This is a genomic window from Modestobacter sp. SYSU DS0657 (assembly GCF_054050925.1).
Genome location: NZ_JBJHAG010000003.1, coordinates 112320 through 224712, shown reverse-complemented (window position 1 = coordinate 224712; position 112393 = coordinate 112320). Strand labels below are relative to the sequence as shown.

Annotated in this window: 113 protein-coding genes, 1 pseudogene and 1 riboswitch (2 of these 115 only partly in view); of the genes and pseudogenes, 59 read left to right on the top strand and 55 right to left on the bottom strand. The window is 74.8% G+C overall.

The features are described from left to right. On the bottom strand, nucleotides 1-451 hold the 5' portion of the coding sequence (locus ACI79A_RS03835) for a YdeI/OmpD-associated family protein (protein ID WP_457080106.1). Its footprint begins 116 nt before the window's first position; 451 of the gene's 567 nt are visible here — the first part of the coding sequence; it begins with the start codon at nucleotides 449-451; the stop codon falls past the left edge of the window. Between the two features lie 125 nt (nucleotides 452-576). Between ACI79A_RS03835 and ACI79A_RS03830 the strand changes: the two genes are divergently transcribed. From ACI79A_RS03830 to ACI79A_RS03800, 7 genes are all read left to right on the top strand, one after another. After that, the gene (locus tag ACI79A_RS03830; RefSeq protein ID WP_457080104.1) at nucleotides 577-1329 is read left to right on the top strand and encodes a histidine phosphatase family protein; all 753 of its coding nucleotides are present in this window, start codon (nucleotides 577-579) and stop codon (nucleotides 1327-1329) included. After that, nucleotides 1310-2200, top strand: coding sequence for an NAD(P)H-hydrate dehydratase (locus ACI79A_RS03825; protein WP_457080102.1), 891 nt, complete (start codon nucleotides 1310-1312; stop codon nucleotides 2198-2200). The genes ACI79A_RS03830 and ACI79A_RS03825 overlap by 20 nt, the downstream gene beginning before the upstream one ends. Next, complete coding sequence (locus ACI79A_RS03820; protein WP_457080100.1) at nucleotides 2197-2736, top strand: gamma carbonic anhydrase family protein; 540 nt, start codon at nucleotides 2197-2199, stop codon at nucleotides 2734-2736. The genes ACI79A_RS03825 and ACI79A_RS03820 overlap by 4 nt, the downstream gene beginning before the upstream one ends. Before the next feature lie 52 nt (nucleotides 2737-2788). After that, a complete protein-coding gene (locus tag ACI79A_RS03815; protein WP_457080098.1) occupies nucleotides 2789-3448 on the top strand; it encodes a sigma factor-like helix-turn-helix DNA-binding protein in 660 nt (219 codons plus the stop codon). 32 nt (nucleotides 3449-3480) lie between these two features. Next, entirely contained in the window at nucleotides 3481-3738 is a 258-nt protein-coding gene (locus ACI79A_RS03810; protein ID WP_457080096.1) for a DUF167 domain-containing protein, read from the top strand. Between the two features lie 27 nt (nucleotides 3739-3765). Beyond that, nucleotides 3766-4803: a zinc-dependent alcohol dehydrogenase family protein gene (locus ACI79A_RS03805; RefSeq protein WP_457080094.1), complete on the top strand. Its 1038-nt coding sequence runs from the start codon at nucleotides 3766-3768 to the stop codon at nucleotides 4801-4803. Between the two features lie 86 nt (nucleotides 4804-4889). Further along, nucleotides 4890-5045 (top strand): hypothetical protein, encoded by a 156-nt coding sequence (locus ACI79A_RS03800; protein ID WP_457080092.1) that lies wholly within the window; start codon nucleotides 4890-4892, stop codon nucleotides 5043-5045. A 5-nt stretch (nucleotides 5046-5050) separates the two neighbouring features. Here the strand turns inward: ACI79A_RS03800 and ACI79A_RS03795 are convergent, their stop codons facing one another. Both ACI79A_RS03795 and ACI79A_RS03790 read right to left on the bottom strand, forming a co-directional pair. Next, nucleotides 5051-5602: a hypothetical protein gene (locus tag ACI79A_RS03795; RefSeq protein ID WP_457080090.1), complete on the bottom strand. Its 552-nt coding sequence runs from the start codon at nucleotides 5600-5602 to the stop codon at nucleotides 5051-5053. Then, complete coding sequence (locus ACI79A_RS03790) at nucleotides 5599-6513, bottom strand: mechanosensitive ion channel family protein (protein WP_457080088.1); 915 nt, start codon at nucleotides 6511-6513, stop codon at nucleotides 5599-5601. The genes ACI79A_RS03795 and ACI79A_RS03790 overlap by 4 nt, the downstream gene beginning before the upstream one ends. A 211-nt stretch (nucleotides 6514-6724) precedes the next feature. Here ACI79A_RS03790 and ACI79A_RS03785 point away from each other — a divergent pair, with 211 nt between their 5' ends. The 3 genes from ACI79A_RS03785 to ACI79A_RS03775 all read left to right on the top strand — a co-directional run bounded on the left by ACI79A_RS03785 (nucleotide 6725) and on the right by ACI79A_RS03775 (nucleotide 12322). Next, nucleotides 6725-8632 (top strand): BCCT family transporter, encoded by a 1908-nt coding sequence (locus ACI79A_RS03785; protein WP_457080086.1) that lies wholly within the window; start codon nucleotides 6725-6727, stop codon nucleotides 8630-8632. 195 nt (nucleotides 8633-8827) lie between these two features. After that, nucleotides 8828-10468: a methyl-accepting chemotaxis protein gene (locus ACI79A_RS03780; RefSeq protein WP_457080084.1), complete on the top strand. Its 1641-nt coding sequence runs from the start codon at nucleotides 8828-8830 to the stop codon at nucleotides 10466-10468. Nucleotides 10469-10726: 258 nt separating this feature from the next. Beyond that, the gene (locus tag ACI79A_RS03775; protein WP_457080082.1) at nucleotides 10727-12322 is read left to right on the top strand and encodes a methyl-accepting chemotaxis protein; all 1596 of its coding nucleotides are present in this window, start codon (nucleotides 10727-10729) and stop codon (nucleotides 12320-12322) included. Between the two features lie 16 nt (nucleotides 12323-12338). Here ACI79A_RS03775 and ACI79A_RS03770 read toward each other — a convergent pair whose 3' ends face one another. Genes ACI79A_RS03770 through ACI79A_RS03760 form a run of 3 tightly spaced genes read right to left on the bottom strand, consistent with a single transcriptional unit; the run spans nucleotide 12339 to nucleotide 15327 of the window. Continuing rightward, entirely contained in the window at nucleotides 12339-13175 is an 837-nt protein-coding gene (locus ACI79A_RS03770) for an ABC transporter ATP-binding protein (protein WP_457080080.1), read from the bottom strand. Then, the gene (locus ACI79A_RS03765; protein WP_457080079.1) at nucleotides 13172-14206 is read right to left on the bottom strand and encodes a FecCD family ABC transporter permease; all 1035 of its coding nucleotides are present in this window, start codon (nucleotides 14204-14206) and stop codon (nucleotides 13172-13174) included. The genes ACI79A_RS03770 and ACI79A_RS03765 overlap by 4 nt, the downstream gene beginning before the upstream one ends. Before the next feature lie 53 nt (nucleotides 14207-14259). After that, nucleotides 14260-15327: a FecCD family ABC transporter permease gene (locus ACI79A_RS03760; protein ID WP_457080077.1), complete on the bottom strand. Its 1068-nt coding sequence runs from the start codon at nucleotides 15325-15327 to the stop codon at nucleotides 14260-14262. 156 nt (nucleotides 15328-15483) lie between these two features. On the opposite strand from ACI79A_RS03760, the gene ACI79A_RS03755 reads away from it, so the two are divergent. Then, nucleotides 15484-16488 (top strand): endonuclease/exonuclease/phosphatase family protein, encoded by a 1005-nt coding sequence (locus ACI79A_RS03755; RefSeq protein WP_457080075.1) that lies wholly within the window; start codon nucleotides 15484-15486, stop codon nucleotides 16486-16488. A gap of 12 nt (nucleotides 16489-16500) precedes the next feature. Here ACI79A_RS03755 and ACI79A_RS03750 read toward each other — a convergent pair whose 3' ends face one another. Next, nucleotides 16501-17091 (bottom strand): TetR/AcrR family transcriptional regulator, encoded by a 591-nt coding sequence (locus ACI79A_RS03750; RefSeq protein WP_457080073.1) that lies wholly within the window; start codon nucleotides 17089-17091, stop codon nucleotides 16501-16503. Between the two features lie 126 nt (nucleotides 17092-17217). Between ACI79A_RS03750 and ACI79A_RS03745 the strand changes: the two genes are divergently transcribed. Further along, on the top strand, nucleotides 17218-18390 hold the full coding sequence (locus ACI79A_RS03745) for an acyl-CoA dehydrogenase family protein (RefSeq protein ID WP_457080071.1): 1173 nt from the start codon (nucleotides 17218-17220) through the stop codon (nucleotides 18388-18390). A 55-nt stretch (nucleotides 18391-18445) separates the two neighbouring features. Next, complete coding sequence (locus ACI79A_RS03740; RefSeq protein ID WP_457080069.1) at nucleotides 18446-18715, top strand: DUF2277 domain-containing protein; 270 nt, start codon at nucleotides 18446-18448, stop codon at nucleotides 18713-18715. A gap of 36 nt (nucleotides 18716-18751) precedes the next feature. Here ACI79A_RS03740 and ilvA read toward each other — a convergent pair whose 3' ends face one another. Both ilvA and ACI79A_RS03730 read right to left on the bottom strand, forming a co-directional pair. Then, nucleotides 18752-20026 (bottom strand): threonine ammonia-lyase IlvA, encoded by a 1275-nt coding sequence (gene ilvA / locus ACI79A_RS03735; protein ID WP_457080067.1) that lies wholly within the window; start codon nucleotides 20024-20026, stop codon nucleotides 18752-18754. Between the two features lie 34 nt (nucleotides 20027-20060). Next, nucleotides 20061-20963 (bottom strand): SDR family NAD(P)-dependent oxidoreductase, encoded by a 903-nt coding sequence (locus ACI79A_RS03730; RefSeq protein WP_457080065.1) that lies wholly within the window; start codon nucleotides 20961-20963, stop codon nucleotides 20061-20063. Nucleotides 20964-21111: 148 nt separating this feature from the next. On the opposite strand from ACI79A_RS03730, the gene ACI79A_RS03725 reads away from it, so the two are divergent. Together ACI79A_RS03725 and nhaA are read left to right on the top strand one after the other, a co-directional pair. Continuing rightward, nucleotides 21112-24486, top strand: a complete 3375-nt coding sequence (locus tag ACI79A_RS03725; RefSeq protein ID WP_457080063.1) for a pyruvate carboxylase — start codon at nucleotides 21112-21114, stop codon at nucleotides 24484-24486. A gap of 55 nt (nucleotides 24487-24541) precedes the next feature. After that, entirely contained in the window at nucleotides 24542-27199 is a 2658-nt protein-coding gene (gene nhaA / locus ACI79A_RS03720) for a Na+/H+ antiporter NhaA (RefSeq protein WP_457080061.1), read from the top strand. Between the two features lie 136 nt (nucleotides 27200-27335). On the opposite strand, the gene ACI79A_RS03715 is transcribed toward nhaA, so the two are convergent. The 4 genes from ACI79A_RS03715 to ACI79A_RS03700 form a co-directional block, all read right to left on the bottom strand. After that, nucleotides 27336-28289, bottom strand: coding sequence for a methyl-accepting chemotaxis protein (locus tag ACI79A_RS03715; protein WP_457080059.1), 954 nt, complete (start codon nucleotides 28287-28289; stop codon nucleotides 27336-27338). A 1-nt stretch (nucleotide 28290) separates the two neighbouring features. Next, entirely contained in the window at nucleotides 28291-28860 is a 570-nt protein-coding gene (locus ACI79A_RS03710; RefSeq protein ID WP_457080057.1) for a PAS domain-containing protein, read from the bottom strand. A gap of 75 nt (nucleotides 28861-28935) precedes the next feature. Next, entirely contained in the window at nucleotides 28936-30198 is a 1263-nt protein-coding gene (locus ACI79A_RS03705) for a glutathionylspermidine synthase family protein (RefSeq protein WP_457080055.1), read from the bottom strand. Beyond that, the gene (locus tag ACI79A_RS03700) at nucleotides 30195-30635 is read right to left on the bottom strand and encodes a hypothetical protein (protein WP_457080053.1); all 441 of its coding nucleotides are present in this window, start codon (nucleotides 30633-30635) and stop codon (nucleotides 30195-30197) included. The genes ACI79A_RS03705 and ACI79A_RS03700 overlap by 4 nt, the downstream gene beginning before the upstream one ends. A 177-nt stretch (nucleotides 30636-30812) precedes the next feature. Between ACI79A_RS03700 and ACI79A_RS03695 the strand changes: the two genes are divergently transcribed. From ACI79A_RS03695 to ACI79A_RS03680, 4 genes are all read left to right on the top strand, one after another. Continuing rightward, on the top strand, nucleotides 30813-30971 hold the full coding sequence (locus ACI79A_RS03695) for a hypothetical protein (protein WP_457080051.1): 159 nt from the start codon (nucleotides 30813-30815) through the stop codon (nucleotides 30969-30971). Nucleotides 30972-30998: 27 nt separating this feature from the next. Beyond that, entirely contained in the window at nucleotides 30999-31787 is a 789-nt protein-coding gene (locus ACI79A_RS03690) for an alpha/beta fold hydrolase (RefSeq protein ID WP_457080049.1), read from the top strand. A 70-nt stretch (nucleotides 31788-31857) separates the two neighbouring features. After that, nucleotides 31858-32259: a VOC family protein gene (locus tag ACI79A_RS03685; protein WP_457080047.1), complete on the top strand. Its 402-nt coding sequence runs from the start codon at nucleotides 31858-31860 to the stop codon at nucleotides 32257-32259. Nucleotides 32260-32386: 127 nt separating this feature from the next. Further along, nucleotides 32387-33340 (top strand): EamA family transporter, encoded by a 954-nt coding sequence (locus tag ACI79A_RS03680; protein WP_457080045.1) that lies wholly within the window; start codon nucleotides 32387-32389, stop codon nucleotides 33338-33340. A 6-nt stretch (nucleotides 33341-33346) separates the two neighbouring features. Here the strand turns inward: ACI79A_RS03680 and ACI79A_RS03675 are convergent, their stop codons facing one another. Then, nucleotides 33347-33745, bottom strand: a complete 399-nt coding sequence (locus tag ACI79A_RS03675) for a DUF2237 family protein (protein ID WP_457080043.1) — start codon at nucleotides 33743-33745, stop codon at nucleotides 33347-33349. Between the two features lie 91 nt (nucleotides 33746-33836). On the opposite strand from ACI79A_RS03675, the gene ACI79A_RS03670 reads away from it, so the two are divergent. The 3 genes from ACI79A_RS03670 to ACI79A_RS03660 all read left to right on the top strand — a co-directional run bounded on the left by ACI79A_RS03670 (nucleotide 33837) and on the right by ACI79A_RS03660 (nucleotide 36910). Continuing rightward, the gene (locus ACI79A_RS03670) at nucleotides 33837-34763 is read left to right on the top strand and encodes an NAD(P)H-binding protein (protein WP_457080041.1); all 927 of its coding nucleotides are present in this window, start codon (nucleotides 33837-33839) and stop codon (nucleotides 34761-34763) included. After that, on the top strand, nucleotides 34760-35560 hold the full coding sequence (locus ACI79A_RS03665) for a CPBP family intramembrane glutamic endopeptidase (protein WP_457080039.1): 801 nt from the start codon (nucleotides 34760-34762) through the stop codon (nucleotides 35558-35560). The genes ACI79A_RS03670 and ACI79A_RS03665 overlap by 4 nt, the downstream gene beginning before the upstream one ends. A 96-nt stretch (nucleotides 35561-35656) precedes the next feature. Next, complete coding sequence (locus ACI79A_RS03660; RefSeq protein WP_457080037.1) at nucleotides 35657-36910, top strand: amidase; 1254 nt, start codon at nucleotides 35657-35659, stop codon at nucleotides 36908-36910. A 27-nt stretch (nucleotides 36911-36937) separates the two neighbouring features. On the opposite strand, the gene ACI79A_RS03655 is transcribed toward ACI79A_RS03660, so the two are convergent. Then, nucleotides 36938-37780, bottom strand: a complete 843-nt coding sequence (locus ACI79A_RS03655; RefSeq protein ID WP_457080035.1) for a polysaccharide deacetylase family protein — start codon at nucleotides 37778-37780, stop codon at nucleotides 36938-36940. On the opposite strand from ACI79A_RS03655, the gene ACI79A_RS03650 reads away from it, so the two are divergent. The 7 genes and pseudogenes from ACI79A_RS03650 to ilvD (ACI79A_RS03620) all read left to right on the top strand — a co-directional run bounded on the left by ACI79A_RS03650 (nucleotide 37761) and on the right by ilvD (ACI79A_RS03620) (nucleotide 44906). Then, entirely contained in the window at nucleotides 37761-37973 is a 213-nt protein-coding gene (locus ACI79A_RS03650) for a hypothetical protein (protein ID WP_457080033.1), read from the top strand. The two genes, ACI79A_RS03655 and ACI79A_RS03650, sit on opposite strands and share 20 nt — an antisense overlap. Before the next feature lie 166 nt (nucleotides 37974-38139). After that, a pseudogene (locus ACI79A_RS03645) lies at nucleotides 38140-38676 on the top strand (UGSC family (seleno)protein). Then, the gene (locus tag ACI79A_RS03640) at nucleotides 38673-39746 is read left to right on the top strand and encodes a hypothetical protein (protein WP_457080031.1); all 1074 of its coding nucleotides are present in this window, start codon (nucleotides 38673-38675) and stop codon (nucleotides 39744-39746) included. Before ACI79A_RS03645 ends, ACI79A_RS03640 begins: the two are co-directional and overlap by 4 nt. A 9-nt stretch (nucleotides 39747-39755) precedes the next feature. Beyond that, nucleotides 39756-40187 carry a dehydratase gene (locus tag ACI79A_RS03635; protein ID WP_457080029.1) on the top strand — a complete coding sequence of 144 codons (432 nt, stop codon included), beginning with the start codon at nucleotides 39756-39758 and terminating at the stop codon, nucleotides 40185-40187. Between the two features lie 8 nt (nucleotides 40188-40195). Beyond that, nucleotides 40196-41875: an AMP-binding protein gene (locus ACI79A_RS03630; protein ID WP_457080027.1), complete on the top strand. Its 1680-nt coding sequence runs from the start codon at nucleotides 40196-40198 to the stop codon at nucleotides 41873-41875. Continuing rightward, nucleotides 41872-43239, top strand: a complete 1368-nt coding sequence (locus ACI79A_RS03625; RefSeq protein WP_457080025.1) for an FAD-dependent oxidoreductase — start codon at nucleotides 41872-41874, stop codon at nucleotides 43237-43239. Before ACI79A_RS03630 ends, ACI79A_RS03625 begins: the two co-directional genes overlap by 4 nt. Then, nucleotides 43236-44906, top strand: a complete 1671-nt coding sequence (gene ilvD / locus ACI79A_RS03620; protein WP_457080023.1) for a dihydroxy-acid dehydratase — start codon at nucleotides 43236-43238, stop codon at nucleotides 44904-44906. The genes ACI79A_RS03625 and ilvD (ACI79A_RS03620) overlap by 4 nt, the downstream gene beginning before the upstream one ends. 26 nt (nucleotides 44907-44932) lie before the next feature. Here the strand turns inward: ilvD (ACI79A_RS03620) and ACI79A_RS03615 are convergent, their stop codons facing one another. From ACI79A_RS03615 to ACI79A_RS03575, 9 genes are all read right to left on the bottom strand, one after another. Beyond that, a complete protein-coding gene (locus tag ACI79A_RS03615; protein ID WP_457080021.1) occupies nucleotides 44933-45784 on the bottom strand; it encodes an IclR family transcriptional regulator domain-containing protein in 852 nt (283 codons plus the stop codon). A gap of 106 nt (nucleotides 45785-45890) precedes the next feature. Next, complete coding sequence (locus ACI79A_RS03610) at nucleotides 45891-46310, bottom strand: aconitase X swivel domain-containing protein (protein WP_457080019.1); 420 nt, start codon at nucleotides 46308-46310, stop codon at nucleotides 45891-45893. Next, nucleotides 46307-47584: an aconitase X gene (locus ACI79A_RS03605; protein WP_457080017.1), complete on the bottom strand. Its 1278-nt coding sequence runs from the start codon at nucleotides 47582-47584 to the stop codon at nucleotides 46307-46309. Before ACI79A_RS03605 ends, ACI79A_RS03610 begins: the two co-directional genes overlap by 4 nt. Next, nucleotides 47581-48945: an FAD-dependent oxidoreductase gene (locus tag ACI79A_RS03600; protein WP_457080015.1), complete on the bottom strand. Its 1365-nt coding sequence runs from the start codon at nucleotides 48943-48945 to the stop codon at nucleotides 47581-47583. The genes ACI79A_RS03605 and ACI79A_RS03600 overlap by 4 nt, the downstream gene beginning before the upstream one ends. Beyond that, nucleotides 48942-50651, bottom strand: a complete 1710-nt coding sequence (gene ilvD / locus ACI79A_RS03595; RefSeq protein ID WP_457080013.1) for a dihydroxy-acid dehydratase — start codon at nucleotides 50649-50651, stop codon at nucleotides 48942-48944. Before ilvD (ACI79A_RS03595) ends, ACI79A_RS03600 begins: the two co-directional genes overlap by 4 nt. Beyond that, nucleotides 50648-51493, bottom strand: a complete 846-nt coding sequence (locus tag ACI79A_RS03590; protein ID WP_457080011.1) for an ABC transporter permease — start codon at nucleotides 51491-51493, stop codon at nucleotides 50648-50650. The genes ilvD (ACI79A_RS03595) and ACI79A_RS03590 overlap by 4 nt, the downstream gene beginning before the upstream one ends. Beyond that, on the bottom strand, nucleotides 51493-52263 hold the full coding sequence (locus ACI79A_RS03585) for an ABC transporter ATP-binding protein (protein ID WP_457080009.1): 771 nt from the start codon (nucleotides 52261-52263) through the stop codon (nucleotides 51493-51495). Before ACI79A_RS03585 ends, ACI79A_RS03590 begins: the two co-directional genes overlap by 1 nt. Nucleotides 52264-52481: 218 nt before the next feature. After that, the gene (locus tag ACI79A_RS03580) at nucleotides 52482-53579 is read right to left on the bottom strand and encodes an ABC transporter substrate-binding protein (RefSeq protein WP_457080007.1); all 1098 of its coding nucleotides are present in this window, start codon (nucleotides 53577-53579) and stop codon (nucleotides 52482-52484) included. A gap of 371 nt (nucleotides 53580-53950) precedes the next feature. Beyond that, the gene (locus tag ACI79A_RS03575; protein WP_457080005.1) at nucleotides 53951-56614 is read right to left on the bottom strand and encodes an ATP-binding protein; all 2664 of its coding nucleotides are present in this window, start codon (nucleotides 56612-56614) and stop codon (nucleotides 53951-53953) included. Nucleotides 56615-56833: 219 nt separating this feature from the next. On the opposite strand from ACI79A_RS03575, the gene ACI79A_RS03570 reads away from it, so the two are divergent. After that, nucleotides 56834-57211, top strand: coding sequence for an FKBP-type peptidyl-prolyl cis-trans isomerase (locus tag ACI79A_RS03570; RefSeq protein WP_457080003.1), 378 nt, complete (start codon nucleotides 56834-56836; stop codon nucleotides 57209-57211). Between the two features lie 45 nt (nucleotides 57212-57256). Here ACI79A_RS03570 and ACI79A_RS03565 read toward each other — a convergent pair whose 3' ends face one another. Next, on the bottom strand, nucleotides 57257-57961 hold the full coding sequence (locus ACI79A_RS03565) for an SDR family oxidoreductase (RefSeq protein ID WP_457080001.1): 705 nt from the start codon (nucleotides 57959-57961) through the stop codon (nucleotides 57257-57259). 94 nt (nucleotides 57962-58055) lie between these two features. On the opposite strand from ACI79A_RS03565, the gene ACI79A_RS03560 reads away from it, so the two are divergent. From ACI79A_RS03560 to ACI79A_RS03550, 3 genes are all read left to right on the top strand, one after another. Beyond that, on the top strand, nucleotides 58056-58415 hold the full coding sequence (locus ACI79A_RS03560) for a MerR family transcriptional regulator (protein WP_457079999.1): 360 nt from the start codon (nucleotides 58056-58058) through the stop codon (nucleotides 58413-58415). A 44-nt stretch (nucleotides 58416-58459) separates the two neighbouring features. After that, nucleotides 58460-58753: a DUF1905 domain-containing protein gene (locus tag ACI79A_RS03555; RefSeq protein ID WP_457079997.1), complete on the top strand. Its 294-nt coding sequence runs from the start codon at nucleotides 58460-58462 to the stop codon at nucleotides 58751-58753. An 86-nt stretch (nucleotides 58754-58839) separates the two neighbouring features. Further along, on the top strand, nucleotides 58840-59532 hold the full coding sequence (locus ACI79A_RS03550) for a DsbA family oxidoreductase (protein WP_457079995.1): 693 nt from the start codon (nucleotides 58840-58842) through the stop codon (nucleotides 59530-59532). Between the two features lie 9 nt (nucleotides 59533-59541). Here the strand turns inward: ACI79A_RS03550 and ACI79A_RS03545 are convergent, their stop codons facing one another. The 5 genes from ACI79A_RS03545 to ACI79A_RS03525 form a co-directional block, all read right to left on the bottom strand. Then, nucleotides 59542-60504, bottom strand: a complete 963-nt coding sequence (locus ACI79A_RS03545) for an NAD(P)H-dependent flavin oxidoreductase (protein WP_457079993.1) — start codon at nucleotides 60502-60504, stop codon at nucleotides 59542-59544. 23 nt (nucleotides 60505-60527) lie between these two features. Next, the gene (locus ACI79A_RS03540; protein ID WP_457079991.1) at nucleotides 60528-61028 is read right to left on the bottom strand and encodes an FBP domain-containing protein; all 501 of its coding nucleotides are present in this window, start codon (nucleotides 61026-61028) and stop codon (nucleotides 60528-60530) included. A gap of 147 nt (nucleotides 61029-61175) precedes the next feature. Continuing rightward, nucleotides 61176-61418 carry an acyl carrier protein gene (locus tag ACI79A_RS03535; RefSeq protein WP_457079989.1) on the bottom strand — a complete coding sequence of 81 codons (243 nt, stop codon included), beginning with the start codon at nucleotides 61416-61418 and terminating at the stop codon, nucleotides 61176-61178. Between the two features lie 113 nt (nucleotides 61419-61531). Continuing rightward, nucleotides 61532-61768: a hypothetical protein gene (locus ACI79A_RS03530; RefSeq protein ID WP_457079987.1), complete on the bottom strand. Its 237-nt coding sequence runs from the start codon at nucleotides 61766-61768 to the stop codon at nucleotides 61532-61534. A 136-nt stretch (nucleotides 61769-61904) separates the two neighbouring features. Continuing rightward, nucleotides 61905-63083, bottom strand: coding sequence for an NADH:flavin oxidoreductase/NADH oxidase (locus ACI79A_RS03525; protein WP_457079985.1), 1179 nt, complete (start codon nucleotides 63081-63083; stop codon nucleotides 61905-61907). 206 nt (nucleotides 63084-63289) lie between these two features. Between ACI79A_RS03525 and ACI79A_RS03520 the strand changes: the two genes are divergently transcribed. From ACI79A_RS03520 to ACI79A_RS03505, 4 genes are all read left to right on the top strand, one after another. Continuing rightward, a complete protein-coding gene (locus tag ACI79A_RS03520; protein WP_457079983.1) occupies nucleotides 63290-65104 on the top strand; it encodes a phosphoenolpyruvate carboxykinase (GTP) in 1815 nt (604 codons plus the stop codon). Between the two features lie 168 nt (nucleotides 65105-65272). After that, entirely contained in the window at nucleotides 65273-66487 is a 1215-nt protein-coding gene (locus ACI79A_RS03515) for an MFS transporter (RefSeq protein ID WP_457079981.1), read from the top strand. Continuing rightward, nucleotides 66484-67155 (top strand): acVLRF1 family peptidyl-tRNA hydrolase, encoded by a 672-nt coding sequence (locus tag ACI79A_RS03510; RefSeq protein ID WP_457079979.1) that lies wholly within the window; start codon nucleotides 66484-66486, stop codon nucleotides 67153-67155. Before ACI79A_RS03515 ends, ACI79A_RS03510 begins: the two co-directional genes overlap by 4 nt. Nucleotides 67156-67198: 43 nt before the next feature. Continuing rightward, nucleotides 67199-67885, top strand: a complete 687-nt coding sequence (locus ACI79A_RS03505; protein ID WP_457079977.1) for an alpha/beta hydrolase — start codon at nucleotides 67199-67201, stop codon at nucleotides 67883-67885. 6 nt (nucleotides 67886-67891) lie between these two features. Here the strand turns inward: ACI79A_RS03505 and ACI79A_RS03500 are convergent, their stop codons facing one another. After that, entirely contained in the window at nucleotides 67892-68665 is a 774-nt protein-coding gene (locus ACI79A_RS03500; RefSeq protein ID WP_457079975.1) for a PRC and DUF2382 domain-containing protein, read from the bottom strand. 102 nt (nucleotides 68666-68767) lie between these two features. On the opposite strand from ACI79A_RS03500, the gene ACI79A_RS03495 reads away from it, so the two are divergent. Further along, nucleotides 68768-70807, top strand: a complete 2040-nt coding sequence (locus ACI79A_RS03495; RefSeq protein WP_457079973.1) for a HelD family protein — start codon at nucleotides 68768-68770, stop codon at nucleotides 70805-70807. Nucleotides 70808-70893: 86 nt separating this feature from the next. Continuing rightward, a complete protein-coding gene (locus ACI79A_RS03490; protein ID WP_457079971.1) occupies nucleotides 70894-71745 on the top strand; it encodes a PPK2 family polyphosphate kinase in 852 nt (283 codons plus the stop codon). Here ACI79A_RS03490 and ACI79A_RS03485 read toward each other — a convergent pair. The 4 genes from ACI79A_RS03485 to ACI79A_RS03470 all read right to left on the bottom strand — a co-directional run bounded on the left by ACI79A_RS03485 (nucleotide 71735) and on the right by ACI79A_RS03470 (nucleotide 74860). Beyond that, nucleotides 71735-72565 carry a YihY/virulence factor BrkB family protein gene (locus tag ACI79A_RS03485; protein ID WP_457079969.1) on the bottom strand — a complete coding sequence of 277 codons (831 nt, stop codon included), beginning with the start codon at nucleotides 72563-72565 and terminating at the stop codon, nucleotides 71735-71737. The two genes, ACI79A_RS03490 and ACI79A_RS03485, sit on opposite strands and share 11 nt — an antisense overlap. Nucleotides 72566-72613: 48 nt before the next feature. Continuing rightward, the gene (locus ACI79A_RS03480; RefSeq protein WP_457079967.1) at nucleotides 72614-72763 is read right to left on the bottom strand and encodes a hypothetical protein; all 150 of its coding nucleotides are present in this window, start codon (nucleotides 72761-72763) and stop codon (nucleotides 72614-72616) included. A gap of 91 nt (nucleotides 72764-72854) precedes the next feature. After that, complete coding sequence (locus ACI79A_RS03475; protein WP_457079965.1) at nucleotides 72855-74405, bottom strand: phytoene desaturase family protein; 1551 nt, start codon at nucleotides 74403-74405, stop codon at nucleotides 72855-72857. After that, a complete protein-coding gene (locus tag ACI79A_RS03470; protein WP_457079963.1) occupies nucleotides 74402-74860 on the bottom strand; it encodes a GNAT family N-acetyltransferase in 459 nt (152 codons plus the stop codon). Before ACI79A_RS03470 ends, ACI79A_RS03475 begins: the two co-directional genes overlap by 4 nt. A gap of 437 nt (nucleotides 74861-75297) precedes the next feature. Then, nucleotides 75298-75467: riboswitch (cyclic di-AMP (ydaO/yuaA leader) on the top strand. A 15-nt stretch (nucleotides 75468-75482) separates the two neighbouring features. On the opposite strand from ACI79A_RS03470, the gene ACI79A_RS03465 reads away from it, so the two are divergent. From ACI79A_RS03465 to ACI79A_RS03455, 3 genes are all read left to right on the top strand, one after another. Next, complete coding sequence (locus ACI79A_RS03465) at nucleotides 75483-76613, top strand: NlpC/P60 family protein (RefSeq protein ID WP_457079961.1); 1131 nt, start codon at nucleotides 75483-75485, stop codon at nucleotides 76611-76613. A gap of 182 nt (nucleotides 76614-76795) precedes the next feature. Beyond that, nucleotides 76796-77143: a DUF3817 domain-containing protein gene (locus ACI79A_RS03460; protein ID WP_457079959.1), complete on the top strand. Its 348-nt coding sequence runs from the start codon at nucleotides 76796-76798 to the stop codon at nucleotides 77141-77143. 9 nt (nucleotides 77144-77152) lie between these two features. Then, nucleotides 77153-78484 carry a serine hydrolase domain-containing protein gene (locus tag ACI79A_RS03455; protein WP_457079957.1) on the top strand — a complete coding sequence of 444 codons (1332 nt, stop codon included), beginning with the start codon at nucleotides 77153-77155 and terminating at the stop codon, nucleotides 78482-78484. Between the two features lie 64 nt (nucleotides 78485-78548). On the opposite strand, the gene ACI79A_RS03450 is transcribed toward ACI79A_RS03455, so the two are convergent. From ACI79A_RS03450 to ACI79A_RS03440, 3 genes are all read right to left on the bottom strand, one after another. Then, nucleotides 78549-79064: a hypothetical protein gene (locus tag ACI79A_RS03450; RefSeq protein ID WP_457079955.1), complete on the bottom strand. Its 516-nt coding sequence runs from the start codon at nucleotides 79062-79064 to the stop codon at nucleotides 78549-78551. A 42-nt stretch (nucleotides 79065-79106) separates the two neighbouring features. Beyond that, entirely contained in the window at nucleotides 79107-79568 is a 462-nt protein-coding gene (locus ACI79A_RS03445; RefSeq protein WP_457079953.1) for a hypothetical protein, read from the bottom strand. A gap of 249 nt (nucleotides 79569-79817) precedes the next feature. Then, nucleotides 79818-80333, bottom strand: a complete 516-nt coding sequence (locus ACI79A_RS03440) for an Lrp/AsnC family transcriptional regulator (RefSeq protein ID WP_457079951.1) — start codon at nucleotides 80331-80333, stop codon at nucleotides 79818-79820. 214 nt (nucleotides 80334-80547) lie between these two features. On the opposite strand from ACI79A_RS03440, the gene pdhA reads away from it, so the two are divergent. The 5 genes from pdhA (at nucleotide 80548) to ACI79A_RS03415 (ending at nucleotide 85986) form a co-directional block, all read left to right on the top strand. Then, nucleotides 80548-81687 carry a pyruvate dehydrogenase (acetyl-transferring) E1 component subunit alpha gene (gene pdhA, locus ACI79A_RS03435; protein WP_457079949.1) on the top strand — a complete coding sequence of 380 codons (1140 nt, stop codon included), beginning with the start codon at nucleotides 80548-80550 and terminating at the stop codon, nucleotides 81685-81687. Then, nucleotides 81684-82661, top strand: a complete 978-nt coding sequence (locus tag ACI79A_RS03430) for an alpha-ketoacid dehydrogenase subunit beta (RefSeq protein ID WP_457079947.1) — start codon at nucleotides 81684-81686, stop codon at nucleotides 82659-82661. The genes pdhA and ACI79A_RS03430 overlap by 4 nt, the downstream gene beginning before the upstream one ends. Continuing rightward, nucleotides 82661-84079, top strand: a complete 1419-nt coding sequence (locus ACI79A_RS03425; protein ID WP_457079945.1) for a dihydrolipoamide acetyltransferase family protein — start codon at nucleotides 82661-82663, stop codon at nucleotides 84077-84079. The genes ACI79A_RS03430 and ACI79A_RS03425 overlap by 1 nt, the downstream gene beginning before the upstream one ends. Before the next feature lie 123 nt (nucleotides 84080-84202). Beyond that, nucleotides 84203-85381, top strand: a complete 1179-nt coding sequence (locus tag ACI79A_RS03420; RefSeq protein WP_457079943.1) for an AGE family epimerase/isomerase — start codon at nucleotides 84203-84205, stop codon at nucleotides 85379-85381. Nucleotides 85382-85524: 143 nt separating this feature from the next. Beyond that, nucleotides 85525-85986, top strand: coding sequence for an SRPBCC family protein (locus ACI79A_RS03415; RefSeq protein WP_457079941.1), 462 nt, complete (start codon nucleotides 85525-85527; stop codon nucleotides 85984-85986). A 121-nt stretch (nucleotides 85987-86107) separates the two neighbouring features. On the opposite strand, the gene ACI79A_RS03410 is transcribed toward ACI79A_RS03415, so the two are convergent. From ACI79A_RS03410 to ACI79A_RS03395, 4 genes are read right to left on the bottom strand one after another with little or no spacing between them, the layout of a single operon-like run. After that, nucleotides 86108-86368, bottom strand: a complete 261-nt coding sequence (locus ACI79A_RS03410) for an HPr family phosphocarrier protein (RefSeq protein WP_457079939.1) — start codon at nucleotides 86366-86368, stop codon at nucleotides 86108-86110. A gap of 33 nt (nucleotides 86369-86401) precedes the next feature. Further along, a complete protein-coding gene (locus ACI79A_RS03405) occupies nucleotides 86402-88555 on the bottom strand; it encodes a PTS fructose transporter subunit IIABC (protein WP_457079937.1) in 2154 nt (717 codons plus the stop codon). 16 nt (nucleotides 88556-88571) lie between these two features. Continuing rightward, nucleotides 88572-89600, bottom strand: coding sequence for a 1-phosphofructokinase family hexose kinase (locus tag ACI79A_RS03400; RefSeq protein WP_457079935.1), 1029 nt, complete (start codon nucleotides 89598-89600; stop codon nucleotides 88572-88574). Beyond that, on the bottom strand, nucleotides 89597-90370 hold the full coding sequence (locus tag ACI79A_RS03395; protein WP_457079932.1) for a DeoR/GlpR family DNA-binding transcription regulator: 774 nt from the start codon (nucleotides 90368-90370) through the stop codon (nucleotides 89597-89599). The genes ACI79A_RS03400 and ACI79A_RS03395 overlap by 4 nt, the downstream gene beginning before the upstream one ends. Before the next feature lie 234 nt (nucleotides 90371-90604). On the opposite strand from ACI79A_RS03395, the gene ACI79A_RS03390 reads away from it, so the two are divergent. Both ACI79A_RS03390 and ACI79A_RS03385 read left to right on the top strand, forming a co-directional pair. Next, nucleotides 90605-92317, top strand: a complete 1713-nt coding sequence (locus ACI79A_RS03390; protein ID WP_457079930.1) for a phosphoenolpyruvate--protein phosphotransferase — start codon at nucleotides 90605-90607, stop codon at nucleotides 92315-92317. 235 nt (nucleotides 92318-92552) lie between these two features. Next, the gene (locus ACI79A_RS03385; protein ID WP_457079928.1) at nucleotides 92553-92708 is read left to right on the top strand and encodes a hypothetical protein; all 156 of its coding nucleotides are present in this window, start codon (nucleotides 92553-92555) and stop codon (nucleotides 92706-92708) included. Nucleotides 92709-92874: 166 nt separating this feature from the next. On the opposite strand, the gene ACI79A_RS03380 is transcribed toward ACI79A_RS03385, so the two are convergent. After that, a complete protein-coding gene (locus tag ACI79A_RS03380; RefSeq protein ID WP_457079926.1) occupies nucleotides 92875-93711 on the bottom strand; it encodes a tyrosine-protein phosphatase in 837 nt (278 codons plus the stop codon). Nucleotides 93712-93728: 17 nt separating this feature from the next. Beyond that, nucleotides 93729-94619: a 3-methyladenine DNA glycosylase gene (locus tag ACI79A_RS03375; RefSeq protein WP_457079924.1), complete on the bottom strand. Its 891-nt coding sequence runs from the start codon at nucleotides 94617-94619 to the stop codon at nucleotides 93729-93731. A 180-nt stretch (nucleotides 94620-94799) separates the two neighbouring features. Here ACI79A_RS03375 and ACI79A_RS03370 point away from each other — a divergent pair, with 180 nt between their 5' ends. The 4 genes from ACI79A_RS03370 to ACI79A_RS03355 are packed head-to-tail and all read left to right on the top strand — an operon-like array spanning nucleotide 94800 to nucleotide 98452. After that, a complete protein-coding gene (locus tag ACI79A_RS03370; RefSeq protein WP_457079922.1) occupies nucleotides 94800-95768 on the top strand; it encodes an ABC transporter ATP-binding protein in 969 nt (322 codons plus the stop codon). Next, nucleotides 95765-96592: an ABC transporter permease gene (locus tag ACI79A_RS03365; RefSeq protein WP_457079920.1), complete on the top strand. Its 828-nt coding sequence runs from the start codon at nucleotides 95765-95767 to the stop codon at nucleotides 96590-96592. Before ACI79A_RS03370 ends, ACI79A_RS03365 begins: the two co-directional genes overlap by 4 nt. A 37-nt stretch (nucleotides 96593-96629) precedes the next feature. Continuing rightward, nucleotides 96630-97832: a sensor histidine kinase gene (locus ACI79A_RS03360; RefSeq protein WP_457079918.1), complete on the top strand. Its 1203-nt coding sequence runs from the start codon at nucleotides 96630-96632 to the stop codon at nucleotides 97830-97832. Beyond that, nucleotides 97829-98452 carry a response regulator gene (locus ACI79A_RS03355; RefSeq protein ID WP_457079916.1) on the top strand — a complete coding sequence of 208 codons (624 nt, stop codon included), beginning with the start codon at nucleotides 97829-97831 and terminating at the stop codon, nucleotides 98450-98452. The genes ACI79A_RS03360 and ACI79A_RS03355 overlap by 4 nt, the downstream gene beginning before the upstream one ends. On the opposite strand, the gene ACI79A_RS03350 is transcribed toward ACI79A_RS03355, so the two are convergent. The 5 genes from ACI79A_RS03350 to ACI79A_RS03330 form a co-directional block, all read right to left on the bottom strand. Further along, nucleotides 98449-98634 carry a hypothetical protein gene (locus ACI79A_RS03350; protein WP_457079914.1) on the bottom strand — a complete coding sequence of 62 codons (186 nt, stop codon included), beginning with the start codon at nucleotides 98632-98634 and terminating at the stop codon, nucleotides 98449-98451. The genes ACI79A_RS03355 and ACI79A_RS03350 overlap by 4 nt on opposite strands. Before the next feature lie 19 nt (nucleotides 98635-98653). Then, complete coding sequence (locus tag ACI79A_RS03345) at nucleotides 98654-98863, bottom strand: hypothetical protein (RefSeq protein WP_457079912.1); 210 nt, start codon at nucleotides 98861-98863, stop codon at nucleotides 98654-98656. 67 nt (nucleotides 98864-98930) lie between these two features. After that, nucleotides 98931-100775 (bottom strand): acyl-CoA dehydrogenase, encoded by a 1845-nt coding sequence (locus ACI79A_RS03340; RefSeq protein WP_457079910.1) that lies wholly within the window; start codon nucleotides 100773-100775, stop codon nucleotides 98931-98933. Nucleotides 100776-100992: 217 nt separating this feature from the next. Next, nucleotides 100993-101160, bottom strand: coding sequence for a hypothetical protein (locus ACI79A_RS03335; RefSeq protein ID WP_457079908.1), 168 nt, complete (start codon nucleotides 101158-101160; stop codon nucleotides 100993-100995). A 53-nt stretch (nucleotides 101161-101213) separates the two neighbouring features. Next, entirely contained in the window at nucleotides 101214-101801 is a 588-nt protein-coding gene (locus ACI79A_RS03330; protein WP_457079906.1) for a TetR/AcrR family transcriptional regulator, read from the bottom strand. Between the two features lie 267 nt (nucleotides 101802-102068). Here ACI79A_RS03330 and ACI79A_RS03325 point away from each other — a divergent pair, with 267 nt between their 5' ends. From ACI79A_RS03325 to ACI79A_RS03300, 6 genes are read left to right on the top strand one after another with little or no spacing between them, the layout of a single operon-like run. Beyond that, entirely contained in the window at nucleotides 102069-102950 is an 882-nt protein-coding gene (locus ACI79A_RS03325; protein WP_457079904.1) for a branched-chain amino acid ABC transporter permease, read from the top strand. Continuing rightward, complete coding sequence (locus ACI79A_RS03320) at nucleotides 102947-104143, top strand: substrate-binding protein (protein ID WP_457079902.1); 1197 nt, start codon at nucleotides 102947-102949, stop codon at nucleotides 104141-104143. Before ACI79A_RS03325 ends, ACI79A_RS03320 begins: the two co-directional genes overlap by 4 nt. Further along, nucleotides 104140-105852: a branched-chain amino acid ABC transporter ATP-binding protein/permease gene (locus tag ACI79A_RS03315; protein WP_457079900.1), complete on the top strand. Its 1713-nt coding sequence runs from the start codon at nucleotides 104140-104142 to the stop codon at nucleotides 105850-105852. The genes ACI79A_RS03320 and ACI79A_RS03315 overlap by 4 nt, the downstream gene beginning before the upstream one ends. After that, the gene (locus ACI79A_RS03310; protein ID WP_457079898.1) at nucleotides 105852-106541 is read left to right on the top strand and encodes an ABC transporter ATP-binding protein; all 690 of its coding nucleotides are present in this window, start codon (nucleotides 105852-105854) and stop codon (nucleotides 106539-106541) included. The genes ACI79A_RS03315 and ACI79A_RS03310 overlap by 1 nt, the downstream gene beginning before the upstream one ends. A 41-nt stretch (nucleotides 106542-106582) precedes the next feature. Beyond that, nucleotides 106583-106783: a hypothetical protein gene (locus ACI79A_RS03305; RefSeq protein WP_457079896.1), complete on the top strand. Its 201-nt coding sequence runs from the start codon at nucleotides 106583-106585 to the stop codon at nucleotides 106781-106783. A 2-nt stretch (nucleotides 106784-106785) separates the two neighbouring features. Continuing rightward, entirely contained in the window at nucleotides 106786-108270 is a 1485-nt protein-coding gene (locus ACI79A_RS03300; protein ID WP_457079894.1) for an amidase, read from the top strand. Here the strand turns inward: ACI79A_RS03300 and ACI79A_RS03295 are convergent. The 6 genes from ACI79A_RS03295 to ACI79A_RS03270 all read right to left on the bottom strand — a co-directional run. Then, on the bottom strand, nucleotides 108164-108592 hold the full coding sequence (locus tag ACI79A_RS03295; RefSeq protein ID WP_457079892.1) for a hypothetical protein: 429 nt from the start codon (nucleotides 108590-108592) through the stop codon (nucleotides 108164-108166). The two genes, ACI79A_RS03300 and ACI79A_RS03295, sit on opposite strands and share 107 nt — an antisense overlap. A 192-nt stretch (nucleotides 108593-108784) precedes the next feature. After that, a complete protein-coding gene (locus ACI79A_RS03290) occupies nucleotides 108785-109420 on the bottom strand; it encodes a TetR/AcrR family transcriptional regulator (protein WP_457079890.1) in 636 nt (211 codons plus the stop codon). Nucleotides 109421-109624: 204 nt separating this feature from the next. Beyond that, nucleotides 109625-109753, bottom strand: coding sequence for a hypothetical protein (locus ACI79A_RS03285; protein ID WP_457079888.1), 129 nt, complete (start codon nucleotides 109751-109753; stop codon nucleotides 109625-109627). Nucleotides 109754-109860: 107 nt separating this feature from the next. Continuing rightward, a complete protein-coding gene (locus ACI79A_RS03280; RefSeq protein WP_457079886.1) occupies nucleotides 109861-110742 on the bottom strand; it encodes a metal ABC transporter permease in 882 nt (293 codons plus the stop codon). A 3-nt stretch (nucleotides 110743-110745) separates the two neighbouring features. After that, entirely contained in the window at nucleotides 110746-111543 is a 798-nt protein-coding gene (locus tag ACI79A_RS03275) for a metal ABC transporter ATP-binding protein (RefSeq protein ID WP_457079884.1), read from the bottom strand. Further along, nucleotides 111540-112393, bottom strand: the 3' portion of a protein-coding gene (locus ACI79A_RS03270) for a metal ABC transporter solute-binding protein, Zn/Mn family (RefSeq protein WP_457079882.1). The gene runs 172 nt beyond the window's last position; 854 of the gene's 1026 nt are visible here — the last part of the coding sequence; its start codon lies off the right edge, out of view; its stop codon occupies nucleotides 111540-111542. The genes ACI79A_RS03275 and ACI79A_RS03270 overlap by 4 nt, the downstream gene beginning before the upstream one ends.

Here is a 112393-nt window from a genome sequence, read left to right as displayed (position 1 = left end):
CGAAGGCCGCGGCGGCCTCCGGCACCTCCGCCAGCGCCGCGGCCAGGTCGTCGGGCACGGTGACGGTGGCCGGCCCCGCGTAGGCGCGGTCCCACCGCCCGTCGGCCTGCGCCGCCTCGACCTGGGCGAGCCCGGCCGGGCGCATCCGCCCCTCGGCGATCAGCCGGGCCACCGTCGCCACGTTCTTCTGCGACCAGATGCTCCGCGGCCGCCGCGGGGTGTAGCGGACGGTGAACCAGACGTCGTCCACGCGGTTGCTGCGGCCGTCGATCCAGCCGTGGCACAGCGCCACCTCCACCGCCTCCGCCGCGGTGATCGAGGGGATGCCGGAGGACTTCCTCGCCAGCTTCAGGAACAGCCCGGGCGCCCGGTCGTGCTCGGCGGCCAGCCAGGCGTCGAACCCGGCGGCCGTGGCGAAGGAGAGTACCGGGAGGTCGCCGTCGTCCGCCACCGGGTCATCGTCGCCAGCCGGCCGCGCACCGTCCAGCCGTCTGCGTACGGTTTCGCCGGGTGCCGGCGGGGCTACCGCCACCCGGACGGCGCCCGGTGGCGGTGCCCGGAGCGGACGGAGCGGGCATGGTGCGGGTGCCGGGACCGACACGGCTGTGGCTGGTCCGCCACGGGGAGAGCGTGGGCAACCTCGCCGACGCGCACGCCCACCGGACCGGCGCCGAACGGCTGGAGCTCGACGTCCGCGACCCCGACGTCCCGCTGTCGGACACCGGCGAGCACCAGGCCGACGCCCTGGGCCGCTGGCTGGCCGACCTCCCTGCCGACGAGCGGCCGACCACGGTGCTGAGCTCCCCCTTCGCCCGCGCGGCCGACACCGCGCGGCGCGCGGTCGCCGCCAGCGGGCTGGACCTGCCGGTGCGGTTCGACGAGCGGCTGCGGGAGCGGGACTTCGGCGCCTTCGACGGCATGACCGGGGCCGGCATCCGCGAGCGCTTCCCCGACGAGGCCGAGCGCCGCGCCCACCTGGGCAAGTTCTGGTACCGGCCGCCGGGCGGCGAGAGCTGGGCCGACGTCGCCCTGCGGATCCGCAGCCTGCTGGCCACCGAGGCGCTGCGGCACGACGGCGAGCGGCTGGCCTGCTTCTCCCACCAGGCCGTGATCATGGTCTTCCGCTACGTGCTGGAGGAGCTCCCCGAGCCCGACCTGCTGGAGATCGATGGGCGCGAGCAGGTCGCCAACACCTCGGTCACCCGCTACCGCCGGGACGACGCCGGCGAGCTCCGGCTGGTCGAGTTCAACGCCGTGCACCACCTGACCGACGCCGAGCCCACCCAGGCGCCCGTGACCGAGGAGAGCGATGTCCCGAGCCCGGCCTGAGCCCACCTTCGTGACCCCGCACGTGCTGCGGGGCTGGCGGTTGCCGGAGCCGACCGGGGGCAAGGAGGCCCGCGGCTCGATCCTCGTCGTCGGCGGCAGCACCGAGACCGTCGGCGCGGTGCTGCTGGCCGCCGAGGCCGCGCTGCGCTCCGGCGCCGGCAAGCTGCAGGTCGTCGTCCCCTCGAAGGTCGCCCCGCACGTGTCGATCTCGCTGCCGGAGGCGCTGGTCCGCGGCGTGCCGCACACGGAGGAGGGTGCGATCCGGGCGTCGTCGGCCGAGCTGGTGCTTGACCTGGCGCAGCGCGCCTCGGCGGTGCTCATCGGCCCGGGCATGGCCGACGAGGCGGAGACCCGGGGGCTGGTCGAGCAGCTGCTTCCCCACCTCGACGGGCCGGTCGCGCTGGACGCGCTGGGCCTGGCCGCGGTCACCGCCGAACCGGGCTGCCTGCACCACCTCGGCGGGCAGGTCGTGCTCACCCCGAACCCGACCGAGCTGGCCATCGCGTTGCACGTGGAACACGACGAGGTCGACGACGACCCGGCCGGGGCGGCCCGGCGGCTGGCCGACGACGCGCAGGCCGTGGTCGGGCTCGGTGGGGCCACCAGCTGGGTCGTCGCCCCGGACGGCCGCTCGTGGCAGGACGAGAGCGGCGGCGCGGGGCTGGGGGTCTCCGGCTCCGGCGACGTGCGGGCCGGGATCGTGGCCGGGCTGCTCGCCCGGGGCGCGGAACCCGCGCAGGCCGCGGTCTGGGCGGCGCACCTGCACGGCCGCGCCGGTGAGCGGCTGGCCGCGCGGGTCGGGCGGCTCGGCTTCCTGGCCCGCGAGCTGCCGCCGGAGGTGCCGCGGGTGCTGGCCGAGGTCGACCTGTGACCGCCCCGGACGGCCCGTTCCTCGGGGAGCTGGCTCACGGCGCACCGGCGGTCCACGAGCAGGCGTTCGTCGCGCCGACGGCGGTCGTCGTCGGCCGGGTGACGCTCGGCCCGCGGGCGAGCATCTGGTACGGCGCGGTGGCCCGCGCCGACACCGAGGTGATCGAGATCGGCGCCGACTCGAACGTGCAGGACGGCTCGACCCTGCACAGCGACCCGGGCTTCCCCCTGGTGCTGGGTGAGCGCGTCACCGTCGGCCACGGGGTGGTGCTGCACGGCTGCCGTGTGGACGACGAGGTGCTCATCGGGATGGGCTGCACCGTGCTCAACGGGGCGCACATCGGCACCGGCTCGATCGTCGCCGCCGGGGCCGTGGTCCTCCAGGGCACCGTGGTGCCGCCGCACTCGCTGGTCGCCGGGGTGCCGGCGAAGGTGCGCCGGTCGACCACCGCCGACGACGTCGCCGCGATCCGGGCGAACGCGGTCAGCTACACCGACCGGCTCGACGCCCACCGCGCCGTCCGCCGGGTGGGGTGATGAGCGAGGCCGAGCTGCGGCACCTGGCCGGCTGGCCGGACCCGGCGGCCACGTGAACGACGACACGCTCGCCGGCGCGGGCGCCCTCCTGGTCCCGACGGCCTACCTGCTCACCGGGGACGACCGGTCGGCCCGGGAGCTGGTCGTCGAGGCGCTCACCGGTGCGCTGGGCCGCGGCACCGGGACCGATGAGCGCACGCTGCGCCGCGCGCTCGTCGCCGCGCACGCCGCCTGGCACCGGCGGACCCGCGTGGCGGAGGCGGTCTCCAGCGTCCCGGCCCTCGACGGGCTCCGGGCCAGCGGGCTGCCGGGCACGGCCGCCGTCGGTGCGCCCGCCGCGGGGCCCGGGGAGGTGGCCGCGGCGCTCGCCCGGCTGCCGGCGCGCGAGCGCGCGGTCCTGGTGCTGCGCTACGGGGACGGCCTGACCGACGACGAGGTGGCCGACGCCGTGGGGCTGGGGCCCGAGGCGGTGCCGGGCGAGGTGGACCGGGGCATGGCCCGGCTCGCGGAACGCCTGCCCGGCCCGGACCCCGCCGATCTGCTGCGCCGGGACCTGCCGGCTCGGGCGTCGGCCGTCGCCCCGCCCGGCCCGGAGCTCGCGGCCGCCGTCCGGGACGCGCGGCGCGCTCGGCGGTGGCACCGCGCCGGGCTGGTCGCGCTGCTGGCCTTCCTGCTGGCGGTCGTCCTCGTCGTCGCCGTCGCCCTGGGCTGAGCCCTCGACCCGCTGACGGGCAGGATCGGCGGGTGCGCATTCCCATCCGGGTCCGGCCCGGCGCCGGGCGGACCGTGGTCGGCGGGGAGCACGACGGTGCGCTCGTCGTCCGGGTGTCCGCCCGGGCCGTCGACGGGAAGGCGACCGGGGCCGCGCTGGCCGCCGTCGCCGACGCGTTCGGTGTCCGCCGGTCGGCCGTCAGGCTGGTCACCGGGGCGACGTCCCGGACCAAGGTGGTCGACGTCGACGGCGCCACCGACGCGCGGCTGGCGGACCTGCTCGGTCGCTGAGCCGCGCGGCCGGGCACGCTGTCGGGCGTGCACGCACTGGTGTTCGAGTCCTACGGCGGTCCGCTCGAGGTCCGGGAGGTGCCCGACCCCCGCCCGGCCCCCGCCGGGGTGGTGGTGCGGGTGGAGGCCAGCGGCATCTGCCGCAGCGACTGGCACGCGTGGTCCGGTCACGACCCCGACGTCGTCCTCCCGCACGTGCCCGGCCACGAGCTGGCCGGCACGGTCGCCGCCGTCGGGGCGGACGTGCGGCGGTGGGCGGTCGGTGACCGGGTGACCGTGCCGTTCGTCTGCGCCTGCGGTCGCTGCGCGCCCTGCCGGGAGGGGAACGGTCAGGTCTGCCTGCACCAGACCCAGCCCGGCTTCACCGGCTGGGGGTCGCTCGCCGAGCTGGTCGCCCTGGACGCCGCCGACGTCAACCTCGTCGCCCTGCCCGACGGGCTGCCGGCCACCACCGCGGCCAGCCTGGGCTGCCGGTTCGCCACTGCCTTCCGCGCGCTGACCGGGGTGGGCGGGGTGCGTCCCGGGGAGTGGGTCGCGGTGCACGGCTGCGGTGGCGTGGGGCTGTCGGCGGTCCAGGTGGCGGTCGCGACCGGCGCCCGGGTGGTCGCGGTCGACGTCGCCCCCGGCGCGCTGGAGCTGGCCCGCCGGATGGGCGCCGAGCACACGGTCGACGGGGGCGCCGCCGACGTCCCCGCCGCCGTCGCCGAGCTGACCGGCGGCGGTGCCCACCTCTCGCTGGACGCGCTCGGGTCGGCCGCCACCTGCACGAACTCGATCCGGAGCCTGCGCCCGCGCGGGCGGCACGTGCAGGTCGGCCTGCTGCCCCCGGCGGTGGGCCGGCCGGAGATCCCGATGGAGCTCGTGATCGCCCGGGAGCTCGCCGTGCTCGGCAGCCACGGGATGGCCGCCCGCGACTACCCGGCGATGCTCTCGCTGATCGCCGCGGGCCGACTGCGCCCGGAGCTGCTGGTCACCCGCGAGCTCGGCCTCGCCGACGCCGGTGCCGCACTGGCCGCGGTCGGCCGGGCGCCGGGGATCGCCGTCGTCACCCCGGCGGGGACATGACGATCTGGTGACCTGCTCGCGGAGAGGTTCCCGGCGGCCCGATGGCGAGCATCCCCGGAGGAGGGATCCGAGCTGAGGAGGGCACCGTGTTGGCGCTCATCGCACTGCTGCTGGTCGTCTGGCTGGCCGTCACCGTGATCGGCGCCCTCGTCGAGGGCCTGTTCTGGCTCTTCGTCGTCGGCGTCGTGCTGTTCCTGGTCACCGCGGCCTGGGGGCTCACCCGGAGCAACACCCAGGGCTGACGCGGTCAGCCGGTCGGGGTCGCGTCGGTCGGCTCCTCGTCGGTGCCCTGCTCGGGGCCGGTCGTCGGGCTCTCGTCCGTCGTCGTCGGCCCCGTGGTCCCGGTGGACGGCGCCGGGGCGCGGCTGGTCCGCGGCGTGGTGGTCGGCGTCTCGTCGTCGTCCGGCGTGGTGGACTCCGGGGCCCGGCTCGTGGGTGCCGGCGCGTCGGTGCCCGGACCGGTGGGGTCGGTGGGCGGGAGCGGCGACTCGCTGGGCGGCGGGGTCTCGCTGGGGGTCGGCTCCCCGCAGGTGCTGACCTGGGAGCACGGCACCCGCACGGTCCCGCCGTCGACGGTCTCCACGGTGACGTACGCGGGTCGGATCGCCAGCCAGAGCGCGAACAGCACCACGAACAGCACGCCGATCACCACGGTCGAGGTGTGCGCGCGGCCGATCCGGGACGGCAGCCGGCGCTGCCAGAGCCGGGTGCGGCCGGACTCCGGGGCGGTGCCGACGGAGGGTTGCTCGGTGGTGGCCTGACGCTGGACGGTGGTCGGCTGGTCGTCCGGGGTGCTCATGCTGCTCCTCCGCCGCGGGCCCGGTCCTCGGCCAGCGCCTCGTCCTGGACGCTGGGCAGGTCGGTGGTCGTGGTCGCCCGCAGCGAGACGCCTTCGCGGGAGAGGGCCAGCGCCACCCGCGCCCGCAGGTCACGGCCCACCTCGAACTGCTTGCCGGGCAGCGTCCGGGCCACCATCCGCAGGTTCACCTCGTCCAGGGTGAAGCTCTCCACGCCCATCACCGTCGGCTCGTCCAGCAGCAGCTGGTGCAGACGGGGGGAGGCGAACGCCTGCCGCCCGACCTCGCGCAGCACCTCCTGCACCCGGGCCACGTCGGTGGTCGCCGGCACCGGCACGTCGACCACCGCACGCGCCCAGTCGCGTGAGAGGTTGGTCACCTTCACGATCTGCCCGTTGGGCACGGTGACCACCTCCCCGTCCGGTGAGCGCAGCCGGGTGATCCGCAGCGTGACGTCCTCGACGGTGCCCTCCGCCGGGTCGCCGCCGGCGACGACCTGGATGGAGACCACGTCGCCGAAGCCGTACTGCCGTTCGGTGATCAGGAAGAAGCCGGCCAGCACGTCGCCGACGATGCGCTGGGCGCCGAAGCCCAGCCCCACGCCGAGCACGGTCGCCGGGGCGACCAGGCCGGTGATCGGGACGCCGAGCCGCTCGAGCACGAAGAAGACCGCGATCGACCAGATCAGCACGATCGCCGCCCAGGTGATCACCTGGGTCAGCGAGTGCCGGTGCTTGGCCGCCTCGGAGCGGACCAGGGCGTCGGACTCCCGGGCGGTGGCGTCGATGCGGTCGGTGATGCGGGCGCCGGCCCAGCTGACGAAGCGGGCCAGCAGCACGGCGCCGAGCACGATGAGCAGCGCCTCGAGCCCAGCGCTGCGCAGCCAGTTCCAGACATCCACGAGCGCCTCCATCACCATCCAGTGTGGCCGGTCCGCCTGTGTGTCGGCTGCGCGGGTGGTGCGTCCTGGACGGATGTGGTCCCGGCCGTGTCCGCCGTGGATTTGCGCCGGGGGCCGGGTGCGGCGACGGTGGTCCCTACAACGAGTTGCCCTGAACGGGGGGCAGCTCGCCCGACCTGCGCGCCGACCCGAAGGGAGGGGCGCCGATCAGGCGCCACGCCACGTGACCAATCCACCGAACGACCCACCCGGTCAGCCGCCGCACGGCTCGACCAGCGCCGCCCCGGAAGGCGTCTCCGACGGGGCCCCCCACGCCGCGGCGCCGGACCAGACGATCGACGACGTTCTCGATCCCAGCGTCCCCAGCCAGACTCACCCGGCGATCGCCCAGCCCCCGGCCCAGGAGCACGAGCGCCGGCCACAACTGGACCGGACGGTCTTCGGCGTCGCCGCCGTCATCTCGCTGGCCTTCCTGGCCTGGGGCTTCCTCAGCCCGAGCGGCCTGGGCTCCGCCAGCAGCAGCGCGCTCGGCTGGATCGAGCTGAACCTCGGCTGGTTCTTCGTGCTGCTCGGCACCGCCGTGGTGCTCTTCGTGCTCTGGATCGCCGCCAGCACCTACGGCCGCATCCCGCTCGGCGGGGACGGCGAGCGGCCGGAGTTCCGGACGATCAGCTGGATCGCCATGATGTTCAGCGCCGGCATGGGCATCGGCCTGATGTTCTTCGGCGTCTCCGAGCCGCTGTCGCACTACGTCTCCCCGCCGCCGGGCACCGTCCCCGGCGAGACCCAGGAGGCCGTCACCACGGCGATGGCCACCACGCTCTTCCACTGGACGCTGCACCCCTGGGCGTTGTACGCCCTCGTCGGGCTGGCTGTCGCCTACGGCACGTACCGCCGGGGCCGCGGCCAGCTGCTCTCCTCGGCGTTCACCTCGCTGTTCGGGCGTGGGGTCGCCGAGGGGCCGGCCGGCAAGGTCATCGACGTCCTCGCCATCTTCGCCACGCTCTTCGGCACGGCCGCCTCCCTGGGGCTCGGTGCCCTGCAGATCGGCAGCGGGCTGGAGATCCTCGGCTGGCTCGGCCCGGTGGGCAACGCGGCGACGGTGGGCATCATCGCGGTGCTGACCGCGGCCTTCGTGGCCTCCGCCTTCTCCGGCATCGCCCGAGGCATCCAGTGGCTGTCCAACATCAACGTCGCCCTGGCCTTCACCCTGGCGCTGTTCGTCTTCGTCGTCGGCCCCACGGTGCTGATGCTGAACCTGGTGCCGACCGCGCTGGGCTCGTACGCCGCCGAGCTCCCCGAGATGGCCGCGCGCACCAACGCCTCCGGCGGCGACGCGATGGCCGAGTGGCTGTCGAGCTGGACGGTCTTCTACTGGGCGTGGTGGATCTCCTGGACGCCGTTCGTGGGTGTCTTCCTCGCCCGGATCAGCCGCGGCCGCACGATCCGGGAGTTCATCGCCGGCGTGCTGCTCGTGCCCAGCGTCGTCACGCTGTTCTGGTTCGCCATCTTCGGCGGAGCCGGGATCGGCGCCCAGCAGTCGGGCGAGGACCTCGCCGGCCAGTCCACGGCCGAAGGTCAGCTGTTCGGCCTGCTCCAGGAGCTGCCCTTCACCACGGTCACCAGCGTGATCGTGATGCTGCTGGTCGGGATCTTCTTCGTGACCGGCGCGGACTCGGCCTCGATCGTGATGGCGTCGCTGTCCGAGCGCGGTACCCGTGAGCCGACCTCGAAGATGGTCGTCTTCTGGGGGCTGCTGACCGGTGGGGTGGCCGCTGTGATGCTGCTCGTCGGCGGCGATGAGGCGCTGCAGGGGCTGCGGAACCTGACGATCATCGCCGCGCTCCCCTTCGCGCTGGTGATGATCGGGCTGGCGGTCGCGCTGACCAAGGACCTGCGCTCGGACCCGATGGTGCTCCGGCGCGCCTACGCCGCGGAGGCCGTCGAGCAGGCCGTGGTCCATGGGATCAGCCGGCACGGTGACGACTTCGTGCTGGTCGTCGAGCACACCGCCCCGGGTACGACGGGGGACGGGACGGAACCCGGCGGGCAGCCCGACGGAGCGCCGGCGTCCGGGGACACCCGGGACGAGGACCTCCCGGTGGGCCGGCCCCAGGACCCCCGGGGCTGAGGAGGCCCGTTCTCCGCACCCCTCGCAGGCTCAGGAGGGGGCCCGACCCGGAGCCGCACGACGGCCCGTCCGCCACCCGGCGGGCGGGCCGTCGCCGTTTCCGGGTGGCGGACCGGTCACGGCGCGCACCGGGACTGCCGATGCGGCGGTGCAGATGGGCCGCGCAACCACCGTTCCCCTCCCAGGAGTCGCCCGATGCTCAGCCCCCCGCCCGCCGACCCCGGCGCCGCGGCCCCCGCTCGTCGCCGCGCGTGGTGGGGTGACCTGCCGGTGGCCACCAAGGTGCTCACCGCCGTCGGGGTCGCCTCCGCCGTCGCCGTGGTCATCGGCGTGACCGGGTTGCAGGCGCTCGCCGCGGAGGCCGAGACCACCGAGCGGATCTACCACGAGGACGTGCTCGGCATCGACGCCATCACCGCGCTGATCGGGGACGTGCAGGGGGTGGCGGTCGCCCAGCGCGACGCCGTCCTCGCCGACACCCCGGCCGAGGTCTCCGCCGCGCTGCAGCGGGTGACCGACGCCCGGGCCGGCTTCGACGCCCACCTCGAGGAGTTCCTCGCCCTGGACCACCCCGCGGAGGCCGAGGAAGCGCTGGCGGGGATCGCGGCGACCTTCGACCGCACCGAGGAGATCGAGGACACCGTCCTCGCCGACCTGGCCCAGGCGGACGACCAGCCTGGCTGGCTCGCCGTCCACGAGGCCCAGGTGGCCCCGCTGTTCGACACCATGCTCACCGGGCTCGCCGAGATGGAGCAGCTGGCGAGCGACGATGCCGCCGCCGGCGCGCAGGCGGCCGCCGATCAGAGCGCCCGCACGCGGACCATCTCCGTCACCGTCCTCGTGGTCGGCGTGCTCGTCGCGCTCGCCGTCGGCTGGCTGGTGAGCCGCAACCTGCGCCGGGACGTCCGCCGCGTGGAGCGGGTCGCCGAGGCGCTGGCCGCCGGCGACCTGACCGCCACCAGCGGGCTCACCACCCGCGACGAGCTCGGCCGGATGGGCGCCGCTCTCGACGAGGCGATGGGCCGGCTGCGCTCGGTGATGGCGGCCGTCGTCGGCTCGTCGTCCACCGTCGCCGCGTCCTCGGAGGAGCTCTCCGCCTCCGCCGCGCAGATCTCCGCGTCGGCCGAGGAGACCAGCGTGCAGGCCGGCGTCGTCTCCGGCGCCGCCGAGGAGGTGTCGCGCAGCGTGGCGACCGTCGCCGCCGGCGCCGAGGAGATGAACGCGGCGATCCTGGAGATCTCCGAGAGCGCCAACGAGGCCGCCCGGGTGGCGGCCGGCGCCGTGGCCCAGGCCGCCACCACCACCGCGACCGTCGTCGCGCTGGGGGAGTCGTCCCGGGAGATCGGCGAGGTCGTCAAGGTGATCACCGCGATCGCGGACCAGACGAACCTGCTGGCCCTCAACGCGACCATCGAGGCCGCCCGGGCCGGTGAGTCGGGCAAGGGCTTCGCGGTGGTCGCCAGCGAGGTCAAGGACCTCTCGGAGGAGACGGCGAGGGCCACCGAGGACATCGCCCGCCGGGTCGAGGCGATCCAGGCCGACACCGGGTCGGCGGTCGCGGCGATCGAGCAGATCTCCGCGGTGATCGGTCGGATCGACGACTTCCAGCTGACCATCGCCAGCGCGGTCGAGGAGCAGACGGCGACGACGAACGAGATGTCGCGGTCGGTGCAGGAGGGGGCGACCGGGTCCACGGGGATCGCCGCGAACATCACCGGGGTCTCGGAGGCGGCCGGGCAGACCACCCGGGCGCTGGCCCAGACGCGGATCGCGGTGGACGAGCTGACCCGGCTGGCCAGCGACCTCCGTGCGGCGGTCGCGCACTTCAGCTACTGAGCGGACCCCGCCGCCCCGGGGCGGGTGGGGCGCACGGGGCACCGGGGGCGGACGGGGACCCCGCCCACCTCCAGCGGGACGCCGGCCTGCCGATGGGGAGGGCAGAACCGAGAACACCCGGTTCTGCTGAAACGGACGGCAGGGCGACGGATCCCCGGTCGAGTGGACCGCGGAGTGGATCCAGCGTCCTGCTCGAGATCGGGTCGCGCCGCAACCGATCCGTCCCGAGTCAGGCACCGACCCTCAGCTGGAGTCCCGATGGCAGCGTCCTCCCCCCACCGGTCCCGCGCCGGGTTCGCCGACCTCCGGCTGGCCGTGCGGTTCGGCGTCCTGCTCGGCGTCGTCGCCGTGGCGTTCGCCGCGCTGCTCACCACCACCCTGATCGCGCACGGCGTCGTCCGGGAGGAGAGCCAGGCCGAGGTCGCCCTCTCCGACGCCCGGGCGCTGGTGCTCCAGCTGGACACCCGGGCCAGCGAGCTCAAGGTCGACGCGCTCAAGGCCCTGGTGAGTGCGGACCCGCGGGTCCAGCTCGCGGACCTGGCCGATGACACGGCCAGGACCGAGGAGCTGCTCGCCCAGCTGGCGGCCGTCCCGCTCGGCGGGCCGATCGCCGCGGACGTCGCCGCGCTCGAGAACACCGTCACCGGCTACACCGGCGCCATCGACGCCTTCATCCAGGGCGCGGTCGCCGACCAGGCCGGGATGCGGCTGCGCCACGAGGAGATCCAGCAGGCCAACGACGTCTCCGACGCCGCGGTCAGCGCGCTGAAGGACGACCTCGCCGCCCGGTCGACCGCGGCCGAGGCGCACCTGCGGTCCGCGATCTCCACCGCCGACCGGATCGCCGTCCTCACCGCCGTCGTGGGCACCCTGCTGGTCGCCGGCGTCTGCCTGCTGCTGCAGCGGTCGATCGCCCGCCCCCTGGGCCGGGTCCGGTCGGCGCTGGTGGCGATGGCCGCCGGCGACCTCACCCGGTCGCCCGAGGTGACCGCGCGCGACGAGGTCGGCCAGATGGCGTCGGCGCTGGACACCGCCCAGGCGCACCTGCGCGGGGTGATCGGCTCGGTCGCCGCCTCCTCCGACGCCGTGGCCGCCGCGTCCGAGCAGCTGTCGGCGTCGGCCGGGCAGATCTCGGCGTCGGCGGAGGAGACCTCGGCGCAGTCCGGTGTCGTCTCCGCCGCCGCCGACGAGGTGTCCCGCAACGTGGCGACCGTCGCAGCCGGCGCCGAGGAGATGGGCGCGTCGATCCGGGAGATCAGCCAGAACGCCAACGAGGCCGCCCGGGTGGCCGCGCAGGCGGTCGCCGAGGCGCAGGCGACCACCGGGACCATCGAGCAACTGGGGATCAGCTCGCAGGAGATCGGTGCGGTGATCAAGACCATCACGAGCATCGCGGAGCAGACCAACCTGCTGGCGCTGAACGCCACCATCGAGGCCGCGCGGGCCGGGGACGCGGGCAAGGGCTTCGCCGTCGTCGCCAACGAGGTCAAGGAGCTGGCGCAGGAGACCGCCCGGGCGACCGAGGACATCGCCCGCCGGGTGCAGGCGATCCAGGGCGACACCGCCGGCGCGGTGGCCGCCATCGGCCGCATCAGCGAGGTGATCGGCAGCATCAACGACTTCCAGCTGACCATCGCCTCGGCCGTGGAGGAGCAGACGGCGACGACGAACGAGATGTCGCGGTCGGTGCAGGAGGCCGCGGGTGGGTCGACGGAGATCGCGGCGAACATCACCGGCGTCTCGGCCGCGGCGTCGTCCACCACCGAGGCGCTGGCTCAGACCCGGCAGGCGGTCGACGAGCTGTCCCGGATGGCGGCCGAGCTGCGCACCGCCGTGGGGGCCTTCTCGTACTGATCCGGCCGGAGCGCCCTCACCGCAGGCGGCGGACCGGGATCACCATGGGGGTGCCGGTGACCGGGTCGGGGACGACCCGGGCCTCCAGCTCGAACACGTCGGCGAGCAGCTGCTCGGTGAGCACCTCCGCCGGCGTGCCCGCCGCGACGAGCACGCCGTCCTTCATCGCCACCAGCCGCCGCGCGTAGCGCGCCGCCAGGTTCAGGTCGTGCAGCACGACGACGACGGTCCGGCCGCGCTCGGCGTGCAGCCGGCCGACCAGCTCGAGCACGTCGACCTGGTGGGCGAGGTCGAGGTAGGTGGTCGGCTCGTCGAGCAGCAGCAGGTCGGTGCCCTGGGCCAGCGCCATGGAGATCCACGCCCGCTGCCGCTGCCCGCCCGACAGCGCGTCGACCGGGGAGTCGGCCAGTTCGGCCATGTCGGTCCAGCTCAGCGCCTCGGCGACCACCGCCTCGTCGTCGGAGGACCACTGGCGCAGCCAGCTCTGGTGCGGGTGCCGGCCGCGCGCCACCAGGTCGGCGACGGTCAGCCCCTCCGGCGCCAGCGGCGTCTGCGGCAGCAGGCCGAGCACCTTGGCGACCTCGCGGGTCGGGGTGCTGGTGATGGCCCGGCCGTCGAGCAGCACGGTGCCCCCGGTGGGGCGCAGCAGCCGGCCCAGCGCCTTCAGCAGGGTCGACTTGCCGCAGCCGTTCGGGCCGACGATCGCGGTGAACGAGCCGTCGGTGAGCTCGAGGTCCAGCGAGTCGACGACGACCTTCTCGCCGTAGGCCAGCCGGACGCCGTCGGCCGCGAGCCGCACCGGCGGGGCGTCGGGGCGGGTGGTGTCGCGCGCGAGCGTGGGTGAGGCAGTCACAGGGTCGATCGCCGCCTTCCGCGGACGAGGAGCCAGAGCAGGTACGGGGCGCCGACCACGGCGGTCACCACCCCGACGGGGAACGAGTCGGGCAGCACGGTGCGGGCCACCAGGTCACTGCCGATCAGCAGCAGCCCGCCCAGCAGCCCCGAGGCGAGCACCGGCGGCCGCGAGCCACCGGCGAGCCGGACGGCGATCTGCGGCACCACCAGCGCGACGAACTGGATCGGCCCGGCGGCGGCGACGGCGAACGCGGCCAGCGCCACCGCGACCAGCACGACGACGGCCTGCGCGCCGGCCAGCCGCACCCCGAGAGCCCGGGCGGTGTCGTCGCCGAACTGGAGCACCCCCAGCACCCGGCTCAGCGCGAGCGCGGCGGGGAGCAGCACCACGAGGGCCAGCGCCAGCGGCACCGCCTGGTCCCAGCCCCGCCCGTTCAGCGAGCCGGTGAGCCACACGTTGGCCGCCGCGGCGTCGTTGATGTCGCTCCGGGTGAGCAGGTAGCCGATCAGCGCCTGGGCGAAGGCGGCCAGCCCGACGCCGACCAGCACCAGCCGGTAGCCGTCGATGCCCTTGCGCCAGGCCAGGCCGAAGATGAGTGCCGCGGTGAGCAGGCCGCTGGCGAGCGCGGCGGCCGGCAACCCGGCCCCGCCCAGCAGCGCCCCGGCGCCGGTGGTGCCGCCCAGCACGATCACCGCGACCGCGCCGACCGCCGCCCCGCCGGTGACGCCGAGGATGTCCGGGCTGGCCAGGGGGTTGCGGGCGAAGGTCTGGAACAGCGCGCCGGACACCCCCAGCGCCAGCCCGACGAGCAGGCCGACCACGACCCGGGGCGCGCGCAGCTCGAGCACGATGAACCGCTGGGTGTCGTCGCCGGCGCCGACCAGCGTGCCGAGCACCTCCGGGACGCTGATCGGGTAGTCGCCGCGACCCAAGTTGAGCGCGCTGACCACGACCAGCACCACCAGCACCGCCAGCGGGACGACGAGCTGCCGGGGGCGGTACACCCCGGAGAGGGGGCCGATCCGCACGGCCCGCCGGGGGTGGGGGCGCCGCTCGGGGGCGCGGGGAGGCGCGGCGAGGGTCACAGCGCCGCCAGCTTCCGGCGGCGGACCAGGGCGATGAAGAACGGTGCGCCGACCACGGCGAGCACGATCCCCACCTGCAGCTCGCCGGGCCGGGCCACGATCCGGCCCAGCACGTCGGCGAGCAGCAGGAAGACCGCGCCCAGCAGCGCGGAGTACGGCACCAGCCAGCGGTGGTCGGGCCCGGTGACCGCCCGGGCCACGTGCGGCACCACCAACCCGACGAACACGATCGGCCCGCAGGCGGCCGTCGCGGCGCCCGCCAGCAGGGTGATCGCCGCCAGGCCCACGCCGCGGGCCAGCCAGATCCGGGTGCCCAGCCCGCGGGCGACGTCCTCGCCGAGGCCGAGCAGGTTCAGCGCCGGCGCGTTGACCAGGGCGAGCACCAGGCCGACGACGATGAAGGGGGCGACCTGCGCGGCCACCGTGGCGTCCCGGCCGGCGAGGGCCCCGACCACCCAGAACCGGTAGGCGTCCAGCGCCGTGGTCTCCCGGATGGTGATCGCCTGGATCAGCGCGTAGAGCAGGGCCGTCAGCGCGGCACCGGCCAGTGCCAGGGTCACCGGGGTGGACCCGCCGGGGCCGGCGGAGCCGATCGCGTAGACCGTGACGCTGCCCAGCAGCGCACCGGCCAGGGCGAACCAGACGTAGCCGCCGGGGGAGCTGATGCCCAGCAGCCAGATGGACAGCACGACGGCGAACGAGGCGCCCGCGGTGACCCCGAGCAGCCCCGGGTCGCCCAGCGGGTTGCGGGTGTGCCCCTGCATCAGCGCGCCGGAGACGCCCAGCGCGACCCCGGCGAGCACGCCCAGCACGGTCCGGGGCACCCGGAGCTCGCGGATGATGAGCGCCTCGTCGCCCGGGGTGGAGGCGTCGCTCAGCGCCTGCCAGACGGTGCCGAGCCCGATCGGCCGGGTGCCGACCGTGATGCTCAGGACGCAGGCCGCCAGCGCCAGCCCGAGCAGCAGCCAGAGCCCGAGCGTGCGGGTGAACGCACCGCGCAGCAGGCCGCGGCGGGGTTGCTCGGCGGTCGCCCGTGGAGCCGCGGTGGCCGTGCGCTGCGCCACGAGCTGCTCCTGGGGGACGAGGGGACGGCCGGCGTCCGGCCAGGGAAAGCAAGGCTCACCTTACTCATCGGTCCGGCCGGGTGGCAGCCCGGCGGGGTGAGCGATCCAACTCCGCGGAGTCGACCGGCGGGCGCGGCCGACCGCCAGGATGGGCGGGTGCGCCGGCTCTCCGCTCTGCAGGGCGCGGCGCTGGCGTACGGCGTCGCGGCCACCGTGGTGGTCCTCGCGGTCCTCGTGCTCGGCGACCGGTGGGCGGTGACCTACACCGCGGCGCTGTTCTCCTCCTGGTGGCTGCTCCCGGCCCCGGTGCTGCTGGTCGCCGGGATCGCCCGGCGGTCCTGGCCGGTCGTGACGGCGGTCGTCGTCCCCGCGGTGCTGTGGGCCTGGCTGCAGGGGCCGCTGCTGGTCAACCGGGTGGGCGGGGAGGACGGCCCGGCCGATCTGCGGGTGGCCACCTACAACGTGACCGCCGGCGCCCCGCTCGACGGGCTGGCCACGCTGGTGCGCGAGCAGGACCCCGACGTCCTGCTGCTGCAGGAGGTCGTCGACCGGCGGCGCCCGGAGGTCGAGGCGCTGCCGGGCTACCCGCACCGCTCGTTCGGCCGGCTGGCCGCGAACGGGGAGGACGGCGACCGGGACGTCGTCCTCTCGCGGTACCCGATCGTGGACGTGCGCCCGGTGACCGGGCTGCCCGAGGGCGCCCGACCGGTGGACGTGGTCACCCTGGACGTGGACGGACGGGAGCTCGCCGTCCTCTCGGTGCACCTGGCCTCACCGTGCCTGGGCTGCGGTGGCGGACGCCGTGAGGCGAACCCCGCCGGGGGGACGGGCGCCGCGGCCCGTGTGCGGGTCGCCGAGGCCGAGCGCCTGGCCACCGTCGTCGCCGGGCTGGTGGCCGAGGGCCGGCCGGTGGTGCTCGGTGGCGACCTCAACTCCTCCACGCTCAACGAGCCGCTGCGGGTGCTGACCGGCGCGGGGCTCGTGGACGTGCACCGCGCGGTCGGCACGCGGCCGCAGTTCACCCGCGGTCCGGGCCCCGGCGTGGCCCGGGTCGACGTGGTGCTCGTCGCGGGGCTGCGGCCGGTCGCGGACGCGGAGGGCGCGCGGGGGGCGAGCACGCACTCGCCGGTCGTCGCCGACCTCGCCTGGCCGGGGACCTGACCCGGCCCTCGATCAGCGCGGGGCGGTGCCGGCGACGACGAGGTCGGCGAGCTCCCGGTAGGCGGCGGCGTCGTCCAGCCCGGTCGCGGCGCGGACGTCGCCCCGGTGGATCGCGGCCATGACCTGCGCGACCGCCGTCCCGACGAAGGAGGCGTGCACCGGGCGGACGGTGCCCGCGGTGACGCCCTCGGCGACCAGGCGCTGCACCCGGGCGGCGGCCGCGCGGGTGTTGTGCTGGTAGATCTCCCGCGCCGGGGCGAACGCGGCCAGGTCGGCGAAGAACGCCGGGGAGGCCGGCTGCAGCTGCGCGGCGACGGCGAGCAGGTAGGCGCTGATCCGCTCGCGGTGGTCGGCGGGGGCTGCGGCGCGCTCCTCCACGGCCGCGGTGGCGACCTGGAAGAACCGCTTCACCCCGGCCACCACCAGCTGCTCCTTGCTGGCCGCGATGCCGTAGAGCGTGCTCTTGGAGCAGTGCAGCCGGCGGGCCAGCTCGTCGAGGGTGAACGCCGCGAACCCCTCGGCCAGCATCAGCCCGACCAGCTGGTCGAGCAGCTCCGCGCGCCGGGCGGTGGCGCGGGGGCTGCGGGTCTCCAGCGACGTCATGGCGCCTCCCTCCGGGTACCGGAGGGTAACAACGGCGACGCTCTTGAGTACTGGGAGCGGTACTGCGTACCGTCCGGCAGTACTGCCCGCGGGACATCGGCGTCCCGCCGTCCCGGAGGTCTCCCCGTGCCCGTCGCCCGCCTCGTGCCCACCCAGGAGGCCGCGGACCTCCTCCAGCTGACCCGGGAGCTGGCCCGCGCCGAGCTCGCCCCCCGGGCCGCCGCCGCGGAGGCCGACGAGGAGTTCCCGCGGGAGGTGTTCCGCACCCTCGGCCGGGCCGGGCTGCTCGGCCTGCCCTACGCCGAGGAGCTGGGCGGCGGCGGGCAGCCCCTCGAGGTGTACCTGCAGGTGCTCGAGGAGATCTCGGCCGCCTGGGCCAGCGTCGGCGTCGGGGTGAGCGTGCACGGGCTGTCCTGCTTCGCGCTGGCCACCCGGGGCACGCCGGAGCAGCAGGAGTGGCTGCCCGACCTGCTCGGCGGCGAACTGCTCGGCGCGTACTGCCTGTCCGAGCCGCACGCCGGCTCCGATCCGGCGGCGATGCGCACCCGGGCCGTGCGGAACGGGGACGTCTACGTGCTGTCCGGGGAGAAGGCCTGGACCACGCACGGCGGGCACGCGGACTTCTACACGGTGATGGCCCGCACCTCCGACGACGGCGCCCGCGGCATCTCCTGCTTCCTCGTCCCCGCCGACAGCGAGGGGCTGTCCGCCGACCCCGCCGAGCGCAAGATGGGGCTGACCGGCTCGACCACGGCGACCATGCGGTTCGACGGCGTCCGCGTCGACGCCGGCCGCCGGCTGGGGGAGGAGGGCGAGGGGCTGTCCATCGCCCTCGCCGGTCTGGACGCCGGCCGGCTGGGGATCGCCGCCGTCGCCACCGGGCTGGCCCAGCGCGCGCTGGACGACGCGGTCGCCTACGCCAAGGAGCGGGAGACCTTCGGCGCGCCGATCATCGAGCACCAGGGCCTGGGCTTCCTGCTCGCCGACATGGCCGCCGCCGTGGAGACCTCCCGGGCCACGTACCTGGCCGCGGCCCGGCTGCGCGACGCCGGCCGGCCGTACGGGCGGCAGGCCTCGATCGCCAAGCTGGTGGCCACCGACAACGCGATGAAGGTGACCACCGACGCCGTCCAGGTGCTCGGCGGCTACGGCTACACCCGTGACTTCCCGGTCGAGCGCTACATGCGGGAGGCGAAGGTCATGCAGATCTTCGAGGGCACCAACCAGATCCAGCGACTGGTGATCAGCCGGGCCCTGGCCCGCGGCGGCGCAGCGGACACCACCACCGTCGTCCCGTGACCTCCCCGCCGAATGGCCATTCTGGCGGGGAGGTCAGGGGCCTACGCTGCCCGGCATGTGTCGGAACATCCACGTCCTGCACAACCTGGAGCCCGCCACCACCTCCGAGGAGGTCCGCGCGGCGGCGCTGCAGTACGTGCGCAAGGTGAGCGGCTCGACCAAGCCGTCGCAGGCGAACCAGGCGGCGTTCGACCGGGCGGTCGAGGAGATCGCGCACGCCACCGAGCACCTGCTCGCCGACCTGGTCACCACCGCGCCGCCCAAGGACCGCGAGGTGCTCGCCGCCCAGGCCCGCGCCCGCTCCGCGGCCCGCTACGGCCGCTGACGCTCACTTTCCGCGCGGAAAGCAAACCGGGGGCCGCTAGAAGCTGGGGCCGGAGACCAGGTAGCGGTACGCGGTCGTGCCCGGCTGCAGGTGCTGGATGGTCAGCGGGCCGGCCTCGATCCGGGCCAGCAGCGGCGCCAGGCCCTCGGGGCTGCCCAGCTCGATGCCGGTCAGCGCCGCCCCGGTGTCCCGGTTGTCGCGCTTGACGTACTCGAACCGCACGATGTCGTCGTCCGGGCCGAGCACCTCGTCGAGGAAGCGGCGCAGCGCGCCGGGCTCCTGCGGGAACTCCACCAGGAACCAGTGCTTGAGCCCCTGGTGCACCAGGGACCGCTCGACGATCTCGGCGTACCGGCTGACGTCGTTGTTGCCGCCCGACAGCAGGCAGACGACGGTCTGCCCGGGCTCCACCCGGACGGCGCCCCCGGTCAGCGCCGCGGTGGCCAGCGCCCCGGCGGGCTCGGCGATCACGCCGTCGACCTGGTAGAGCTCCAGCATCTCGGTGCAGATCTGCCCCTCCGGGACGGCGACCAGCTCCGCGCCGCTGTCGCGCACCAGCGGGTGGGTGACCTTCCCGACCCGGCGCACCGCGGCGCCGTCGACGAAGGTGTCGATCTCGCGCAGCTCGACGGGTGCGCCGGCGGCCAGCGCCGCGGCCATGCTCGCCGCGCCGGCCGGCTCGACGCCGATCAGCCGGGTGCCGGGGCTGTGCTCGCGCAGCCAGGTGCCGCAACCGGCCAGCAGCCCACCGCCACCGACCGGCAGGACGACGACGTCCGGGGCACCGCCCAGCTGGTCGAGCACCTCCACGGCCACGGTGGCCTGCCCGACCACGGTGGAGAGCGCGTCGAACGCCGGCACCAGGGTGGCCCCGGTCATCTGTGCGGAGGCGGCGGCCGCGGCGGCCGCGTCGTCGTAGGTGTCGCCGGTGACCACCAGCTCCACCATGTCCCCGCCGAGCGCGGCGATCCGCTGCCGCTTCTGCCGGGGCGTGGTCCCGGGGACGAACACCCGGCCGCGGACGCCCAGCACCCGGCACGCGTAGGCCACGCCCTGGCCGTGGTTGCCGGCGCTGGCGCAGACCGCCCCGGCGGCGCGGCCGGCGGCGTCGAGCTGGCTGATCGTGTTGTAGGCGCCGCGCACCTTGTACGAGCGGCCGACCTGCAGGTCCTCCCGCTTCACCCACACCTCGGCGCCGGTCAGCTCGGACAGGCGGGCGTTGCGCTGCAGGGGGGTCCGCTCGGCGACCCCGGCGAGCCGCCGGACGGCGTCGGAGACCTCCGCGGAGAAGGAGGTGCGGACGTCGGTCACCGGGCCATCCTCCCCGATCCGGGACCGACGTCGGTCAGATGGCCCGGTAGGGGCCCCGCGTCGTCTCCTTCGCCGGCACCGGCGCGAACACGTTGCCGGTGGTCGGCGGGACCGGGTCGCGGCCCAGGCTGAAGATCTTCAGCAGCGGGCCGACCAGCGCGTCGTAGACCGGCGGGAACAACCGGAACCCGGCGATGATCACCGGGTTGGTGAACCCCGACTGCTTCAGCCGCCGGGGGGCACCGATCCGGGCCAGCACGTGCCGGGCGACCCGCTCGGGGGTGTAGACCGGCGGCGGCGGGTGGGCGCTGGTGCCGAGCACGGTGGCCGCCTGCTCGTAGATCGGGGTCGCCACCCCGCCCGGGGCGACGGCCGAGACGTGCACGTCGGGCAGCTCGCGCAGTTCCTGCTGCAGCGTCCGGATGAGTCCGAGCTGCCCCCACTTGGCGGTGACGTAGGCGCTCATGGTGGGGGTGGTGATCGAGGCGAGCAGCGAGCTGACCACGACGAGCGAGCCGCGGCGTTGCGCGCGGAACACCGGCACCACGGCCTGGAAGAGGTGGAAGGTGCCCTGGATGGCGGTGTCCACCACCCGCTCGAAGACCTCCGGATCCATGTCCTCGATCCGGCCGTAGGCCATCACCGTGGCGGAGTGGACGACGACGTCGAGCCGGCCGAAGGTCTGTACGGCCCGGTCGACGGCGGCCTGCAGCGCGGCGCTGTCGAGGACGTCGGCCGGGCAGACGTGCACCTCGCCGGCTCCGGCCGCCCGGCACTCGGCGGCGGCCTGCTCGAGGCTCTCCCGGCTGCGGGACACCAGCACCAGCGAGGCGCCGCGCCTGGCGAACTGCACCGCCGACGCCCGGCCGATCCCGGACGAGGCGCCGGTGACGAGGACGACGTCGGCGGTCCGGTCTGCTGTCTGCTCGGTGGTCACCTGCGGCCCCGTACCCGGAGCGGGCCGAGAGCACTCGCGTTGCGCACGACCTGCTCTCCGGGGCAGCCGTCGCCCGCCGCCCGCCGCTACGGTCGGGCAGCACGCGGGCCGCCGGCGCCGGCCGCCCCCGAGCCGAGAGGACGCGCCCGTGTTCGAGAAGGTCCTGGTCGCCAACCGCGGGGAGATCGCCGTCCGTGCCTTCCGCGCCGCGTACGAGCTGGGGGCGGGGACGGTCGCGGTCTTCCCGCACGAGGACCGCAACTCGGTGCACCGACTCAAGGCCGACGAGAGCTACCAGATCGGCGAGCCGGGCCACCCGGTGCGCGCCTACCTGGACGTCGCCGAGATCGTGCGGGCGGCCCAGCGCGCCGGCGCCGACGCCGTCTACCCCGGCTACGGGTTCCTGTCGGAGAACCCGGAGCTCGCGGAGGCGTGCGCGCGGGCGGGGATCACCTTCGTCGGGCCGAGCGCCGCCGTGCTGGAGCTGACCGGGGACAAGTCGCGGGCGATCGCCGCGGCGCGGGAGGCCGGCCTGCCGGTGCTGCAGGGCACCGAGCCCGGCACGGACGTCGACGCGCTGATCGCCGCGGCCGAGCAGATCGACGGGCCGGTCTTCGTCAAGGCCGTCGCCGGCGGCGGCGGGCGGGGCATGCGCCGGGTCGACGACCGCGCCCAGCTGCGCGGCGCGATCGAGGCGGCGATGCGGGAGGCGGAGTCGGCGTTCGGCGACGCCACCGTCTTCTGCGAGCAGGCCGTCGTCGACCCGCGGCACATCGAGGTGCAGATCCTCGCCGACGGCGCCGGGAACGTGATCCACCTGTTCGAGCGGGACTGCTCGGTGCAGCGCCGGCACCAGAAGGTGGTCGAGCTGGCCCCGGCGCCGAACCTGGACCCGGCGCTGCGCGAGCGCATCTGCGCCGACGCCGTCGCGTTCGCCCGCCACATCGGCTACTCCTGCGCCGGCACCGTGGAGTTCCTGCTCGACCGCGAGGGTCGGCACGTGTTCATCGAGATGAACCCGCGGATCCAGGTCGAGCACACGGTCACCGAGGAGGTCACCGACGTCGACCTGGTGCAGAGCCAGCTGCGGATCGCCGCGGGGGAGACGCTCGCCGACCTGGGGTTGAGCCAGGAGACGGTGCAGCTGCGCGGCGCGGCGCTGCAGTGCCGGATCACTACCGAGGACCCGGCCAACGGCTTCCGCCCGGACACCGGCCGGATCACCGCCTACCGCTCGCCGGGCGGTGCCGGCGTCCGGCTGGACGGCGGCGCGTCGCTGGGCGCGGAGGTGGGCGCCCACTTCGACTCCATGCTGGTCAAGCTCACCTGCCGCGGCCGCACCTGGGACATCGCGGTGGCCCGGGCCCGCCGCGCCGTCGCCGAGTTCCGCATCCGCGGGGTGTCGACCAACATCCCCTTCCTGCAGGCGGTGCTGGACGACCCGGACTTCGCCGCGGGCCGGGTGACGACGTCGTTCATCGAGCAGCGCCCGGAGCTGCTCACCGCCCGCAGCTCCGCCGACCGCGGCACCAAGCTGCTCAGCTACCTGGCCGACGTGACCGTCAACCAGCCGCACGGGGAGCGCCCGCACCTGGTCGACCCGGCCGAGAAGCTGCCCGCCGTCGACCTCAACCTGGCCCCGCTGGACGGCTCGCGGGACCGGCTGCGCGACCTGGGTCCCGAGCGGTTCGCCGCCGACCTGCGCGCGCAGACCGCGCTGGCGGTCACCGACACCACCTTCCGCGACGCCCACCAGTCGCTGCTGGCCACCCGCGTGCGCACCAAGGACCTGGTCGCCGTCGCCGGGCACCAGGCGCGGCTGCTGCCCCAGCTGTGGTCGATCGAGGCGTGGGGCGGAGCCACCTACGACGTCGCGCTGCGCTTCCTGCACGAGGACCCGTGGGAGCGGCTGGCGGCGCTGCGCGAGGCGGTGCCCAACGTCTGCCTGCAGATGCTGCTGCGCGGCCGCAACACCGTGGGTTACACCCCCTACCCGGAGCAGGTGACCACCGCGTTCGTGGCCGAGGCCGCCCGCACCGGCATCGACGTCTTCCGGGTGTTCGACGCGCTCAACGACGTCGGGCAGATGCGCCCGGCGATCGACGCCGTCCGGGAGACCGGGACGGCGGTGGCCGAGGTGGCGCTCTGCTACACCGGCGACCTCTCCGACCCGGCCGAGCCGCTGTACACGCTGGACTACTACCTGGCCCTGGCCGAGCAGATCGTCGACGCCGGGGCGCACGTGCTGGCGATCAAGGACATGGCCGGGCTGCTCCGCCCGCCGGCCGCGGCGACCCTGGTCCGCGCGCTGCGCGAGCGGTTCGACCTGCCCGTGCACCTGCACACCCACGACACCCCCGGCGGGCAGCTGGCCACCCTGCTGGCTGCGTGGTCGGCCGGGGTCGACGCGGTCGACGGCGCCAGCGCCGCGCTGGCCGGGACGACGTCGCAGCCGGCGCTGTCGGCCATCGTCGCCGCCACCGACCACACCGACCGGGCCACCGGCCTGGACCTGACCGCGGTCAACGACCTGGAGCCCTACTGGGAGGCGGTGCGCCGGGTCTACGCGCCGTTCGAGTCCGGGCTGCCGGCGCCCACCGGGCGGGTCTACACCCACGAGATCCCCGGCGGGCAGCTGTCCAACCTGCGCCAGCAGGCGATCGCGCTGGGCCTGGGGCAGCGGTTCGAGGAGGTGGAGGCGATGTACGCCGCAGCGGACCGGCTGCTCGGCCACCTGGTGAAGGTGACCCCCAGCTCGAAGGTGGTCGGCGACCTGGCCCTCCAGCTTGTCGGCGCCGGGGTGGACGTCGCGGAGTTCGCCGCCGAGCCGGGTCGCTTCGACCTGCCCGACTCGGTGGTCGGCTTCCTCCGCGGCGAGCTGGGCGACCCGCCCGGCGGCTGGCCCGAGCCGTTCCGGTCGAAGGCGCTGGCGGGCCGCCGCGAGGCGCAGCCCCCGGCCGAGCTCTCCGACGCCGACCGCGCCGGCCTGGCGGAGGAGCCCCGGCGCACGCTGAACCGGCTGCTGTTCCCCGGCCCGACGGCGGAGTTCGAGGCGCACGCGGAGTCCTACGGCGACGTCTCGGTGCTGCCCAGCAAGGAGTTCCTCTACGGGCTGCGGTCCGGTGCCGAGCACTCGGTCGACCTCGAGCCGGGAGTCCGGCTGCTGATCGGCATCGAGGCGGTGTCCGACGCCGACGAGCGCGGGATGCGGACGGTGATGTGCTCGCTGAACGGCCAGCTGCGGCCGGTGAGCGTGCGGGACCGGTCCGTCACGTCCGAGGTGCAGCCCGCCGAGAAGGCCGACCGCGCCGACCCCGGCCAGGTCGCCGCGCCGTTCGCCGGGGTGGTCACCCTGCAGGTCGGCGAGGGCGACACGGTGGAGGCGGGGGCGCCGATCGCCACCATCGAGGCGATGAAGATGGAGGCGGCGGTCACCGCCCCGCGGGCCGGGACGGTGCGGCGGGTGGCGATCGGCGCCGTCCAGCAGGTCGAGGGCGGGGACCTGCTCGTCGTCCTCGGGTGAGCCTGGGTGCGGGACGGCATCCCACCCGTCACATCGGCACGGTAGGAAGACCGTCGTGACGTCCCCGTCCCGCACCGTCAGCCGGCCGTCCCGCACCGGCCACCTGCTCGCCCAGCTCTCCACCCCGGCCCGCCGGTTCCTGCGCACCGAGGCGTCCAGCGCGGTGCTGCTGGTCGTCGGCACCCTGCTGGCCCTGCTGTGGGCCAACTCCCCCTGGGGCGACTCCTACGAGCGGGTGTGGCACACCGAGCTCGCTCTCCAGCTGGGGTCCACCGAGGTCGCGATGGACCTGCGGCACTGGGTCAACGACGGCCTGATGGTGTTCTTCTTCTTCCTCATCGGGATGGAGGTGCGCCGGGAGCTGTCGATGGGCGAGCTGACCCAGCGCAGCCGGCTGTCCGTGCCCGCCCTCGGCGCGCTCGCCGGGCTGGTGGTGCCTGCCGGCATCTACCTGGCGATCAACGCCGGCGGCCCGGGCGCGCACGGCTGGGGCATCCCGATGGCCACCGACACCGCGTTCGTGCTCGGCGCCCTCGCCCTGGTCGGCTCCCGCGCCCCGACCCAGCTGCGGGTCTTCCTGCTCTCCCTGTCCGTCGTCGACGACATCGGCGCGCTCACCGTGATCGCGGTCTTCTACTCCGCGGACATCGACCTGGTGGCCCTCGGCATCGCGGCGCTGTGCGTCGTCGCCTTCGTGTGGCTCACCAAGCTGCAGGTGTGGCGGGGCCCGGCCTACTTCGCCGTCGGCGTGGTCATGTGGCTGGCCATGCACGCCTCCGGGGTGCACGCCACCATCGGTGGCGTCGTGCTGGGCCTGCTGGTCAGCGCCTACACCCCGCGCCGCGCCGAGGTCGAGTCCGCCGGCACGCTGGCCCGCGCCTTCCGGCAGGCCCCGGACGTCGCCCTGGCCCGGCGGGCGAAGCTCTCGGTGGAGCGGGCCATCTCGCCCAACGAGCGGATCGGCGCGCTGCTGGTGCCCTGGAGCGGCTACGTCGTCGTCCCGGTCTTCGCCCTGGCCAACGCCGGGGTGCAGTTCAGCGGCGAGGTGTTCGACCGGGCGCTCACCTCGCCGGTGACGATCGGCGTCTTCCTCGGCCTGGTGATCGGCAAGTTCGTCGGCATCGGGCTGGTCTCCACGCTGGCGGTGAGGTTCGGCATGGGCTCGCTGCCGCCCGGGGTGAACCTGCCCAGCATCTGGGGCGGCGCCGCCTTCTCCGGGCTGGGGTTCACCGTCTCGCTGTTCGTCGCCGACCTGGCCTTCGACGACCCGGTGCTCCGCGAGGAGGCGATGATCGGCGTGCTCGCCGCCGGTCTGGTCGCCGCCGTGCTGGGCGCCGTCTGGTTCTGGGTGCTGGGCCGCCGGGCGCCGGAGGTCACAGAGACCGGGCCCCGCGAGCTCGACCCGCCGGTCGACCCCGAGGTCGACCACCTGCGCGGCCGGGTCGACGCCCCGCTGACCCTGGTGGAGTACGGCGACGTCGAGTGCCCGTTCTGCGGCCGCGCCACCGGGGTGGTCGAGGAGCTGCGCCGCCGGTTCGGCGACGACCTGCGCTACGTGTTCCGCCACCTGCCGCTGCCCGACGTGCACCCGCACGCCGAGCTCGCCGCCGAGGCCACCGAGGCCGCCGGCGCCCAGGGCGCGTTCTGGGCGATGCACGACCGGCTTTACGCCCACCAGGACCAGCTGGAGGCCGACGAGCTGCTCGACCACGCCGCCGCCCTGGGCCTGGACCTCGGCCGGTTCGCCGAGGAGCTGGGCTCCGGCGTGCACGCCGCCCGGGTCCGTGCCGACGTCGTGGGCGCCGAGGTCAGCGGCGTGCAGGGCACCCCGACGTTCTTCGTCAACGGCGTCCGGCACGAGGGGCCCACGACCACCGAGTCGCTCGCCGCCGCGCTGGTCGCCTCCGACCCGCGGGGGCCCGGTCACGGCGGTCTGCTGCCGGCGGCCGAGCCGGTGGCGTCGGCGCAGCAGCTGCGGATCTTCTCCCCGCCCGCGCAGATGCCGGCGATCGACGTGCTGCCCGGCGGCTCGCTCACCGAGACCCCCGACGACGGCGCCTCCCCGCGGCTCTCCGACGGCCACATCGCGGTGCTGCGCCGGGTCGGGCGGCGGATGAGCACGGTGCGCGGCCAGGTGCTGCTGCGCTCCGGGCAGGCCGAGTTCGACTTCTTCGTCGTCCTCTCCGGCGCGGTCGCGGTGATCGAGGGGTCGCTCGACCACGGCGCCGACGGGGGCAAGCGCGTCGTGGCCGTCCACGGCCCGGGCCGGTTCCTGGGCGGGCTGAACATGCTCGCCGGGCAACGGCCGGTGCGGTCGCTGGTGGCGGCCGAGGACGGTGAGGTGATCGTGCTCAGCCTGGAGCAGCTGCGCGCCGTCCTCGCCCGCGACCGGGGGCTGGCCGACGTCGTCACCCGGTCCTTCCTGCTGCGCCGGGCGATGCTCATCGGGCAGGCGACCGGGCTGCGGGTGGTCGGCGACCGGCGCTGGCCGGCGAGCGTCGCGCTGCGCGAGCAGCTGGCCGAGGACGGCGTGCCGCACCAGTGGCTCGACCCGGCCGACGACGACGCCGCCCGCCGGCTGCTCGCCGAGGCCGGTGCGGAGGGGACGACCTCCCCGGTGGTGCTCACCCCCGACGGCCGGGTGCTGGTCGAGCCGACCCGCGACGACCTGGCCCGGTTCGCCGGCACCGCCCGCGACCTGACCACCACGTGAGGGCGGGCGCGCGGTTCTCGACCGGCCGCCCGCAACCCCGCAGTTGATCATCGGCGTCGTGCCGGGCGGCACGGCGTGTCGGGCCGTGTCGCGGGCGACACGCCGATGATCAACTCGGCAGTGGGGCCCGCGGGCGTCAGCTGCGCATGTGGGCGAGGAAGCCGGTCATCTCCGCGCGCAGCTTCTCCGCCAGCTGCGAGAGCCCCGGCGACGCCGTCCCCAGCGGGTCGGAGGCGCCCCCGTCGACGGCGGTGGTGATGCCGTCGACCAGGCCGGTCATGTCCGCCACCGTCGTCCCCACGTTGGTCATCACCTCGGAGACGTCGCCGCAGGCGGCGCGCACCGACGCCACCTGGGCGGTGACCCGCTCGGTGGCGCTCGCGGTCTGGTCGGCCAGGTCCTTGACCTCCGACGCCACGACGGCGAAGCCCTTGCCGGCCTCCCCGGCCCGGGCGGCCTCGATCGTCGCGTTGAGCGCCAGCAGCCGGGTCTGCGCGGCCACGGAGTCGATCAGCGCGATGACCTCCTTGATCTCGGTGGAGGACCGGTCGAGGGAGACCACGCTGTCCTCGGCCCGGCCGACCTCGGTGCCGGCCGACACGGCCGCCCCGGTCAGCCCGGCGGCCGAGGCGCTGAGCTCGGTCGCCGCCGTCGCCACCTGCTCGGACATCGCCAGCACCACCGACTCGAACTCGTCGGCCAGCGCCAGCCGGGCGCCCTGCGCCTCGGTCACGCGGGTGGCCGAGGCACGCATCGCCTCCCCGGCCTGGTTGAGGATCCCGGCGCTGCGGCGGTAGGCACCCGGGAGCCCCCGCTCGAGCACCCGCCGGTGGAAGCGCCCGTCGGCGGCGGAGGTCAGCGCGGCGCCCGCCTCGCGCACGAAGGTGTCGGAGACGTCGAGCAGCTGGTTGACGCCGTCCTGCAGCTCGCGCAGCTCGGGGACGTCGCGCGATCCGGCCACCGCCCGGCTGCGGGCCTCCAGGTCGCCGGTGGCCGCGGCCCGGCACACCCGGCTGAGCTCGGCCACGAAGGCCCGGTAGACCGCCAGCTCCTCCGCGTCGGTGCGTGCCCGCTCGGACCGCCTGCCCACCTCAGAACCCCCCGTCGGAGATCAGCGACCACACGAACTCGTCGTAGGACTGGCCGCGGTCGGCCAGCAGCGTGCCGAGCAGCGCCGTGGAGGCCTCGACCGCCGCCCGGCCGTTGGGCTGGGCGCGCTCGGCGGCGCGCAGCTGCTCGTAGACGCCGCTCACCGCGGCGATCGCGGGGCGGGTCGGGGCACGCCGGCTGGAGTGGTAGCCGACGATCCCGCCCCGGGTGTCGTAGCTGGGGGTCACGTTGGCCAGCACCCAGTAGTACGCGCCGTCGGCGGCCAGGTTGTTGACGTAGGCGAACACCTCCTGGCCCGCTGCGACGGTGTCCCACAGCAGCTTGAACACGGCCTTGGGCATGTCGGGGTGTCGGATCAGGTTGTGCGGCTGGCCGAGGACCTCGTCCTCCTCGTACCGCGACACCCGCAGGAACGACTCGTTGGCGTAGGTGATCACCCCGCGCGGGTCGGTCTTGGAGACGATCAGGTCATCGGGCTCAAGCACCCGCTCCTGCCCGGTCGGGCGCACCGCCCGCCGCTGGTCCCGGGCCGTCGTCCCCGCCGTCGTCACCTGTGCCGCCTCCTTGCCGTCCGAGTTCCTGCTCCAGCAGTTCTCGGCAGGCAGGGCGGCGATCGGAACAGCGGGTCAGGCAGACCAGGTGGTGTCCGGTGGGCGCCGGTAGCCGATGGTGTGCGGGACGAAGAAGGACAGGTCGTCGGTGATCAGCCCGTCGGACTCCCGGATGCCCAGCCCGGCGGCCTCGCCGTCGACCACCCAGGCGCCGAGCACCGGGTGGTGCGGGCCGTCCGGGCCGGGGAAGTCCGGCAGCGCGCACAGCTGCTGCACGATCCAGCCCTCGGCCCCGTACTGCCCGCCCTGCGCGGCCAGCACCTCACCGCCAGGGGCGACCAGCTCGACGTTGCCGCCCTCCCGGCCGAACAGCGGCTTGCGGGCGTACCCGGTCGCCTCCAGCTCGCGGGCGCGCGGGTCGTCGGCGAAGAACGCCGGCAGCAGGTACCGGGAGAGCACCGGGTCGTGCTCGTAGCGCTGCCACAGCACCGGCAGCAGCCCCTTGTTCGACCAGAGCATCTTCCAGATCGGCTCGACCCACGTCGTGCCGTCCGGATCGCGGAGGTCGGCGATCACCGAGGGGCCGTAGGCGTCGTCGAGCAGCCACTCCCAGGGGTAGAGCTTGAAGACGACGTCGAGCCGGTTGCCCTTCGGGTCGTAGAACCGGGCGTCGCCGGTGTCCAGCCCGATCTCCTCGGTGGTGAGGATGACGGCCTCGTACCCGGCCCGCTGCACGGTGTCGGCCAGGTAGGCCACGGTCATCCAGTCCTCGCCGCTGCGGTCACCGGAGGTCCAGGCCAGGTGCACCGTCGGCCTGCGGTGGTGCTGGCCCTCCCAGCGGGAGAGGTTGCGCTGCCAGGCGGCGACCAGCTTGTCGTCGAGCTGGTTCCACTGGTCGCGGCCCTGCCCGGTCTCCAGGTGCCAGGCCCACTGCACGACCGCCGCCTCGACGAGCGAGGTCGGGGTGTCGGCGTTGAACTCCAGCAGCCGGGGGGTGGCCCGGCCGTCCCACCACAGGTCGAACCGGCCGTAGACGCTGGGCGGCTCGGCCTCCCAGGTGGCCCGGACGACGTCGCGGGCGTCCCGCGGGATGCGCATCCGGTCCAGCAGCCGGTCGTCGGCCAGCGCCACGTCGCCGGCCTCCACGCAGGCGGCGAACAGCTGGTCGGTGACGTCGGCGAGGGTGTCGATCTCGGCGTCGGTGAAGTCGTAGAAGACGTCCTCCCGCCAGTAGGAGCGCGGGTCCTCGCCCGGCACGGTCGTCTTGTTGTAGACCAGCCCCTGGCTCTCGATCTCGGCCTCCCAGCCGAGCCGGGCCTTCCCGTACAGCCGCCTCACGAACCGACGCTGCCGCTGCCGACCCGGCCCGAGCCGATGCCGCCGGAGACCCGGCTGCCGGAGCTCACCCGGCCGGAACCGGGCAGGCCGGCGCGCGTCCGGGCGGAGGTGTCGGAGGGGTTCACCCGGTTGGCGGCCCCGGAGTACTGCTGCGGGATGGTCTGGCCGACCGCGTACCGGTTGCCGCCGAACCCGCCGAGCAGGAAGAAGTAGGGGAAGCCGCCGACGTAGCCGCCGTTGGTCTCGGCCTCCTCGCAGAGCTCGTCGTCGACGACCTGGTCCTGCTCGTCGACGCAGTAGACCCGCTCGGCCTCCGCGTCGTCCTCGCCGGAGGCGTACCCGCCGGTGCCGCAGGCGGACAGGAAGCCCATGGCCGCGCCGGTCAGGCTCACGGTGCCGATGGCCGCGCGCACCCGGTTGCTCCTCGACGTGCTCACCGTCTGCACTCCTCCTGCCGCGCTCTGCCGGACCCGCACATGCTGTCGGACGACGCCGCGGTCGCCGCACCCGCCCCGCGGCACATCCTCACAGCCGCGCCCCAGCGGTGGGAGGTGCCGTGCGCACGAGGGCCGCCGGACGTCTCCTCTGTACACCCCCGAGCAGGAGGAGAACCGATGACCGAGCCCGTGCGCCCCGGTGGGGACGAGCCGCTGCCCGACCCTGCGCGGCAGGAGACCCGGGAGTTCGCGGCGGCAGCCGAGCCGGCCGGGGCATGCCGCCGGCCGACGCCACCGCCTGACCGGCGGCCCCGGATGAGCGGCGGCCCCGGATGAGCGGCGGCGAGGTGGGTAGTCGCGGGCATGGACCTCGCAGCGCACCGGACCGGCTCCGGCGACCCCCTCGTCCTCGTGCACGGGCTGGGTGGCTCCTGGCGCTCCTGGGGCCCGGTGCTCCCCGGCCTGACCGCGGCGCGCGAGGTGGTGGCGGTGGACCTGCCCGGGTTCGCCGGCGACACCCCGCCGCTGCCGGACCCCACCTTCGGTTCGCTGACCGACGCGGTGGCCGACTGGCTGCGGGCCGAGGGGCTGGCCGACGCCCCGCTGGTCGGCAGCTCGCTGGGCGCCCGGATGGTGCTGGAGCTGTCCCGGCGGGGGGTCGGCGGGGACGCCGTGGCCCTCGACCCGGGCGGGTTCTGGACCGACCGGGAGGCCGCGGTCTTCCTCGCCAGCCTGCGCGCCTCCATCGCGCTGGTCCGCCGGATCCGGCCGGCCCTGCCCGCGGTGCTGGGCAACCCGGCCGGGCGGACGGCGCTGCTGGCCCAGTTCTCCGCCCACCCGTGGGCGCTGGACGCCGGCGTGGTCACCCGTGAGCTCACCGGGTACGCGCAGGCGCCGTCCTTCGACGCGGTCCTCACCGACCTGGCCCGCGGGCCCCGCCAGCAGGGCGCCCCGGCCGGGTCGCTGCCCGGTCGGCTGACCATCGGCTGGGGACGGCGGGACCGGGTGACCCTGGCCCGACAGGCGGCGCGGGTGGTCGAGGCCTTCCCCGACGCCGAGCTGCACTGGTTCGACGGCTCCGGCCACTTCCCGATGTGGGACGTGCCCGCGGAGACCGTCGACCTCGTGCTCGCCGCGACCGCCCGCCGATGAGTTCCCCGGCGCCGGCCGGTCTGACTGGTGGCGGGACCGGACGGCGGTCCCACGAACCGAGGAGCTCCCCGTGCGCACCATCTTCGTCAACCTGCCGGTCACCGACCTGGAGCGGGCCAAGGCCTTCTACGCGGCCCTCGGCTTCACCAACAACGCCCGGTTCACCGACGACACGGCCGCCGCGATGGTGATCGAGGAGAACATCCTGGTGATGCTGCTGACCCGGGAGAAGTTCGCCGGGTTCCTGGCCGGCCCGATCGGCGACCCGGCGCAGGCCACCTCGGTGCTGAACGCGATCTCCGCGGCCGACCGGGCGGAGTGCGACGACCTGCTGGCCCGGGCGCTGGCCGCCGGTGGCAAGCCCTGGATGCCCGCCCAGGACCACGGCTTCATGTACGGCACCAGCTTCGCCGACCCGGACGGCAACGTCTGGGAGGCGGCGTGGATGGACCCGGCCGCCCTGGAGGGCTGACCGAGCACGCCGAGTGGTGGCCTGTGCACGTCTGAGCCGGGAGCGTGGCGTGCGCAGGTCGACACTCGATAGACCCCACGACGACGGTGTAGGCGGCTCGGCCGCGTTGACCCGCTACATTGCCGGTGTGCCCGCCGCCCGCCCCGCCGTCGGCTCCCTGCTCACCCTCGGCGCGGCCGGGGTCTTCGCCATCAACGGCACGGTCTCCGCGCTGGCCCTGCGGGCCGGCATCCCGCCGACCCACCTGACCGCGCTGCGCTGCACCGGGGCGGCGATCACCCTGCTGGCCGGACTGGCCCTCCTCGCCCCGGCGCGGCTGCGGCTGCACCGGCGGGACGTCCCGCTCGTCGCCGTCCTCGGCGTGGTGGGGATCGCGCTGACCCAGTTCCTCTTCTACGTCGCCATCGACGGCCGGCTGCCGGTCGGCATCGCGCTGGTGTTCGAGATGACCGCGCCGGTGTTCATCGCGCTGTACGTGTGGCTGGTCCGCCGCGAGCGGGTGCGCCGCCGGCTGTGGCTGGCGCTGGCGCTCTCCCTCGGCGGCCTGGTGCTGGTCGCGGAGGTCTGGCAGGGCGGTGGGGCGCTCGACCCGGTCGGCGTGGCGGTCGCCCTCACCGCGGCGGTCTGCCTGGCCACCTACTACCTGGTGGGGGAGCGCGGCACCGTCGACCGCGACCCGATGGGGCTGACCGCCTGGAGCTTCGCCGCCGCGGCGGTGTTCTGGGCGGTCGCCGCCCCGTGGTGGCGGTTCGACGCCGGGGTCCTCGCCGAGCGGGTGCCGGTCTCCCTGGGCGAGGTCGAGGTGCCGGCCGGGCTGCTGGTGGGCTGGATCGCCGTGCTGGGGGCCGCCCTGCCCTTCTGGCTCTCCCTGGCCGCGCTGCGCCACCTGCCGCCGACCACCGCCGGGATCCTGGCGACCGCCGAGCCGGTGCTGGCCTCGATCGTGGCCTGGCTGTGGGTCGAGCAGGTGCTCACGCCCTGGCAGATCGCAGGTGGCGCCGTCGTCCTGACCGGGATCGTGCTGGCCCAGACCGCCCGGACGGCGGAGCCCGCTCCGCTGCCGGAGACCGTGCCCAGCTGACACCGGTCAGAGCGAGGACGGGTCGTCCGGGACGTCGACGGCCTGGGACCGCAGCACCTCCAGCGGCACCACCTCGAGGGCGCGGGCGTTGGTCGCGGCCAACACGACCCCGGCCGGGGCGCCCGCCTGCAGGGCCTGGTACCAGCGGACGGCGACGACGCACCAGCGGTCGCCGGGGCGCAGCCCGGGGAAGTCGTACTCGGGGCGCGGGGTGGCCAGGTCGTTGCCCAGCTGGCGCTGCATCTCCAGGAACTCGGCGGAGACCACGGCGCAGACCGTGTGGCTGCCCAGGTCGGCCGGCCCGGTGCGGCACGAGCCGTCCCGGGTGAAGCCGGTCATCGGGTCGGTGCCGCACGGCTCCAACGGACCGCCCAGCACGTTGCGGTCCTCGCCGGGGGCGCTCATGGGCCGATCATCGCGCCGCCGGAGCCGGCGCGCCGGGCGGGCCGTGCGCTTCTGAGTCGCGCCCGACCGGTCGTGCCGGGAGGCTGAGAGCGTGCGAGTTCTGGTCACCGGCGCGTCGGGGTTCGTGGGCGGCAGGCTGGCGCCTGCCCTGGAGGAGGCCGGGCACGAGGTCCGGGCGATGACCCGGCACCCGGACACCTACTCCGGCGTCGGCACGCCGGTGCCGGGGGACGTCGGCGACGAGGCGTCGCTGCGCACCGCGCTGGCCGAATGCGAGGCCGCCTACTACCTGGTGCACTCGCTGGACTCGGCGGACTTCCAGGAGAAGGACGCCGCGGCCGCCCGTGCCTTCGCCCGGGCCGCGGCCGACGCCGGCCTCCGCCGGATCGTGTACCTCGGCGGGCTCGGCAAGGACGCCGACGACCTCTCTCCCCACCTGCGCAGCCGCCGCCAGGTCGAGCGGCTGCTCGGCGAGACGGGGGTGCCGGTGACCGTGCTGCGGGCCGGGATCGTGATCGGCCACGGCGGGGTCTCCTGGGAGATGACCCGCCAGCTCGTCGCCCACCTGCCGGCGATGATCACCCCGCGCTGGGTGCACACCCGGACCCAGCCGATCGCCGTCGCCGACGTCGTCCGGTACCTGGTCGGTGTGCTGGAGGCGCCGGCGGCCGAGGGGCGGGCGTTCGACGTCGGCGGCCCCGAGGTGCTCGAGTACCTGGAGATGCTCACCCGGGTCGCGGAGATCCAGGGCCGTCGGCTGCTGGTCGTGCCGGTGCCGCTGCTGAGCCCGAAGCTCTCCTCCCGCTGGTTGTCGCTGGTCACCGACATCGACGTGCAGACCGGCCGGTCGCTGATCGGCTCGATGAGCAACGAGGTGGTGGTGCAGGACGACGCGATCCGCCGGGTGGTCCCGTTCGACCCGATGACCTACGACGAGGCGGTGCTCACCGCGCTCGGTGAACGGGCCCGCGAACGCCGGGAGGCCCGTTCGGCGAGGGCCTCGGGGCGGGTGGGATGACCCGCGACAAACGGCGGCTGGGGCAGTCGCTGTGGTCCGACGCCCGGTTGACCCGGCTGCTGGCCCGGGCGCCGTCCTGGCTGGTGGACAAGGTGCCGCGCGACCACCGGGAGTCCGACGAGGCATTCCGTCGCCGGCGTCGGGTGACGGCCGGGGTCTCGCTGGCCGGGGCCGGACTGCTCGGGGTCTCGCTGGCGCAGAAGCCGAACTCGACGTCGTTCTACGCGCTGACGCTGGGCGTGGCGGGCACCTGGGTCGCCGGGGGCATCGCCTCGGGGCCGCTGCACCTGGGCTGGGTGCAGACCCCGGAGGCCACGCTGCGCCGTCCGCTGCTCACCCCGCTCGTCGCCGGGACGGCCGCCTTCGCGTGCTTCTACGGCGCGGCGCTGGTGGCCAAGCGCATCCCGCCGCTCGACGCCGCCATCACCCGGGTGCTGCGCTACGCCCAGCAGGGCTCGCCGCCGCTGGTGCTCACCACCACGCTGGCCAACGGCGTCGCGGAGGAGGTGTTCTTCCGCGGGGCGCTGTACGCGGCGGTCGGCGCCGACCACCCGGTGCTGAAGTCCTCCGCCGTCTACACGCTGGCCACCGTCGCGACCCGCAACCCGGCCCTGGTGCTCGCCTCGGTGCCGATGGGCCTGCTGTTCGCGCTCCAGCGGCGGGTCACCGGCGGCATCCAGGCGCCGATCCTCACCCACGCCACGTGGTCGGTGCTGATGCTGCGGTTCCTGCCGCCGCTGTTCGCCGACGAGGCCTCGATCGACGACCCGCACCCGGCCCAGGGCGACTCACCGTGACGGTCCGTGCTGACGAGCGGGCCCGGAGGTGGCAGTCTCACCGTCCGTGACCGCCGTCCCGCCGCTGCCGCCCCCCTTCCGGGCCGGGCACTGAGGGTGGGGCCCCCGGACGCCGCCGAGCGCGCTCGGCGGGAGGAGGAGGTGCGCGCGGCCACCAACGCCGTGCTGCGCCGCATCGACCCGCCGCTGCCGCACGCGGCAGCCGGCCCGCTCGCCGGGGTCCGGGTCGGGCTGACCGACAACATCGACACCGCCGGGCTGCCCACCACCTGCGGCTCGGCGTACTTCGCCGACCGGGTCCCCGACGCCGACGCCGTCGTCGTCACCCGGCTGGCCGCGGCCGGCGCGCAGATGGTCGCCAAGCTGAACCTCTCGGAGTTCGCCGTCGGGCTGACCAGCCAGAACTCCGCCGCCGGCCCGGTCCGCAACCCCTGGGCGCTGGACCGGCTGCCCGGGGGCTCCAGCGGCGGCGCCGGGGCGGCGGTCGCCGCCGGCCTGGTCGATCTGGCGCTGGGCACCGACACCGGCGGCTCGGTGCGGCTGCCGGCCGCCGCCTGCGGGGTGACCGGACTGCGGCCGGGGATCTCCGTCGTGCCGGACGCCGGCACCTTCCCCGTCTGCGAGCTGGTCGACACCGTGGGACCGCTGGCCCGCACCGTCGAGCTCGTCGCCCGCGCCTTCGCCGTCCTGGCCGGACGGCCGGCGCGCGCCCTGCGCCCGGCCGTGCCCCGGCGGATCGGCGTCCCCGAGGCGTGGTTCGACGACCTGGACCCCGGCGTCGCCGAGGTGGTCGCGGCGGCCGCGGGCGTGTTCGCCGACGGCGGCGCCGAGCTGGTGCCGGTGACCGTGCCGGGGATCAGCGTCGCGCAGGACGTGCTCTACACGATCGTCTACTCCGGCATCGCCGACCTGCACCGCGAGCGGCTGGCCACCCCGGAGCTCTTCCAGCCCGACACGCTCGCCCGGCTGCGGGTGGGCGAGGGCGTCTCCGAGGGCGACCGGGCCGGGGCGCTGCAGGTGCGTGCGGAGTTCCAGCGCGGGCTGGAGGAGGTTCTGGGGCAGGTCGACGTGCTGCTCACGCCGACCCTGCCGGCCGACGTCCCGACGGCCGTCGCCGCCGAGGACGTGCTCACCCTGACCCGCCGCCTGGGCACGCTGACCGCACCGTGGTCGCTGCACGCCGGCCCCACGCTCGCGCTGCCGGTGGGCCGGCACCCCGTCTCCGGCCTGCCGGTCGGGGCGCAGCTGACCGCCGCGGTCGGTGGCGAGGACCTGCTGCTGGACGCCGGTGCCTGGTTCGAGCAGCGGACCAGCTGGCACGCCGAGCTGCCGCCCTGCCGGGCCGACTGACCCGGCGCGCGGTCGCCGGTCCCCGGATCAGGCGCCGGCCACCTCGCCGGTGGCCGCCAGGGTCCGGACGGCGGCCTCCCGGTCCGCGGCGGCGAGCAGCTGCCCCGCGGTGGTCAGCGTGATCCCGCGGTCGGCCACCCGGTGCAGCACCTCCGGCAACGCCCGGACCTCGACCTCGCGGCGCGCGGCCAGGTCTGCAGCGAAGGAGCTGCCCGGCTGGAAGGTCCCCCGGCCCAGCCCGTCGTGCAGGCAGACCACGTCCCCGGCCCGGACCGTGCCGGCGACGTGGCCGGCGACCACCTCCCGGGTGCCGACGCCGTCCGGGCCGCGGGTGCAGGACCAGATCCACACGTCGTGGCCGAGCTCCGCGCAGACCCGGAGCCCGTAGCCGGTCAGCTTGCCCCGGGCGGGGCGGAAGGCGGCCAGCGGCTGCTGGACGAGCGCCTCGACCTCCTCCTTGCCGCGGACGATCTCCTCGCGGACCTGGGCCGGCGTGATCCTGGTCTGGTCGAGGTGGCTCCAGGTGTGGTGGCCGATCTCGTGCCCGGCGGCGGCGATCTCGTGCAGCAGGTGGGGGTGGGTGACCGCGTTGCGGCCCATCACGAGGAAGGTGGCGGTGACCCCGGCCGCGGCCAGCGCCGCGAGCACCCGCGGGGTGAACTCCGGGGTCGGGCCGTCGTCGAACGTCAGCGCTGCCAGGGGCTGCTGGACCGGCAGCGACCAGACCACCCGCGGCGCGCCCCAGCGGCCGCGCTCCTCCCAGACCTCCGGGAACGCCGCGCCGACCCCCTGGCCCGAGGTGCCGTCGGCCGACCAGCGGGGTGTGCGCCGCCCCCTGCGGCCGGCGGAGGTGCTGGGCGCCAACGCCATCGTGGCCTTCGTCTTCTCCGAACTGGTCTTCCGGGCAGCCCTGGGGGACGCCGTGCAACCGGCCGTCGACCGCTGGGTCACCGGTCTGGTGGGGGCGACGCCCTCGGCCTGGTCCTACGCTGCCGCGTCGGTCGCGGTCATCTGGGCGGTGTGTGCGCTGCTGCTCCGCCGTGGGGTCGTCGTCCGGGTCTGACGCTGCCGGTGGGTGCTCCGCTCGGGCCGGTGCAGGCGGACGGATCCGGGCGCCGGCCTCCGTTGACGCCGTCCTGTGACCTGGCTAACGTCCTGTGCGAGAAGAGCACTTTCGTTCGCATGTCGAACACACGAGTGTTCCCGCTCCGGGAGAACGGACAGCCGCGATGGAACTGCACGAGATCCTCGACCCCACCGGCGCCGGCGAACAGGGCCAGGACACCGCCCTGGCGCCGCGCACCCGCACGCTGCGGGGCGCCACCCTCGGGCTGCTGGACAACGGCAAGCCCAACGGCGCGGCGCTGCTCGAGGAGTTCGCCCACCAGTTGCGCGAGCGGCACGGCGTGGGCGAGGTGCTCATGTTCACCAAGCCCTACTTCGGCACGCCGGTCGAGCCGACCCAGACCCAGCGGATCCTCGAGGAGTGCGACTTCGCGATCACCGCTATCGGTGACTAGGGCTCCTGCAGCGCGGCCAGTGTGGCCGACGGGATCCTGCTGGAGCGTGCGGGCGTGCCTGCCGTCTCCGTCTGCACCGACGCCTTCCGCATCACGGGGGCGGCCATGGCCAGCGGCTACGGCTTCCCCGGCTACGAGTACGTCTCGTTGCCCCATCCGGTGGCCAGCCTGACCGCCGAGCAGATCCGGGAACGGGTGACCGCCGCGCTCCCGCAGGTGCTGGAGATCCTGGGGGTGGAGGAGTGACCACGACGCTGGAGGCGATCGAGCACTGCTACGAGAAGGGCTGGACCGACGGGCTGCCCGTCGTCCCCTGCACCCAGGAGCAGCTCGACGCGTTCCTCGCCACGGTCGACCGCGACCCGGACGAGACGGTGCTCGCGATGCCGCAGATCAACCGGGCGATCACCGTCCGGCTCGCGGCCATCAACGCGGTGATGGCCGGCTGCCGGCCGGAGTACTTCCCGGTCGTGCTCGCCGGCTGGGACGCCCTGTGCGAGGAGGGCTACGTCCGCAAGGGCATCTGGCAGAGCACCACCGGCACCGCGCCGCTGCTGCTGGTCAACGGACCGGTGCGCGAGCAGCTCGGGCTGAACAGCAAGGGCAACGTGTTCGGCCCCGGGTTCCGGGCCAACGCGACCATCGGCCGGGCGCTGCGGCTCACCGCGCTCAACGTGCTCGGCGTCCGCCCGCACGAGCTCGACCAGGCCACCCAGGGCACTCCGGCGAAGTACACCTGCTGCATCGCCGAGAACGAGGAGGAGTCCCCCTGGGCCCCGCTGCACGTCGACGAGGGCCACGCCCCCGGTGACAGCACGGTGACGGCGATGACGATGCGCTCCACCGTGCACATCGAGGCCCGGCACACCTCGGTGCCCGAGCAGCTGCTCACCGACATCGCCGGCACCGTGTCCCGCACCGGCGCCCTGATCCACGCCGGCATCAGCGCCTGCATCGTGCTCGGCCCCGAGCACGCCCGGCTGCTGGCCGGGCACGGCTGGAGCAAGCGGGACATCTCGCAGTTCCTCTACCAGGCTTCCTTCCGCACCCGCGCCGAACTCGACGCCGTCGGCAAGGGCGCGGTCTCCCAGGTCAGCCGCTGGCGGGTGCCGACCGGCCACCCGGACGGCGAGGTCGACACCGGTCCCGACCCGGACCGCGACGGCATCCACGCCCTGGCCTCGCCGGAGTCCGTGCTCGTGGTGGTGGCCGGGGCGTCGAACGCCGGGGTCTCCGCGGTGGTGGAGACCTTCGGCCCGCGCGGCGGACGCCCGGCCGTCGCCCGGGTGCAGCCGGCCGCGCCGGCCGGCAGCTGAGGAGGGGCGATGCCCGCAGCCACCGTCGTGACCGGCGTCGAGGGGACCCGGGCCCTGGCCGGCCGCTCGCTCGGCACCAGCTCCTGGGTGGACGTCACCGCCGAACGCGTCGACCGGTTCTGCGCCGCGACCGGCACCCGGCCGCCTGACGGCCCGGCCGGGCCGACGGTGCCCGGCCTGCTGGTGCTCTCGCTGACCACCGCGGTCATGCCGGAGCTGCTGGAGTCACGCGGGTTCACCCTGGCGGTCAACTACGGCTGCGACTCGGTGCGCTTCCCCGCCGCGATGCCGGTCGACGGCCGGGTGCGCTGCACCGCCACGGTCGACGCGGTCGACGTCGTGCCGGGCGGGGTGCAGGTGGAGCTGACCCTGGTGTTCGACGCCGACGGCCAGGCAGAACCGGTCTGCGTGGCGTCCACCCTGGTCCGGCGGTACCTGTGACCGGGCCGGTGCCTGCCGGTCGGGACGACGTCGCCTCCCGGCTCGAGGCGGTGGCCGACGCGATCAGCGCGCTGGACCCGGGGCGGGTGGCCGTGTTCGTCGGCGAGCGGGCGGTCACCTGGGCCGGGTTCGACGAGCAGGCGGCCCGGTTGGCCGGCCACCTGGCCGCGGCCGGGGTCGGCCCCGGCGCCCGGGTCGGCATCGGGCTGCACAACTCCCCGGAGTACCTGATCGGGGTGTTCGCCGCCCTCAAGCTGCGCGCGGTGCCGGTCAACGTCAACTACCGGTACCGCGCCGCGGAGTTGGCCCAGGTCCTCGAGTACGTCGCCGCCGAGGCAGTGCTGGTGGACGACGACCTGGCCGTGCCGCTGGCCGAGGTGGCCGCCCGGCTGCCCGCCCTCCGCACCGTGGTGTGGTGCGGCGCCGGTTCCCCGGCCGACGGCGCCGTCGCGTGGGAGCAGGTGCAGCGCGCGGCCCCGCTGCCCCGCGGCGAGCGCTCGCCGGACGACCAGGTCTGGCTGCTCACCGGTGGCACGACCGGGGCGCCGAAGGCCGTCGTCTGGGACTCCGCCGGGGTCTGCGCCGTCGTCGCGTCGGCGTACAAGCGGGCCGGCGTCCCGGTGCCGCAGGACCGGGCCGAGGCCGTGGCGGCCGCGGTGGCGGCGGTGCGGGAGGGCACCGCACCGGTCGTGCTCCCCGGGTCGCCGCTGATGCACGGCACCGGCTTCTTCGCCGCCCTGGGCAACCTGCTGCGCGGCGGATGCGTCGTCACCCTCACCGCTCCCTCGCTCGACCCGGCGGAGCTGTGGAGCGCCGTCCAGCGGCACGGGGTGGAGGAGCTGGCGATCGTCGGCGACGCCTTCGCCGTACCGCTGCTCGCCGAGCTCGACCGGGCTGCCGCTGCCGGCCGGCCCTACGACCTGGGCACCCTGCGCCGGGTGATCAGCTCCGGGGTGCGCTGGAGCCCGGAGGTCAAGCGCCGGCTGCTGGCGGCCGGCCGGATGACCCTGCAGGACACCATCGCCGCCACCGAGGGCGGCCCCTTCGGCATCGCGCTGGCCGGCCCCGACCCGGAGTCGGTCACCACCCGGTTCGCGCTGCCGGAGAACGCCCGGGTGATCAGGCCCGACGGCCGCGACGTGGTGCCGGGCTCGGGCGAGGTCGGCGAGCTCGCCGCCTGCGGTGCCCTGCCGCTGGGCTACCTGGACGCCCCGGAGCTGACCGCATCGGTGTTCCGCGTCATCGACGGCGTCCGGTACGTGGTGCCCGGGGACGCCGCGACGGTCGAGGCCGACGGCACCCTCACCCTGCTGGGCCGCGGCTCCGGGGTGATCAACACCGGCGGCGAAAAGGTCTTCGCCGAGGAGGTGGAGGCGGCTCTGCTGGCCCACCCGCTGGTGCGCGACGCCGTCGTCCTCGGGGTGCCCGACGACCGGTGGGGCAGCCGGGTCACCGCGCTCGTCGTCGCCGATCCGACGGGCGAGGAGACGGCGCGGACGCTCGCCGACCACGTCGGCAGCGTGCTGGCCGGGTACAAGCGGCCCCGGTCGGTGCTCTTCGTCGAGACGGTACAGCGCACGCCGTCCGGGAAGGTCGACCGCTCCTGGGCCTCGCAGACCGCACGGCGGCTGACCGGCGGGGCCTCCGCCGGGCCGCGACCAGCTCAGATCGAGGAGGCACGCCGGTGAGCACGTCGGACGAGCGCGGGGCGGACACGATCGGGGAGCCCGCCCGCCGCACCCCGGTCCTCGGCGAGTTCGACGTCGTCGTCATCGGCGGCGGGCCGGCCGGGCTGATGGCCGCCGCCGCGGCCGCCCGCGCCGGCCGTTCCACCCTGCTGCTGGAGCGCTACGGCTTCCTCGGTGGCGCCGGCACGGCGGGCGGGCTGAGCACCTTCTGCGGCCTGCACGCCAAGGTGCACGGCGAGCACCGGCGCGTCGTCCACGGGCTGGCCGACGAGCTGCTCGAACGGCTGGCGAAGATGGACGGGCTCTCCGAGCCGCACCTGACCATCAACGACGGCATCCTGGCGCAGGCGTTCGACATCTCCAGCTACAAGATCGCCGCCGACGAGCTGGTCGTCGGCTCCGGGGCCCGGATCCTGTTCCACGCGATGGCCGTCGGGGTCGTCATGCGCGACGCGGACACCGTCGAGGCCGTCCTGGTCGAGTCCAAGTCCGGCCGGCACGCCGTGCGGGGCCGGGTGTTCGTCGACGCCTCCGGCGACGCCGACGTGTCGGCCTGGGCCGGCGTGCCCTTCGAGAAGTCGCCCGGGCTGCTCTACCCCTCGCTGATGTTCCGGATCAACGGTGTCGACGCCGCGGCGGCGGGGGAGAAGCCGTGGCGCACCGTCGAGCGCCTGATGGACGCCGCCGAGCAGGCCGGCACCCACCGCTTCCCCCGCAAGAAGCCGATCGTCCGCCCGCAGCGCAACCCGCTGGAGTGGCGGGCCAACCTGACCCAGCTGAGCAACCCCGACGGCAGCGCGGTCGACGGCACCGACGTCGAGCAGCTCAGCCACGGAGAGCTGCAGGGCCGGCAGCAGGTGCTCGACGCCTTCACCTTCATCAGGGACAACACCCCGGGCTTCACCGACTCCTACATCGTCGACATCGCCCCGCAGATCGGGATCCGGGAGACACGGCGGGTGCTGGGGAAGCACCTGCTGACCGAGGACGACGTGCTCGACTGCGCCGACTTCCCCGACTCGATCGGGGTGAACGGCTGGCCGGTCGAGGCGCACGTGGCCGGCACGGTCGAGTTCCGCTGGCACCGCGGCGAGGACCCCCGCGGGTACAACCAGCTCCCCTACCGGATGCTCGTGCCGCAGCGGGTGGACAACCTGCTCGTCGCCGGGCGGTGCGCCTCGATGACCCGGTTCGGGCAGTCCTCCGCGCGGGTCACCGGGCCGTGCTTCGCGATGGGCCAGGCCGCCGGCACCGCTGCCGGCCTAGCCCTCGGCGCCGGGGTCGCCGTCGGGGACGTCGCGGTCGACCAGCTCCAGCGGCAGCTGGTCCGGGACGGCGCCTTCCTGGGCGGGGAGCCGGCGTGACCGGGCTGCGCAGCGACTTCGAGCCGGGCACCACGCGGTGGGCGATGCGGCTGGCCCAGTGGACCGCGCTGGGCATCCCCGCCGAGGACATGGCCAAGCCCAAGATCGCGATCGTCAACAGCTCCTCCGGGCTGGCCAGCTGCTTCAGCCACCTCGACGGCATCGTCGGGCCGCTGAAGGAGGCGATCCGGGCGGCCGGGGGCGTGCCCTTCGAGGTCCGCACCGCCGCGTCCAGCGACGCGATCACCAGCGCCGGGGCCGCCGGGCAGTACATCCTCCCCACCCGCGACCTGATCGCCAGCGACATCGAGGTGGCGGTCGAGGGGGCCCTGCTCGACGGCATGGTCACCCTCGCCTCCTGCGACAAGACCACCCCCGGGCAGCTGATGGCGGCCGGCCGGCTGGACGTCCCGACGATCGTCGTGGCCTGCGGCTACCAGCCCAGCGGGCTGTTCCGCGGCGAGCACGTCGACTTCGAGGACGTCTTCCTCTACGCCGGGCACGTGGCCACCGGGCGGATGACGGTCGAGGACCTCGCGGAGATGGCCGGCAACGCCGTCACCGGGCCGGGCGTCTGCGCCGGGATGGGCACTGCCAACTCGATGCACATCGCCACCGAGGCGCTGGGCATGGCGCTGCCCGGCAGCACCCCGGTGCTGGCCAACAGCCCGCGGATGTGGGACACGGTGGCCGCCGCCGGCGCGCGGATCGTGGCGATGGTCACCGAGGACCTGCGGCCGCGCACCATCCTGACCCCGGGCGCCTTCCGCAACGCGGTGGCCGCCGTGCTCGCGGTGAGCGGGTCGGTGAACTGCGTCAAGCACCTGCAGGCCGTCGCGGTGGAGGCTGGCTGCGACGTCGACGTGATCGCCCTGTTCGAGGAGCTCGCCGGGCAGGTGCCGCTGCTGTCGGCGGTCAAGCCCAACGGCGACCGGCGGATCGACGAGTTCGAGGCGGCCGGCGGGGCCCAGGCGCTGCTGCACCAGCTGCGGCCCTTCCTCGACCTGGACCAGCGCACCGTGACCGGCGCGACGCTGGGGGAGGTGCTCGGCGGCGCCGCGGAGCCCGACTCCGACGTCATCCGCCCGGTCGACGACCCGCTGGCCCGCCACCCCGGGGTCATGATCGTCCGCGGGTCGCTCGCGCCGGACGGCGCGGTGGTCAAGCGGACCGTGGCCGACGACGGGATCAAGGTGTTCCGCGGCCCGGCGCGGGTGTTCCGCTCCCGCGAGGAGGGGATCGCCGCCATCCGGGGCGGCGAGGTGCACGCCGGAGAGGTGCTCGTGCTCAGCGGGCTCGGGCTGCGCGGCTCGCCCGGGATGGCCTTCACCTCGGCGTTCGTCTTCGCCCTGGACGGCGCCGGGCTCGGGAACGAGGTGGTCGTGGTCACCGACGGGCAGATGTCCGGGCTGGTCAACAAGGGGCTGGTGGTCGCCGAGGTGGCTCCGGAGGGCGCGCTCGGCGGGCCGCTGGGGCTGGTCGAGGACGGCGACGTGATCAGCGTCGACGTCGAGGCCCGCACCGTCGACCTCGAGGTGCCGCCCGAGGAGCTGGCGGCCCGGCGCGAGCGGTGGGCGCCGGCCGCCGTGCCCACAGGCTGCAGCTGGCTGTCGGTGTACGCCCGCTCGGTGCAGCCGGTCAGCCGGGGTGCGACGCTGGGGACCTGAGCCGGGGCCTGTGCCGGGCCGCGGGCTCAGAGCAGCGGGTGGCCCGCCGTCCGGACCCCGGCCAGCTGCATGTCCCGCTCCAGCTGCTGCACCGCATCGGTCAGCAGGGGGAGGGCGACCGCCGCCAGCTGCTCGGGGGTGTGCCGGCTGGAGTGCGCCCCGATGTTGATCGAGGCCACCACGTCGCCGGTCGCGCCGTGCACCGGCATGGCCAACGAGGTGACGCCCTCCTCCAGCTCCTGGTCCAGCAGCGCCCAGCCCTGTTCGCGGGTGGCCAGGACCCGCTCCCGCAGCACCACCGGGTCGGTGATCGTCCGGGCGGTGCGGGGGGTCAGCTCGGTGCCGGCCAGGTAGGTGTCCAGCTGGTCGTCGGGGAGGCTGGCGAGCAGCACCCGGCCGTGCGACGTGGCGTAGGCGGGCAGCCGGCTGCCCACGGTGATGCCGCTGGCCATCACCCGGCGGCCGCCCACCCGGGCGACGTAGACGACGTCGGGCCCGTCGAGCACCGCCATGCTGGTGGTCTCCTGGATCCCTCGGGAGAGCTCGCTCAGGTAGGGCATCGCCAGCTCGGGCAGCCGCAGCATGGACAGGTAGGTGAACCCGAGCTCCAGCACCCGGGGGCGCAGCCGGAAGCGGCGGTCGTCGACGGCCACGTAGTCCAGGTCGACCAGGGTGAGCAGGAACCGCCGCGCGGCGGCGCGGGTCATCCCGGTGCGGCGGGCGATGTCGCTGAGGGTCAGCTCCGGCTCGTCGGCGGAGAACGCCTTGATGACGGAGAAGCCGCGCTCCAGCGACTGCACGAACCAGTCGCCCCGCGGGGCCTCCGGGGCGACCTGGTCCACGGCGCCGTCCGCCGTGTCCTCCGCTGCGCCGTCCATCCCGATCCCGTCCCCGATCCTGCGCCGTGGTGCCGCCCCGCGCGGCTGAACGTCCGCACCGCCACGGCGGGTGGGTCGGTCTGTCGCCCGAACCTGTTCCGGGACGCTACCCGGTGGCCCGCAGGACGGTCAGCTCACCGCGGTCGGCGTCCACCCGCACCCAGTCGCCGGTGCGCACCGTGGTGAGCGGGTCGCCGTCGAGGTCGGTGAGCGCGGGTACCCGGGTGACCACCACGCCCAGCGCGATCTTGGTGTTCATGGTGGTGAACACCATCGCCGCGGGCGCGGTGCCCATCAGCCGGGACATGTGGAACATGCCCGACCAGCCCGAGGAGCCCTTGGCGCCGGGGAAGACCAGCACCTTGCCGGCGAAGGACTGCCCCACCAGCTCGTGCCGCAGCTCGATGACCCGGCCGCGGCGGGGCTCGACCCCGCCCCAGCCGGACAGCGCCTCGGTGGTGACCAGCGCCTCACCCTCCGCGACCCCGCCCACCAGCCCCCGGCCGCGCAGGGTGACCGCGCTCATCGCAGGGCCCCCTGCCAGGTGCCGGTGACGGCGGCGTCGACGCAGTCGCGCAGCGTGCCGAACCAGCCCTGCACGTCCATGATCGCCGGCAGGTAGTGCACCTGCTTGGCCGAGTCGGTGGCGATCACCCGGGTGCCGGCGGGGAGGAACTGGCCGATCGCCGGGCAGGTGTCGCTCATCAGCCGGGCGCCGGCGGCCTCGAGCGCCCGCGCGTAGCCGTTCTGCTCGGCCACCTCGCGCAGCGCCCGCGGGGTGAACACCCACAGCTCGCTCTCCGCGTGCACCCGGCGGCCCTCCAGCAGCCGGACCACGTCGCGGATCTGGCCGAGCGTGGCGTGCGGGCAGCCGATCATCACCAGGTCCACGGAGGTGTCCCGGCCGGTGGAATTGAGGTGCTCGTAGGTCTGCTGCCGCTCCGCCGGCCCGTAGGGCAGCCGCTCGGCGGGCAGGGCGCCGTCGAACGCCTCCTCGACGGTGCGCGCCTCGGCCGTGATGCCGGGCACGTGGTAGAGCTCGACCCCGCCGGAGGACGCCGCGGCCGCGCCGAAGTGCTTGAGCTTCACCAGGTCCGGGGTCGCGGTGATCCCGTCGAGCACGGGCACGCCCTCGGCGACCTGCTCGCCGATCCAGTAGCCGAGCAGGCCCCAGTCCAGCGTGTCGACGACGGGGACGCCGACGTCGACCAGGTGGCTGCCGAACCGGTTCTCCGGGAGGTGGTAGCCCCAGTAGGGGATCTTGCCGGTGAGCATGGCGGCGCCGGTGCTCTCCCGGCCCTCCACGTTGGTGCGCGCCCCGAGCACGGAGTTGACGTAGACCACCGCCGAGGACTCCATCCAGGCGCAGTGCTCGCCCTTCACCGGCACGTTGCCCACCTGGTAGGGCGTGCAGGTGTTCATCAGGTGGATGCCGTGCTCGGCGCTGTAGGCCTCGCTGGCCACCACCACGTCCCGCTCCTCGGGGGAGACGCCCTGCAGCTCCCAGTTCCGGGTGTCCATCGGGCCGATGAGCTGGTAGCTCTGCGCCCGCACCGCCGGGATCGGCAGCGGGGCCGGGGCGTCCAGGCTGTGCTCGGCGAACGCGGCGTCCGGCCCGGGCGATCCGCAGACCATGGTGTGCCGGGAGCCGAAGAGGTTGGCGCCGCACACGTTGTCGGTGTCGACCAGCCGTTCGGCGCCGAGCACCTCGCCGTACCGGACCAGCAGGTCCATCGCGGCCGCGACCGCCTCGCCCTGCTCGCCGTCGAGCATCGCCTGCTCGTCGGGGGCCAGCCTCATGCGCCCTCCTCCTGCCCGAGCCACGCGCCGTCCTTCTCCAGCCGCCGCTGCAGCTCGGCGACGTCGACGTCGCCGGCGGCGACGCCCGCGCCGAGGGCGAGGTCGGCGGCCACGCCGACGGCCTGGCCCATGGCGAAGCAGGGGCCGGTGACCCGGGCGCTGGACTGCCCCTCGTGGGTCATCGACGCGCAGCGCCCGGCGACGTAGGTGTTGGTGAGCACCTGCGGCACCAGCATCCGGAAGGGCAGCTGGTTGTAGCCGCGGTTGTCCTCGCCGCGCTGCCAGCGGATGTCCACGTCGCCGGCGACGTGCGCCTCGACCGGCCAGCCGTTCACGCCGATGGAGTCGGGGAAGTCGGCGCAGTCGAGGATGTCGTCCTCGGACAGCTGGTAGGCACCGATGATCCGGCGGGTCTCCCGGATGCCGATCGACGGCGCGATGTCGACGACGTAGGACTCCGCGAAGCCGGGCACCGACTCCTGGAAGAACGGGAAGACGTCGCGCACCTGCCGGCGGCCCTGGAGCTCGCCGCGGGAGAGCTGACGCAGGTCGGTGCCGTCGATCGCGCTGCCGTCGACGTTGCTCAGCTGGGTCAGGTTGGCCCGCCACTCGAGCGGGTTGCGCTGCGGCCGGACGATCGGGCGCTTGCGGGGGAACCGGTAGCGACCGGCCTGCTCGGCCTCCTCCATCAGCCCGGGGATCTGCCGCTGGGCGGCCACCGCGGCGTCGGCGTCCACGCCGTTCACCCGGAACATCAGCGAGGGGTAGAGCATGCCGTGCGCCGGGTCGGTCTTCTCGTACGGCGCCCCGGCCCAGGCGGCGACGTCGCCGTCGCCGGAGCAGTCGATGAACACCTCGCCGGTGATCGCGCCGCGGCCGGACTTCGACTCGACCAGCAGGGCACCGACGGTGTGCTCGTCGCTCATCAGCACCCCGACGCCGAGGGCGTGGAAGAGCACGTCGACGCCGGACTCCACCAGGACGTCGTCCAACGCGATCTTGTAGGCGGAGATGTCGTAGGCCTGCGCCAGGATCCGGTCGGCGAAGCTCAGGTGCGGCGGGTTCAGCCCGCCCAGCCGGTCGACCCGCTCGAGCACCTCGTCGGCCAGTCCGTGCACCACCTGCTTGTGCTCGCCGTGCACGTTGGCGTGCAGCCCGCAGAACGTGCTCAGTCCACCGCCGCTGCCCGCGCCGCCGGCGTAGCCGTACCGCTCCACGAGCACGGTGGAGCGGCCGGCGCGGGCCGCGGCGGCCGCCGCGGTCACCCCGGCCGGGCCGCCACCGACGACGACGACCTCGTAGGCGCCGAGCACCGGGGTGCGGCGGCTGGGCTCGTCCAGCCAGGTGGGTGGTGCGCTCACGGGGTGCTCGTCTCTCGGGGGCGCGGGGGTGGGGTCAGCACGGCGCCGGCGGCGACCGGGGAGACGAGCTGGCGGTAGATGGACAGCCAGCCGGTGTCCGGCTGCACCTGGTTGCGGTCGGCCCAGGCCGCGGACCGGCGGGTCAGCTCGTCGGCGGGCACCTCCAGGTCGACGCGGCGGTGCACCAGGTCGATGACGATCGGGTCGCCGTCCTCCACCAGGGCCAGCGGCCCGCCGACGGCGGCCTCCGGGGAGACCTCCCCGACCACGGTGCCGGTGTTGACCAGGCCGGACATCTGGCCGTCGGTGACCAGCGCGACGCTGTCGCCGAGCCCGGCGCCGTCCAGGGCGAAGACCAGCGCCGACCCCAGGGCCATGCCGGGGCCGCCGACCGGGCCGAGCCCGCCGAGCACGACCACGTGCCCGGGCCGGATCTCCCCGGCGGACAGCCCGGCCAGGGCCTCGTCCCGGGTGCCGTAGCAGAGCGCGGTGCCGCGGAAGACCTGCTCGCCGGTGTCGTGCACCGGCCGCTTGACCACGGCTCCACCGGGGGCCAGCGAGCCGTGCACGATCACGATGCTCGGCCGGTCCCCGAAGGGCCGGTCCACCGGCCGGACGACCTCGGGGTCGGTCACGGTGACCCCGGCCAGCGCGTCGCCGAGGGTGCCCCCGGCGACGGTGCGGGCCGAGAGGTCGAGCAGGTCCCCGAGCTGGCGCATCACCGCCCGGGTGCCCCCGGCCGCCTCGAGGTCCTCGATGGAGTCAGGCCCGTTGGGCCGCACCGAGCACAGCAGCGGCACCCGGTCGGCCAGCTCGGCGAACAGCCCGGGCACGTCGACGTCGCAGCCGGCCTCGTGCGCGATCGCCTGCAGGTGCTTGATGCTGTTGACCGACGCGCTGGTCGCCAGCATCACGGTCACCGCGTTGGCGAAGGCCGCCGGGGTGAGCACCTCCCGGGGCCGGAGCCCCTCGGTGACCAGCTCGACGATCCGGGCCCCGGCCCGGCGCACGCCGTCCCACATCGCCGGGCTGTTGGCGAGCACCGGGGTGGTGCCGGGCAGCGCGATGCCGAGCGCCTCGCACGCCATGTGCATGGAGTTCGCCGTGCCCATGCCGGCGCAGACACCGGGGCCGCGGATGGCGTTCTCGCTCATCCCGGTGAGGTGGTCCAGGGTCATCCGGCCGGCCGCGACGTGCCCTGCGGCGAGGAACACCTCCTCGATGTCGACGTGCTCCCCGTCGTACCGCCCGCTGGGCTGGTAGCCGCAGCCGACGATGATCGTCGGGATGTCCAGCCGGGCGGCGGCCATCACCTGCCCGGGCGCGGTCTTGTCGCAGGAGGCGAGGCAGACCATGCCGTCGAGCTGGGCGCCCTCGACGGCCACCTCGATGTCGTTCACGATCAGGTCGCGGCTGGGCAGGATGTAGCGCCCGTCGCGCCCGGCGCTGGTGATGAAGTCGCTCGGGGCCGCGGTGCGCACCTCGAACGGGAGCCCGCCGGCGCCCCGGATGGCCTCCTCCATCGGCCCGACGACGTCGTCGAGGTGGCTGAAGCAGATGGCCAGCTTCGACGAGGAGTTGACGATGGCGATCTTGGGCTTCGTCATGTCCTCGTCGGAGATGCCCAGCGCCCGCCACTGCGCCCGGCGGACAGCCCAGCGCGAGCTGCCCACCTGGAGGTTGCTGCGCAGCGGAGCACCGGTCACTGCTTGGCCACCGAGTCGTGCCAGGGGATGACCAGCCGCTTGGTGGTGGTGACGGCGAGGTAGAGCAGCGAGCCCATCAGGGCGAGCAGGACGATGACGGCGAACAGCTGGGGGGCGTTGAGCGCGTTGAGGCTGGAGACCACCAGGTGGCCCAGCCCCTCGCTGCCCCCGAGGTACTCACCGACGATGGCGCCGATGACGGCGAAGACGATGCCGACCTCTGCCCCCGCGAAGACGTAGGGCAGCGTGCTGGGCAGCTCCAGGCTCTTGAAGGTGGCCCAGCGGCTGGCGCCGAGGCCGCGCATGACGTCGCGGTGACCGCGGTCCACGGAGCGGACGCCGAGCATCACGTTGAGCATGATCGGGAAGAACGCCAGGATCGCAGCCATGATGATCTTGGAGGTCATGCCGAAGCCGAACCAGATGACGAAGATCGGGATGAAGGCGACCTTCGGCACGACCTGCAGCGCGACCAGCGCCGGCTGGACGGCCCTCTCCAGCCACAGGACGCGGCCGAGGACGGCGCCGACGGCCATGCCGACGACCAGGGCGATGCCGAAGCCGATGAGGACCTCGGCCAGGGTGATCCAGATGTCGCGGTAGACCGCGCTGCTGGACAGCAGGTCGACCAGGGAGTTCCAGACGGCCAGCGGCGCGGGCAGGATGAACTCGGAGACCCCGACGACGCTGACGGCGAACTGCCAGCTGCCGATGAGCAGGATCAGCATGATCGGGGTGCTGATCCAGGGCAGGGCCTTCATGAGCTTCTCGCGGTCGCCGGACCCCGCGCGTCGCCCGCTCGTGGTCGTGTCGTTGCGTACGCCGTTCTCGACTGCGGTCATCAGTCCTCCTCGTCCAGCTCGGTGCGCAGCGTGCGGACGACGTCCTGGAACTCGGTGGACGTCTCGGTCTCCAGAGAGCGGGGACGGGCCAGGCCGACGGGGGTGATGGAGCGGATCCGCCCGGGCCGAGGGGAGAGCAGCACCACGCGGTCGGCGAGGAACACCGCCTCGGGGATCGAGTGGGTCACGAAGACCACGGTCGCGCCGGCCTGGGCGTGGATGTTCTGCAGCTCCAGGTTCATCTTGTCCCGGGTCAGCGCGTCCAGGGCGCCGAAGGGCTCGTCCATCAGCAGGATCGTCGGGTCGTAGCTCAGCGCCCGGGCGATCGCGGCGCGCTGTCGCATGCCGCCGGAGAGCTCCCGGGGGTAGGCCTTCTCGAAGCCGGGCAGGCCGACGAGCTCGGCGAGCTCGCTGGCCCGGGCCAGCCGCGCCTTCTTCCCCATGCCCCGCAGCTTCAGCGGCAGGGAGATGTTCTCCGCCACCGTGTACCAGGGGAACAGGTTGGCGTCCTGGAAGACCAGGCCGAACTGCTTGAAGGCCTCGTCGTTGCGCTTGCTGCCGCGCCAGATCGGCGCCCCGTCGGCCTCGACCTCGCCGGAGGTGGGCGGCAGCAGCCCGGACAGGATCCGCAGCAGGGTGGTCTTCCCGCAGCCGGAGCGGCCGACCAGGGAGATGAACTCACCCCGGGCGATGGTCAGGTTCACGTTGCTGAGCGCGTGCACCTCGCCCTGCCGGGCCTGGTAGGTCTTGTCCACGTTGGTCAGCCGCAACTGCGGGGGCGCTCCACCCCCCACCGGCGCCGCGGTGGGCTCCGGGGCCCCGGAGCCCCGTTCGGGTGCGCCGGGCGGCGGGGTCGGGGTCGACCTCGACCCGGTGGTCCGCGGGTCGGTCGCGGGGTGGTGGGTCACCCCGGCGTTGGTGCCCGGAGCGGTCTCGGGCGGGACGTCGGCCGTGGCGCCGGGCGGGGGCGTGGTGCCGGGCAGCCGCATCAGTTGCCCCCGGGGAGGAACTCGTTGGTGAACCACTCGGAGGGGTCCAGGCCGTCGTCCTGGATGAACCCGCCGTCCACCATCTCCTGGTAGACGGCCTCCCACTGGTCGGCCACGACCGCGCCGAGTTCGTCCTCGCCGGCTGCCGTCCAGGACTCGACGTAGGTCGACATGCTCTCCCGGGCCACCTCGGGGGTGCCCAGCGCAGGGATGTCGTAGGCCGAGAGGCACTCGAACGTCTCGGCGAAGCCGTTCGCCTCGTCCTCGATGATGAACTGCAGCGTCTCGTCGATCGCCGCGAGGTACCGGCGCAGCTGCTCCTGCTTCGCCGGGTCCTCGCTCTGCTCCTGCGAGGTCACGTAGACCTGGCCGCCGCTGGAGATGGCGTCGTTCGGGGCGTAGACGACCGCGTCGGGCTGTTGCTGCTCCAGCTGCACGGCGGTGTCCAGCGAGACGATGTAGCCCCCGATCCGGCCGGAGGAGACGAGGTCGAACACACCCGGGGCCAGCCCGACCACCTGGGTCGGGACGTCCTCCGGCGCGATCCCGGCCGAGGCCGCGACCAGCTCGAGCAGGATCTGGCTGGTGCCGCCCTCCGACGGGGTGCCCATCAGCCGGCCCTCGAGGTCCTCGGCGGTCTCCAGCGGGTCGCTCTCGGCGGAGATGAAGCGGATGGTGCCCTGCTTGGTGGGCTGCCCGACGGCGACCAGCGGTGCGCCGCGCTCAGCGACGGCCAGCTGGGTCTCCAGGTCACCGACCCGGGTGATCAGCGCCGACCCGGCGAGCACCGTCTGGATCGCCTGGGCGGAGCCCTGGGTGGTCTCGAAGCTGACCTCCAGGCCCTGGTCCTCGAAGTAGCCGCACTCGGTGGCGACGAGCTCCGGGGCGAAGGAGAGGCTGGCCAGCGGCAGGATGTTCAGGAACGTCACCTGCTCGACGCCGCCGCCGCCGCCGTCGCCGCCGGAGCCGGATCCGGCGGCGGACCCCTCGGCGTCGCTCCCGCCGCAGGCGGCCAGGAGCAGTGCGGCGAGGCCGAGGGCGAGGGGTGCGCGGGCGGCGCGCACCGGGGAACGGGGTGAGGTGCGGCGACTGCTCATGGACGGTCTCCTCGTGAGGCGGTGGACGCGGGGCAGGGGAGGGGCTCATCGGGCACGGGGTGGTCCGCGGCGCCGGAACGGCCGTCGCGCGCGGGGCCCGGGCGGTGCTGCGGAGCGCTCACGCTGCCCTCCCGGTGGCTCGACGGCGACGTCCCGAGGCGGGTGCCAGGAGGACGGTGTTCGTTATCCGTACAACCGTGCTGTTGCCGTACATGTTATCGGGGTCACATCTCGCGATGTCAATGCCGGACGGCGCGCTTCCGGAGCGCACACCGACGAGCACCCCGGGAGCAGGGCGCCGTGTGGTGGGTGGGAGCGCAGCGGCCGGACCCGCGCGCGGGTACCGGCGGCCCGGGGCGGTGCGTGGGGAGCTAGGCGGAGGCGCGGCCGTCGCCGGCGCGGGGCGCGCGGATGACGACGGTGGTGCCCTCGGGGCCGGGTGTGGCGGTGATGTCGGCGAGGGCGCTCATCAGCATCCCGCCGCGACCGCGGTCCATGCTCGGGACCCGCTCGCGCCACTGCCCGTAGTCGCGCACGGTGATGACCACCGCGTCCGCACCGGCCTCGGCGGTGACGTCGAAGAAGGGCTCGCTCGGGTCCTGGGCGTGCTCGATCGCGTTGGTCGCGGCCTCGCAGGCGGCGAGCGTCAGGTCGTAGGCCTGGTCCTCGTCGAGCTCCGCCGCGGCGAGGAACCGGCGCAGCGCCCGGCGCAGCCCGGCGATCGACTGCGGCACGGAGGCGAACCGCCAGCGCTCCCGGGAGACGCCGTCGGCGGCCGGGGGCGGCGGAGGGGTCGGGACGTGCACGGCGGGCCGGCGGCTGGCCGGGACCAGCGACCGCACGTCCGGGGCGGGGGACGCGGTCGCGGCCGCCGGGGGCGGCGCCGGGCGGCTGCGGCCGGCGCGCTCCACCGCGACCCGGACCCGGTGCACCAGCTCGGCACCCTGGAACGGCTTGGCGAGGTGGTCGTCGGCGCCGGCGGCCAGGCCCTCCACCGCGGCCTCCTGCCCGGCCCGGGCGGTCAGCATGATCACCGGGATCGACCGGGTGTCCGGGTCGGCCTTCAACCGGCGGAGGAGCTCGAACCCGTCGACCCGCGGCATCATCACGTCGGTGACCACCACGTCCGGCCGGTGCTCGGCGACGCTGCGCAGCGCCTCCTCGCCGTCGGCGCAGGTGCGCACCGCCCAGATCGGGGAGAGCAGGCGGATCAGGTAGCTGCGCATGTCGGCGTTGTCGTCGACGACCAGCACCGTCGCCGTCGCGCCCGGCGGTGCGACCGGGTCCGGCAGGACCGCGACGTCCTGCTCCCAGCCGGCCGCGGTGCCGCGGGCGGCCTCGGAGGGGGCCGGCGGGGTGTCGCCGTCCGGCGCGGCGTCGGGGGAGCCGAAGGGCACGGTGACGGTGAACGTGCTGCCCACGCCGGGCTCGCTGGCCACGCTGACCGAGCCGCCGTGCAGGGCCACCAGCTCGCGGACCAGCGCCAGGCCGATGCCGGTGCCCTCCCGGGTCCGCGCCGCCGAGCCCTGCACCCGGTGGAAGCGGTCGAAGACCAACGGCAGCTCCGCGGCGGGGATGCCGATGCCGGTGTCGCGGACGGTGAGCACCATCTGGTCGCCCGCCGCCCGCAGGCTGACCGCGATGCTGCCGACGAAGGTGTACTTCACCGCGTTGGAGAGCAGGTTGAGCACCACCTTCTCCCACATCCGCGGGTCGACGAAGGCCGGGCGCGGCAGCGGGGGGCAGTCGACGGAGAGCTCCAGGCCGGCCCGCTCGGCGGCCGCGCGCAGCACCCCGGCGAGCTCGGCGGTGAACGCCGCGACGTCGGTCTCCACCCGGACCGCGGCGGCGCGGCCGGCCTCGATGGCCGCGACGTCCATCAGGTCGTTGACCAGGCGCTGCAGCCGCTGCCCGTTCCGCAGGGCGAGGGCCAGCTGGTCGCGGGCGCTCTCCGGCAGCGCGGCGCCCGGGTCGGCCAGGACGTCGCTGATCGGGCCCAGCAGCAGGGTCAGCGGGGTGCGCAGCTCGTGGCTGACGTCGGAGAAGAAGGCGGTCTTGGCCCGGTCCAGCTCGGCCAGCGCCTCCGCCCGCCGCCGCTCGGCCTCGAAGGCCCGGGCGTTGCCCAGCGCGGTGGCCACCTGGCCGGCGGCCAGCTCCAGGAAGGTGCGGTACTCCCCGTCCAGCGCGAGGTTGGGGCTCACCCCGGCGACGAGCTCCCCGACGAGGTCACCGCCCGGCGCGGTCAGCGGCAGCACCAGGGCGGTGGTGACCGGGTCGGACCAGGCACCACCGCGCAGGCCGAGCTCGGCGACCGGCCCGGGGAGCGCGCCCGGGCCGGTCGGCTCCGCCGGCAGCAGCTCCGGTGGGCAGCCGATCACCGCGGCGCGCTGGAGGCCCGCGTCGGTGTAGCGGTAGACCGCGGCGAACGGCAGGTCCAGCGGGTCGCTGCCCAGGGTGGCGCTCAGCGCGACGAGGAGCTGCTCCTCGTCGGCCAGGGAGGCGCCGGTGGTCGACAGGTCGTGCAGCAGGCGCTGCCGGCGCTCCCCGAGCACCTCACCGGTGACCTCCGTGCACACCCCGAGCATGCCGCCGACCGAACCGTCGTCCTCGAAGGCCGGTGCGTGCGAGACGGTGAAGTAGGTCTCCTCGCGGTAGCCGGCGCGCTCGAGCAGCAGCGGCAGCCGGGGCAGCCAGGAGGCCTCGCGGGTGGCGATCGCGTGGTCGACCGGACCGGCGAGCGCGGCCCAGCCCTCGGCGAGGGTGACCCGGATGTCCTCGCCGATCGCCGGGTGCTTGGCACCGATGAACGGCGCGTAGGCGTCGTTGTAGAACTGCGTGTACTCCGGCCCCCAGGTCAGCACCATCGGGTAGCGGGAGGCGAGGACGGTGCGCACCGCGTAGCGCAGGCCCGCCGACCAGGAGCTGACGGCGCCCACCGGGGTGGCCGACCAGTCCAGGGCGGACATCAGCCGGCCGGCCTCGCCGCCGCCGGTGAAGAGGTCGTCCACCGCGCCGGACGAGGGGTCAGGGGTCACCGTGCACCCTCCTGAGCTCTGCCGGCACGACCGGGAGCGCCGCGCGCCCTGGAACGGCAGCCGAGCGTGCGTAGCCAGCCACCGTGGGCAAACTACCTGCCAGCGGCTGGGGCCGGGTGGTCGAGGCGGTCGGCCCGGCCTGCGGAACCGGGTGGGTCACGGGTTGGATGGGGGCAGTCCCCGCCGGGACGACCCGGCGCCGAACCCCGAGGAGACCCCGTGGCAGAACTGACCCGCCCCGACGTCGAGCCGCCCACCGGTCCGGCCCCCGACGACCTGGTGATCGAGGACCTCGTCGTCGGCGACGGCCCGGAGGCCACCGCCGGCAGCCTGGTGAGCGCCCACTACGTCGGCGTCACCCACGACGGCGGCGAGCAGTTCGACGCCTCCTGGGACCGCGGCGACCCGCTGGAGTTCCGCCTGGGCGTCGGCATGGTCATCCAGGGCTGGGACGAGGGCATGCAGGGCATGAAGGTCGGCGGCCGCCGCCGGCTGACCATCCCCCCGCACAAGGCCTACGGCGACCGGGGCGCCGGTGGCGTCATCAAGCCAGGCGCCACCCTCGTCTTCGTCGTCGACCTCGTCGGCGTCCGCTAGTCGAGCAGGTGCCCTCCCGGCGGTCCGCCGGGAGGGCGCCGTCCCTCAGACCGCGGGCTGGCGGTAGAACTCGCGCGGGTCGGAGGCGAGCGCTGCCTTGACGTGCCGGCTCCAGTCGTCGACCAGCACCTCCCAGTCGCCGGCCTGCACGCCGTCGAGCGCTGCCCGGACGACGTCGGCCGGGTCGCTCATCGGCCCGGTGTAGCCGGCCATCATGTCGGTGTCGGCCGCCCCGAGCACCACCCCGGTCACCTGCGTGCCCTGGCCGGTGAGCTCGAGTCGGACGCCGTTGGTCAGGCTCCACGCCGCCGCCTTGGCGGCGGCGTAGGCGTTGGCGCCGTCGGTGGAGAACCAGGACAGCGCCGACAGCACGTTGAGGATCGCGCCACCGCCGTTGGCCGCCAGCACCGGCGCGAACGCCCGGACGACGTCCAGCGTGCCGAAGTAATGGGTGTCCATCTCCCGCCGGATCTCGGCGAGGTCGCCGGTGACCAGGTTGGCGCGGGTGGTGATCCCGGCGTTGTTGACCAGCAGTGTCACGTCGCCGGCGGCGGTCGCTGCGGCGGCCACCGACTCCGGGTCGGTGATGTCGAGCCGCAGCACCTCCGCCCCCGGGACGTCGACGAGCTCGGGACGGCGGGAGGTGGCGTAGACCTTGGCGGCGCCGCGCTCGAGCAACTGCCGGGCGAAGTGCCGGCCGATGCCGCGGTTGGCGCCGGTGACGAGGGCGACTGATCCGGTGATGTCCATGGGGGCTCCTTGCGCTCGGGGTGATCTGTCCGGGACGCTAGAACCTGACGTCGACGTCAGGGTCAAGTGTGAAGCCGATCACCGAGGGGGTCCGGTGCTGCGCATCGGAGAGGTCGCCAGCCGTTCGGGCGTGAGCGTCCGGGCGCTGCGGTACTACGAGGAACAGGGGCTGCTGGAGGCCGAACGCACGCCCAGTGGGCAGCGCCGGTACCCCGAGGACGCCGTCGGTCGGGTGCGTTTCGTGCAACAGCTGTACGCCGCCGGGCTGACCAGCAAGGACGTCCTCGAGCTGCTGCCGTGCGTGCACACCGGCGTCGCCACCCCGGACATGCTGGCCCACCTGGCGGAGCAACGGGACCGGATCAGCCGGCAGATCGACGAGCTCGCCCGGGCTCGGGAGCGGCTGGAGGAGATCATCCGCATCGGCGCGCAGCACGTGCCCGCGGCCTCCTGACCCGCCCGGCGATGACTTCCGGGCGGTCGGGGGGTCCTCCCCGCATGACCACCCCACCGCATCCCACCCAGCCGGTCGACGCCGTCATCGACGCAGTCATCGCCAAGGACGGTGCCTTCCCGACCTACCTGGAGCTCCCCGGCTCGGCCGAGGTGCTCGGCACCCGCCGGGCGGTGAAGGTCGCCGGGACGCTGGACGGCCATCCGTTCGCCGCCACCCTGATGCCCTCGGGGCAGGGCCCGCACTGGCTGCCGCTGAGGAAGGCGCTGTGCACCCGGATCGGCAAGGGCGAGGCCGGCGCCCCGGTGCGCGTCCACCTGGAGCAGCGCTCCAGCTGACCGTCGGGCCCGGTCGACCGTCGGGTGCTCGGCGTCGAGGTGCCCCCCGACGGAATGACCTGATCACTGCGGCGGTTGGGCCCGGCATGCAGGTCGAGGTGTGGTCCGACGTCGTGTGCCCGTGGTGCTACATCGGCAAGCGCAAGCTGGAGACGGCGCTCTCCCGCTTTCCGCACGCCGACCAGGTGGAGGTCGTCTGGCGGTCGTTCCAGCTCGACCCGAGCATCCCCGAGGGGCACACCGAGCCGACCCTCCCCGCGCTGGCCGCCAAGTACGGCAGCAGCGTCGAGGAGATGGCCGGCCAGATGCGCCGGGTCGAGGAGATCGCCGCCGGTGAGGGCCTGGAGTACCACCTGGCCGACGGCGTCAGCGGCAACACGCTGCTGGCCCACCAGCTGATCCACCTGGCCGCCGGGCACGGGCTGCGCAGCGAGATGAAGGAGCGGCTGCTGCACGCCCACTTCACCGAGCAGCGGTCGGTCTTCGACGTCGACGCGCTCGTCCCGCTGGCCGTCGAGGTCGGGCTGGACGAGGCGGAGGTGCGCGCGGCGCTGGCCGACCGCCGGTTCCTGCCCGCGGTGCGCTCGGACATCGAGACAGCCCGGGCCCTCGGCGCGACCGGCGTCCCGTTCTTCGTCGTCGACCGCACCTACGGGGCCGCCGGTGCCCAGCCCGCCGAGACGCTGCTGCAGCTGCTCGAGCGCGCCTGGGCCGACACCCACCCGCTCGTCACTGTCCCCGCCGCCGAGGGCTGCGAGGACGGCAGCTGCAGCGTGTGAGCGAGGCCGCTAGCCGAGCAGGCGCGGGGCGCGTTCCAGCGCCGTCCGCGCGTCGGCGGTCAGCCGCCGGACGACGTCGGTCGCCGACTCCTCGGCGGTGACCAGCCCGACGGACTCCCCGGCGTAGACCGGCGCGGCGGAGAGGTCGCCCTCGGCGCGCGCCCGGCGCACCCACTCGGCTGCCCGGGTGTCCCCGCGCAGTTCCGCCTCCCGGTCGTGCCAGGTCTCGGTGAACTCGTTGGCCAGGGCCCGACCGGGCCAGCGGTCCGGCCAGGCCAGCCCCTGCGCGATGTCGAAGGCGCGGGTGAGCACGGTGTCGTCGCCGCTCGCAGCCCGGATCCGCTCGCGCGCCGCCGGCGCGTTGGCCGCCTCGGTGCAGCTGAGGAACGGGGTGCCGAGCCACGCCCCGGCGGCCCCGGCCACCAGCACGGCGGCCAGCCCGGCGCCGGTGGCCACCCCACCCGCCGCGAGCACCGGACGGTCGGTGGCGGCCAGCACCTCCTGCAGCAGCGGCAGGGTGGCCCGGCGCCCGGTGTGGCCCCCGGCCTCGGTGCCCTGGGCCACGATCACGTCGACGCCGGCCGCGTGCGCCCGGTCCAGGTCGTCGAGGGTGTTGACGGCCGTGGCGACGGCGATCCCGGCGTCGTGCAGCGGGCCGACGAACGGCGCCGGGTCGCCGAAGGAGACCGACACCAGCGCCGGCTCGGTGGCCACCGTGGCGGCCAGCAGCTCGGGCCGGTCGGCGAGCACCCAGGCCATCAGCCCGACGCCGAAGGAGACGTCGGCCTCGGTGGGCAGCCGGGCCTGCTCGGTGAGCCACTCCGGCGTCGTCCCCGCGCCGACGCCGATCATCCCGAGCCCACCGCCGAGCGAGACCGCCCGGGCCAGCCCGCCCCCGGCGACGCCGGCCATCGGCGCCCCGAACACGGGGGTGTCGAGGTCGAACCAGCGGGTCAGCGGGGTCTTGATCACCACCCCATCGTCGTCCTCGGAGCTCAGCGGCGCAGCACGTCGGCGGTGAACGCCGCCAGCCGTTGGCGCAGCCCCTCGGCCTGCTCCTCGACGGCGAGGGCCTGCAGCTCCTCGCTCAGGTGCTGGGCCGACGGCGGCACGTCCCGCACGCGGCCGGCGCACCGCAGGTCGGCGCAGATGTAGGTGCCGATCGTGTTGCCGTTGCGCCCGGCCTCGCCCACCCGCCGGGCGGTGAACAGCGAGATCGCGTCGGCGCTCTGCACGCTGTGGCAGAGCAGGCACATCGCCGAGCGGCGGCTGGACATCTTCGTGTCGGCCGCGCGCAGCGCCAGGCCGACGGTGCGGCCCTCGTGCTCGTGCACCAGCCAGCCGCGCAGCTCCGCCTTCGGGTCGCGCCAGCCGAGCACGTCGGCCGCGGCCCAGTCGAACTGGTCGATGTCGCGGGGGAGCGTCATCGCCGCGGCCTCGCTGCGGGAGCAGTTGACCAGCGAACGGCGGATCGCGGCCTCGGACAGGGCCTGCACGGGGCGCCTCCTGGGATGGGACGGGGTGAGCCGGCCCAGCAGGCTATGCACCGGCCCGGTGCAGGGGCCAACGAATTTCGTCCGAGGAGCGCGGGAGCCCCGGCTGCCAAGGGCGGCCGGGGCTCCGGGAGGCGCGGGGTGGGACGGTCAGCTGGCCGCCGGGCCACCCTGCTCGGTGCCGGAGAGCCTGCGCAGGAACTCGTGGCAGCGCGCGGCGCGCTGGGAGTCCTGCTCCATCACCTCGCGGAAGAACGAGGCGACGTCGTCCAGGCCCGCGTTCTCGGCGTCCCGGACGTACTGGCCGTAGTCGTGCCCGGCCTTGAGCGAGTGGTACTGCACGGAGATCAGGTCGTACGTGACGTCGGCGAAGCCGGTCTCACCGGTGGCCATGGGTCCTCCTTCGCGAGTTCACACGGAGCCGTTGCTCGGCCTGTGGACGATTGCGCCCCCGCGTTACCCGACGCCGTGGTGGGTGACACACGAACGGTGCGGACCGGTCCGTCTCAGGTCCGGTCGGTGGTCGGCGCCTCGCCCACCGCGCCGGCGAAGCCGCCGGTGACGTCGCCGCCCCCGGCCTCGTCGGCCTCGGTCCGCGCGGAGGTCAGCTCGTCCTCGCCGGTGGCGACGGCGTCGTCCTCGGTCGAGGCGAGGTCCTCGCCCTCGCCGAGCGCGCCCGGGTCGGCCTGGGTGGTGCGCGGGTCGTTCAGCGGGTCCGGGACGTCGGGATCGGTGACGGTCATGGACACGGCGTTCCCGCCGGGGTGGCGGCTGAACCGTCGCCGACGGCGGCCTCCGCCCACGGCCGCGGCTCGGGATGAGCCGCGTCGCCCGATGGTGAGCCGCACCACGGCGCGGCTCACCATCAGGTCTGGCGGCTCAGGCCTGAGCGGTCGGCTGCTCCACGCGCACCGGGTCCGGGCCGGTCCACGGGCCCAGCCGCTGCAGCAGCCGCTCGCGGGAGGCCAGCCGGGGGCCGGCCTGCACCGGGTAGGTCTCGTAGGAGCCGGTGAGGGCCCGGGCTGCGTGGACGGCGAAGTTCGGGTCGTCCTGCGCCTCGCGGGCCACCGCCACCAGGTCGGCCTGCCCGTCGGCGACGACGGCGTCGGCCTGGGCGGGGTCGACCAGCAGCCCCACGGCCATCGTCGGGATCCCGGCCTGCTCCCGGATCGCCGCGGCGAACGGCACCTGGTACCCGTAGCCGATCGGGTGCTCCCAGCCGGGGCCGATGCCACCGCCGGAGACGTCGATCGCGTCGACGCCGAGGGCCTTCAGCTCGCGGGCGAAGGCGATGGTGTCGTCCAGCGTCGTCCCCTCGCGGGTGGCGTCGACGGCGGAGACCCGCACCATCAGCGGGAGGTCGGCCGGCCACACCGCACGGACGGCGGTGACCACCTCGAGCGGGAAGCGCATCCGGTTCTCCAGCGAGCCGCCGTACCCGTCGTCTCGCCGGTTGGTCAGCGGGGAGAGGAACTGGTTGAGCAGGTAGCCGTGGGCGGCGTGCACCTCGGCCACCTGGAAGCCGGCGGTCAGCGCCCGGCGGGCGGCGGCGACGAACGCGTCGCGCACCCCGGCCAGCTCGGCGACGGCCAGCGGGTGCGGCGCCGTCCACCCCTCGCCCATCGGCACGGCGCTGGGGGCGACCGGCGTCCAGGGCTCGTCGCCGGGGCGGGCGTTCTCCGCGGTCACCTGGCCGTTGCCGTCCCACGGGCGCAGCGTGTTCGCCTTCCCGCCGGCGTGCGCCAGCTGGATCGCCGGCACGCTGCCGTGCTCGCGCAGGAAGGCGGCCACCCGGGCCAGGCCGGGCACCTGCGCGTCGTTCCACAGGCCGACGTCCCCGGGGCTGATCCGGCCGTCGGCGGTGACCCCGGTGGCCTCCACCATGACCAGGCCGAACCCGCCGAGGGCGAACCGGCCCAGGTGCACCAGGTGGTAGTCGCCGACCAGGCCGCCGGAGACGCAGTACTGGCACATCGGGGCGACGGCCAGGCGGTTGCGCAGGGTCACCCCGCGCAGGGTCAGCGGCTGCAGGAGGGCGGGGCTGCTCGGTTCGCTCACGACCCGCACAACAGGACATCCGTCCCGGTACATCCCCGGGCGAGCTGAGTCACACTTGCAGTAGACGTCTTATACGTACTCAAACCAGCGGCTAATCTCGTGCGATCCGCCCCGGCCCCACCGACGTGGCCGGGACGGCGCTCCCCAGCCGTCCAGCACCAGCGCCGGTGTGGTCCCCGCACCTGGCGTACCCCAGAGGAGACGCCGTGACTTCTGTTGCCACCCCCGGCCTCGACAACGCCCCGACCACGCACCCCCGGCTGCTCGCCTGGGTGCAGGAGATGGCCGAGCTGACGACGCCGGACCAGGTGGTGTGGGTCGACGGCAGCGACGAGGAGTGGGAGCGCCTCACCACGAAGCTCGTCGACGCCGGCACGTTCACCCGGCTGGCGGCGAAGCCCAACTCCTTCCACTGCGCCTCCGACCCCAGCGACGTCGCCCGGGTCGAGGACCGCACGTTCATCTGCTCGGTCGACGAGGCCGACGCCGGCCCGACCAACAACTGGATGGACCCGGCCGAGATGAAGGCGGTGATGACCGAGCTGTACCGCGGCTCCATGCGCGGCCGCACGATGTACGTCATCCCGTTCTGCATGGGCCCGGTCGAGGCCGAGAACCCGATGTTCGGCGTGGAGCTCACCGACTCGGAGTACGTCGTCGTCTCCATGCGCGTGATGGCCCGCATCGGCAGCCGGGTGCTCGAGGCGATGGGCACCGACCGCGACTTCGTGCCGGCCATGCACTCCCTCGGCGCACCCCTGGAGCCCGGCCAGGCCGACGTCCCCTGGCCCTGCAGCCAGACCAAGTACATCGTGCACTTCCCCGAGGAGCGGGCCATCTGGTCCTACGGCTCCGGCTACGGCGGCAACGCGCTGCTGGGCAAGAAGTGCTACTCCCTGCGGATCGCCTCGGTGATGGCCCGCGACGAGGGCTGGCTCGCCGAGCACATGCTGATCCTCAAGCTGACCAGCCCGCAGCAGAAGACCTACTACGTGGCCGCGGCCTTCCCCAGCGCCTGCGGCAAGACCAACCTGGCCATGCTCGAGCCGACCATCCCGGGCTGGAAGGTCGAGACCCTCGGCGACGACATCGCCTGGATGCGCTTCGGCGAGGACGGCCGGCTCTACGCGCTCAACCCCGAGTACGGCCTGTTCGGCGTGGCGCCGGGCACCGGCTGGGACACCAACCCCAACGCGATGCGCACCATCGACCAGGGCAACTCGGTGTTCACCAACGTCGCCCTCACCGACGACGGCGACATCTGGTGGGAGGGGATGACCGACGAGCCGCCGGCGCACCTGACCGACTGGAAGGGCCGGGACTGGACGCCGGAGTCGGACGAGCCGTCCAGCCACCCGAACAGCCGGTTCTGCACGCCGATCACCCAGTGCCCGATCCTGGCGCCGGAGTACGAGGACCCGAAGGGCGTGCCGATCTCGGCGATCCTGTTCGGCGGCCGCCGCAAGACCACCATCCCGCTGGTCAGCGAGGCCCGGGACTGGAACCACGGCGTCTTCATGGGGGCCACGCTCTCCTCGGAGACCACCGCCGCGGCCACCGGCGCCGTCGGCGTCGTCCGCCGCGACCCGTTCGCGATGCTGCCGTTCATCGGCTACAACGCCGGCGACTACTTCAAGCACTGGGTCGAGACGGGCAAGCAGCACGACGCCACGAAGCTGCCGCGGGTCTTCTACGTGAACTGGTTCCGCCGGGACGCCGACGGCGGCTTCCTGTGGCCCGGCTTCGGGGAGAACAGCCGGGTGCTCAAGTGGGTCGTCGAGCGCCTGGAGGGCACCGCCGCCGCCGAGGAGACGCCGGTCGGGCACGTGCCCACGCCGGACTCCCTCGACGTCTCCGGCCTGGGCATGACCCGCGAGCAGGTCGAGCAGGCGCTGCGCGTCGACCCCGAGGAGTGGCGCGCCGAGGTGCCGCAGATCACCGAGTGGTTCGAGAAGTTCGGCGACAAGCTGCCCACCACGCTCTGGGACGAGCTCGAGATCCTGAAGAGCCGGCTGGCGTAAGACCCCGGTCCGCGCCGGCAGCGTCGCCGTCGCGGTCCGGCTCCCGGACGGCGTCCCGTTCCCGACAGCGTGGTCGGGGACGGGACCCCGTCGTGCCCGGGGCCGGACGGGTCCGTCGGTTACCGTGGCGGCGGCACGCACCACCCCGTCCCGGAGGCAGTCCCGCTCGTGCCCAACCCCTACCTGCACGTGCTGCGGACGCCGCACGCGGTGCCGATGGTGCTGGCCGCCCTCATCGGTCGGCTGCCGCTGTCGATGCTCGGCCTGGGCAGCGTGCTGCTGGTCCAGGACGAGACCGGCTCCTACGGGCTGGGTGGCGCAGTGGCCGCCGTCGGGGCGGTCACCACCGCCGTCGCCGGCCCGGTGATCGGCCGGCTGGCCGACACCCACGCCCAGCGGCGGGTGCTGCTCACCGTGCTCGCCGCCTTCATCACCTCCGGCGTGCTCTTCCTCGCCGCGGTCCGCCAGGACTGGCCGCTGTGGACGGTGTTCCTCTTCGCCGGCGCGGCCGGGGCGAGCATCCCGCCGGTCGCCTCGATGATCCGGGTGCGCTGGACCCACCTGCTGCGCGGCACGCCACGGCTGCCCGCCGCGCTGGCCATGGAGTCGGTGGTCGACGAGTTCGTCTTCATCGTCGGCCCGGTGCTGGTCACCTTCCTGTCCACGACCGGGCACACCACCTCCGGCCTGGTCACCGCCTTCACCCTGGCCGCGGTCGGTGGCCTCGCGTTCGCCGCCCAGCGGCGCACCGAGCCGCCGCCGGCCGAGCACGAGCACCGCGGCGGCCCCTCGGCGATGCGCACCCGCGGGCTGCGGGTGCTGTTCGTCGTCGGGGCGGCGGTCGGGGCGGTCCTCGGCACGCTGGAGATCGCCCTGGTCGCCTTCGCCGACGAGGTCGACCAGCGGTCCCTGGCCGGGCTGCTCATCGCCGGGCTGGCCGCCGGGTCGATGGCCTCCGGGATCGGCTGGGGGGCGGTGCACTGGCGCCTGCCGCTGCGGCACCGGCTGGTGGCCGCGCTCCTGGTGCTCAGCGTGCTCACCGTCCCACTGGTCCTCGTCGACTCCCTCTGGGTGATGCTCCCGCTGGTGGTCGTCGCCGGGATCGCCGTCTCGCCCTCGCTGATCAGCGCGTTCACCCTGGCCGAGGTGCTCGTCCCACGCGCCGCCGTGACCGAGGCGTTCACCTGGATCGGCACGGCCCTCGCGCTCGGCGTGGCCGTGGGCGCCTCGCTGGCGGGCAAGATCGTCGACACGGTGGGGGCCAACGCCAGCGTGCTGGTGGCGACGGTCGCCGCCCTCGTCGCGGCCGTCGCCGTGGCGCTGGGGCAGCGGCTGCTGCACGTGCCCGCCGAGCACGTGGCCGACCCTGCGCTGGCGCGGTGACCGCTCCCCGCCCGGCCGCCGGCGGCGGCCGGGTGCTCGGGGTGGCCCCCGAGCGGCTGGGCCGCTGGCTGGACGGCGTCGCCGAGCGGCACGGTGCCTTCGCCGACGTGCGGGTCGAGGACGGCGACGTGGTGGTGACCTGCGCCGACTCGACGTGGCTGCGGGTGGGGGGCCCGCCCGGTTGGACCCCGGGGCCGGCGGTGCTCACCTCGCTGACCGTCGCCGCCCGTCAGCCGCGGCGCACCGCGGTGCTGCTGGTCCGGCGCGGCCGCTGGGCGGTCGGGGTGTTCGACGGCGCCGCGCTCGTCGTCTCCAAGGTCGACGCCCGGCAGGTGCAGGGCCGCACCGCCGCCGGTGGCTGGTCGCAGCAGCGGTTCGCGCGGCGGCGGGCCAACCAGACCGACGCGGTGGTCGGCGCGGCCGCCGACACCGCGGCCCGGGTGCTGCTGCCGCACGCCGGCGGGCTGCAGGCGCTCGCCCCCGGCGGTGACAAGGGGCTGGTCGCCGAGGTGCTGGCCGACCCGCGGCTGCGCCCGCTGGCCGCGCTGCCCCGGCTCGGCCACCTGGACGTCGGTGAGCCGACGAAGGCGGTGCTGCTGCGGACCCCCGCCCAGTTCCGCGCCGTCCGGGTGCACATCGTCGAGCCGGGCGAGCGACCGGCCGGCTGAGACCGGTCGTGCAGACCCACCGGCTGCGGGGTAGCCCCGGCCGGTGACCGTTCCCCGCCGCGCCGCCGACGGCCGCCTCGACAGCCGCCCCCGCCCCGAGCTCTCCGAGGTCCCCTTCCCGCCGGGGCTGACCACGCTGGACCTGGGCACGTCGGCCGAGGCGGTGGTCGCGGTGCCGCCGGGGGAGGCGGTGCCCCGCCCGCTGCTGGTGTTCTGCCACGGCGCGGGCGGCTCGGCGGCCGACGCGCTGGCGCTGGTCGGCGAGCTGGCCACCGCCCGCGGCGTGGTCGTGGTGGCGCCGTCGTCGGCGGCGTCCACCTGGGACCTGATCGCCGGCGGCCTGGGGCGGGACGTCGCCACCATCGACGCCGCCCTGGCCCAGGTCCTCGCCCGCACCGCGGTCGACCGGGTCGCGATCGGCGGCTTCTCCGACGGCGCCTCGTACGCCCTGTCGCTGGGCATCGCCAACGGCGACCTCGCCGAGGCCGTGCTGGCCTTCTCGCCCGGGTTCGCCGCCCCACCCGGCCGGTTCGGCCGGCCGCGGTTCTGGATCGCGCACGGCACCGACGACCGGGTGCTGCCCGTGGCGCGCTGCGGCCGGCGCGTCGCGGCCGAGCTCGCCGCCGACGGTTACGAGGTCACCTACGACGAGTTCGCCGGCGGTCACGTCGTCACGCCGGGGCTGGTGTCCGGGGCGCTGGGGTGGTGGCTGGACGGCCCCGGCGCCTGACCCGGCTCAGCCCCGCGGGTCCTCCGGGGTGGTCAGCTCGACCTGCTCACGCTGCACCCGGTCGGCGACCCGCTGCTCGTCCGTCGTCCAGGAGGTGGCCAGCCGCACCCGCTCGAGCGGCTCCCGCTCGACCGAGACCACCGGGCGCTCGCCGTAGAGGGTCACCCACTCGCCGGTCCGGTCGCCGCCGACCTCGGCCGGCGCGTCCCCGGCCGGGCGTTCGCCCGCGTGGAGCGGCAGGTGCTCGATCCGGGCGCGCTGCCGGGTGACGGTGACCGGCACCATCACCTCCTCGGTGACCTCCTCGATCCGCAGCACCGCCCGGGTCCAGGGCTCGACCACGGTGCTGACCCGGAGCTGCTCCTCCGAGCGGGTCATCGCGGTGTCGCCCGAGCCGGCGGTCGGCACCGGGGCGGTGCCGGAGCGCTCCGCCGTCGGCCCGGTGCCGACGGCCGCGCCGACGCGGTAGTGCGACTGCAGCGTGGCCTCCTCCTCGGGGCTGAGGTGATCCGGGCGGGCGACCCGCGGCGCGGAGCGGACCGCCGTGGCGGCCACGGTCAGGTGCAGCCGCCCACCAGTGAACTCGGCGCCGCTCATCGGGGCGATCACCGGCACCTCCTCGTCGTCGGGTGCGGCGTGCTGCCCCTCGGTGAGACCGATCCAGGTGGGTTGGCCGGTCACGTCGTCGAGGAAGACCGCGGTCACAGTGCCCAGGGGGGTGCCGTCCCGGTCGTCGACGGTCGCCCCGATCACGGGCGGCGGCGCGGAGTCACTGGTCATGCTCTGGTGGGTGCTCCGGTGTGGGCCCGGCTACACATATCCGGCGTGCCGCGGCGGAAGTCGGTTGAGCCGGCCTCCTCGCGCGCGTAGCGTCCTCCGACCGTGTCTCCGACCCCCGCCCTCGCCGAGACCGCCCCCGATCCCGTCCTCGCCGCCGAGCGCGCCCACCTGGCCCGCGCGGCCGACTGCCTGACCCAGATGCGCACCGCCGCCGTCGCGGTCACCGACGCCGGCGTGGACGCCTGGGCCTCCGAGCGGCTCGGCGCCGCCCGGGCCGAGCGGCTGCGCTCCCTGGCCGCCGACCCCGGGGTCCCGCCGTTCTTCGGCCGGACCGACGGGGAGTCCGAGACGTTCCACATCGGCCGCCGGCACGTGCGCGACGCCGCCGGTGACCCGGTGGTCATCGACTGGCGGGCGCCGATGAGCCGGCCGTTCTACCAGGCCAGCGCCGCCGATCCGCAGGGGCTGGCGCGCCGGCGCCGGTTCGGCTTCGCCGCCGGCGAGCTCACCGGCTACGAGGACGAGGTGCTGGCCGAGGGGCAGGGGCAGGACAGCGCGTTCCTCCGGCAGGAGATCGAACGCCCGCGCAGCGGCCCGATGCGGGACATCGTGGCCACCATCCAGCCCGACCAGGACGACATCGTCCGGGCGCCGCTCACCGAGTCGATCTGCGTGCAGGGGGCGCCCGGCACCGGGAAGACCGCCGTCGGGCTGCACCGGGCGGCCTACCTGCTGTACACGCACGGCGAGCAGCTGGCCCGCACCGGCGTGCTGGTGGTCGGACCGAACCGGGCGTTCCTGCGCTACATCGAGCAGGTGCTGCCGGCCCTCGGTGAGGTGGAGGTCGACCAGGCCACCGTCGCCGACCTGACCGCCCGGGTGACCGTCCGCGCGCACGACGAGCCGGCCGTCGCCGTCCTCAAGGGCGACCCGCGGATGGCCGAGGTGCTCCGGCGGGCGCTGTGGGGCGGCGTCCGGAAGCCGGTGGACTCGGTGCAGGTGACCTTGTCGGGGCGGAAGTACCGGATCGGGGAGGACCGGCTCAAGCGGTTCGTCGACGACCTGCGCCGGGCCGGCACCAGCGGCGCCGACGACCAGCAGCTGGTGCACTACGCGGCCGGCCGGGAGCGGCTGGCCATGGGGTTGGCCGAGTACGCCCGGCGGCTGAAGGAGGCCGGTGGCGGCAGCCCGACCGACGCCGAGACCCGCCGGTGCGCCCGCAGCGCCGAGGTGCGCGCCTTCTGCGACGCCGTCTGGCCGGCGGTCGACGCCGCCGGGCTGGTGCACGACCTGCTCACCGACCCCGCACGGCTGGCCCGCGCCGCCCGCGGCGTCCTCACCGCGGAGGAGCAGGCGCTGCTGCACCGGCCGAAGGCGCCGCGGTCGGTGAAGAGCGCGCCCTGGACCGCGGCGGACGCCGTGCTGGTCGACGAGGTGGCCGGCCTGCTGGAGCGCACTCCCGGCTACGGGCACGTCGTCGTCGACGAGGCGCAGGACCTGTCGCCGATGCAGTGCCGGGTGATCGCCCGGCGGCTGGGTGCGGGCTCGCTGACCGTGCTCGGCGACCTCGCCCAGGCCACCAGCCCCTGGTCGGCGCCGGACTGGGCGCAGACGCTGGCCGGGCTGGGCCGGCCGGAGACGACGATCCGGCCGCTGACCCGCGGCTACCGGGTTCCCGGCGAGGTGCTGGACTTCGCCAACCGGCTGCTGCCGCGGATCGCCCCCGGGCTGCCCGCGGCGACGGCGGCGCGCTCGGAGCCGGGCGCGCTGCGGCTGCGCCCGGTGGGGACGCTCGCCGGGCCGCTGGCCGCGGTGGTCGCCGAGCTGGCCGCGGCCGAGGGGTCGACCGGCGTGGTCTGCGCCGACGCCGACGTCGCGGAGGTGGTCGGGATGCTGGCCGCCGCCGGCCTGGAGGTGGCGGCGCTGGCCGACGACGGCAGCGCGCCCACCCGGCTGTCGGTGGTGCCGGCGACGCTGGTGAAGGGGCTGGAGTTCGACCACGTCGTCGTGGTGGAGCCGGCGGCGATCGTGGCCGCCGAGCCGCGCGGGCTGCACCGGCTCTACGTCGTCCTCACCCGCGCGGTGAGCAGCATGGTCGTGCTGCACCGCGGCGACCTCCCCGACCTCCTGTCCCAGGCATAGGAAGCTCCGCGCCCGGTTCCACCGCCAGACCGGGTGCAGAGCATCCTTTGCCTGGGTGGGGACCCGGCGTCCCTAGGCTGCGGGGCATGTCCTCCCTGCGTCGAGCCCTGCGCGTGTCCCCTGCCCCGGTCCGGCTGGCGGAGATCGACCCCCGGTCGACCCCGCACGTGCCGGGGGACAAGGACAGGACGAGGGACGTCCTGCGGGCCGACGCCGACCGGCTGGCCGAGCTGCAGCAGCGGCTCTACGCCGAGGGCACCGGTGGCAGCCGGCGGCGGGTGCTGCTGGTGCTGCAGGGCATGGACACCAGCGGCAAGGGCGGCGTCGTCAAGCACGTCGTCGGTGCGATGGAGCCGCACGGCGTGCACGTGGTCTCCTTCGGCAAGCCGACGCCGGAGGAGCTGCGGCACTCCTTCCTCTGGCGGGTGCGCCGCGCGCTCCCCGGGCCGGGCAAGGTCGGCGTCTTCGACCGCTCCCACTACGAGGACGTGCTGATCGGCCGGGTCCGGCAGCTGGCCGCGCCGGAGGTCATCGAGCGGCGATACCGGGAGATCGCCCGGTTCGAGCGGCAGCTGGTAGCCGACGACGTCACGATCGTCAAGGTCTTCCTGCACCTGTCCCCGTGGGAGCAGAAGCAGCGGCTGCTCGCCCGGCTCGACGACTCGACCACGCGCTGGAAGTTCGACCCCTCCGACGTCGACGAGCGGGCGCTGTGGTCGGAGTACCAGGAGGCCCACGCCACCGCGATGGAGCGCACCGACACCGACATCGCGCCCTGGTACGTCGTGCCGGCCGACCGCAAGTGGTACCGCAACTGGGCCGTCGGGCGGCTGCTGCTGGAGACCCTCACCGAGCTGCAGCCGCGGCTGCCGGAACCGGCCTGGGACGTCGACGAGCAGCGCGACCGGCTCGTCGAGGAGCAGCCGCTCAGCGGCTGACCGCCCGTCGGTCGAGGCGCTCGTCCAGCGCCTGGGTGCACAGCCAGCCGGCGACGAGCACCAGGTGCAGCAGGAACAGCCAGAAGCCGACGGCGATCACGCCGCCGACCACGGTCAGCCCCCCGAAGGGGGCGCCGAGGTCCAGCGGCAGCGACAGGAACAGCACGAACCCCTGTAGGAACCCCGACAGGCAGGCCGCGGTGAACAGCGCACCGGCGCCCACCGCGGCCCACCGCAGCCGGCCCGCGGCCACCACCCCGAAGACCCAGGCCAGCGGCACGGTGAGCACGGCCAGCACGGAGTAGTAGCCGACCGCGAGGGCCGCCAGGCGGTTGCTGACGCCGGGCTCGGCGGACAGCTCGGCGAGCGCCTGCCCGGCCCGCAGCAGCGGCCAGGTCAGCAGCGGGGCGACCAGCAGCAGCGGCAGCGCCAGCAGCCGGCCGCGCCAGGCGGTGAACCGGTCGTGCGCCGGGCTGAACCGCAGCAGCGCCCGGCGCAGGCCCTCCCCGTAGAGCGAGATGGGCAGCAGGGTGAGCAGGCCACCGATCACCGACAGCCCGGTGCCGGCCTCGGCCAGCCGGGCCAGGGCGGTGGGGGCGCCGAGCTCGGCCGGCAGCACCTCGGCCAGCCGGTCGGCCAGCCGCTGCACGGTCCGTGGGCTGGTCACCCAGCTGGTCAGGCCGAGGGAGAGCACCAGGCCCGGGACGACGGCGATGCCCGCGTAGAAGGTGAGGCCGGCGGCGATGAGGGAGGTGTCGCGCCCCCGCAGCCGGCGGCGCACCGACGCCGCGAGGCCCCGCGCCTCGTCCGCCACCCGCACCGCGTCATGTGACCACGGCGCGGGGCATCGCCGCCCGCCGGGTGCGGCTCAGTCGGCGAGACCGCCCACCAGCAGCATGTAGCCGAAGATCACCACGAGGATCAGCACGACGACGCCGGCCAGGATGGCCCGGCTCCGGTTCTGTGTCTTCTTCGGCGGCTGACCCTGGTCGTCCGGGCGGTTCGTCGGGGTGGTCATGGCGTCTCCAGTCGTCGTCGGGACCGGCCGGTCCCGGGCTCTGCTGCCTTCCTTCCCCGGCGGCGGCTGCTCACGCACGGATCCGGGACGGTCACCGCCCGAGCAGGTGCTGGGCCGCGGCGAAGCCGCCCAGCCCGCTGACCGCACCGCCGCGCACGGTGCCCCCGGACGACGCCGCGACCACCCGCGGGTGCGCCGTCGCCACGCCCCAGGTGCCGGCCTGCGCCGGGTCGGTGGCCACCGGCCAGGAGAGGTCGCCGTGGAAGATGTGCCCGCCCGGCATCGCCAGCGCGGCCTCGACGTCCAGGGGTGAGGCCGCCTGCAGGCACGGCCGGCCCTCGGCGTCGGTGGCCAGGCAGTCGGCCAGCGGTTCGGTGAGGTGGTCGTCGAGCTGCGCGACGACCCGGCGCACCGCCTCCTCGCGGGTGCCCGCCGGGTCGGCCGCGTAGAGCTCGGCCGGGGTGTGCAGCCCGAAGAGGGTCAGCGTGTGCAACCCGGTCGCCACGGTGATCGACGGGTCGGTCAGCGAGTGGCAGTACACCTCGAACGGGACGACGTCGGGCAGCCGCCCGGCCACAGCCTGGGCGTACGCGGCGTCGATGGCCGACGCGGACTCGTCGACGTGCACGGTGCCGCTGAACACCCGGTGCGGGTCGTCCCCGGAGCGCAGCCCGGGCAGCCGCCGCAGCACCATGTTGACCTTGAGCTGCGAGCCCGAGGGCCGTGGCGTGGCCGGCGCGCCGAGCAGCTCGTCGAGCACGGCCGGCGCGGCGCCGCCCACCACGTGCCCGGCGTCGGCCGCGTGCGCCGTCCCGTCGTCGTCGGTCCAGTGCACCGTGACCCCGTCGGCGCGGGCCTCGATCGCGGTGGCGGTGGCCCGGGTGACCAGCCGGGCGCCCGCCGCGCGGGCGGCGGTGGCGATCGCGCCGCTGACCGCGCCCATGCCGCCCACCGGCACCCGCCAGCGGCCGGTGCCGTTGCCGACCAGGTGGTAGAGGAAGCAGCGCCCGGCCAGCCCGTCGGCGGCGTGCACGTCGGCGAAGGTGCCGATCAGGCCGTCGGTGAGGGCGATGCCGCGCACGTCGTCGTCGGACAGGTGGTCGGCGACGACGTCGGCCAGCGGACGCTCGCGCAGGTCGTGCCAGATGCCCGGGTCGCGCAGCCGGCCGGCGAGCTCTGCCTCGCTGGGCAGCGGCTCGGTGAACGTGGGCGCCAGGTCCTCGGCCAGGGTGGCCAGCCGGCCGTAGAACCGCTGCCAGCCGGCCAGCTCGGCGTCCCCGCCGGTGAGCGCGCGGAACGACGCCGCCGTCGCCGGCCCCTCGTCCCGCTCGACCAGCAGCGCGCGGTGCCGGCCGTCGCGGCGCAGCGGCGTCCAGGACGCGACCGCGCGGTCCCGCAGGTCCAGCGGCAGGCCCAGGTCGGTGCCGATCCGGTCGGGCAGCAGGCTGACCAGGTAGGAGTACGCCGAGAGCCGGACGTCGACGCCGGGGAACACCTGCTGGCTGATGGCGGCGCCGCCGAGCACGTCCCGCTGCTCGAGCACGAGCACCGACCACCCGGCGCGCGCCAGGTAGGCGGCGGCGACCAGTCCGTTGTGCCCACCCCCGACCACGACCGCGTCGTAGCGGGCCGCGGTGCTCACGCCAGCTCCCGGGCGAAGAAGACCGCGTGCGGGTCGTCGGCGCCGACGTAGTGCCCGAACGCCTCGACCGGCCGGTAGCCCGTGGACCGGTACAGCGCGATCGCCTCCGGCTGCCGGACGCCGGTCTCCAGCCGCACCGTCGTCCACCCGCGGGTCACCGCCTCGGCCTCCAGCCCGGCGAGCAGCAGCCTGGACACCCCTCGCCCACGGGCGCCGGGGACGACGTACATCCGCTTGATCTCCGCCTCGTCCGGCCCCAGCGGGCGCAGCGCGCCGCAGCCGATCGGGGTGCCGTCGTCGTCGCGGGCGAGCAGCACCACCGCGACGTCGGCGGCGGACGGCGGCACCCCGGGTTCGCCGGCGCCGTCGTAGCGGGCGCGCAGCTCGACCTGCTGGGCGGCGGTCAGCGCGACGACGTCCGGGTCGTCCCAGGGAGCGGTGGCGAGGGTCGGCACCGGGTCATCCTGGCGCGCCGTGTTCCGGGTCCCTCTAGCAGGTGCCCGGGCCAGGGCCGGCGACCGCCGCGCCGGGGGAACGCCCAGCCCCTGGTGCGGTGGCGGCGCAGGGGTGCGGAGCCGCTGGCGGAGCGTGACGGGAAGGGGCCGGCAGGGTGCGTGGTGGCGCGGTCCGGGGCCGGCGGCCGGACCGTCCGGCGCCGACGGTGGGTGCCCAGTTCAGGACGCGTGTCGGCGTCCCGGGCGCGGACGAGACCGGGGCCGTGGACGTCGGCGGTCCACAATCCCGGCGCGCCGATCACGCGCGGTGAGCGTGTTGCAGCACACGCACGGAGTTTCTCAACAAAATCGCAAAGAGCCTTTGTCACGAGCCCATAACGCCCTTACGGTGGTCCGCGGTCCGGACGGGCACCTCAGCCACCTCTCGGTGGCGACCGACCAGACCGCCGCCGAACTCCGCGGCCCGTGCACTCCGGCGGGCCAGGGGACCGGGGACCCACCGCAGCACTGGGGTGAAGCACTGCGCGGCCCAGCCGGGCCGCACGTGCCGGGTGTCTTCCCATCCGAACCCGTCAGCTAACTCGGTAGGCGGCACGTTGGAAGAAAGGACCACCCGCCGAAGATGGCGAGTTCGCTCAACCCTGCCCGTCGCGGGTCCACTCCCCGCCGGGCCGTCGTCACCTTCTTCGCCGCCGGTGCCCTCGTGGCCACCACCCTGCTGGCCCCCGCGCCCGCCGCGGCCGAGCCCACCACCTCCGCGGAGGCGGCCACCCTGGTCGCCGAGCGCGCCCACGAACTCGAGGTCGTCACCGAGCAGTTCAACGACGCCCGCGTCGAGCTCGAGACCAAGCAGGCCGAGGTCGACGCCGCCGTCGCTCAGGTCGAGGCCGCCGAGGCCGCCCTGGCCGGCGCCCGTGACCGGGTCCGGGAGGTCGCCCGCAGCGCCTACACCGGCGACCAGCTGAGCACCCTGCAGGCGATGCTCACCAGCGAGTCCGCCGACGAGCTGATGGACCGCGTCGGCACGCTGGGCTCCATCGCCGACCACAACAACGGGATCCTGGGCGAGGCCGTCGCGGCCGACGAGCAGGCCACCGAGGCCCAGGCCGCGGCCGAGGCCGCCGCCACCGAGGCGCAGGCCCAGCTGGACCGGGTCGAGCAGCAGCGCACCGACCTGAACAAGCAGATCGCCGAGTACCAGGCGATGTACGAGCGGCTCTCCGCCGCGGAGCAGGCCGCCTCCCGGGCCGAGGCCGAGCGGCAGCACGCCGCCGAGGCCGCGGCGGCCGAGCAGGCCGCCGGCTCCGGTTCCGGTTCCGGCTCGGGTGGCGGCGGCAGCGCCGCCCGCGCCGCAGCCCCGGCCGCGCAGGCCCCGTCCGCCCCGGTCGTCGCCTCCAGCGGTGCCGCGGCGACCGCGGTCAGCACCGCCATGGCCCAGCAGGGCAAGCCCTACGTCTGGGCCGCCGCCGGCCCGGGGTCCTTCGACTGCTCCGGCCTGGTGCAGTACGCCTACGCCGCGGCCGGCATCTCCGTGCCGCACTCCAGCCGGGCGCAGGCGACCATGGGCCGCGCGGTCTCCCGCGGCGAGCTGCAGCCGGGCGACATCATCGCCTTCTACTCCCCGGTCAGCCACGTCGGCATCTACATCGGCAACGGCCAGATGGTGCACGCGCCGACCTCGGGCGACGTCGTCAAGGTCGCCAGCATCGACGTGATGGGCAGCATCACCGCGATGCGGCGGATCGCCGGCTGACGCCAGCGCTCCAGCACGAACACCGGTGCCCCGGTCGCCTCGCGGCGGCCGGGGCACCGGTGTCTCCGCGCCCTGCAACGGCCCCCTCCCGGGTCCTGCCCTGAGCCTGCGAAGGGTGGGGAGGAGGGGGTCCTTCATCACATCCGGGAGACCACGGCACCGGTGGTTCGTTGTCCCCGGTCGTGGCTGCCCGACTGCTCGCCCCCGCTCCCGTCGCCCGCACGTTCCGCGTCGTCGCCGTCGCCGAGGCGGTGTCCTGGGTGCTGCTGCTCGCCGGGATGTTCGTCAAGTACGTGCCGGAGACCTCCGAGGTCGGCGTCCAGGTGTTCGGCCCGGTGCACGGTGCGGTCTTCATCGCCTACGTCGCGGTGACGCTCGTCGCCTGGCGGGTGCTCGGCTGGTCCCTCGGCACCACCATCCTCGCGCTGGCCGCCTCGGTGCCGCCGCTGGTCACCCTCTGGTTCGAGCACTGGGCCCGCCGCACCGGCCGGCTGCCGGTGGGGGAGACCGCAGCCGCCCGGGCTGGCTAGCCTCCCGGCATGGCCGAGCCCGTGCTGCCCTCCACCGCCCGCACCCTGCTGGCCCGCACCGCCCGCGTGCAGCGCGACGGGCGGGCGCCCAGCCTGGTCGCCGGCGTCGTCCGGGGCGGCGGGCTCGCCTGGTCGGCCGGGCGCGGGGACGTCGCCGACCCGCACACCGACGTCCAGTACCGCCTCGGTTCCATCAGCAAGACGGTCACCGCCCTGGTGGTGATGCGGCTGCGCGACGAGGGGGCGCTGGGCCTCGACGACCTGCTGGACGAGCACCTGCCGGGCACCCCGCTGGGTGACCGCACGGTCGGTCAGCTCCTCTCCCACCTCGCCGGGGCGGGTTCGGAGAGCCCGGGCGGCTGGTGGGAGCGCGTACCCGGCGGATCGCTGGCCGAGTTGCCGCTCAGCGACGACGACGTGGTGCTCGGCGCCGCCCGGCGGTTCCACTATTCCAACCTCGGCTTCGGCCTGCTCGGTGAGCTGGTCGCCCGGCACCGCGGCCGGCCGTGGGCGGACGTCGTCCGGGACGAGGTGCTGCTGCCCCTGGGCATGACCCGCACCACCCCGCGTCCCAGCGGCGCTGCCGCCCAGGGCCACGCGGTGCACCCGTGGGCCGACGTCGTGCTGCCCGAACCCGAGCACGACGCCGGGGTGATGGCCGCGGCCGGTCAGCTGTGGGCGACGCTGGCCGACCTGGGGCGGTGCGCCGTCTTCCTGCTCGGTGACACCGCCGACGTGGTCTCCCCGGCCACCCTGGAGGAGATGACCGTGCCGGCCGGGGTCGACTCCGCCGCGGCCGGCTGGTCGGCGTACGGCCTGGGCCTGCAGGTGGTGCGCGCCGACGGGGTGACGCTGGTCGGCCACGGCGGCTCGATGCCCGGGTTCCTCGCCGGGGTGTTCGTCGACCGGGCCGAGCAGGCGGGCGCGGTGATGCTGGCCAACACCACCAGCGGGCTGGACCCGCTCGTCCCCGGGCTGCTGGCCGACCTCCGGGCGGCCGAGCCGCGCGTCGTCGACGCCTGGACGCCGGCGCCCCCGCCGGTGCCGCTGGACGTCCTCGGCGTGTGGTTCTGGGGGCCGGCCCCGCACGTGCTCCGGGCGCAGGGCGACCGGCTGCTGCACCTGGGCCCGCTGCCCGGCCGCCCCGGCCGGGCCAGCCGGTTCACCGCGCGGGCGGACGGCACCTGGGTGGGCCTGGACGGCTACTACGCGGGGGAGACGCTGCGGATCGCCCCGGACCACCTGGACCTGGCGACCTTCGTCTTCACCCGCACGCCCTACGACCCCGATGCGCCGGTGCCCGGCGGGGTGGACGCGCGGGGCTGGCAGGGGCGAGCCTGAGGAAACGGCCCCGCTGCAGGGTCATCGCCGCGAGCGTGCGAGTGGCGGGGGGCAGCGGGGTCCGTCACCGGTCGAAGGCGTCCATCGTCGTCTTGACCACCGCACCGTAGGCCAGGTGCGGGACGAGGTCGCTGAGCCAGTCCGTGGTCGACCAGGTGCGCGGGTCGGTGATGCCCAGGGCGGTCATCGGGCCGTTGGAGCCGATCAGCACGCCGACCGTCGTCAGGGCCGTCCCGACCAGCGGCTGGGAGCGGAACCCGGCGGCGCGGGCCACCCCGGCGAGGACCCCGATGCCGATGCCGGCGGCCAGCCCGGTCATCGGGCCGAGCCCCTGCACCCGGTTCTGCCGGGTCTCCTCGTCGCCGGGGATCTGCACGTGCACCTTGTCGGCGAGCGCCTCGACGGTCTGCTCCGGGGTCGAGCTGCTGCCCCGCCCGCGCGTCACCATGTCCAGGTAGGTGACGGCGTTCAGCGCCGTCGTGCCGGCCGCACCGGCGGCGGCGCCGCGCAGCACCCAGCCCAGCGTGCTGATCCCACGCCGGCCCTTGCCGATGGTGCCCAAAGAGGTCCGCTTCGCCATGATCGCGGCCCTACCCGGCCCGGGCGGCGGGTGAAACGGGGCTCAGTCGCGAGTGAGGACCAGGACCGTCGCACGGCGGGCGGCCCGGCGGTCGCGGACGGCGACGAGGGCGCCCATCAGGACCGCGACGCCCGCGGTACCGGCCACCAGCGCCAGCGCCTTCGCCGCGTCCGCCTCCTCGGCCTGCGCGCCGACCGGAGGGCCCGGGGACGGCGGGTCCGCCACCGCGGCGATGTCCCGGACCTCCGCCGCCAGCTGAGGGCTGAGCGGGGCGGTGCCGCCGCAGAGGTCGGCGGCGAGCTGACCCTCCGGGAGGTCCGGCGGGTCGGTGGCGAAGACCAGGAACGGTCCGTCACCCGCCAGCTCCAGGCCGCAGCTGGCGCCGGAGTCGGCGGAGACCACCTGCTGCCGCGGGTCGGCCACGCCCTTGTGCAGGGTGTCGACGGCGAAGACGTGCAGCGCAGGGGCGCCGCTGCTGCGCCCCGACCCCGCCGGCGCCGGCACCTCGCGGGAGACGAGCGTGCCGGTGAAGACGGCGTCGGCCCGGGCGAACTGCTCGTCGGTGCCCGCTCCGGCGCAGCTGCAGGCCCAGGCGGGAGGTGCGGCGGCCCAGCCGCCGACCAGCAGGGCGCAGGTCAGCAGGGCGCAGGCCAGCAGGGGAGAGGTCAGCGGCGCGGTCGCCGGCCTGTCGCGCGCGGCGTCAGCATGCTCGCGGCCGGGCCGGTGTGCCAGTACCCCGGCGGCCGCCGGCCCTCAGCCCGCGCCGGCGCCGTCCTCGCCACCGCGGGTGGGCGCGGCGGCGCGCTCCAGCAGGGGGGCCATCCGGTGGTCGACGAACCGGCGCAGCGCGAGGTTGGTGTCGGTGCGCTGCACGCCGGGGATCGCCAGCACCTGCTCGCTGATCCGCCAGAGGTCGTCGGCGTCGACGGCGACCACCCGGACCAGCAGGTCGGCGACGCCGGAGAGCCCGGTGACCTCCAGGACCTCCGGGATCGCCGCCAGCGCCTCGGCGACGTCGGCCAGGCTGCGCTGCACGACCTGCACCGTCACGTAGGCGCCCAGCCGGTAGCCCAGCGCCTCGGGGCGCACCCGCCGCTCGAACGGCTCGAGGGTGCCGGCGGACTCCAGCCGGGCCAGCCGGGCCTGGACGGTGTTGCGGGCCAGGCCGAGCGTCTGCGCCAGCGAGAGGACGGTGGCCCGCGGGTCCTCCGACAGGGCCAGCAGCAGGCGGGCGTCGGTGGCGTCGAGTCGGGTCGTGCCGGCGGTCACGATGCGCAGTCTGACATGCGAGGACGTCCTACTACCGGGCATCGTGCGCACCCCATGGGACGGATCTTGCGCAGATCGGCCGCGTGGTGATCTGCTGCTCGGTGCTCTGGCGTGCCACCATGTGTGAGCGGCGCCACACCCGGGCGCCGCGAGGACGTCCAGCGCGGGAACCCCGGAGACCCCGGGCCCCGCGAGACGGCGAGGAGGGACGCGCATGACCGCGCTGTCGCACACCACCGAGGTGGTCGACCCCATACCGGGAGCCGGTGCTCCCCATCTGCCCGGGCAGCCGGGGCTCGTCCAGCTGCTCACGCCCGAGGGCGAGCGGGTCGAGCACCCCGACTACGCGCTCGAGGTGAGCGACGAGGAGCTGCGCGGCCTGTACCGCGACCTGGTGCTCGTCCGCCGCTGGGACACCGAGGCCACCGCCCTGCAGCGGCAGGGCGAGCTGGGGCTGTGGGCGTCGCTGCTCGGCCAGGAGGCGGCCCAGGTGGGCGCCGGCCGGGCGCTGGCCGACGACGACATGGCCTTCCCGACCTACCGCGAGCACGGCGTGGCCTGGACCCGCGGGGTCGACCCGCTGCACGTGCTCAGCCTCTTCCGCGGCGTCGACCAGGGCGGCTGGGACCCGGTGGCCACCGGGTTCAACCTCTACACCGTCGTCATCGGCGCGCAGACCCTGCACGCCACCGGCTACGCGATGGGCCTGCAGCGCGACGGCGCGGAGAGCGCCACCCTGGCCTTCCTCGGCGACGGCGCCACCAGCCAGGGCGAGGTCAACGAGGCGATGATCTGGGCCGCCACCTTCGCCGCGCCGGTGGTCTTCTTGTGCCAGAACAACCAGTACGCGATCAGCGCGCCGATCGAGCGGCAGTCCCGGGTGCCGCTGTTCCACCGGGCCGGCGGCTTCGGCTTTCCCGGCGTCCGGGTCGACGGCAACGACGTCCTGGCCGTGCTCGCGGTGACCCGGGCGGCGCTGGCCGCCGCCCGCGACGGTCAGGGCCCCACCTTCATCGAGGCGTTCACCTACCGGATGGGCGCGCACACCACCTCCGACGACCCGACCCGCTACCGGCTGGCCAGCGAGCTGGAGGAGTGGAAGCTGCGCGACCCGATCGCCCGGGTCAAGGCGCACCTGTCGCGGAACGGGATCGCCGACCCGGACTTCTTCGCCGCGGTCGAGGTCGACGCCGACGCGCTGGCCGAGCGGATCCGCAGCGGCACGCGGGAGCTGGCCCCGCCGGCGCCCACCGAGATCTTCGACCACGTCTACGCCGAGATGCCTCCCGAGCTGGCCCGCCAGCGTGCGGAGTTCCTCGAGTACCACGCCGGCTTCGAAGGAGCGGGGCAGTGACCGAGACCCTCACCATCGGCAAGGCCCTGAACCTCGGGCTGCGCCGGGCGATGGAGGACGACGCCAAGGTCGTGCTCATGGGCGAGGACATCGGGCGCCTGGGCGGGGTCTTCCGGATCACCGACGGCCTGCAGAAGGACTTCGGCGAGGACCGCGTCGTCGACACCCCGCTGGCCGAGGCCGGCATCCTCGGCACCGCCGTCGGGCTGGCGATGCGCGGCTACCGGCCGGTGTGCGAGATCCAGTTCGACGGGTTCGTCTTCCCCGCCTACAACCAGATCGTCACCCAGGTGGCCAAGCTGCACGCCCGCTCGAAGGGCCGCCTGCCGATGCCGATCGTCATCCGCATCCCGTTCGGCGGCGGCATCGGCGCGGTCGAGCACCACAGCGAGAGCCCGGAGGCGTACTTCGCGCACACCGCCGGGCTCAAGGTCGTCAGCATCAGCACCCCGGCCGACGCCTACTGGGGCATCCAGCAGGCGGTCGCCCACCCGGACCCGATCGTCTTCCTCGAGCCCAAGCGGCGGTACTGGGAGAAGGGCGAGGTCGACCTCGACGGCGCCGCGGCGCCGCTGTTCGCCTCCCGGGTGGTCCGCGGTGGCGACGACGTCACCGTGCTCGCCTACGGGCCGATGGTGAAGACGGCGCTGCAGGCCGCCGCGGCCGCGGCCGAGGAGGGCCGCTCGCTGGAGGTGGTCGACCTGCGCACCCTGTCCCCGCTGGACCTGGAACCGGTGTACGCCTCGGTGCGGCGCACCGGCCGGTGCGTGGTCGTGCACGAGGCGCCGCTGACCCTGGGCCTGGGCGCGGAGATCGCCGCCCGGGTCACCGAGACCTGCTTCCACTCGCTGGAGGCGCCGGTGCTGCGGGTGGGCGGGTACGACACCCCGTACCCGCCGTCGAAGCTCGAGGAGGACTACCTCCCCGACCTCGACCGGGTGCTGGACGCCGTCGACCGGGCGATGGGCTACTGATGGCCGAGCTGCGCCAGTTCCGCCTCCCCGACGTCGGCGAGGGGCTCACCGAGGGCGAGATCCTCGCCTGGCTGGTCGCGGTGGGCGACACCGTGGCGGTCAACCAGCCGCTGTGCGAGGTCGAGACGGCCAAGGCCGCGGTCGAGCTGCCCTCGCCGTTCGCCGGCACCGTCGTCGAGCTGCTGCACGAGGCCGGGACGACGGTCGACGTGGGTGCGCCGATCATCACCATCGACACCGGGAGCCCGGCCGGCGACACCCCCGAGCCCGCGACCGCGCCCGCCGAGGAGCGCACCGCCGTCCTGGTGGGGTACGGCCCGCGCACCACCGAGCCCCGCCGTCGTCCCCGCCGGACCACCGCGGTCCCGGCCGAGGCCGACCACGGGAGCGGCGGGAACCACCCGCCGCTGCTGGCCACCGCGCCGGACACCACGGTCAAGCCGGTGCGCCACGGCGGGCTGGAGACCGGCCGGGCCACCGAGGCCGCGGCGCTGGCCGGGGAGCCGGCCGCACCGGCGACCCCGGCCGCGCCCGGGGCCGGCGCGCTCCGGCCGCTGGCCAAGCCACCGGTGCGCAAGTACGCCAAGGACCTGGGCATCGACCTGACCACGATCACCGGCACCGGGGACGGCGGGGTGATCACCCGCGCCGACGTCGACGCGGCGCGCGCCGCGGCCGACCGGCCCGCCGGGGTGGCGACCGCGCGCACCGAGACGGTGCTGGACGAGACCCGGATCCCGATCAAGGGCGTGCGGAAGCACACCGCGGCGGCGATGGTGAGCAGCGCCTTCACCGCGCCGCACGTCACCGAGTTCCTCACCGTCGACGTCACCCGCACGATGAAGCTGCGTCAGCGGCTGACCGCCCGCCCCGAGCTCGCCGAGGTCAAGGTCAGCCCGCTGCTGTTCGTCGCCAAGGCGCTGCTGCTGGCGGTGGGCCGGCACCCGATGGTGAACAGCAGCTGGGACGAGGCCGCGCAGGAGATCGTGGTCAAGTCCCAGGTGAACCTGGGCATCGCCGCCGCGACGCCGCGGGGCCTGGTCGTCCCCAACATCAAGGACGCCGGCCGGCTGTCACTGGCCGAGCTGGCCGGGGCGCTGAGCGAGCTCACCGCCACCGCACGCGCCGGGCGCACGTCCCCGGCGGACATGACCGGCGGCACGATCACCATCACCAACGTGGGGGTGTTCGGCGTCGACACCGGCACGCCGATCCTCAACCCCGGCGAGTCGGCGATCCTCGCGTTCGGGGCGATCCGGGAGATGCCGTGGGTGCACAAGGGGAAGGTCGTGCCCCGGCAGGTGACCACGCTGGCACTGTCGTTCGACCACCGGGTCATCGACGGCGAGCTGGGGTCGCGGTTCCTCGCCGACGTCGGCGGGCTGCTGCACGACCCGGGCACGGCCCTCACCTTCTGACCGGGGCGACGGCCCGGACATCGGCGGTGGGTCCGTCGTGCTGGTCCGCGCGGCGGCGCCCGTCCTGGTCACGGGACGGCTCGGCGGTGCTTGCGGGCGGCGCGGCGGCGTTAGCGTGCTCCGGTGACCGACCTCGACCGGCTGCTGTCCTTCGCCGCCCGTTCCCGCGTGCCCGGCGGCTTCGGCTGGCAGGGCGGGGACGGCGCCGTGCTGCCCGACCGCCCGCTGCAGACCTGGATCACCGCGCGGATGACCCACGTCTTCGCCCTGGCCGCGCTGCTGGGCCACCCGGGGGCGGCGGAGCTGGCCACCCACGGGGTCGATGCGCTGCGTCGCGGTCCGTTGCACGACGACGGCCACGGCGGCTGGCGCTCGGCCACCGACGACGACACCAAGGCCGCCTACGTGCACGCCTTCGCGGTGCTCGCCGGCGCGACGGCCACCACCGCCGGGATCCCCGGCGGCCGGGAGCTGCTCGACGAGGCCCTCGGCGTCTGGGAGGGGCGGTTCTGGGACGACGAGGCGGGGCTCGCCCGGGAGTCCTTCGACCGCAGCTGGACCACCGGTGAGGACTACCGGGGTGCCAACGCGAACATGCACGGGGTGGAGGCGATGCTCGCCGCCGCGGACGCGCTCGCCGGCACCGATCCCGGCGCCACCGCCCGGCTGCGCACGCACGCGCTGCGGGCGACCGAGCGGATCGTGCACGGCTGGGCACGGGAGCGCGACTGGCGGCTGCCCGAGCACTTCACCGCCGGCTGGGAGCCGCTGCCGGAGCTGAACCGGGACCGGCCGGCCGACCCGTTCCGGCCGTACGGGGTCACGGTCGGCCACCAGTTCGAGTGGGCCCGGCTGTGCTGGCACCTGGCGGCCGCCCTCGGCGAGCACGCCCCCGGCTGGCTGCGCACCGACGCCGACGGGCTGTTCACCGCCGCGGTCGAGCGCGGCTGGGCCGCCGACGGCCACCCGGGTTTCCCGTACACGCTGGACTGGTCCGACCGGCCGGTGGTGGTCGCCCGGATGCACTGGGTGCTCTGCGAGGCGGTCGCGGCGGCGGCGGTCCGGTTCGCCGTCACCGGCGACCCCCGGACGGCGACCCTGCAGCACCGCTGGGAGGAGCTGGGCGAGCGGCTGTTCCTGGACGAGGAGGTGGGCAGCTGGCACCACGAGCTCACCCCCGAGGGTGCGGTCGCGGAGGTCACCTGGGCCGGCAAGCCGGACGCCTACCACCTGGTGCAGATGCTGCTGCTGCGCGAGGCGCCGGTCGCCGGCAGCGTCGCCGCCGCCCTGCGGACCTCCTGACTCCGCGCCCCCGCCAGAATGGCCATTTCGGCGGGGTGGAGCCGCGGAACGGCGACGTCCGGTGACCCCGGGTGTCCGGCTGAGTGCGATCGGGTAGGGCGCTCCCTCGACGGCATGATCCCGAGCAGAGGAGGAACGCCCACATGGCCACCGTGGAGAAGTCCATCGACGTCGACGTCCCGATCCGGACCGCGTACGACCAGTGGACCCAGTTCGAGTCGTTCCCGCAGTTCATGAACGGCGTCGAGCGGATCACCCAGCTCGACGACCGGCACACCCACTGGGTCACCAAGATCGGTGGCGTGGAGCGCCAGTTCGACGCGGAGATCACCGAGCAGCACCCCGAGGAGCGGGTGGCCTGGAAGAGCACCGACGGCGAGGCCAAGCACGCCGGCGTGGTCACCTTCCACAAGATCAGCGACAACACGACCCGGGTGATGGTCCAGCTGGACTGGGAGCCCGAGGGGGTCGTGGAGAAGGTCGGCGCTGCCGTCGGCGTCGACGACCGGCAGATCAGCGCCGACGTGAAGCGCTTCAAGGAGTTCATCGAGAGCCGTGGCACCGAGACCGGTGCCTGGCGTGGCGAGGTCCCGCGCGAGGGCTGAGCCCGGACGAACGACGGCGCCCGCCCCCTCGGTCGAGGGGCGGGCGCCGCGGTGACGTGCTGGAGCGGCCCCTCTGCAGGGTCCCGCCGCGAGCGTGCGAGGAGGGGGGCAGAGGGGTCGTTCAGTCGGCGTCGAGGTCGCTGGCGACCATGCCGGCGATCCGGTCGAGCACCGCCTCGTCGTCGCTGCTGACGGTGACCTCGGTGCCCTGCTTGGCGCCCAGCGTCATGATCATCAGCGGCGAGCCGGCGTCGATCGGGTTGCCGCCGGGGGCGGCCAGGGTGACCGGCACCCCGGACTTGGTGACGGCCTCGGCGATGAGCGCCGCCGGGCGGGCGTGCAGACCGACGGCGGAGCCGACGGTCACGGTCTTGGAGGGCATCGGTGCCTGCCTTCTGTGGTCGGGTGCTGGTGATCAGTGTGCCGGTCGGGCGACGGCGGGCTGCGCCGGGGAGCTCCCGGCGCCGGGGCCGCCGGCCACGTCGGTGGTGAGGTCGGCACCGGGGCCGACCTCGGGGGTTCGGCCGATGCTCTTGGCGATGGTGACCGCGAGGGCGCCGACGATCATCCCGGCGATGACGGCCACCACGAACATCGCGATGCCGGACATCGCGAAGAGCACGAAGAAGCCACCGTGCGGAGCCCGCAGCTCGACCCCGCTCGCGGCCACGATGGCACCGGTGGTCGCGCCGCCGAGCATCATCGACGGGATCACCCGCAGCGGGTCGGCCGCGGCGAACGGGATCGCGCCTTCGGAGATGAAGGACGCGCCCAGCAGCCACGCCGCCTTGCCGTTGTCCCGCTCGGCCGGGGTGTACAGCCTGGGCCGGATCGCGGTGGACAGCGCCATCGCCAGCGGCGGCACCATGCCGGCCGCCATCACGGTGGCCATGATGACCAGTTGCTGCCGGCCGCCGTCGCCGGCGATGGCCGCGGTCAGCCCGGTGGTGGCGAAGACGTAGGCGGCCTTGTTCACCGGACCGCCGAGGTCGAAGCACATCATCAGGCCGAGGATGATCCCGAGCAGGATGGTCGCGGCACCGGTGAGGCCGTTGAGGAAGTCCCCCAGCCCCTCCAGGGCCAGGGCGAGCGGCCGGCCGAGCAGGACGACCATGATCCCGCTGGAGATCAGCGTGGCCAGCAGCGGGATGATCACCACCGGCTGGAGACCGCGGGCGAAGGCGGGGAGCTTCCAGCGGCTGATCCACAGCGCGGCGAAGCCGGCGATGATGCCGCCCACCAGGCCGCCGAGGAAGCCGGCGCCCACGGTCAGGGAGACCGCGCCGACGACGAAGCCGGGGACGATGCCCGGCCGGTCGGCGATCGCGTAGGCGATGTAGCCGGCCAGCGCCGGCACGAGGAAGCCGAACGCCGCCTGGCCGAGCACGGTGCACAGCGCGCCCAGGTAGCCGAGCAACCCGTCGTTGAGGCCCTCGATGCCCCCGGCACTGGGCAGGTCGAAGAAGTGGTTGTTCAGCGCCCAGTTCAGCGCGTAGCTCTGCGCGCCGTCGGTGGCCGGGTCGGCGTTGACGATCTGGTAACCGCCGAACAGGAAGCCCAGCGCGATGAGCAGGCCGCCCGCCGCGACGAACGGGATCATGTAGCTGACGCCGGTGAGCAGCCAGCGGCGGATCTCCGACCCGACACCGGGCCGGTCGCCGGTCGCGGCGGGGGTGGCGCCGTCGGCGGCGGTGCCCGGCACCCGGCGGGCGTTCGGGTCGTCGGCGGCGGCCAGCGCCTCGCGGATCATCACCGCGGGCTCGTTGATCGCCCGCTTGGTGCCCGACTGCACGAGCGGCTTGCCGGCGAAGCGGTCCCGGTCCTTGACGCCGACGTCGACGGCGAAGATGACGGCGTCGGCGTTCCGGATCACCGCCGGGTCCAGCGGGGTCGAGCCCGACGAGCCCTGGGTCTCCACGTGCAGGTCGACGTCGAGCTCGCGGGCGGCGACGGTCAGCTTGTCCGCGGCCATGTAGGTGTGCGCGATGCCGGTGGGGCAGGCGCTGACCGCCACGATGCTGCGGCGGGCCCGCTCCGGCTCGACCGGCGCCGGGGTCTGCGGCGCCGGCGCCTCGGCGGCCGGGGTCCCGGTGGCAGGGGTCCCGGTGGCAGGCTCCGCCGGGGAGACGACGTCCTGCACCAGGCCGACCACCTCCTCCGGCGTCCGGGCCGCGCGCAGCGCCGCGGTGAACTCCGGGCGCACCAGGGCGCGGGCCAGCGCGGTGAGCAGCGTCAGGTGGTCGGCGTCGCCGTGCTCCGGGGCGGCGATGAGGAACGCCAGGTCGGCGGGGCCGTCGGGGGCACCGAAGTCGACCGGCGGGTCGAGCCGGGCGAACGCCAGCGAGGCCTCGGTGACCGCCGCGGAGCGGCAGTGCGGGATGGCGATGCCGCCGGGCAGCCCGGTGGCCGCCTTCGCCTCCCGGGCCAGCGCGTCGTCGGCCAGCGCCTCGGCACCGGTGGCCCGGCCGGCCCCGGCGACCACCGAGGCCAGCCGGTGCACGACGGCGTTCTTGTCGGGACCCAGGTCGGCGTCGAGCGCCACCAGGTCGGTCGTGATCAGTTCGGGCATGGTCGTTCCCCCGGGGTCAGTGGGCGTCGGCGCCGGTGGCCGGAACGGCCGCGGCAGGGTCTGGGTGGCCGGGCAGGCCGGGTGTGACGGAGACGGCGGCGCGGTCGATCTGCGCCGGCGCCGGCACCGCCGAGCCGGGCAGCGCGGCGCTGGCCGTGCCGTAGGCGACCGCGGTGCGCAGCCGCTCGGCCGGCTCCTCGCCGGCCAGGTCGGCCAGCACGTAGCCGGCCAGGCTGCAGTCGCCGGCGCCCACGGTGCTGCGCACCGCGACCCGCGGCGGGCGCGCCGACCACAGCCCGCCGTCGGCGGTGGAGAGCACCGCACCGTCGGCACCCAGGGTGAGCAGCACCTCCGCGACTCCGCGCCGGTGCAGGGTGGCGACCGCGGCGAGGGCGGCGTCCGGGTCGTCGGCGACCGCGGCCTCGGGGAGGCCGGCGAGCTGCGCCAGCTCCTCGGTGTTCGGCTTGAGCAGGTCCGGCGCGGCCTCCGGGCCGGCCGCCAGCAGCGCCAGCAGCGGCCCCTCGGAGGTGTCGACGGCGATCCGCGCACCGGTGCCGCGCAGGGCGCGCACGAGGGTGGCGTACCAGTCGCCGGGCACGCCGGGGGGCAGCGAGCCGGACAGCACGACCCAGCGCGCCGTCCGGGCGTGCTCGAGCAGCGTGGCCTGCAGGGCGACCAGCGCCGCGTCGTCCAGCGGGGCGCCCCGCTCGTTCAGCTTCGTCGTCGTGCCGTCGGGCTCGGTGAGCGTGTAGTTCGTGCGCACCGGGGTGCCGATGGGCACGGTCGCCAGCGGCAGGCCGAGTGCCTGCAGTGCCCGGACCAGCGGGTCGTCGTCGGCCGCGGGCAGCACCGAGACGACGTCGGCCCCGGCCGCGGCGACGGCGCGGGAGACGTTCACGCCCTTGCCGCCGGGCTCGGTGGAGCTGCCGCCCAGCCTGGTCACCACGCCCCGTTCCAGCCGTCCGGGCAGGTCCATCGTCCGGTCCAGGCTGGGGTTGGCGGTCAGCGTGACCACCCGCCCCTGCGGTGTGGTGTGCGTTCTCATGCCACGAGCACCTCGATCCCCTGCGACTCGAGCTCGGCGACGACGGCCGGGTCGGCCTCGTCGTCGGTGACCAGGACGTCGACGTCCTCGACGGCCGCGAAGCGCACCAGGTGCTCCCGGCCGAGCTTGCTGCTGTCGCCGAGCACGACCACCCGCTGGGCGGCACGGGCCATCGCGCGCTTGACCGCGGCCTCCGCCTCGTCGGGGGTGGAGAAGCCGTGCCCGGCGCTGATCCCGTTGGTGCCGAGGAAGACGACGTCGGCGCGCAGGTCGGTGAGCGCGCTCACGGTCGACTCCCCGACGGCCGACTGGGTGATGCCGCGGACCCGTCCACCCAGGACGTGCAGGGTGACCGCCGGGGCGCCGGCCAGCCGGGCAGCGATCGGCACCGAGTTCGTGGCCACCACGAGCGAGCGGTCGGGCGGCAGCAGCTCGGCGAGCGTCGCGGTGGAGCTGCCGCCGTCGAGGATCGCGCTGCCGTTCGCGGGCGGCAGGAGGGCCAGCGCCGCGGCGGCGATCCGGCGCTTGGCGTCGGTGCGCGTGCTGCGCCGCTCGCCCAGGCCCGGCTCGACGACGGCGAGGGTGCCCACGGGCACGGCGCCGCCGTGCACCCGGCGTAGCATCCCCGCGCGTTCGAGGACGGCGAGGTCGCGGCGGACGGTCTCTGTCGTCACCCCGAAGTGCTCGGCGACCGCGGTGACCGCCACGCGGCCCCGCTGGACGACCAACCCGGCGATGGCCTGCTGCCGCTCCTCCGCGTACACGTCCACCTCCGGGTGCTTCGTGCTCGGGGATCACGGCAGGCTCGGGGATCACGCAGGCTCGGGGACCACGGCGACGGAGTGCCCGATCGTGTGGGATCTGCGGTCCGTTTGTGTTGTTCTACGTGGGATCAATTGACAAGTCAAGCCTGATTGGTGACTCTGGTCACCGGACGCACCAGCGTTGTTGCGCGCCGGACCCCCACCCCGCGCCCACAGGCCCGAGCAGACAGTGAGGCCCCGATGTCCTCCTCCTCCACCGGAACCGGGATCCACCCGGCCGACCTCGCGGCACCGGCCGTGCTGACGGGCACCCCCGTGGTGCCGGGGGTGGCCGTCGGGCCCGTGGTGCGTCCGGTCGGGGAGGTGCAGCTGCCCGAGACCGCCGGGCCCCGGGTGCCCGAGGAGCGGCGCGCGGAGGAGAAGGACCGGTTCACCGTGGCCGCCGAGACGGTCGCCGCGCGACTGGCCGCCCGTGCCGCCGCGGCGACCGGCGTGAGCGCCGAGGTGCTGAGCACCACCGCCCAGCTCGCGCGCGACCGCGGCCTGCTGTCCGCGGTCGAGCAGCGCATCGGCGACGGCGCCACCGCGCCGGTGGCCACCGTCAGCGCGGCCGAGCAGTTCATCGAGCTGTTCACCGGTCTCGGCGGGGTCATGGCGGAGCGGGTCACCGACATCCGCGACGTCCGCAACCGCATCGTCGCCGAGCTGACGGGCCAGGGGGAGCCGGGCGTGCCGGCGCCGGAGACGCCCTCGGTGCTGCTGGCCGACGACCTCGCGCCGGCCGACACCGCCGGCCTGGACACCAGCCGGGTCATCGCGCTGGCCACCCGCCTCGGCGGGGCCACCAGCCACACCGCGATCATCGCCCGGCAGCTCGGGCTGCCCTGCGTGGTGGCCGTGGGCGGGCTCGGCGACGTGCCGGTCGGGGCCACCGTCCTGGTCGACGGCGACCAGGGCACCGTGACCGTCGAGCCCGACCCGGCCGAGGCCCAGGCGCGCGTCGAGGAGGCCCGGCAGGTGGCGGCCGCGCTGTCCGGTTACCGCGGACCCGGGGTCACCCGGGACGGGCACCGGGTGCAGGTGCTGGCCAACGTGCAGGACGGCGCCGGTGCCCGCGCCGCCCGCGACGCGCACGCCGAGGGTGTCGGGCTGCTCCGCACCGAGCTGGCGTTCTTCGGCCGCACCGAGGAGCCGACCGTCGACGAGCAGGCCGACATCTACGCCGCCGTGCTGGAAGCCTTCCCCGGCGGCAAGGTGGTCATCCGCACGCTGGACGCCGGCTCGGACAAGCCGCTGCCCTTCGCCACCCCGCCGGACGAGGCCAACCCGGCCCTCGGCGTCCGCGGGGTGCGCACCGCTCGCCGTGACCCGGGCATGCTCGCCCGTCAGCTCGACGCGATCGCGCAGGCCGCCGAGCGCACCGGCACCAGCCCCTGGGTCATGGCGCCGATGGTCGCCACGGTCGCCGAGGCCGCCGAGTTCGCCGCTCAGGTGCGGCAGCGCGGCATGTCGCCCGGCGTCATGGTCGAGGTGCCCTCGGTGGCGGTGCTCGCCGACCGGTTCCTCGAGCACCTGGACTTCCTGTCCATCGGCACCAACGACCTGTCGCAGTACACGCTGGCCGCCGACCGGCTCTCCGCCGACCTCGCCGACCTGACCGACCCCTGGCAGCCCGCGCTGCTGGCTCTGGTCCAGGCGGCCGCCGCCGCCGGTGAGCGCGCCGGGAAGCCGGTCGGCGTGTGCGGCGAGGCCGCCGCCGACGCCGTGCTGGCCTGCGTGCTGGTCGGGATGGGGATCTCCTCGCTCTCCTGCGCCGCCTCCTCCATCGCCGGGGTGGGTGGCCGGCTAGCGACGGTCGACCTCGCGACCTGTCAGCGGGCGGCCGAGGCGGCCCTGGCTGCCGCGGACCCGCAGTCCGCCCGTGCTGCCGTGCGCGAGGTGCTCGCCTCCTGAGGGCGGATCGCCCTGGGCGGGCCCCGTCGGTCACTGACCGGCGGGGCCCGTTTGCGTTCAGTGATCGGCTGGTCGGTGACCGCTGGGTGACGTATCCATGGCCGTCACCCCTCGGGATGAGTGAATCATCGGCAATCTCAGCGACACGACCTTGTTTCCGATGGAATACACGGCAGCGCGCCTGGTTTAATGCAGGCGTAACACCCACGGAAGACCACGGAGAGAAGGCACCACCATGAGCAGCGTGACCTCCAGCTGGCGGCAGCGTCGGCAGGCGGCGCGTACGCGACGCGCCCTCGACGCCGCCGTCGCCCGCACCAGCAGCCCGGCGATGCGCGACGAGCTGCTGACCCTGGCCAACAGCAGCCAGTTCAGCAACCTCCTGCGCTGACGAAGGACCCCTCACCCCCCGCCACTCGCGAGCTCGCGGCGGGGCCCGGTGAGGGGGCCGGACGCAGGAACGCAGCAGACCCCGACTCCCAGCGGGAGCCGGGGTCGTCTGCTGTCCGGGCCCGGTGCCTCCGCCGCCCCCCCTTATGCCTGGTACGGGGGAGGTCTCAGTCGCGGAGGCGGGCGCGGAGCGCGGCCTGCTCCTCGGCGCCGAAGCCGTGCTGCTCCAGCCAGCCGATCGGACCGCCCCACCGCTGGTCGACCAGCTCCAGCACCCGGCGCATCGTCTCGGCCTTCGGCGTGTGGCTGGCGACGTCCCGGGTGGTCATGTCCTCGGCGTAGGTGGGGCTCTGCCGCAGCTTGGCCACCAGCGCCTCGATGACCTCCGCGGTCTGCGCGTAGTCGGCGATGATCGCCTCCCGGGTCGCGCCGGCCACCGCCAGCGCCAGCGCCGACACCACCCCGGTGCGGTCCTTGCCGGCCGCGCAGTGCACCACGGCGGCGCCCGGACCGGCGGTCAGCGCCCGCAGCGCGGCGAGCACGTTCTCGGCGCTGTCGGTCAGGTAGCCGAGGTAGGAGCGGACGGCGGGCGGCTCGCCCTCGTCGCCGGGGGCCGCCTGGCGGGGCAGCACCGACTCCGCCCAGTCCGCGGGGAGGTGGGCGCGGATCTCCTCGTCGTCCTCCTCGGCGGCGAAGACATCGGTGCGCAGACCCCGTTCGGGCAGCAGCGTGAAGTGCCGGTGGGTGACCGTGTCGACGGCGCGCAGCGGGCCGCGGCCCTCCATCAGGATCTCCGCGGTGGTGCGCAGGTCGATCACGTCGGTCAGCCCCACCTCCTCCACCAGCGTGCGGACGTCGGCATCGCTCAGGGTCTGCAGGTTGTCGCTGCGCAGCACCCGGCCGAACGCCGTCGTCCCGCCGTCGACGGTGGGCAGCCCACCGAGGTCGCGGGTGTTCGTCGTCCCGTCCAGGTGCAGCCAGCGGTCGGTGCGGGTGGAGGTCACCCGCTGACCGTACGACGTCACGCCGTGTCCAGCAGCTCCCGGCAGACGGCCAGCAGGCGTGCGCGCAGCACCGCGCCGCGGGCGGCGAAGCCGCGCTGGGCGGCCACGTACTCGGCCTTGCCCTCCGGTGTCTCGATCGCCACCGGGGAGTACCCGTGCGCGGTCAGGTCGTAGGGGGACGCGCGCATGTCCAGCTCCCGCACCTCGGCCGCGAGCGCGAAGCAGTCCGCCAGCAGCTCACCGGGGACGGCGGGGCTGAGCTTGTACGCCCACTTGTAGAGGTCCATGGTGGCGTGCAGGCAGCCGGGCTGGTCCATCAGCGGCTGGGTCTCCCGGGTGGGCCGCAGCGTGTTCCGCGGGGCGCCGGCGCGGGTGAAGAAGCGGTAGGCGTCGATGTGGCTGCACTGCACCCGGTGGGAGTCGACCACCGCGTCGGTGCCCGCCTGGCCCAGCCGCAGCGGCAGCGGGTGGCGCACCTCGCCGTCCTCGGGGCGGTAGAGCATCGCCCACTCGTGCAGGCCGAAGCAGCCGAACTGGCCGGGGCGGGAGGCGGTGCCGCCGAGCAGCCCCTCGATCCAGCCGACCGCAGTGCGCCGTTTGGCCAGGAACGCCGGGCGGTCCAGGCCCACGCCGCCCGGCAGCTCCGCGTAGAGCGGCCAGGTCAGCCGCTCGCCCGCGGCCTGCCCGCTGAGCACCGCGCCCACGCCGGGGTGCCAGCGGCGCAGCCGGCCGGGCGGCTCGGAGTAGTAGGTGAACAGGAAGTCCAGCACCGGGTGCGCGACCCCGGCCCGCCGGCGCTCGGCGTGCGGCACCAGCCAGGTGTCCATCCGCGCCCGGTGCGCCGTCTCCCGGGCGCGCCACTCCTGCTCGGGCAGCACCGTCGGCGCGGTGTCGAGCAGCGGGTGCACCGGCCCAGGGTAGGTCGGTGCACCCGGTACCCCTGACACGTGTCACGGGTGCCCGGTGAGCCGGGGGGCGCAGCTGGTGACAGCCGGCACCTGTGCCGGGCCGGGGGCCCCGGCACCGTCGGAGGTGCGTTCGTCAGACCGGCCCGACGGTGGCCGGCCGCGCACCCGAGGAGGCCGACCGTGCAGCCCACCGCCCCACCGATCCCGCCGCCGTCCGGGCCGAGCACCGCGCCCGCGGTGGAGGTCCGCGACCTGCGCCGCAGCTACGGCGACTTCGCGGCGGTGCGCGGCGTCTCCTTCGAGGTCCACCCCGGCGAGGTGCTCGCCCTCCTCGGGGTCAACGGCGCCGGCAAGACCTCCGCCCTGGAGGTGCTCGAGGGCCTCGCTCCCGCCGGCGGCGGCACCGTCCGGGTGCTGGGCATGGACCCGGTCGCCGACCGGGCGCGGGTCCGCCCGCACCTGGGCGTGCTGCTGCAGGCCAGCGGCCTGCCCGGCGACCTCACCGTCGCCGAGACCCTGCGCGCCTGGGCCGGCACGCTGACCGCGCCCCGGCCCGTCGTCGAGGCGCTGGCCCAGGTCGGGCTCACCGACCGCGCCGACGTCCGGGTGCGCAGCCTCTCCGGCGGCGAGCGGCGGCGGCTGGACCTCGCGCTGTCGTTGCTCGGCCGGCCCGCCGTCGTCGTCCTGGACGAGCCGACCACCGGCCTGGACCCGGAGTCCCGCCGGCGCGTCTGGGAACTGGTCCAGGGGCTGGTGGCCGAGGGTGCCGCGGTGCTGCTGACGACCCACCACCTGGAGGAGGCCGAGGAGCTCGCCGACCGGGTCGCGATCATGCGCGCCGGGCAGGTCGTGCTGTCGGGCACCCAGGCCGAGATCGCCGAGACCCAGCCGGCGACCATCCGCTTCGGCCTGGACGACGACGCACCCGAGCCGCCGGTGCCCGCCGGTGTGCAGGTGATCAGCCAGGGCCAGCGGGTCGAGTGGCGGACCCGCGCGCTGCAGCCGGTGCTCGCCGAGCTGCTGGCCTGGGCCGCTGCGCACGGGGTCGTCCTGCGGACCCTGCTGGCCCGCGCCGGCTCGCTCGAGCAGGCCTTCCTCGCCGTCGCCGACGGCACCGACCCGCACGGAACCCCGGAGGAGAACCGATGAGCGCCGTGACCCCCGATCACCGGACCCTCGACCGCCCCGCGAGCGGACCGTCCCGGCTCTCCCGGGTGTGGTCGCTTGCGTCGGCCGAGACCCGGCTGCTGGGCCGGAACCGCACCGCGTTGGTGAACTCGGTCGTCCTGCCGCTGCTCTTCGTCGCGGCCGTGCCGGCCCTGGGGCTCGACGCGGGCGAGTTCCCCTTCGGCGCCCGGCTGCTGGTGACCGCCGTCGGCATCAGCCTGGTGATGCTGACCTACTACAACATGGTCACCACCTACGTCGCCCGGCGCGAGGACCTGGTGCTGCAGCGGATGCGCACCGGGGAGCTGACCGACGTCGAGGTGCTCGCCGGCACCGCCGCGCCGACCGTGTTCGTCACCCTCGGCCAGGTGGTGGTCGTCGCCGTCGGGGTCGTGCTGCTGGGCGAGTGGGCGGCACCTGCCGACGTCGTCCTGCCGCTGCTCGCCCTGCTGGCCGGGACGCTGCTGATGGTGGTGCTGGCCGCGGCGAGCACGAGCTTCACCCGCACGCCGGAGTCCGCGCAGATCACCACGTTGCCGATCATCGTGGTGTCCACCGGGCTGTCCGGGGTCTTCTACCCGCTGTCGGTGCTGCCCGACACGCTCGGCGCGATCGCCCGGTTCCTGCCGCTCACCCCCGTGGTCGAGCTGCTGGAGCTGGGGCTGGCCGGCCAGACCTGGCAGGGCGACGCCGTCGACGGCAGCGTCTGGCCGCACGCCGGCTTCCCGCTCGCGGTGCTCGGTGGCTGGCTGGTCGTCGGCGCGATCGCGGCACGGCGTGGGTTCCGGTGGGCACCACGTCGGTGAGTTCGGGCGTGCCGGCCGGTAGGGCAGCATGACCGCCGTGCCGACCGTCTCGCGCTGGTGGAGCAGCCGCACGGCGCCGCAGCGGATCGACCTCTACACCCGGTGGTCGTTCTACGTGTGGCTGGGGGCCGGGCTGCCGCTGTTCGCCCTCGCCCTCGTCGCCCCGGTGTCGACGAGCGCACCGGCGCTCGGCGTCGCGGTCTTCCTCGGCGGCTGCCTGGTCACCGCGGTCGTCGCCATCGCGCTCGCTGCGCGGGGACTCGACGCCCACCGGCACTCCGGGCACGTGCCGGTCCTGCTGGTGGCGGCCGCCTTCGGTGTCGCGCTGGTGACCGGCGTTGCCGGGGCGTGGTCGGCCACGGGTGGGCAGTACACGCCGGAGGGGCCCTGGGCGCTGGTGATGCCGCCGGGCATGGTGCTCACCGCCTGCACCACCGTGTGGCGCACCCGTCGGCTCGTGGTGCCGTGTCTGGTGATCAGCGCCCTGGGCGGCGGTGCGGCAGTGGCCGACGGCGCCCCGGTGGGCGCTGCCGCGGCCCTGGGTGCCGTGCTGGCCGTGGTCGTCTACGCCACCGTGCTGGCCTTCCGCTTCTCCGTGTGGGTGCTCGACGTGGTGGAGGAGATGGATCACACCCGGGGGGTGCAGCTGCAGCTGGCCGTCGCCGAGGAGCGGCTGCGGTTCGCCCGCGACCTGCACGACGTGATGGGCCGCAACCTGTCGGCCATCGCGGTGAAGAGCCAGCTGGCCGGTGAGCTGGTGCGCCGGTCGCGTCCGGAGGCCGCCGACGAGGTCGCGGACATCAGCCGGATCGCCGAGGAGTCGCTGAAGGAGATGCGGGAGGTGGTCCGCGGCTACCGCAGCACCGACCTCACCGGCGAGCTGGTCGGCGCGCGCTCGGTGCTGCGCGCCGCCGGGGCGCTCTGCACGGTGCAGGGTGAGGACGCCGCGGGCGAGCTGCCCGAGGCCGTGCAGGCGGCGCTGGGCTGGGTGGTCCGGGAGGCGGTCACCAACGTGCTGCGGCACAGCGACGCGAGTGACTGCACGATCAGGCTCGAGCGGAACGGAGGCGAGGTGCGGCTGACCGTGACCAACGACGGGGTGACCAGCGATCCGGGGCCCGGCACCGGGCTGACCGGACTGCGCGAGCGGCTGGCCGGGGCCGGCGGGTCACTGGACGCCGCCCGGCACGGCGACCGGTTCACCCTCACCGCCACGCTGCCCGCCGGGGGTGCCGCGTGAGCAGAGGGGACAGGGTGATCCGGGTGCTGCTGGCCGACGACGAGAACCTGGTCCGCTCCGCCTTCGCCGCCCTGCTCGGGCTGGAGGACGACGTCGAGGTGGTCGCCCAGGCGTCCTCCGGCGCCGAGGCCGTGGCCATGGCGCGGGCGCACACGCCGGACGTCGCCGTGCTGGACCTGCAGATGCCCGACCGCGACGGCATCGGCGTCGCCGGCGAGCTGCGCACCGTGGTGCCCGCGTGCGAACTGGTGATCGTCACCGGCCACGGCCGGCCCGGGCACCTGAAGCGGGCGCTGGAGGCCGGCGTCCGGGGCTTCCTCCCCAAGACGGTGAGCGCCCCCGTGCTCGTGGAGGTGGTGCGCACCGTCCACCGCGGTGGCCGCTACGTCGACCCCGAGCTCGCCGCGGAGGCGATCAGCGCCGGGGACAGCCCGCTGACCCCGCGGGAGGCCGACGTCCTGGAGCTCGCTGCCGGCGGCGCCCCGGTCGAGGAGATCGCCGCCCGCGCGCACCTCTCGGCCGGCACGGTGCGCAACTACCTGTCGGCGGCCGCCGCCAAGCTGGGGGCGGGCAACCGGCACGCGGCCGTGGAGGCCGCGCGCCGGCACGGCTGGATCTAGGAGCCGGAGTTGCCGGGGCGGGTCAGCTCGTCGTCCCGCTGGGCCGCGTCGTCGGTGAGCAGCACGGTGTCCTTCTCCCCGCCGTCACCGCGGTCGTGGCCGGGGGTGCCGTCGACCAGGTCGCCGTCGGGGTCGGAGGTGGCGGGGGAGTCGTGGTAGCCGCTGTCGCTGGGTTCGGTCACGGGGTCTCCTCGGGTGGGGTCAGGACGGGTCGGCGCGCTGGGCGAGCGAGGGCTCGGTCGGCGTCCGCGCGGGCTGCTCGTCGTCGGAGGCGGCGTCCCGGGCGATCGCCTCGTCCGCCGTCAACGGCACGTCGGCGAAGGAGTCGGTGCCGCTGCTGCTGTTGTCGCCGGTGCCCGATGCGGTCGGCACGTCCTGCTGGATGCGGTCGCTGCCTTGTGGCTGGCTCATCGCTGTCCTCCTCGGTGCGTCGTCCCTGCGGCCATGCCCAGCCCGCCCCCCGGCCATGCGGTCGCGCTCAGAACGCCGCCTCGTCGACCTCCATCAGCGCGTTGTCGGTGTGCTCGGCGAGGTACCGCTCGCTGGTCAGCTTCGGCAGCACCTGGCTGCAGAAGAAGCGGGTGGCGGCGAGCTTGCCCTCGTAGAAGTGCCGGTCCCGCTCGGACACGTCACCGGCGAGCGCGGCCAGCGCCACCTCCGACTGGCGGACCAGGAGCCACCCGGTGACCAGGTCACCGACCGCCAGCAGCAGCCGGCTGGTGTTCTGACCCACCTCGTAGAGCTTCGTGCGGTCCTCGTTCGCGGCGGTGAGTTGACCGAACATCGCGGTGAGCATCCCCTGCACGTCGCCCAGGGCGGTGCCGAGCAGCGCCCGCTCCTCCTTGAGGCGGCCGTTGCCCGCGTCGGCGGTGACCGTGGCCTGGATCTGCTCGGCCAGCCAGGTCAGCGCCACCCCGCCGTCCCGGACGATCTTCCGGAAGAAGAAGTCCTGGCCCTGGATCGCCGTCGTCCCCTCGTACAGGGTGTCGATCTTGGAGTCGCGGATGTACTGCTCGACCGGGTAGTCCTGCAGGTAGCCCGAGCCGCCCAGGGTCTGCAGCGACTCGCTGGTGAGCAGCTGCGTGGCCCGCTCGGAGCCGTACCCCTTCACCACCGGCAGCAGCAGGTCGTTCACCTTCGCCGCGAGCACGGCCTCCGGGCTGTCCGGGGTGCCGGCGGCCTCGGCCTCCATCACCTGGTCGCGGAAGGTGGCGGTGTACAGGTACAGCGCCCGCATGCCCTCGGCGTGGGCCTTCTGCAGCATCAGCGAGCGCCGGACGTCGGGGTGGTGGGTGATCGTGACCCGCGGGGCGTCCTTCGATGTGGCGGTGAGATCGGCCCCCTGCACGCGCTCCTTGGCGTAGGCGAGGGCCACCTGGTAGCCCGCCGACAGGGTGGCGATGGCCTTGGTGCCGACGAACATCCGGGCGTACTCGATGACCGTGAACATCTGGGCGATGCCGTCGTGCACGTCGCCGACCAGCCAGCCCTTGGCCGGGACCGGTCCGTCCCCGAAGGTGAGCTCGCAGGTGGTGGACACCTTCAGCCCCATCTTCTTCTCGAGGTTGGTCACGTGCACGCCGTTGCGCTCGCCGAGCTCGCCGGTGGCCAGGTCGACGTGGAACTTGGGGACGACGAACAGCGACAGCCCCTTGGTGCCCGGGCCGGCGCCCTCGGGGCGGGCCAGCACCAGGTGGACGATGTTGTCGCTGAGGTCGTGCTCGGCCGAGGAGATGAACCGCTTCACCCCGGTGATGTGCCAGGACCCGTCGGGCTGCTGCACCGCCCGGGCCCGCCCGGCACCGACGTCGGAGCCCGCGTCCGGCTCGGTGAGCACCATGGTCGCGCCCCACAGGTGCTCGATCATCAGCTCGGCCAGGCGTTGCTGGGCCGGGGTGCCGAGGGAGTGCAGGATCGCCGCGAAGGTCGCGCCCGAGCCGTACATGAACACCGCCGGGTTGGCCCCGAGGATCATCTCGAAGGCCGCCCAGCGCAGGCTGAACGGGGCGCCGAAACCGCCGAGCTCCTCGGGCAGGTCCAGCCGCCACCACTCGCCGGCCTCCACCGCCCGGACCGACTCCTTGAACGACTCCGGGAGCGTCACCGAGTGCGTGACCGGGTCGAAGACCGGCGGGTTGCGGTCGGCGTCGGCGAAGGAGGCCGCCAGCGGCCCCTCGGCGAGACGCCGGACCTCCGCCAGCACCCCGCGGGCGGTCTCGGCGTCCATCTGCTCGAAGGGTCCGGTGCCGAACCGGTCCTTGGTGCTCTGGAACTCGAAGAGGTTGAACTCGAGGTCGCGGAGGTTGGCCGTGTAGTGGCTCATGCAGAGCGCTCCTGGGTGCGGGGCCGGTCGGCACGGGCGGTCTACCCGCGGGTAACAAACGCTATTACCGGCTGGTAACCGGGAGCAAGCACCTCGCGCCCCGTCCCCGCTTTCCGCGCCGAAAGCGGTGGCCCCCTCCTCGCTTTCCGCGCGGAAAGCGAGGACTTCGACCCCGCTTTCCGCGCCGAAAGCGAGGAGGGTTGGGTGGCGCGGCGGGTCAGTCGGGGTCTGCGGAGCCGCCGTCCCGGGAAGCGTCGGGCTCGGTCTCCGGCGGCGGGCTCACCGGCCCGGCCATCCCGTCGGCGTCGTCGTCACCGGGGGACGGCGAGGCGGCGCTGCCGAGCGGACCGACGTCGCGGGCGTCGTCAGATGCAGGCGTGTTCATCGCCCAAGTCTGCGCGCCCGCCGATCCGCTGGGGAGCGGCCCGATCGGACCGGTCAGAGGTAAGTGGGATCCGGGGTGCGCAGGTGCCGGGCGAGGAGGGCGATTCCCTCCTCGGGTCGGACACAGACGCCCTGGACCAGCAGTCGCAGCTGGGCCGCCCGACGGGTGCGCTCCCGGATCGCCCCGGTCAGCTCCATGAGGTCCCGGGGGTCGGCGTGCCGGTGCACCTCGCCGTCCCGTTGGGCCTGGACCCACAGGTCCGCCATGGCTGCGTCGAAGGCAGCCTTCGGGCCGTGGATGGGGGCGGGCACCCGTCCGATCCGGATGCCGGCCGCCGCGATGAAGCCGTTGTCCGCGCTCACCATGCGGGAGAAGGTGTCGGTGAGCTGCACGATCCGTGAGAGTGCGGTACCAGCCACGACCGGCTGGCGGGCCAGCTCGTTCATCTCGCCCCACCGCTGTACGGAGACGGCGTCGATCAGGCTGCCCTTGTCGGGGAAGTGCCGGTACAGCGTGGAGATGCCGACCTGGGCTCGGTCGGCGATCGACCGCACCCCCACGCTCGGCCCGTCGGCCGCGACAGCGTCCCGTGCTGCGCGCAACAGCCGTTCGACGTTCTCCGCCGCGTCGCTCCGGGCCATGGCTCCCCGCTCCCTCCCGACCTGGTGTCAGGGAAGTGGGAACTTAAGCAGTGTTTGTTACCGCTTTGCGGCGATGACGTAGCGCTGTTTCCCAGACTCCTCGCACTGCCCGGCCTGGTCCGCCAGCCCGGGCACCGGACCAGGACGTCGGGCGCGGGCCCCAGCCCGCGATCCGGCCGGGCTGAACGCGAGGTGGACCGCTCCGATGCAGCTGTCGCACAGAACGGGGCCGCGCGGCGGCGTCGGTGACCGGGACGGCGGACGCCCGTGGACTCGCTGATCTCCTTCGCGCTGTCCACCGCCAACCTCTTCGGGTTCTACGCGCTGCTCGCGCTCGGCCTCGGCCTGGTCTTCGGCCAGCTCGGCGTGGTCAACGTGGCGCACGGCGACCTGGTGATGGTGGGCGCCTACCTCATGTACGCGCTGGCACCCGTCCCCTTCGTCCCACGGGTGCTCGTGGCGGTGCTGGCCGCCGTCGCGCTGGGCCTGCTCGCCGAGTGGTCCGTGCTCCGGGAGCTGTACAGCCGGGGCATGCTCGCCACCCTCCTGGCGATGTGGGGCCTGGGCATCGTCCTCCGGCAGCTGGCCGAGGCCGTGTTCGGGGCGACGCCGCGGTCGGTCGACGCGCCCGTCGTGGGCAGTACCCAGGTGTTCGGCGTGCCGTTCCCGACCTACCGGCTGGTGGCCACCGGGGTCTCCCTGGCCGTCGTCGTGCTCGCCCTGCTGGTGGTCTACCGCACCACCCTCGGTCTCAAGCTGCGGGCCTCGATCGGCAACCGCGAGATGGCCGCGGTGCTCGGGATCCCGCCCCGGCTGATGATCGCCGGCACGTTCGCCGTCGGCACCGTCCTGGCCGTGCTGGCCGGCGCGTTGCAGAGCCCCACGCTCGGCCTGACCCCGGGGATGGGGGTCGCCTTCCTCGCCCCGGCGTTCTTCGCGGTCCTGGTCGGCCGCCCGGGCTCGCTGACCGGCCCGGTGGCCGGTGCGTTCGTCGTCGCCCTCCTGTCCTCGCTCCTGCGGCGGTACTTCACCGAGACCGTCGCCGAGCTCCTCTTCTTCGCCGCTCTCGTCGTCCTCATCGCCGCCCGCCCCGCGGGCCTGTCCTGGAGGTTGCCCTCGTGGTCCACAAGAACTCGGAACGTCGCGTGACCGGCTCGCGTCGGGTCGCGCTGGCCGGCGGCAGCGCCCTGCTGCTGGCGCTCTCGGCATGCGGCGGCTCGATCGGCGGCGGAGGAGGTGACGCCGAGCAGGGCGGCGCCCAGGAGCCGCTCAGGATCGGCTTCCTCGCACCGGTGACCGGCCCCGCGGCGCCGGAGGGGCTCGCGATGAAGCAGGGCTTCGACCTGGCCATCGAGGACATCAACGCCGACGGCGGGGTGTTCGGTCAGCCGGTCGAGGTCGTGTTCCTCGACGACCAGGCCGACCCGGCCACCGCCACCCAGGCGGCCCAGCGGCTCGTGCAGCAGGAGGAGGTCGACTACGTCTTCGGGACGATCACCGACGACACGACCATCGCCGTGGCGAACGTCGCCGAGCAGGCCGGTGTCCCGATGTCCCAGGCGATCGCCACCGCGCTGGACTTCTGCAGCCCGCACTTCTGGCCTTTCGGCGAGACCCCCGCCCAGCTCCTGACCGACCTGGTGCCGACGATGATCGAGCAGTTCGGGCCGGACGTGGCGCTCGTCGGCAATGACTACGTCTTCCCGCGCACCTACCACGAGACGGCTCGCGGGCTGGTCGAGGCCGCCGGCGGCATCGTTGTGGCCGAGGAGTACTCCCCGCTCGGGACCTCGGACTGGCAGCCGGTGATCAGGAAGCTGACCGACGCCGACCCCGACTGGATCCTCTCCGCCGTCGTCGGAGGCGACGCGGTCTCGCTGGTGAAGCAGGCCGACCAGTTCGGGCTGCTGGAGGGCCGCGGCCTCACCGGGACGTCGGTGGACCAGCAGTTCTACCCCGGCCTCGGCGCCCTGCTGGACGGCCGGACCCAGGTGGTCAGGTACACCGACCAGGCCCCGGGTGAGGCCAACGAGGCCTTCGTCGAGCGGTACCGCGAGGCGTATGACACCCAGGACCCGATCTCCGGGGTGGCCGGCAACGCCTACGTCGGCATGCGGTTCATCGCCGAGGCCTTCGAGCAGGCGGGCTCCACGGACGCCGACGCGGTGAGCGAGCAGATGGGGCAGCTGGAGCACGACGGCCTCACGGGGACGGTGAGCTTCGACGCGGAGGACCACGTGAGCCAGGCGCCGATGTTCCTCACCAGGATCGACGGGGGCGCCTACCGGGTCCAGGAGGAGCTCGGCGTCGTCGAGGACGACCAGACGAAGGACTGCGGGTGATCTCCGACCTGCGCGGCCGGTTCGGGGCCGGACACGCGGTGGCGCTGGCCGCCGCGGTCCTGGCCCTGGCCGCGGCCCCCTTCGTCCTGCTGCCCTACCCCCTGGCACTGCTGACCCTGGCCCTGGTCTACGGCCTGTTCGCCTTCGGTCTCGACATCGCCTGGGGCCGGGCGGGCGTGGTCAGCATCGGTCACGCGGCCTTCTTCGGCATCGGCGCCTATGGCTCGGCGATCGCCGCGGCCCACGGCCTGCCGATGGTCCTGGGCGGCGCTGCCGGAGTTCTCGCCGCAACGCTGGTGGCGGTCCTCGTGGGGCTGGCCGGGCTCGGACGGCGCGCCATGCCGGCGACCATGGCGGTGCTGACCCTCGCTCTGACGCTGGTCATGAGCCAGGGGGCACGGTCCTGGACGACGCTGACCAACGGCACGAACGGGCTGGTCGTGTTCTCCGGCAGCGGCGTCGTCGGCAGTTACTACCGGACCGCCGCGGTCGTGGTCGTCACCGTGCTGGTCGTCTGGTTCGTCGTGCTGCGCGGGCCACTCGGACGGCGGTTCCTCGCCGTCCGGACCGACCAGCAGCGCGCCGAGCACCTGGGCATCGACCCGCGCCGGGTCAAGACGACGGCCCTGGCGGTGAGCGGCGCGGTGAGCGCGGTGGCCGGCGCCGTCGCCGCGCCCGTGATGGGCCTGGTCTCACCATCGGCCGCCGGCATCGTGCTGTCCACGGAGGTCCTGGTCTGGCTGGCCGTCGGTGGTCTGGGAACCATCTCCGGCGCGTTCCTCGGCGCGGGGCTGGTCACGTTGGGCGAGCAGACGCTGGGCGACCTGCTGGGCAGCTGGTACCTCCTGCTCATGGGGGTGTTGTTCCTGCTCGTCGTCCGGTTCGCCCCGGAGGGGCTGGTCGGGCTGGGGCGCACCCTGCTCCGCAGGCCCATGCGGGAGAAGGCGGCCGGCGGTGCGCTGCTGACCGGCGCGCTGCGCCCCGTGACCGGGCTCCTACCGGTGGACGCCACCGCCCCCGCGGTCGACGTCCACGACGTGGAGAAGGACTTCGGACCCGTCCCGGTCATCAAGGGCATCGACCTGCGCGTGGCCAGTGGGGAGGTCGTGTGCCTGATCGGGCCGAACGGTGCCGGGAAGTCCACCTTCCTCGGCGTCCTCGCCGGCGAGCACCTGCCCGAGCAGGGACGTGTGCACCTGTCCGGGCAGGACGTGACGACCCGGGCGCCGTACGAACGCGCTCGGCTGGGCCTGGGGCGCCTGTTCCAGGTTCCCAGCGTGTTCCTGGACCTCACGCCCGCGCAGAACCTCGCGATCGCGCGGGCCGAGGCGGTGCAGGAGCCGGTCTCCCTCCCGCTCCTCGACCGGTTCCGCTCCGCCGACGACGCGCCCGCCAGCGAACTCTCCCTGGCCGATCGGCGGGCGTTGGAGCTGGCGATGGTGCTCTGCTGGGGGCCGCGGATCCTGCTGCTCGACGAGCCGGCCGCCGGGCTCTCGCACGAGGACTCGATCGCGCTCGCCCGGACGCTCCGGGAGGTCGCGGAACGGACCGGCTGCACGCTGATCGCGGTCGAGCACGACATGGAGATCGTCCGCGAGCTGGCCGACCGGGTCGTCGTGCTGGCGGACGGCCGGGTCCTGGTCGAGGGCTCGATGGCGGAGGTCTCCGCCCACGACGAAGTGCGACGCGCCTACCTGGGGGTGGCCTGATGCTCGAACTGTCCTCGCTGACCGGTGGCTACAAGGACACCCGCATCGTCAACGACCTCTCGCTGCAGGTGCAACCCGGTGAGATCGTCGGGATTCTTGGCCGCAACGGCGTCGGCAAGACCACCCTGCTGAAGAGCCTGTTCGGACTGTGCCGGGTGTTCTCCGGTCAGGTGCGGATCGACGGGGCCGCGGTGCCCGCGGGCCGGCCTGAACTGATGGCCCGGGCCGGCTTCACCCTCATGCCCGACGACCGCGGTGTCTTCCCGGACCTAACGATCAGGGAGAACCTCCGGCTGGCCACCCGTCGGGGCTACCGGCCGCCGGTCGACGTGGAGGCGATCTACCCGCTGCTCCGGGACCGGGTCGACCAGGCGGCCGGCACGCTCAGCGGTGGACAGAAGCAGCAGGTCGGGCTCGCCCGCGCCCTGCTGGCGGGATCCCGGCTGATCGCCGTCGACGAGTTCTCCCAGGGCCTGCAGCCCTCGGTGGTCGACGACTCGATCGCTGCACTGCGGACCGTGGCCGACTCCGGTGTCGCCGTCCTCCTGGTGGAGCAGGGCCCGGAGATCCCGCTGCGGGCCTGCGACCGCATCGTGGTGATGGTCAAGGGCGCGGTCGTGCTGGACACGCCCGTCGCCGACCTCCGCGCCGACCCGTCCCGGCTGACCGACCTGCTCGTCGTGACCTGACCACCTTCGTACCCGCCCCTCCGAGACCGGGAGATCCACCCGTGACCACGTCCCCCCGCTCGTTCCCCGCCGAGGCGCTGGCGCACGCAGCCCGCGGCGCCCGCCTCGAGCTGTCCCCCGACCGCCTCGATGCCGTGGGCCGGACCCTCGCCGACATGTACGCGCTGATCGACCGGCTCGACGACGTCCAGCTGGGCGAGACGCCCCCTGCGACAGCCTTCGACGCCCGCTGGGAGGCCTGACCGTGCAGCCCTACGAGTTGTCCCTGACCGAGGCCGCTCAGGAGATCGGGGCTGGCCGGCTGTCCCCGGTGGAGCTCACCGACTCCGTCCTCACCCGCCTCGAGGCGACCGAGCCCGCGATCGGGGCCTTTGCGCACGTCTGCGCCGACACGGCCCGTGAGGAGGCGGCCGAAGCAGAACGGGAAATCGCGGCCGGACGGCGCCGGGGACCGCTGCACGGCATCCCCCTGGGCGTGAAGGACCTGTACGACACCGCAGGCGTCCCCACGACGTCCAGCTCGAAGGTCCGGGAGGGGCGCGTCCCTGACACCGACGCCGTGGCGGTCCAGCAGTTGCGCGCGGCCGGGATGGTCATGGTCGGCAAGACCCACACCCACGAGTTCGCCTACGGCGGACGCACCCACACCACCCGCAACCCCTGGGACACCAGCCGGATCCCCGGTGGGTCCAGTGGGGGTTCCGGCGCCGCCGTCGCCGCCGGCTCATGCCTGGCAGGCCTGGGCACCGACACCGCGGGCTCCATCCGCATCCCGGCGAACCTGTGCGGCACCGTCGGGCTCAAGCCCACCTACGGGCGGACGTCGCGGCGCGGGGTGGCCTCGCTGTCGTGGTCGCTGGACCACGTGGGGCCCCTGACCCGGACCGTCTCCGACGCCGCGCTGGTCCTGGACGCGATCGCCGGCCACGACCCTCTGGACCCCGCCTCGGTGGACGTGCCGGTGCCCGGGTACGCGGCCGGGCTGACCAGGGACGTGGAGGGGCTGCGCATCGGGGTCCCGTCCAACTTCTTCTTCGACCACGTCGAGGAGGAGGTCGAGCGATCGGTCCGCACGGCTGTCGACGTCCTGGTCGGTCTGGGGGCGCAGGTGCGCGAGGTGCAGATCCCCTATCCCGACCAGGTGCTGGCCGCTGAGTGGGCGATCGTGCTGCCGGAGGCTGCCGCGTACCACCAGGACATGCTTCGCGAGAAGGCCGACCTCTACCGGCCCGAGACGCGGATGTCGCTGGAGGTCGGCGAGCTGGTGCTGGCCACCGACTACATCCGAGCGCTGCGGATGCGGACGCTCATGCAGCGGGCGTGGGCGCAGCTGTTCGCCGACGTGGACGTGGTCGTGGCCCCGGTCCAGCCGTTCCCCGCCCCCGAGGTAGACGCGATGGAGGTGACCTGGGGCGACGGGACCACCGAGGCGGTCGACCTGGCGATGGTCCGGCTCACGGCGCCGAGCAACCTCACCGGGCTGCCGGCGTTGGCGGTGCCGACCGGCTTCGACGCGGCTGGCCTGCCACTGGGCATGCAGCTCATGGGACGCCCGTTCGACGAGGCGACGCTGTTGGCGGCTGGTGCCGCCTACGAGGCGGCCACCGATCACGTCGGCCGGATCAGGGCTGCTCGTCGAGGACCGGGCCGGCCTCGTGCCGGGGATGGCCGTGGGTGCGCTCGCGCTGCTTCATCCGCGCCTCGAAGACGTGCCGATCGCCGTCGGTGAAGGCGTCGCGGGCCTGCCGGTCGAAGTCGCGGAAGGTGGACCAGTAGTTGGCGTCGTAGTCCTCGACGATCTGGAAGGTCCACCGGTCGGCGATGACGTTGCGGCCGACCAGCTCACGGTCCAGGTCGTCGGCGAACCCGCCGTGCCCGGCCTGGCGGAAGAGGTCGACGGCGTCCTGCAGCAGCAGGTCGGCGCGGCCGGTGAGCTGGTGGAAGCCGTAGAGCATGCCGCGGGCGTGCTCGACGGCCTCGAGGGCCTCGGAGAGCTTGCCGACGGCGGTGACGGTGTCGTCGTCGAGGTCGGGTCGCGAACGGTCGGTCATGGACCGATCCTGCGGGTCCGGACGCCGTCCTGCCCGTCGTGCCACGGTCGGTCGTCGTCCGGGCGGCGTGGTCGCCGTCCAGCCCGCGGTCGTCGTCCAGGCCCGTCCTGGCTCACCGTCGGTGCTCCTGGCTCACCTCCTGTGCTGAGCCAGGAGCCATCACGACCAGGAGACCAGATCCCGGAGGAGGTGTCAGGCGGTGGCGTCCCGGACGGCGGCGTCGACCAGCTGCTCGGCGAGCCGGCGGCCGTGCGCGGCCGGCCCGTCGGGGCCGAGCAGACCACCGGAGAGGTACATGCCGTCGATGATCAGGTGCACCTGCGCGGCCAGGTCCTCGCCGCCGCCGGGCACCACCTCGGCGGCCAGCCGTTCCAGCCGCGTGTGCAGCTCGAACTTGTAGTCGGCGGCGGCGCTGCGGGCCGGGTGCTGCGGGTCGTCGTACTCGCTGCTGACGTTGGTGAACGGGCAGCCGCGGAAGCCGGTGCGGGTGACGTCCCGCTCCACCGCGTCGACCACCGAGAGCAAGGCGGCCCGCGGGTCGCCCTCCAGCCGGATGAGCTCCGCGTCGATGTAGGACAGCACCGTGGCCGCCTTGCGCGCCAGGTAGGCGCCGACCAGGTCGTCCTTGCTCTTGAAGAGCCGGTAGACGGTCATCTTGCCCAGCCCGGTCTCGCGGACCAGCTCGTCCATGCCCACACTGCGCGAGCTGCGTGCCGAGAACAGGCGCTCGGCGGTGTCCAGGACGATCTCCTGACGCTCCGCGCGGGAACGACGGACGGGTGCCGGCCCGTCGTCGGCCGTGTGCAGGGGAAGGGCTGCGGCAGTCACGCCAGCGATCGTGCAGCACCACGTGACGGAGCAGTTCGCGGCACGCCGACGTGTCCAGGCGCTCGCGCAGCGCCATCGTGGCACACGGCACCAGCCGGGACGGCAGGGGTTCCGTGAGGCTGCTGGGACGACGACGTCGCGGGTCCGCGGCGGGGTGCGGTCAGGCCCCGACGGTCAGAACCCGGTGGTTCTGGTCCCGGTGGTTCAGGCCCGGCGCACCCGGCGCGGGTTGGCCAGCATGCGGGCCAGCGGCTGCTGCTCCGCGCGCGCGTCCTCGGCCCCGCTGGGGGCGTCCTGGTCCATCCGCTGGTGGTCGGTGTCGTTGTTCGGCATGATCCCGAGCTTCCCCTGCACCTGCTGGCGCAAAACAGCCCCCGAGGCACGAGAACCCGTTCGGGGGCTGAGATGTCGATCACCCGCCCGGGCCGGGCGGGCAGCGGTCAGCCGGCGCGGTCGACGACCAGCGGGGCGTGGTCGACCACCGGTTCGGTGGCCCGGCGCGGGGTGCGGTCCCGGGTGACGACCAGGGTGACCGCCCAGGTGAGGACGGCGAGGGTGGTGACGAAGAAGCTGGGCGGCAGGTTGACCATGGCCGAGAGCACCAGGCCGAGCCAGACGCTGCCCAGCGCGATCCCGACGGCGAGCGCAGCGACCATCCCGGGGCGGGCGGTGATCCGCAGCGCCGCGGCGGCCGGCGTGACCACCAGCGCGAACAGCAGCAGGGTGCCCACCACCTGCACGGCCATCGTGATGGTGAGGGCGAGCAGGACCACGAACGCCACCCCGAGCGCGCGCACCGGCACGCCGCGCGCCTCGGCCACCGCCGGGTCGACCGAGGAGAAGACCAGCGGGCGGGCGATCACCGCGAGCGCGCCGACCACGAGCAGGGTGAACCCGCCGAAGACCCACAGCTGGTCGGTGGAGATCGCCAGCAGGTTGCCGAACAGGACGGCGGTGGTGCGGCTGGCGTTGGCGGTGGCGAGCGAGGCGAACAGCACGCCGAGGCCGGTGGCGAAGGCCAGGATCGTGCCGGTGGCGACCTCCCGTTCGGCCACCCGCTTGCCGAACAGGCCGATCAGCAGCCCGCCGCCGACGCAGAACACCGCCAGGCCCAGGGTCACCGGCGCGCCGACGAGGATCGCGCCGGTGGCGCCGGGGAAGCCGATGTGGGCCAGCGCGTGCGCGGCGAAGGCGTTCTGCCGGGTGACCACGAACCAGCCCATCAGCCCCGCGGTGAGCGCGACCAGCGACCCGCCGATCAGCGCGTGCTGCATGAACGAGGTCTGCAGCACCTGCAGCCAGTTCTCCTGGAAGCGAACCACGGTTCAGCCGCCCCGGGTGAAGAGGTCGCCCTGCGCGGTGCGCACCACCCGGACCGGGGTGCCGTACAGGTGGGTGAGCAGGTCCTCGGTGACGACGGCGTCGATCGGGTCGTGGTGCGGGTGCCCGTCGAGCAGGTACACGGCGTCGGTGAGCACCGGGAGCAGCGGGTTGAGGTCGTGCACGACAATCATGATGGTGACCTGCCGCGAGCGGGTGAGCTCGCCGAGCAGGGTGACCACCTCGTGCTGGTTGCGCAGGTCGAGGTTGGCCAGCGGCTCGTCGAGCAGCAGCAGCTCGGCGTCGTCGACGATCGCCTGGGCGATGGCGACCCGCTGCTGCTGGCCACCGGAGAGCTCCGACATCCGCCGGTCGGCGTAGCCGGTCGCGCCGACCCGGTCGAGCGCCTCGTCGACCCGGGCACGTTCGGCGGCCGAGGCGCGGCGCAGCCCGAAGCGCCCGCCGGTCAGGCCCAGCATGACCAGGTCCCGGGCGCGGACGGTCTCGCCCAGGGCGGCGGTGTAGTTCTGCGGCACGTAGCCGATCCGGCGGTCACCCCGGCGCGGGGTGCGGCCGAGCACCTCGACCCGGCCGGTGGCCGGGGGCAGCAGTCCGAGGGCCAGCTGGAACAGCGTGGTCTTGCCCGCGCCGTTCGGGCCGATGACCCCGACGACGGCGCCGGTGGGCACGGTGAGCGTGCCCTGCGACCAGACGACCCGGCCGCCGCGCACCACCGAAACGTCGTCGAGGACGAGCGCCGGTGGCGGCGCGGCGGCCGGGTCGGCCGTCTGGATGTCGGTCACTGACCCCCACCGAGTGCGTCGGAGAGCTGCTCCAGCTGGGACAGCTGCCAGGAGACGAACGAGGTCTCGCCGTCCGGCACCGACTCTGTCACCTCGACGACCGGGACGTCGGCCGCCTCGGCCGCGGCCCGCAGCTGCTCGGGGACGCTGCCCTCGGTCTGGGTGTTGTAGACCAGCACGTCGACCGAGCCGTCGGAGAGCGCGGCCTCGAACGCGGCCACGTCGCCCGGTGCGGGCTCGGCCTCGTTGCTCGCCGCCTCCCGGTAGCCCGCGGGGGTCGCGTCGGTCAGGCCGACCGCCTCCGCGGTGTACTCGAACACGCTCTCCGTGGCGGCGTAGCTGCGCCCCGCGGCGGCGGACTGCAGAGCGGTGATCTCGTCCAGGTAGGGCTGGAGGTCGGACTCCCAGGCCTCGGCCTGCTCGGCGAAGTGGTCGGCGGCGTCCGGCGACAGCTCGCTGAGCTGCTGGGTCACCGCGGCGGCGACGGCCTGCACGTACTCGGGGGAGTACCACAGGTGCGGGTTGACCCCGCCGTGGCCGTGTCCCTCCTCGGCGTGCTCCTCCTCGGCGTGCTCCTCCTCGGCGTGGCCCTCCTCCTCGGCGTGCTCCTCGGTCTCGAGCCCGACGACCTCGGCGGCGTCGACGACGGCTGGGTCCGAGTCGAGCGAGGCGATCGCGTCGGCGGCCCAGTGGTCGTAGTCGGCGCCGTTGAGCACGACCAGCTCGGCCTCGGTGAAGGCGGCGATGTCGGCGGAGGTGGCCTCGTAGTCGTGCGGGTCGACGGCGGAGGAGGCCAGCACGGTGGTCACCGTTGCGCAGTCGCCGCCCAGCTGCTCGACGACGTCGCCCC

Excerpts from the sequence above, each read along its gene's own strand:
- ACI79A_RS03605 (WP_457080017.1), bottom strand. The coding sequence starts at position 47,584 with ATGAGGCTGGCCCCCGACGAGCAGGCGATGCTCGACGGCGAGCAGGGC.
- ACI79A_RS03790 (WP_457080088.1), bottom strand. The coding sequence starts at position 6,513 with ATGGAGGCGCTCGTGGATGTCTGGAACTGGCTGCGCAGCGCTGGGCTC.
- ACI79A_RS03695 (WP_457080051.1), top strand. The coding sequence starts at position 30,813 with ATGACCGAGCCCGTGCGCCCCGGTGGGGACGAGCCGCTGCCCGACCCT.
- ACI79A_RS03675 (WP_457080043.1), bottom strand. The coding sequence starts at position 33,745 with ATGAGCGCCCCCGGCGAGGACCGCAACGTGCTGGGCGGTCCGTTGGAG.
- ACI79A_RS03780 (WP_457080084.1), top strand. The coding sequence starts at position 8,828 with ATGCTCAGCCCCCCGCCCGCCGACCCCGGCGCCGCGGCCCCCGCTCGT.
- ACI79A_RS03490 (WP_457079971.1), top strand. The coding sequence starts at position 70,894 with ATGTCCTCCCTGCGTCGAGCCCTGCGCGTGTCCCCTGCCCCGGTCCGG.
- ACI79A_RS03635 (WP_457080029.1), top strand. The coding sequence starts at position 39,756 with ATGCCCGCAGCCACCGTCGTGACCGGCGTCGAGGGGACCCGGGCCCTG.
- ACI79A_RS03425 (WP_457079945.1), top strand. The coding sequence starts at position 82,661 with ATGGCCGAGCTGCGCCAGTTCCGCCTCCCCGACGTCGGCGAGGGGCTC.
- ACI79A_RS03740 (WP_457080069.1), top strand. The coding sequence starts at position 18,446 with ATGTGTCGGAACATCCACGTCCTGCACAACCTGGAGCCCGCCACCACC.
- ACI79A_RS03690 (WP_457080049.1), top strand. The coding sequence starts at position 30,999 with ATGGACCTCGCAGCGCACCGGACCGGCTCCGGCGACCCCCTCGTCCTC.
- ACI79A_RS03775 (WP_457080082.1), top strand. The coding sequence starts at position 10,727 with ATGGCAGCGTCCTCCCCCCACCGGTCCCGCGCCGGGTTCGCCGACCTC.
- ACI79A_RS03830 (WP_457080104.1), top strand. The coding sequence starts at position 577 with ATGGTGCGGGTGCCGGGACCGACACGGCTGTGGCTGGTCCGCCACGGG.
- ACI79A_RS03450 (WP_457079955.1), bottom strand. The coding sequence starts at position 79,064 with ATGGCGAAGCGGACCTCTTTGGGCACCATCGGCAAGGGCCGGCGTGGG.
- ACI79A_RS03580 (WP_457080007.1), bottom strand. The coding sequence starts at position 53,579 with ATGAGCAGTCGCCGCACCTCACCCCGTTCCCCGGTGCGCGCCGCCCGC.
- ACI79A_RS03330 (WP_457079906.1), bottom strand. The coding sequence starts at position 101,801 with ATGGCCCGGAGCGACGCGGCGGAGAACGTCGAACGGCTGTTGCGCGCA.
- ACI79A_RS03345 (WP_457079912.1), bottom strand. The coding sequence starts at position 98,863 with ATGAGCCAGCCACAAGGCAGCGACCGCATCCAGCAGGACGTGCCGACC.
- pdhA (WP_457079949.1), top strand. The coding sequence starts at position 80,548 with ATGACCGCGCTGTCGCACACCACCGAGGTGGTCGACCCCATACCGGGA.
- ACI79A_RS03455 (WP_457079957.1), top strand. The coding sequence starts at position 77,153 with ATGGCCGAGCCCGTGCTGCCCTCCACCGCCCGCACCCTGCTGGCCCGC.
- ACI79A_RS03400 (WP_457079935.1), bottom strand. The coding sequence starts at position 89,600 with ATGAGAACGCACACCACACCGCAGGGGCGGGTGGTCACGCTGACCGCC.
- ACI79A_RS03295 (WP_457079892.1), bottom strand. The coding sequence starts at position 108,592 with ATGACCGACCGTTCGCGACCCGACCTCGACGACGACACCGTCACCGCC.
- ACI79A_RS03750 (WP_457080073.1), bottom strand. The coding sequence starts at position 17,091 with ATGACGTCGCTGGAGACCCGCAGCCCCCGCGCCACCGCCCGGCGCGCG.
- ACI79A_RS03665 (WP_457080039.1), top strand. The coding sequence starts at position 34,760 with ATGACCCGCGACAAACGGCGGCTGGGGCAGTCGCTGTGGTCCGACGCC.
- ACI79A_RS03565 (WP_457080001.1), bottom strand. The coding sequence starts at position 57,961 with ATGGACATCACCGGATCAGTCGCCCTCGTCACCGGCGCCAACCGCGGC.
- ACI79A_RS03310 (WP_457079898.1), top strand. The coding sequence starts at position 105,852 with ATGCTCGAACTGTCCTCGCTGACCGGTGGCTACAAGGACACCCGCATC.
- ACI79A_RS03590 (WP_457080011.1), bottom strand. The coding sequence starts at position 51,493 with ATGACCGCAGTCGAGAACGGCGTACGCAACGACACGACCACGAGCGGG.
- ACI79A_RS03340 (WP_457079910.1), bottom strand. The coding sequence starts at position 100,775 with ATGAGCCACTACACGGCCAACCTCCGCGACCTCGAGTTCAACCTCTTC.
- ACI79A_RS03610 (WP_457080019.1), bottom strand. The coding sequence starts at position 46,310 with ATGAGCGCGGTCACCCTGCGCGGCCGGGGGCTGGTGGGCGGGGTCGCG.
- ACI79A_RS03385 (WP_457079928.1), top strand. The coding sequence starts at position 92,553 with ATGAGCAGCGTGACCTCCAGCTGGCGGCAGCGTCGGCAGGCGGCGCGT.
- ACI79A_RS03390 (WP_457079930.1), top strand. The coding sequence starts at position 90,605 with ATGTCCTCCTCCTCCACCGGAACCGGGATCCACCCGGCCGACCTCGCG.
- ACI79A_RS03335 (WP_457079908.1), bottom strand. The coding sequence starts at position 101,160 with ATGAACACGCCTGCATCTGACGACGCCCGCGACGTCGGTCCGCTCGGC.
- ACI79A_RS03615 (WP_457080021.1), bottom strand. The coding sequence starts at position 45,784 with ATGGACGGCGCAGCGGAGGACACGGCGGACGGCGCCGTGGACCAGGTC.
- ACI79A_RS03795 (WP_457080090.1), bottom strand. The coding sequence starts at position 5,602 with ATGAGCACCCCGGACGACCAGCCGACCACCGTCCAGCGTCAGGCCACC.
- ACI79A_RS03285 (WP_457079888.1), bottom strand. The coding sequence starts at position 109,753 with ATGCCGAACAACGACACCGACCACCAGCGGATGGACCAGGACGCCCCC.
- ACI79A_RS03550 (WP_457079995.1), top strand. The coding sequence starts at position 58,840 with ATGCAGGTCGAGGTGTGGTCCGACGTCGTGTGCCCGTGGTGCTACATC.
- ACI79A_RS03555 (WP_457079997.1), top strand. The coding sequence starts at position 58,460 with ATGACCACCCCACCGCATCCCACCCAGCCGGTCGACGCCGTCATCGAC.
- ACI79A_RS03415 (WP_457079941.1), top strand. The coding sequence starts at position 85,525 with ATGGCCACCGTGGAGAAGTCCATCGACGTCGACGTCCCGATCCGGACC.
- ACI79A_RS03365 (WP_457079920.1), top strand. The coding sequence starts at position 95,765 with ATGAGCGCCGTGACCCCCGATCACCGGACCCTCGACCGCCCCGCGAGC.
- ACI79A_RS03535 (WP_457079989.1), bottom strand. The coding sequence starts at position 61,418 with ATGGCCACCGGTGAGACCGGCTTCGCCGACGTCACGTACGACCTGATC.
- ACI79A_RS03825 (WP_457080102.1), top strand. The coding sequence starts at position 1,310 with ATGTCCCGAGCCCGGCCTGAGCCCACCTTCGTGACCCCGCACGTGCTG.
- ACI79A_RS03410 (WP_457079939.1), bottom strand. The coding sequence starts at position 86,368 with ATGCCCTCCAAGACCGTGACCGTCGGCTCCGCCGTCGGTCTGCACGCC.
- ACI79A_RS03405 (WP_457079937.1), bottom strand. The coding sequence starts at position 88,555 with ATGCCCGAACTGATCACGACCGACCTGGTGGCGCTCGACGCCGACCTG.
- ACI79A_RS03500 (WP_457079975.1), bottom strand. The coding sequence starts at position 68,665 with ATGACCAGTGACTCCGCGCCGCCGCCCGTGATCGGGGCGACCGTCGAC.
- ACI79A_RS03655 (WP_457080035.1), bottom strand. The coding sequence starts at position 37,780 with ATGGCGTTGGCGCCCAGCACCTCCGCCGGCCGCAGGGGGCGGCGCACA.
- ACI79A_RS03465 (WP_457079961.1), top strand. The coding sequence starts at position 75,483 with ATGGCGAGTTCGCTCAACCCTGCCCGTCGCGGGTCCACTCCCCGCCGG.
- ACI79A_RS03480 (WP_457079967.1), bottom strand. The coding sequence starts at position 72,763 with ATGACCACCCCGACGAACCGCCCGGACGACCAGGGTCAGCCGCCGAAG.
- ACI79A_RS03530 (WP_457079987.1), bottom strand. The coding sequence starts at position 61,768 with ATGACCGTCACCGATCCCGACGTCCCGGACCCGCTGAACGACCCGCGC.